We start from the raw sequence: 114,197 nt of genomic DNA, 5'->3' as shown, positions 1-114,197 counted from the left end.
CCAGCACCGTCTTGTGGATGGCGATCATCAGGTCGGCGCGCGCCTTCATGTTGGCAGCCTCGCTTTTTGAAGGCTCGATGGCGTCCCACACCGTATCAAAGTAACTGATTTTCATCGTCCCAACTCCTTAGCCAGTTGCCGAAAGCGTGTCCTTGCCAACTCAATGTCCAGCGCAGCGGTGCGCTGGGACTTCTTCTGAAACGCGTGAAGCACGAAAACGGCATCAGCGAATGTTGCAACATAGACAACGCGAAACGCCCCCGCGCTGTCTCGCACACGTATTTCCCGCGCGCTTGTGCCAATGCTGGGCATCGGCCTCCAATCGTCGGGTTCCAGTCCAGCCTGCACGCGACTGAGCTGATATCCCGCCTTGCGGCGCGCTCCTTCCGGGAAACCCGCAAGGTCGGCGTGGGACCGCCCCAGAAATGCAAGCCGTTTCATTTGACGCACTCTATATCAGAATTGATATAAAAGACAACCCATTTGGAGGGCGCTTGACATTATCCCAACATAGGACTATATGCCTCTCCGACGTTTCCGGACTGAGGAGGGACAATGTCGACAGTGTCTCGCAATTGCCGGAAGCGTGCGCAGCGCCTGCGGGGTGGATGTGAGAACACCACACTGCCTCCCGGGAGCCGGTGGCAGGCCCCTTGGACACTACGGTCCAAGCGCGGTTTACCGCAGTTCACCCACACCCCGTGTGTCTCCCCGGAGATGCACGCAACGGGGCCGGGCCTGGTCCGTAAGCGCCCTGGCTGTGTGGATTGGCGAGTGTCTGTCATGCGGGCCAAAACCGCTGCGTTTCCTGATGTCCGGCCCCGCGAAGGCGGGTCCGGTCCGGCATTGCGCCGAACACCCCCACCCACTCCCACTGCATGCAGGCGTGATGCCGGGAGGGAAACATACCCTCCTCATTTTTCTCCGCTGCCCATGCCGCCGTGACACGTTCCTCACCTGCCGTTCTGCGGCGTCCTCTCCCGCTCACGGGAGAGGTGAAGGGTGCGCGCGCTTCGTCATCCCGCCCGCACGATGGGGAGGGTGAGGGCCCGCGACCTCAGACCAGTCCGGCGCGCTTGTCGGCGGCGATGCGGGCGGGGTCGCGGCGGGTGGTGTCGCCGAAGCCGCCGCCGCCCGGCAGTTCCACCACCAGCGCGTCGCCTGCGGCAACGATGTGCAGACCCTTGTCGGGCAGCTTTGCGCCGGAGCCGAACCTGGCCACGCCATTGCGCCCTGGCTTGCCGCCGTCGCGGCCCTGGGCGGGGCTGTTGATGCGATCAAACGTGCCAGCGGAAATGACGAAGGGTACCGGCTCGCGGTTCTCGATGACGATGCGCTGGCCGAGGCCGCCGCGATACTCGCCCTCGCCGCCGGAGCCTGCGAGGTATTGCTTCTCGCGGAACCACAGCGGGCACTGGCCCTCGGTGATCTCGACGGGGATCGCGCCCACGCCGCTCGGGAAGGCCATCGTCGAGATGCCGTCCTTGCCGGGGCGTGCGCCCATGCCGCCGAGGCCGATCGAAATCACGCTGAAGGGCGTGGCATCGCGCGTCACTTCGGCGGCCACGCGCCCGTGGGCGGAATACAATGAGAGCATCCACAGGGGGCCCGCGCTTTCGGCGGGCACCTTGCCGGGGAGCGCCTGCGCGAGGCAGCCGAAGACGCAATCCGCCAGCATCTGGCCGATCACGTGGCGCGCCGTCACGGGCGAGGGGCGGACGGGATCGATCACCGTGCCGGGTTCGGTCACCATGTCGAAGACCGAGAGCGAGCCGATGTTGTTGGGCACATGCGGCGCAATCACGGCCTTGAGGCCGAAGACGGAGTAGGCGAGCGTGTAGGTGCGGGGGCTGTTGATGCCGAAGAGCGAGGCCGGCGAGGAGCCGGTGTAGTCGATGGTGATCTTGCCGCCCTTGATGATGAGCTTGCACTTGAGGGTGAGCGGGCGCTCGTAGCCGTCGAGCGGCATTTCGTAGGACCATTCGCCCTCGGGCAGGGCCTTGATCGCTTCGCGCGCGCCCTTTTCGGATTGGGTGAGAATGTGCTTCGCCAGCGTGTCAATGGAGGTGAGGCCGAATTCCTCCATCATGGAGACGAGGCGGCGGGCGCCCGTGTCGTTGGCGGAGATAAGCGAAAGGATATCACCCTTCACCTCCACGGGGCTGCGCGAATTGGCGAGGATCACATCCATCAGTTCGTCGTTGATCACGCCCTGCTTGCGGATGGGCAGGTGCGGCACCAGCGTGCCTTCCTCGAAGGAGGAGTTGCCCTTGGCCGTCATGCCCACGCCGCCCACGTCGATCACGTGGCAGGTGGAGGCGAAGAAGGCCACGAGCTTGCCCTTGAGGAACACGGGCGTCATCATCACGTAGTCGAACAGATGCCCGGTGCCGAGCCAGGGATCGTTGGTGACGAAGACGTCGCCGGGCTTCATCGTGGCGGGCGGATACTTCCTGAAGAAGTGCGCCACCGCCGTCGCCATGGTGTTCACATGGCCCGGCGTTCCGGTCATCGCCTGCGCGATCATGTGGCCGTTGACGTCATAGACGCCGGCAGAGAGGTCGCCCGCCTCGCGGGTGATGGTGCCGAAGGCGGTGCGCAGCAGCGACTGCGCCTGCTCCTCGACGACGGCAATCAGGCGGTTCCACATCACCTGTGTGCGAATGGCCTCCAGCGCACTGCGGGCGCTGGCAGGAGTCGATTTGGGCGCAACGCGCCGGGATGCCTGCTTGCTCATTTCGTGCGCTCCAGATGGATGTAGCCGGCCGAGTCGATGCGGGCGGTGAAGCCGGATGTGACGATGGTCGATGTCTCGTGCTCGGCGATGATGGCGGGTCCCTTCAGCGTGGCGCCGGGGGCGAGATCGAAGCGCCAGTACACGGGCGTCGGCAACAGCTTGCCCGACTTGCCGTCGAAGACCTTGCGGGAATGCTTGGGGCTGCCTGATGACCGGCGCGGCGCCTTGCGGGCAGGCGCCGGCGGCTTCACCGTGGACGATACCGTCACCGACCAGGTGGTGATTTCCGCCTGCTGGTGCGGAATGGTGAGGCCATAGACCGTCTCATAGGCGCGTTCGAAGGCGGCCTTGAGCGTTGCACCATCCCTGGCGTTCAGCGTGCGCACGGGAATGGCGATCTGGATCTCATGGCCCTGGCCCACGTAGCGGCCATCGGCGACGATCTTCACGGTGGGCTTGGCGGTGCCGATGGCGGGCTTCACCACGGCGGTGGCATCGCGCACCATCTGGTGCAGCAATGCGTTCACGCGGCCGGCATCGAAGTCATCAAGGCCGATGATGGCGCTGCGGGTGATTTCATAGGCGATGGGCGCCTGCAGGAAGCCGATGGCCGAACCCACACCCGCACCCTTCGGCACGATGATGTGGTTGATGCCGACCTTCTCGGCGAGGCGGCAGGCATGCAGCGGGGCCGCGCCACCGAAGGCGATCATGGTCGCCGAGGCAATATCCTTGCCGCGTTCAATGGCGTGCACGCGGGCGGCGTTCGCCATGTTCTCCTCGACGATCTCGGCCACGCCCGCAGCAGGCCAATGGGCCTCCAGCGCCAACGGCTTGCCGATCTCCGCGGCCAGCGCCCCAACCGACGCACCCTCATCGAGCGCAATCTTGCCACCGGCGAAGAAGGCGGGATCAATCTTGCCGAGCGCGATGTTGGCGTCGGTCACGGTGGGCTTCGTGCCGCCACGGCCATAGGCCGCAGGTCCAGGGGTAGAACCGGCGCTGTCCGGCCCCACGGTGAGGCGGCCCAGCTTGTCGACGCGGGCGATGGAGCCGCCGCCGGCACCGATCTCGACCATCTCGATCACGGGAATGCGGACGGGAATGCCCGAGCCCTTCATGTCGCGATAGGCGCGAGCGATCTCGAAGCGGTGGGCGCGTTCCGGCTCGCCGCCGCTCAGCAGGCAGATCTTGGCAGTGGTGCCGCCCATGTCGAAAGAGACGACTTCCGGCAATTTGCACTGGTGGGCGATGCGGCTCGCGAGGATGGCGCCGCCAGCGGGGCCGGACTCAACGAGGCGGATCGGGAAGCGTGCGGCCGTCTCCAGCATGGTCAGCCCGCCGCCGGACATCATCAGGTAGAGGGGCGCGTTCAGCCCGGCCTTGGCGAGGCCTTGCTGCAGGCGGTGCAGATAACCTGCCATCAACGGCCGCACGTAGGCATTGGCAACGGTGGTGGAGAAGCGCTCGTATTCACGAATTTCCGGTGCGACCTCGCTGGAGATGCAGATGGTCACATCGGGCGGCAGCAGGGGCTTCAGAAGCGCCCGCAGACGTTCCTCGTGGGCGGGGTGGGCATAGGCATGGAGGAAACCGATCGCGACGGCGCCCGCGCCCTCGGCGGTGATGGTCTGTGCCAGCTGCTGCACCGCTGCTTCATCCAGCGGGATCAGTTCCTCACCCGTGACCGCGAGGCGTTCGCGGATGGTGAGACGCAAATGGCGGGGGACCAGAGGCTCCGCCCGGTCGATCATCAGGTCGTAGTGGTCGAACCGCTTCTCGTAGCCTTGCTCGATCACGTCGCGGAAGCCTTCCGTGGTGATGAAGGCAGTGACGGCTCCCTTGCGTTCAATCAGCGCATTGGTCGCCAATGTGGTGCCGTGGATGAAGACGTCCACATCTTCCGGCTTGAAGCCTGCCTCGGCGATGAGGCCCAAGGCGCCTTCCAGAACAGCGACTTCGGGTGCGGCCGTGGTGGTCAGCAGCTTGCCGCTCCAGCGCCTGTTTGCCTGTTCGAGGACAATATCGGTAAAGGTGCCGCCAATGTCGGCGGCGAGCTTGAGAGGATGAGCCATGGTGGCAGGGCATGCCGCAGTTGCCCGCGTTTGACAAGGTCTGCCACCCCAGCTTGAACAGCCCCGGAAAATGGCCCATGAGTGCGATTGCATGAGCAAGATCACGATTCAGGACGTGGCCCGCAGGGCAGGGGTCAGTGTCGCCACCATCGACCGGGTTTTGAACCGGCGGCCCGGCGTCAAGGCGTTGACCGTCGAGAAGGTCGAGACAGCCATCCGCGAACTCAACTACCAGCCCGACCGCATCGCGGCACGGCTGGCACGCGGCAAGGATTACCGTCTCTGGTTCATCCTGCCCACGACGGCTGGTGAATTCATGCAATCCATTGCTGCGGAAGTGGAAGATGCAGCGCGGCGCATGGCGTCGGAGCGTGTCACCATTCTTGTGCGCAAGGTGGACGTCTTTGACGGCCCACTGCTGGCACAGGTTCTGGACGACATGCGCGACGACGTGGATGGCGTTGCCGTCGTGGCGCTGGACCACCCGGCAGTCCGTGAGGCCATCAACGCACTCGTTGCACGCGGCAAGACTGTCGTCACCCTTGTGTCCGACGTGCCGGGATCGAAGCGGACGCATTTTGCCGGCATCGACAATTCTTCGGCCGGCCGCACGGCTGCTGGCCTGATGGGCCGGTTCCTGCGCGGACAGAAAGGCAAGATCGGGCTTTTCGCCGGTTCACTATCGTTGCGCGACCACATCGAGCGCCAATTCGGCTTCGAGCAGGTGATGGCACATGAATTTCCGGGGCTGCAGATTCTTCCCGTACGTGAGTCCCGGGATGATGTTGAGCGGAGTGCCGAGTTGACGGCGCAACTCATCAAGGAACATCCCGATGTGATCGGCATCTACAACGTGGGCGGTGGCACCAAAGGCATCGTCGCAGGACTTGAATCGTCCGGGCGGGCAGGCGACGTGGTCTTCATTGCCCACGAAGTGACGGAAGGCTCACGCAAGGCTCTCATCCGCGGAACAATCGATGCCATCATCAATCAGGACGCGGGCCATGAAGTGCGCTCGGCCGTGCGCGTGCTGATCGCCAAGGCGGACAATGCGCCACTTGTTGAAGCGCAGGAACGCATCCGCATCGACATCTTCATGCGCGACAACCTGCCATAGACTTCAGGCCAGGAAGCGCATCAGCAATGTCCAGACCATGAGGTTCATGGCAGCGAGCAGAATGATGACCGGCAATTCATAGAGACTGTACGAGTTGGCTTCCGCGGGCTCTTGCCGGGCGGGATAGCTCAACACTGCCTGCATGTTTTTGTGGTTCTTCATCGCAGCCTCCTCCTATGCGGCGGGCATCATGAGGGCGCGGCAATTGGTTGCGAGTTCCCGCGTCGACAGGAGATCGTCCATCTCGGCTGGACTGAATGCCGTGTGATCCATTTCCGGTTCGAGATCGACAAGCGTATCGAACAGCATGGACTTCTTCACGACGAGAAACGTCTCTTCATATTTGATCCCCTGGTTCAGCAGCCAGTATTCCGCCTCCAGGATATTGCGCAAGCGGCGCAATGCCTTGAAAAAGGCCAGTCGTTGCTGGCCGGGTTCACATTCATCAGCCTCAATGTCGGGAGCAAAATCGTCGTTGATCGGTTTCGTCTTGAGCATCGTCACGGAAAATCTCCTCTGTTGCATTCTTCAAGCACGCGGACTTTGCGTGGGGATTGCATCGGGAGCAAAAGCGGGAGCCAAATTGACGCACGTTTTCCCGTCGGCAAGAAAAAGCCCCGGCAAGGACGGAGACTTGCCGGGGCTCAACGCAAATGAGTACTGAATAGACTACAACAATACCTGCTTGCGGGAAGATGGTGTGGTGAAGATCATGATGGCGCGCTCAGACTCACTGTGCCGTCTCTGCTTGCTCCGTTTCAGTTGCGCGGCGGCCGCCGACAAGTTTGTAACCGAGGTGGCGCAGGCTGGAGATGGGATCGTAGCCCAGTTCCAGCTTCAGCTTCTTTCGCAACCTGCAGAGATGCGTATCGATCGCCGTCTCGTGGGCGTCCACCTCGGATAATCCGTACACGGCGGAAAAAATCTGTTCGCGCGTCACGCGGCAGGTGTGGCGCTTTGCGAGAAATTCCAGGATGCGCTGTTCGCGGCGTGGCAGTTGCATGCGCTTGCCGTTGACGAGCGGTTCTGAGCCGTCATCGAAAACGGCGAGCCGTCCGTCTTGCCAGGCAGGCGCCGTGGCGTCTGCCTGGCTCCGGTTGAGGCGGTGCAGCCGCTTCAGCAGTTCGCTGAGCGCGACCGTCTCGTGCACGACGTCATCTGCGCCTGCATCGAAGAGGGCCGCGGCCAATTCAGGATCTGATCCGGATACAGTGGCAATCACGGGAACCGGAAAGGAGCGCTTGGCGTGGCGTGTCAGCGGAATGCTGTTGCTCACGGCGCCAATGACGACGAGGTCCAATGCTTCGATTTGTGAACGGACAAGTTCAAGCCACCCCTCATACAATTCGTCGGGCGCGATACGTTCAATAGAATAACCGTGATTGCGCATCTCCGCGTGGATCTTGCGCGCATGCTGGGCACTTTCCTCGACGATCAAAATCAACGGAATATTCTCCAGGACGCTTCGCTCATGACTGGGGGTGTAAGGCCAATTTATTAACAGATGCTTAGACGAAGTGCTTTTGTCGTTATATTACAATGAGTTGCATGAACCATGTGGAAGATGTTCAACCTTGTTGAACTGTTCTCGAACTGCTTGAAGGCAGTGAAAAAGACAACGTTAGATAATTGTATCGTTGTTCGAAAATAAACGTCGTCGGGGCAATTTTTGACACTTATTCAATGCCAGGCTGCATTCGATATGGCGTTTGATGTCTATCAATTCATCCGGTGTGTCTGTGCGATAGTTGCATCCCGTTCATTGCAGGAGGAACGCCGCGTGTTCGACCGTTTGCTTTCTGATCCCATCGTCGAGGATGCCACAGCAGAGTCGCGCGATCTCTGCACCATCGGAGAGGCAGCGCGGATTGTCGGCATCTAGGCCAAGACCATCCGCTTCTATGAGAAGGCCGGATTGTTTCATCCCTCCCGCGCAAGCGGCACACGCATCTTCCGGTTCGAGGATATTGCTGCTCTCCGTGTCATAAAGATGCTGCGGGCTTTGGGCGTAAGTGTGAAAGAGATCAAGCGCGTGATGACCTGCGCACATTTCGAGAGCCGCGCCGCACAACATTCGCCGTGCCTTGTCAAGCTCGTGGAAGAACAGCTGATGCGTCAACGCAAAGAAGTTGAAATCCTGCAGCACAATCTCTCGGTCGCTGAATTATTTCTCATTTCAACGGCAGCGTGAGCTTCCACCTACTGTGCACCCGCAGGTATTGAATAAATATTCCAACATGTGGAATTTCAATTTGTCTTTTATTTCTTCAGATAGAATTTATTCATGGACCATGAGGAAACTTTGCGGCTGATATAAGTGGAATATTTCTTCCGTTTTGAAGGAACATCTGGTATTATTACCCTACAAGTTCTGGTTTCCAAGCAAACGGCCGGGGGCAACGGCCCATTTCTGGAGGACGATCGTGTGTTCATACCTTTACTTACTGATGCCCTAGTTGAATCGGGCGAGCCTACTGCGGACTTGCTTTTCACCATCGGGCAAGCCGCAGCCGTCGTCGGCATCGAAGCCAAGACCATCCGTTTTTATGAAAAGATGGGATTGTTTAGTCCGGCACGGGCGAGTGGTCTTCGCGTCTTCCGGTCTTGCGACATCTTCAAGCTGAAGCTGATCAGGGCCCTTCGTTCACTGCATGTGAACGTCAAGGACATCCGCCACATCATCAATTCCGCACTCCTCGATGGAGAGGCCGCGTTGAAGACGCCGGCGTTCCTGAATTTTCTGGCGGATCGCATCGCCGAACACCGCAAGGAACTGGAGGTGATGCAGCACAACATCTCCATGGCGGAAACATTCCTGTCACGGACCTCGCCGGGGCAGCAATCGCCGTCAACGCTGCAATGCCCGGACCTTCGAAACTAGAGTTTCTTCAATCCCGCCTCGATCTGGGCGCGGCGGCCTTCGAGGAATGGCGGCAGCGACAAGGTTTCCCCCAATTTGTCCATTGGCTCGTCGGCCTGGAAGCCTGGCCCATCGGTGGCAATTTCGAAAAGAATGCCGTTGGGCTCCCGGAAGTAGAGGCTCTTGAACCAGTAGCGGTCCACCGGTCCTGAATTGGGCACGCGCAGCGTGCGAAGCCGGTCAGCCCAGGCGCCATAGTCGGCCATGGGCACGTTGAAGGCCACGTGATGCACGCCGCCCGCGCCTTGCTGGGCGGGGGCTAGCCCGGACTCTTCCACCACATGCAGTTCGGCAACCGGTCCCTTGCCCTTCATGGCAAAGACGTGCGTGTTGCCGTCCGTGCCACGCCTGGTCATGCCCATGACCTTGGTCAGCACATCCTCTGTTGGCGCGATGTCGGGTACGCTCAGTGAGATGGGTCCCAGGCCTCGAATCTGATGGGCCTCAGGCACTGTGCTTTTGTCCCATACGGCAAAGGGCGTATCGCTTTCGTCCGCCACCAAGCTGAGCCGCTGTCCTTCAAAGTCTTCGAAGTCCAGCGTGAGCCGGCCGTGTTTCTCCGCAGGCGAGCCAACAGCTACGCCGTGGACCTTGAGGCGGTCGACCCAGAAGCTGAACGCCTGTTCGCCCTGAATGCGAAAACCGGTGCGGCAGATGGAGTGTGTGCCGCGGCGCTCGCGCGGTGCGGGCCAATCGAAGAAGGTGATGTCGGTGCCGGGCGACCCTTTGCCATCGGCATAGAACAGGTGATAGGCGCGCACGTCGTCCTGGTTCACAGACTTCTTCACAAGGCGAAGTCCGAGTACCTGCGTATAGAAGGCGTGATTGCGCGGCGCATCAGCCGTGATGGCCGTGAGATGGTGAAATCCGTTGAGTTGCATGGGTGTTACTCCTGTGCCGCTAGGAAACGGCTGGTGTGCGTGAGATCGGCTGCAGTCAAGCCGTGCCCCGCAGGCATAATTTCGTGGGTCAGTTCTGCGCCGGCCTTGCGCAGATCGCCCGCCAGGCGATTGGCGCCAGTGAGCGGAATCATCGGGTCGTCCTGGCCAGACAGCAACAAGACGGGTGTTCGCGGCAACGAGAACGCCGGCATTGCTGCAAACGGAACCATGGCGCGCAGGAGGACAGCGCCACTCAGGACTTCGGGATGCAGCACCAGCAGCGCCGCCGCGATGTTGGCACCGTTGGAAAATCCAAGGGCCATGGGTGCCGCAATACCATAATGAGCGACGGCACCCTTGATGAAGGCCGCCAGTTCACTGCATCGCAGACGAATGTCATCCTCATCGAAGCGCCCCTCTGCAAAGCGGCGGAAGAAGCGCGGCATGCCGTTTTCCAGAACCTTGCCACGGGGCGACAAGACGGTGCGGCCGGGCGCCACCGCTTCGGCAAGTCCCAGAAGGTCGTGTTCATTGCCTCCCGTTCCGTGAAGGAGGAGCAGGGGACGGGCGAGGCTCGTGCCCTTGCCGAAGACAAAGTGGAAGTCGGTGGCGTAATCCATGGTCCGCAGATAATGCGGGCCAAATCGTCATTCAAGCAATCACATTTCCGCGACGGGTTCAGGCTGCCCGAAGACGAACTCCTTGCCGTCGAGCTTGTAGACGTCGGGACGGAAGTTCACGCGGCCATCCTCGGTGGCCCAGGCCGTGAGGTACATGAAGCGCACGTCCACCAGGCTTTTCACCGGCATGGGGAACGTCTCCTCGCTTGCCGTGATCATCTCGAACTGGGCCTCGTCAAAGCCGTCCTGCCCGGCGAGGATCCAATCCACGAACATGCGCACCTGGTCAACGCGAACACAACCGGAGCTCTCGTAGCGCGCATTGATGGCGAACAATTCGCGGTGCGGCGTGTCGTGCATATAGACCATGAACTTGTTGGCGAAATTCACCTTCACTGTGGCAAGTGAATTGTGTTCGCCGGGCTCCTGGCGGAAATGGTAGCGGTCGGGTGCGGCGGAATACCAATCCACGCTGCGGGGATCGATCTCGGGACCGCCGACGCCATCGAACACGCGGATGCGCATCTGGTCAAGGTAACCCGGATCTTCGAGAAACTTGGGAAGAATGTCGCGCGCCACGATGGAGGCGGGGGCGTTCCAATAGGGATTGAAGGTCACGTCACTGACCTTGCTGGCCAGCGTCGGTGTCGGCCGCTCCAGCTTTCCGCACACGACATTGTGCCGGGCGAAGACGATGCCATCTTCCACCGTTTCCAGCTGCACCGACGGGATGTTGACGAGGATGTTGCGGCTGCCCAGCCCCTCGCCATACGCGCGAACGCGGGGGAGATTGTCCTGCAACTGAAAGAGGCGGTGTTCCGCCGGCATGTTCAAGGCCGCATAGGTGCGGCTCTCCACTTTGCCCGAGGTATAGATACCGTGGTTGTATTGAAAGGATTTCAGCGCGCGCGCCAGGTCGTCATCAAACGCATCGGGCGCAGCCACGCCGAGATTGTCGAGATCAAGGTAACCTTCCCGTACGAGGCGTTCGCGGAGTTTTACGACGACTTTCGACTTCGCGCCCCTGTCCAGTTTTGCATTGGGGAGTTTCGTCCATCCGCCCTGCGCCACGATCTCTTCGTACATGGCGATCGCGCCCTGCATGGCCTCTTCAGAACCGCGCGTCACCATGGCGGCCTCGTTGCGGTCCGCAATCACAGCGGTGCGGGTTGCCAGTTTGCCGGGGTTGGCGGCAACTGCACCCATGGCCGCGATTGAGCCTGTCTGTTCCCCTTGCGCCCATGCGGGAGCCGCGAGGCTTGCGGCCAACCCGGCGAGAATATTGCGGCGCGTGAAACAGTTGGAAGGCACGATGGTCCCCGAGAAGTGTCGCTGGCGCACAGAGTCGCGCAACTTGGTGAATGAGGTCTTAAGCCCGGACTATCAGGCAGCGTTACCCGTTTCTGCCTCGTCCACCAGCGGAACGTCCAGCAGTTCCTCCGGCTTGCGGCGGATGATGACCACGCGCGAGGTCTTGCTGACCGCAGGGATCAGAAGTGTGACTTCTGCCGCGGGGGGTGCGGCCGCTTCGCTGATCATGGGAACAGGTTGAACGGATAGCGCGTCTTCGGCTGGAACCGGCGCGGCCTCACCTGCCTTGCGGATGACGAGACGGGCACCGCGCTCCACGTCCTTTGTGGCGGCTGCGGGCAAGGACGCCGGCGCGGCTATTGTCTTGCGCGGTTCAGGGGCGGGCGTTTCGAAAACACCGGCCTCGGGCGGGAAATAGGTTGTCTTTGCCTCCGGCAGGGAAGCCGGGCCAAAATCCTGGTCCAACTGATCAACGAGGAGCAGGGCGCGGCTGACACCGGCGTTCACCAGGGAGGCACCAGGATTGGTTTCTGAAAATGCTGATCGCGCCATGTCCGACAGCTTGGCGAACAGGCGACCCTCGTCAGAGAGTTGCTGCTTGCTGCTGTCAAGCCCCGCGATTTCGCGCCGCGCGGTGGCGATGGCCGAGCGGGCCCTCGCAACAAGTGCGCCATCAATTCCCGTGGGGGATTGACTGGCAATGACACCTTCCAGTTTCTGAATGGCGGAGAGGATGTTGCCTGTGTCCGACTTGCGCAACCGGGTTTCGAATTCACGGACAAACCAGCGCCCGCGTTCCGACTCCTTGACGGTCTCCAGCAGGTCCTCAAAGTTCAACGACGGGTCCTGGTCTGACATTACGCAACTCCACACACTGCCCGGCACCATGGCGCAGGGCTCACATGCGGTGATATTCGTGGAAAGTGGTGAATATTGGGTTTAGACGCCCGTTTCGCATGTCGCCCCGCCGTTTCAGCCTCCGCTTTTCCATAGCCTATGCGCTCATGATGCTGGGCAGCGGCGTGCAATTGCCGTTCCTGCCCCTGTGGTTGTCCGCCAAGGGCATTGATCCTTCCGGCATTGCCGCGATTGTTGCGGGCATGATGGCCATCCGGACGGTTTCGGCTCCGCTGTTTGCCTGGATCGCGGATCACTTCCGGTTGCGCCGGCAGGTGATCATCGGCTGTGCTGCGGTGTCTTTCCTGTCCTACCTGTCTCTGGGACTGGTGAGTGGCTTCGGAGCCATCGCCGCGGTGGCACTCCTGGCGTCTTTCTTTTTCGCGCCCGTGTTCCCGCTTTCGGAGAGCTACAGCGTCGATGCCAGTGCGGCCCTGGGGCTCGACTACGGACGGATCCGTCTCTGGGCATCCCTCAGTTTCCTGTCCGGAAGCCTGGGGTCCGGATTGCTGCTCAGCCACCTCGATCCGCTGGATACGGCGTGGCTGTTGGCAGGTGCCTTCGGCCTCGCCACACTTGCGGCCCTGCTGCTGCCGCCCGAGCCCACCGTGTTGAAATCACCAAAGCCGAAATCCGCTTCATCGATGGGCGCAGGACGGTTTCTGTTTGGCACGAGCTTCACGCTTTTCCTGCTCGTGGCAGGGACGGCCCAGGCTTCGCACGGCATGATGTACAGTTTCAGTTCGATGCATTGGCAGCAATTGGGTTTCAGCCCCGCGATCATTGGCCTGATGTGGACCGTGGCGGTAATGGCGGAGGTGACATTGCTTGCCTTTTCCAACCGGGTGGTGGAGCGCTTTGGGCCAGGCCCCATCTTCCTTGCCGGCATCAGCGGCGGCATCCTGCGCTGGAGCCTTCTTGCCTTCGTGGAATCCATGCCCGTCATCATGGTGCTGCAGGCCCTGCATGCCGCCTCCTTCGCGATGACGCATCTTGGCACCATGCACATGATCCGTCTGATGGTACCTGAACGCATCCGAAATCGCGCCCAGGCCCTGAACACAGCGTTGGCTGGCGGCATCCTCATGTCGTCTTCCATCTGGGCGTCGGGACCGCTGTTTCATTCCATCGGGTCGAAAACTTATCTGGTGATGGCAGGCGTATCGCTCGTGGCGTTACTTGCCGCAATTCCGCTGCTTCGCGTCAGCCCCAGAGTGCGCGCGGCGGCGGATACATGAGGCTTCCCTCAAAGGGAATTCCGGGTTCGCGGTCTTTCCGCAGAAGCAGAGGGCCATCCAGGTCCACGACTTTCGCCATCTGTCCCACGAGTGTTGCAGGTGCCATGGAAAGTGATGTGCCGACCATGCTTCCCACCATGATCTCCAGACCCCGCAGTTCTGCGGCTTTCGCCAGGGCGAGGGCAGGTGTCAGTCCGCCCGTTTTGTCGAGCTTGATGTTGATCGCGTCGTAGCGCGCAGCCACTGTGTCCAGCGATTCAAGTCCGTGGGCCGATTCATCGGCGCAGATGGGGCAGTCGCGGGAGATGTCCTGCAAGGCTTCATCGGCTCCGGCAGGAAGGGGCTGCTCCACCAGTTCCACCTGTGCCTCGCGGCAGGCACGCAGCATCAATGGCAGAACCTCGGCGGACCAGCCCTCATTGGCGTCCACGATCAACCGCGCATCGGGAACGGCATCGCGGATGGCGGCGAGGCGGAAATCGTCGCCCGGCTTCCCCAGTTTCAACTTGAGCAGGGGGCGGCGTGCAGCGGCGGCTGCCTGCGCCATCACATCCGCGTCCGCGAGACTAATCGTGAAGGCCGTGGTCAGCGGTTGCGGTTCGGCGATCCCGGCGAGGGTCCAGGCGGGCGTGTCTTGCGTCTTGCTCGTCCAATCCCACAGCGCGCAATCAAGGGCGTTGCGGGCTGCATAGGGCAACTCCATCGCCGCGATTCCGTCGAAGCTGATGTCGCCACCGCCGCAGCGGGCAAGCGCTTCCAGCACCTGCTGTACGGTTTCTCCGTAGCGCGGATAGGGCACGCATTCGCCATGACCCGTGATTCCATCCTTCTCGAGCGTCACCACAACCACATCCGCATGGGTCTTTGTCCCACGCGAGATGGTGAAGGGTTGCTCCAGCGGCCAGGATTCATGACGCGCCGAGAGGGCGAAGGCCGTCATGACATCCTCACTGGTTCTGAACGCGGCCGGAAACTTCCGCCAGCATGAGGTAAACCTCACCACTTTGCGAGGCGAGCACCTCATCAATGGTGGCGCTGCCGCCGGGCAGTTCGGCCAGTGTATCCATCAGCCGCTCGAAGAGGCGGATGTATCCGTTGATGCGGCTGCGCAGCAGACGTTCCTCGGCATAGCGAGCGGTGAGGTTCTTCACGTTGCGCTTGCCACGGCTGTCGTGCAGGCGCTGGGTGTAGATGCCCTTCTCGCCACCGCCGTAGCGCTTTTCCAGGTCGCGGGGCAGGCCACCGTCGACAGCTTCCACGATTTCGCGGGAAGAGCCGTGCAGCTTCTGCGTCGCCGTGGAAATCTCCTTGGCGATGGCGCCGGTGTCGGCGGCACGCGCAGGGGGCGCTGCCGGGCGGGCGGGCGCACGCTGTTGCGGCTTGCCACCAGCCAGGGCTTCGACGCTGGCCGCGATCTGGGCCATGGTGCCTTCAAGCCCCTGGTTGCGCGGCTCGTTGCGGTCGCTGATCCGCTCCGGATCTTTTTTCAGGGCGCTGGGCGTTCCGGAGGCAGGAGCGGAGAACGCGGCGCCCTCAGATTTTCCCGGGGAGGACCCCGGCGGTGTTCGCCCGCCGCCTCCTCCATAACTGGGTGTGTAGGATGTGGATGGTGTCGAGAAGTCGAGTGTTCCACTCTGCCGGCGAACAACGTCCGAGAGGGCGTTAAGAGCCGCAATCTGGTCGGCAACCACGCGGCGCATGGCGTCGGCGTTGGAACGCGTCTCTTCCGGCAGGTCGATGACGGCCCGCTTCAGTTCATTGCGCGCCGAGTCGATGTCCTTCACCACCTGTTGGGCGGTAATGCGCATGTCCTGTGCCGTCTGCTGGAAATCGCTGGCCGTCGAGGACAGCATTTCATTCATGCTGGCGAGGGCGCGTTCATGCTGCTCGCGCAACAGGCGGGCGGCCTGGTTGACCTGGCCCGAAGACGAACCTTCGAGGCGCTTCAACTCTTCTTCCAGCCGTGCGATCGCCACGTTGGTCTGTTCGCTGACCACGCGGCTGATGTCGCGCGACCGGTTTTCGGCGGCATTGAGCGATTCCTCGATCATGTTCATGTAGCTGGACATGACCTGGTCCACCTCGCCGGCGCGGCGCGATGTTTCGGAAATCAGGCTGTCGAGCACCTCGCGGCGGTTGGACAGCATGCGTTCCATTTCGGCGTTGAACTTGTCGATCGAGCGATCCACCAGCGAGGTGACGTCGTCGAGGCGTTCCGAAATGCGCGTTCCCGTCACTTCCAGCTTGCCCGTGAGCTGCATGGAAATGCTTTCCAGACGCTGGTCGATGTCGCCTGCCGCGGAGGCCAGCTGGTCGGCCAGATAGGTGTTGGCCGTCTCGATGTGATGCGAAAACTTGCGGTGGGCTTCGTCGATCTTGCCAGTCGATGCATCCGCCGCTGCCGTGAACTCTGTCGCGGCGCGGTCGATGCGGTCGGAGAGCAGGCCGGTTTCCTGTTCGAAGCGGCCCTTGATCTCCATGGCAGTATTGCCCAGACCTTCGGCGAAGGCGTTCTGCGCCTTGCCGAATGTCGATTCCATTTCGGTCGATGCCTGGTCGATGGAGGTGACAAAGCGGTCCGAACTGCTTGTAAGGCGGTTGGTGACGTCGCTGGTGACGCGTTCCAGGTGACCCGACGCGATGTCGAACCGTTCGCCAAGGTCGCGGGCCGTTTCCGTGAGGTTGTCGGCCATGCGGTTGGTGTTGCTGGTGAACAGGTTGGTGAGGTCGGATGTTGCCTGTTCCAACTGGCCGCCGAGGCGGGCCTCGGTGGCCTCCAGCAGATTGCCGAGCTGGCTCGAAGAGACGTCGAGTTTGCTGGTCAGAGACTGCGTCACATCCGCCACGCGCGTGGTGACAACGCCAGCCGTGGCATCGATGTTCTCGTTGATGCGCAGGGCAACCGATTCAAGCTGGTCGTTGATGTGCAGCGAGGTCTGCTCCAGGCGGCCATAGAGCTGCATGGAGGTGTCCTTGAGCCTGTCAGTGAGGCTGCCAGCGGAGCTCTCCAGAACCTGGATCATGCCGTCGCGGGCCGTGCCCAGCTTGTCCATGAATTCGCCGGAGATCGAAATGAGGCGGTCAGTGACAACGCCGCCGGAGTTCTCGATCGATGCCGAGAGGGCGAGACCTGAGTCCTGCATCTGGTGGCTGACGATCTCGGAGGTCTCCTTGAGGTGCGAGGCGATGGTGCCACTGGTCGCGACGAGGATGTCGTTGACGCTGGCGCCTGTCGACTGAAGCTGGTGCGACACGAGCGACGTGACTTCGCTGATCTTCTGCGAGGTGGCGCCCGAGACGTTCTCGAGCTTGCTGACGGCAAGACTGAGACTGTTGTCGAACGTGCCCATGGCCTGGGAGAACGCGCCGCTGAAGGTGGTCGTCAGCGATTCCGTGGATGTCTTGAGCGTGCCGGTGATGGAATTGGCATGCTTTTCGATGTGCGCGCCCAGTGCCGCGGCATGGTTATCCATGCGGTCGAGCGTATTGGTAACCGAGCCCGCCATGGAATTGTTGATCTGCTCGCTCGCATCCTTCATCGCGCCCATGAGCGTGTTGGAATACTGCGTCACCTGCTGGCCAAATGTCTCGCCCGTGCGGTCGAGGCGGTCCACGGCGCTGTTGTAGGTTGTCTCGAAGGAGCCCGTGACGGCAGTCGTGGCGTCACGGAGTGCGGTCACGAAGGTGCCGGTGTGGCTGTCGATGGTGGTGTTGATGCCGGACACCGTCTTGTCGAGCTTGGAGATGGCGTCGGCATACTGACCGGTGAAATTCTCCGTCAGCTGTTCGGCCGATCCGCGCAGGTTATCGATCAGGGTATTGGTGCGCTGGTCAATATTGCCGCTGAGCGCGGTAACGGTACTGTCAAGTTTACCGATGGCGTCCGCATACTGACCGGTGAAATTCTCCGTCAGCTGTTCGGCCGATCCGCGCAGGGTTTCGACCAGGGTGTTGGTACGCTGGTCAATATTGCCGCTGAGCGCGGCAACAGTGCTGTCAAGTTTGCCGATGGCATCGGCGTAGCTGGAATTGAAGCCGCCGGTGAGTTCACCCGTGGCTTCACGCATGGCCTGCAAGAGGCTCTGCGCATGGTTGTCCACCGTTCCGGTGAGATGGGACACGGTCTTGTCGAAGCGGTCGATGGCGCCGCCATAAGTCGAGTCGAAGGTGCCTGTGAGTTCTGCCGAGGCATCGCGCATCGTTGCCACGAAGGAATTGGCGTGGTCGTCGATACGCTTTCCGATCTGGGCCGCCGAAGTGTCGAACTTCGAAATCGCACTGCCGAACGTCGCATCGAAGGTGTTGGTGAGTGAATCCGTGGCGTTGCGCATCGTGTCAGAGATGGCATTGGCCTGGTCGGCGATGTGGGAGCTGAGGGCCGAAGATGCCTGCTCGATCCGTGTCGCATAGGTGGCGCCGGACGAGTCGAGTTGCGACAGGAACTGGTTGCCGGACTGGTCGAGGCCCGCAAGAATTTGCGTGCCCGCAACATTGATGCGGTCGGCGAGACGGTTCGTGGCGTTGTCGAAATTGCCCGTGATCTGCGAGGCCGCCTGGTCGACGAATGTCGTGAGGTCGGTGCGCGACTGGGCGACACGGTTGATGAAGTCAGCGGAAACGTTCTGCAGGCCTTGGGTCACCTGGGCACGGCTGTCCTCGATCTTCTGCGAGGTATCGATGCCTGCGCGCTCGATCAGGCTGGCGATCTCGCTCGTCGTGGCCTTCAGATGATAGCCGATGTTATCGCTGATGCTGCCCACGGTCTGCTGCAGTTCGCCGGCGGCCAGCTTGATCTGGCTGGCGCTGGCGCCGCTCAGGCGTTCAATCGTGGCGCCCACATCGTTGTTGGCCATGGCGATCTGGTCGGCGCTCTGGCGCATCAGCTGGATGAGGTTGGCTTCCATTCCCTTCACCTCTCCGCCGAACTTGCGCGACTCGCTGCCCAGCGTGTTGGCGGCGGCATTCAGGATCTGCACGTAGTCCTGAAGCTGCGTGGAGAAGCCTCGGAAGTCGTTGAGTAGCATGGTGGACATGCGCTCGAACTGGGAGGAGTGGCCGCCGATTTCCTGGCCGGCCATGGCAGCGCGGGTGGAGACATCTTCAATGGTGCGGGCAAGTTCAACGGTGGAACCCTTCAGGCCATCTTCAAGGCGCGAGAAGGTCGAGAGGGCCACATTGATGACCTGGCTCAGATTGTTGGTGTTGCTTTCGAGGCGTTGCAGCAGGGGCGCTGCTTCGCCACCGACAAGCTGGCTCGTCTGCTGCAGCGCTGCACGCTGGGTTTCCAGGCCGTTCACCAAACTGCGGATGCGGTCTTCATTGGCACCGAAGGCGCGTTCGACAGCAGAGATTTCCTTGTGAACGATTTCCTCGAGGGCGGCGGCGCGCTGATAGGCATGCTCCACGCCGCCGACAAGCAGATCGACCTCATGGCGCACATTCTGCGCAATCGAGGTCAGGCCCTCGGCCGCAACATCCTGCGGACGAAGCAGACGCACCGACGATTGCACGAGAATTTCAGAGACCTGACGCATGCGCTGGGCGTGCCAGAGGTAATAGGAGAGGGTGAACACGACGGCCATCGGCCCGAACAGCAGCAGCACCATGGCAAGCACATTGGTGTCCGCGGCAATGCGGCCGTTGATGAAATCGACAACCATGGTCCGGTTGGCGATCAGGAAGAGGAAGCCCCAGACGATCGAAATCACAATCGCTGGCACATAGACGTTGTAGCTGGGCTGCCGGCGCAGGCGCGCCAGCATCATGGCTGTGGCAGGATCGTTCTCATTGGCGGGCCGGCTGCGAATCTGTGGTTCGGCCGCCGTGGCGGGGCGATCACTTTCGGCCTGCAGGGCAGCAAACCGTTCCCTGCGTCCCTTGTCAGAAGAATTCTTCGCCATGCTCTCACCCGCACTCGTTACGTCACAGACTTGCCGCGACTATTGTCCCCACCCATCAGACAACCTCAACGCGAAACCAATGCGTTGCGGGGCCACCGCCTGATCCGGGCATTGCCACCATATTAACCTAATGAGTCCGTTGCTTGAACCCTTTGCAGGCCGGCATCTGGGGGTAAATGAAAGTTTGGTTAAAAATGTGGAGCGAATTGATTCGATTCGGGAAACTTCCCCTCAACCATAGTACTTCACTCTATTTCATTGTCTTTACGGCAGATTTCGGGTTCCAGGCCGAGGGGAAATCGCATTGTCCGCCGTCAATTACGAGTTTTCAGCATCGCAACCAGAACTGGTCCAGCGCGTCACATTCGATGAGGGACATTTTGCCCGCCAGACCTTCGGCGATGCCGACCTGCAGCGCGAGATCATTCAGCTTTTCCTCGGACAGGTCAAAGACGCGCGCAATGCTCTGTCTCGGCCGATGACGACGACGGCATGGCGTTTCCTGACCCACACCTTGAAAGGCGCCGCCGCATCCGTCGGTGCATCGCGCATGGCGCAGATGGCTTCGGAGTGGGAGCTCGCAGGATCACCGCAGGACCCGGCGTTGCGCGACGAAATCCTGGCCGCCTTCGAGGCGGAGGCCCGGGCCTTTGGCGACGCGGTTCGGCCATTCTGCGATTGAGGGCAGCGCGCCCTGCGCAGGGCTCGTCCTCGTCTGCGTGGTTGCCAGCCGCAGGCAGTTCTCCTAAGAGACCGCAAAATTTCATTGCACCGGCAGGGTTATGGCGAAGATCACATTCATCCAGTTCAACGGCACCGAGATCGAAACCAACGGCGTCCCCGGCATGACGGTGATGGAAACCGCGATCAAGAACCAGGTGCCGGGCATCGATGCGGATTGTGGTGGCGCCTGCGCCTGCGCCACCTGCCATGTTTACGTGGAGCCGGAGTGGGTGGAAAAGACTGGCACACGCAATGCGATGGAGGCGGACATGCTCGATTTCGCCTTCGAGGTGCGCGACAACTCGCGGCTCTCCTGCCAGATCAAGGTGACGGATGCCCTCGACGGGCTTCGCGTGCGCGTTCCCGAAAAGCAGTTCTGAACCTTACCGTGACGGATTGCGCGGCAGGCGATTGCGCAGTTTGCGGCGCGCCTCGCTGACCGCCTCGCGGCGGTTGGGACGCCCGAGCAGCTTGCGGAAACCATCGCGGCGCTCGTGTACGGCTGCAATCGCCAGTCCCATCGGTACACCGGTTTCCACCAGCAGCGCTTCTCCCAGTTGCAGGCTCGACTCGATGGTTTCCGGAACTGCTTCGGTCACGCCTGCGAGATACAGCTTCATGGCATGACGCTCGTCTCTGGCGCGCGCGATGATCTTGAGTTTCGGATTTTCCTTGCGGGCGATGCGAACAATTTCCTCCGCCTTTGCCGGGTTGTCCATGGTGACTGCCAACGACTGGGCGGTTTCAAGTCCGCACTTGGCGAGGAACACGGGGTCGGCGGCATTGCCGTAGAAAACGTTCCTGCCATCCTTGTGGTGCTGGCTGACGGCTTGCACATCCTGGTCGATGGCGAGATAGCTGAGGCCATGTTCCTCCAGCATCGAGGCGATGAGCGAGCCGACGCGGCCAAAGCCCGCGATGATGACCTTCGGCTCTTCGCCTTCCGGCACGGCGGGCGGCGGCAGTTGGGTGGCCGTGGCGTTTTTGCGCAGGGAATTCACCACGGGCCTTGTGGCACGTCCGATCAGCGGCAGGGTGAACATGGTGATCGACACGACCAGAAGCACGCTGCTCATGTCGGCGCCCGTCACCAGCCCGAGGGCCGTGGCGGAGCCGATGATGACGAAGGCGAACTCGCCGCATGGGCCGAGCAGGAATGCTGTCTCCACTGCCGCATGCCGCGCCACGCGAAAGGCGCGGGCCAGTCCGAAAATCAATGCGGCCTTGATGAGCACAAGTGCAGCGGCCGCACCCAGAATCCGCCACGGATCCGCAAGGATGCCATGCATGTCGAGGCCGAGGCCCACCAGAAGGAAGAAGAGGCCGAGCAGCAGGCCCTTGAAGGGTTCGATGATGGCTTCCACGGCACGGCGGTATTCCGTCTCCGCGAGCATGAGGCCGGCAATAAAGGCGCCGAGTGACATCGACAGTCCCGCCGCTGTGGCGATGGCGCCGGTGCCGATGGCGATGAAGAGCACTGCCGCCATGAACAACTCGGGACTCTCGCTCAGCGTCACCAATTTGAGGATGGGGCGGAGCGCATATCGTCCGACCGCAACGATCAGGGCGACGGCTGCGGCTGTCTGCACGAAGGCGAGGCCGATGCTGGTGACAAGGCTGCCACCCGCTGGCTGTGACATAATGCCGACGAGGATCAGCATCGGAATGATGGCGAGGTCCTGGAACAGCAGGACAGCAAAACTTGTGCGACCGGCCTGGGAGCCCAGCCGCTTTTCGCTCGAGAACATCTGCACGACAATCGCTGTCGATGACAGCGACACCGCCATGCCGATCACCAGTGCCTGCTGTTGCGTGAAGCCGAGCAGAAGGGCCGCACCCGTCAACAGCAACACCGATGCCAGCACCTGCAAGCCGCCCAGCCCGAAAACCAGCCGCTTCATGGTGAGGAGGCGTTCCGGAGACAACTCCAGCCCAATCAGGAAGAGCAGGAACACAACGCCCAGTTCCGCCAAAGCGGCAATGGATGTGCCGTTGACGATCGCCAATGTGGAAAGCCACGGCCAATAGACCGCGAGTTGCCCGAGCACCTGCGGCCCCAGCAGCACGCCCACCAGCATGAAGCCCAGGATATTGTTGATGCCGATGCGTTTCAGCAGCGGAATGGCAACACCCGCCGTGCCGAGAACAATGAGAGCTTCCTTGAAATGCGCAACCGATTCAGCAACCATAGGCCCCTTAAAGCGGGTTGGCCGCCGCAACTCAAGGAGAGCCGCATGTCTTCGATCCATTGGAAGAAAACGCCAACGGGCCATCTGCGCGGGCGCGGGCTTGGATTGCCCTTCCCGGGCGAGCCGGGGAAGTTCAATGCAATCACTGATGTGGCTGGAGTGGAAGTGGGGCTGACCACGTTGATCGCGGGTGAAGGCCGGCTTGTGGTGGGCAAAGGACCGATCCGCACCGGTGTCACCGCCATCCTGCCGCGTGGACGCGCGGGCGCGCATGTTCCATGTGCGGCGGGATCCTATTCATTCAACGGCAACGGCGAAATGACCGGCCTCGTGTGGATCGAGGAAGCAGGTGAGTTGCAGACGCCCATCACAATCACCAACACGCATTCCTGCGGCATCACGCGCGATGCCACGATCCGCTGGATGGTGGAACGCAAGATCGGCACGGGGCAGGACTGGGGACTTCCCGTGGCAGCGGAAACCTATGACGGCGATTTGAACGACATCAACGGCTTCCATGTGACCGCCGAACACACCATGGCGGCACTTGACGGGGCGCGGGGCGGCGCGCTGGAACTGGGCAGCGTGGGTGGCGGCACGGGCATGATTACCTATGATTTCAAGGCCGGCAACGGCAGCGCTTCGCGTCTCGTGGAGATCGAGGGGCGGCGCTATGCGCTTGGCGTCTTCGTGCAATCCAATTTCGGCCGGCGTCAGGACTTCACGCTGCTCGGTGTGCCGGTGGGGGCCCACATCCTGCACGACCAGTTGCGCGGCAAGGACCAGGGCTCGGTGATTGCCATCATCGCGACGGATGCGCCGCTGCAGCCGCACCAGCTCAAGCGTCTGGCGCGGCGCGTGCCCGTGGGGCTGGCGCGCACGGGCACTGTCGGCAACAACAGTTCAGGCGACATCTTCCTCGCATTTTCCACTGCGAATGCGGAGGCACATCAGTCGCGCGCCGCACTGCGGCAGGCGGACTACCTCGGCAACGGCGCGATGGATGGCCTGTTCCGTGCCGTGGCAGAAGCAACGGAAGAGGCCGTCATCGATTCCATGATCGCCAATGACACCATGACGGGGCGAGATGGTGCGCGCTCCATCGCCCTCCCGCATGCCGACGTCATGGCGTTGATGCAGCGCTACCAGCGCCTGTGATCAGGTGAGCTTGCGGGTGAAGGCGCGCGTGACGACCATCCCCACTGCCATGGCGGCGACGAAGGCGATGCTCTGCATCTGGCCGAAGACGAGACTTGCGATGGCGGGGCCGGGGCAAAAACCGCTCAAGCCCCAACCGATGCCAAACAGTGCAGCGCCACCCAGCAGCCGCACATCAATCGCGGTGATCTCGGGCAGATGAAACCGGTCCGCGAATATCGGCGTCTGCCGCCGCAGCACAAGGCGGTAACCCACCACCGTCACGGCGAGGCCAGCGCCCATCACGAAGAGCAGGGTGGGATCGAAAGCGCCGGTGATATCCATGAAGTTCAAGACCTTCATGGGATTGACCATGCCGGAGATGGTGACGCCAAGGCCAAAAAGCAGGCCACTCACAAGCGTGAGAAGATTGCGCATCATGCCGCTCCCAGCACGTGGCGCATGACAAATACGGTCATGATGGCTGCTGCCATGAAGGTGAGGGTGGCCACCAGCGAGCGCAGCGAAAATCGCGCGAGACCGCAGATGCCGTGCCCGGAGGTGCAACCGTTGCCAAGCGTGACGCCGATGCCGACGAAAAGTCCGCTCACCACGGTCATTGTCATGCCGGATGGAAAGCTGATGTCCACTGAACCCGCCCACGCCCCCGCAAATGCTGCACCCGCCAGCAGGCCCACCGTGAACATGAGTTTCCAGACAACGTCTTCGTCGAAGCGCGTCGCGAACATTCCGCTGAAGATGAAGCTCGCACCTGCAATCCGTCCTGCGGATGCGAGCAGCACGACGGCCGACAAGCCGATCAGAACCCCGCCGATGGTTCCGGCGAAGGGCGTGAATTCCGTGATGTGCATGACAATGTTCCCCTTCGTGACATTAGGTGCGCCGCCGCCTAATGGAAAGTGAAATGAAAACGCCGAAACCATCGATCTGGGTCCTGCTAGGGGCGCGTGCGGGTGATAACGCGCAAGCCATGGAACTGGGGCGGCGCCTCGGCGGGCCGGTGGTGACGCGGCAACTCGCTTTCAACACGCGCTCCAACCTGCCCAACTGGATGACGGGACCCGGCTTCTTCGGCCTCACGTCGTCATCGGCTGAAGCGCTTGTTCCGCCATGGCCCGACATCGCGATTGGTGCAGGACGGCGCAGTGCGCCGGTCAATCTCGCGATCCGGCAACGCTCGCAGGGCAAGACGCTTGCCATCCATATCGGACGCCCGCGCATGGATGCGGCGCGTTTCGACATGGTGCTGACGACGCCGCAATACGGTCTGCCCGGTGGAAGCAATGTGGTGATGCTGGATTTTCCTTTCGCCGTGGCCCGCGATGTTCCACCGCAGACGCTCGCGGCGTTCGATGCCATGTGGTCGCATTTTCCGCGGCCGTGGATAGTGGGTGTCATCGGGGCCGCCAAATTTCCGATCCGTTTCGGCGTGCGGGACATCGAAGCTTTTGCGCAGGGGCTCAATGACCTGGCGCGGCGGATGAAAGGCAGCGTGATCCTGATGGATTCGCCCAGAAGCCTGCCCGGGGCGATCGATCTCGTGGCAGCGGGAATCACCGTGCCCAATTGGGTGTGGACGCGCGGGCACGGCGACAATCCCTACCAGTCCGCGCTGCGGCTCGGAGACGCCTTTGCCGTCACATCGGACAGCGTTTCCATGGTGGCCGAAATGGTCCAGACAGGCCGCCCCACTTACGTCCACCGCTTGCCTGTGTCCTCCTTCGTGCCCTCATGGCAGGCGCAGCAGGGACTGGGCGCCCGACTGGCCCGGCGTGGAATCCTGTCGCCGCCACGAAGCGTTGCGGCCTACGTCGAACGCCTGTCTGTGAAGGGCTGGGTGGGTGATCTGCAGAGCGGAACGCCGCCGCGCCTATCCTTCGTGCCATCCGACGAACACGATGTGGCGGTGCAGCGGATCCTTACTCTGTGGAACGGGCGCGCAACGGGTTGATGTAGCGCAGCACCGATTGCGGCAAGCGGTAGTAAGCCGCACGCAGGAGAGGGCGGAGATGGCTGAGGTACAGTGTTCCCGCCACATTGCCGCGCCCCGAAAGCGGAAGATAATAGTCCTGCGTGGGCATGCACGCCGAGCTCCACGATTCCTTGTGGGCATCGTAGGGGACCATGAGGTCGAACACCTTCATGCCGTCGGCGAGGCAGCCGCGTTGCGAGAGGTCGAAATGAAGACGCCCCGGTGAGAGATCGGTGAGCTCGTTGCGGTGGGAGGTGATGTAGGCGAAATGCGTACCGCCTGTGCGGAAGCTGATTTCCCATGAGACCGGCTTGTCGCCAGCACGCAGTTCAGTCACGACCATGGCCAGGGTTTCCTGGTTGCCGCGCGCGAGTGTCTTCAGGAAATCCAGATGGAACGGGCAGTGCATGACCTGATTGATGCGGCCACGTTCGCCCAGCCACTTGTTCTTCTCCACGATGGCCTCGGCGACGGCGGCGTCCGAGATTGTTCCGAGTGGTACGCGCGAGAATGTTACCGGACCCAGTTCTTCCAGGTGCTTGCGGATCTTCTTGCGGCGCTTGCGCTGGGTTCCGCTGTAGCGGTTCTCGTAGTCGGTTTCGGCCGCAAACTGGGAGAGGTCGAGATAGGGTGCCTTTTCATCCAGCCGCGCATTCACGAGTTCATGGGCGGCCACGCTGGCCAGCGTGCTGTCATTGCGCACGTGGCGCAGGCGCAGAATGTCGATTTCCTTGAAGCGGCGGATGAAGCGGAGCGCATTGGCAACCCACAGGCGCGCGCATTCCCCCTTCGCACAAACGACGTCGCCGTACTGGCCAAAGGGTTCCGTGAGCCAGCAGAGAACGTTGAGGCCGGCGCGCCGCACCTTCATCAGGGGCCAGACAAAGGCCAGGCGGTCATTGTTGAAACCGGCAATCACATGAATTTCCGGGCATGTGCCTGACGCGCAATAGGTGCGGCACCAGGCAGATATCCAGTCGAAGGTCTGGAAGGCGGTCAGCGTCTGGGCGTTCTTCTCCAGTTCGCGCCAGTTCTCTTCGAGTGCGAGAAGACCCGCCAATGAGGTGACGAGAGTGAGATGCCCGTTGGCTGGAACGCTTGCGGCCTGCTCCAAGGCAGCAGGCGGCGATGTCACCACGGTGTCGTGAGGCAGCGCTGCAAGTCTGTCCATAAGGCATGTCCCTTCCCGGCAGCACTCTTGTCTGCAAATTATCAGGAAAGTGCTGCAAATTCCGTGCAATCGGGGAGACGGTTAATCAGAAGTAAACGCCGAGCCTGTGCCAGCGGATGCGGGGGTTCTGGACCTGCGGCACGAAAGAGGGCTGCGGCTTGTTCCGTTGTTCTGGTGCTGGCGTGAGCGGCGTCGAGGTGTCCTGGTACAGGGCCTTCAAGCGGGCAATGCGGTTCTCGGTTTTCGGATGGGTGCGAAGCAGTGACGGTTGCGGAACCGATCCGCCCGGCAGGAACATGCCTTCCCAAACGCCACGCTGGCGTTCTTCCAGTGTGGTCAGCGCAGAAGCCAGTCCCTCGGGGTCGCCTGTGAGCGTCGCGCCATCCAGGTCTGCATCATATTCGCGGGCGCGTGACAGGCCCAATTGCAGCAGCCCGCCGATGGTGGGCGCAAAGATGAGCATGAACAGACCGATATAGGGAATATCGACTCCCGTGCCGAAGACAATGGGAACGCCGATCAAGCCGAGCGTGGCCATGAAGCTGGTAATGCGGTTCAAGACGTCGGCAAGTCCCATCACCTTCAGGTCGCCGTTCACGATATGCGATGTCTCGTGGGCCAGGATGCCCGCAATCTGGCGCATGGTCATGCCGCGCACCAGGCCATCCGTCACGGCAATGGCGGAGTCCTGGGCGTTGCCGACTGCGAAAGCATTCAGCATCCGGCTTGGCACATAGTGGAGCTGCGGCACGGTGGGCAGGTTGGCGCGCTCCGCGAGATGGCGCATGAGCTGCTGCAGTTCCGGCAACTCGTTGTCATCGAGCGGCCGTGCCTTGTAGAGTTTGAGAACCATTTTGGGTGACATGCGGCTCAGACTGACGAGGCCGATGGCGCCGATGATCGTCGCGCCCAGCAGGCCAAAGATGCCGAGCACCGAATAGGCCATCACGCCCATCAACAAGCCGGTGCCGCCGATCAGCAGCGCGGTGTGAATGGCGTTGCGCCGGTTATGGTTCCGCTGGATTTCCGGATTGAGGGTTGCGTGCGTCATCAGCCTTTTCTTTCGGCGTGAAACTTACGACTTCGCGGAGCAGCTTGCCAAGCGCCTCGCGCGCCGGACGGCGGCTTGGTATGGGGCGGCAGACGTCCATGGCGGCAAGGCCGATGCGGCTGGTGAGAATGCCGTTGACGGCACCCTCGCCGAAACGCGCGGAGAGCCGGCCCAACAGGCCTTTGCCGACCAGATGCTGGATCAAACTGTCGGACAGGGCGAGACCGCCGGTGACAGCAAGATGCGTGATGACCATGCGCGCCAGCCGAAATGTGGAGAGCGTTGATGGCCGCCCGCCGTAAAGCGCGGCGATTTCACGCAACAGGGCAAAGTTCTGCGAGGCCACGAAAAGCATATCGAGGGCGGCGGCTGGTGTGACGGTGGTGAGCAACGTCACGCGCCGGGCGCGGCGGGCGATGATGCGGTGAGCCGCCTCATCCAGCGGCTCCATCAGCAGGCGGTCTGCAAGCATCATCCGGTCGCGCGGATCGAGGATGTCGCCCGACAGGTCTTTGAACTCCTTCAGCGGCCAGGCAAGATCGGCACGTGCGGCGTAGATCGAGGTCAGCCCCGACTCCACCTGCCGTGCCGAATCCTGTTCATCGAGGTTGATGGCCCGGGCCGCCTGGTCCTGCAGGGTTTCAATGGTGTTGAGCCGGACGATGCCCCAAATCTCGCGGATGACGATGGCGAGCGCGGCGAAGCCGGCAATCCCTGCAATGGCAAGCGCGGTCCAGCCCAGAACGGGAGAACTGGCGAAGAACTGTTCCACCATCTGTTCAATGGAGTAGCCGGCCCAGAGCGCCAAGAGGGAGACCAGCGAACCGAGGAGCAGGCGGCCCCAGCGCATGCGCCGTGGTGGCGCATCAAGGCTTGCCTGGGGCACGACGACGAGGTCCTGGTTTTCCGGTTCGGGGTCAAAGGCAATGTGCGCCCTCGCCGCCTTCAGCCGGGGCTCTTCCTTGTCGCCGTCGAGCACGAAGGCCTGGGGCTTGCGTGTCATGAGAAGCGGTCTCCGATCAGGAATTCCATCGTCCGGTCGAGGCGGATGTGGGGAAACGATGCGTCCTTCAGCAAGGGCGGGCGGAAGCGCACGAAACGGAATTGACCTTCCAGTGCGCCGGCAAGTGCGACGGCGGGATCGGGCGGGAGGTCGCCGGGGAAAATGGCCGCTTCGGTTTCGCCGTCAAAGACATTGCCCAGCTTTTCGCCCGCTTCCGGGATACCGACGATGCAGGGCAGTTCATCCTTGCCGCGCGTGACCGTTGCCTCACGCGTGGCACGGATGGCGGCAAGCGCGGCCACATCCTGTGCCGCGCCACTATATTCAGCCTTGCTTGCGGCTTCCGCCACAAGGACGCGCAGGATTGCTTCCAGGCGGTCGTGACTCGTGTGATGCAACAGGTCAGCCTTGGTCGCGGCAAAGAGCACGCGGTCGATGCGGCGACCGAAGACATTCGATACGATGGAATTGGAGCCGATGCGGAAGCTGTTCATCACGCCCGTGAGAGCCGTGCGCAGATCGGCAACGGCAGCACTTCCGGCATTGAGGGCGGAGAGCACATCCACCAGCACCACCTGCCGGTCGAGGCGGGCGAAGTGGCCGAAGAAGAAGGGCTTCACCACCTTGCTGACATAGGCATCATAGCGGCGCTGCATCAGTGCCGCGAGGCTGCCCGAGGCAGGCTCGTCACCGGATTTCACATCGAGTGGCGCGAACGACAGCATGGGTGATCCCGCGAGGTCGCCCGGCATCAGGAAGCGTCCCGGTGGAAGGGTCGAGAGAGCGACGTCGGATTCCCGGCAGCGGGCGAGGTAGGCCGTGAAGACTTCCGATGCGCGCAAGGCCTTCTGCTCGTCCGCGGGGGCTGCTGCATTGAGCGTAGCGAGATGCGCGTGCCACTCCGCCGCGTGGGGCAGGCGGGGCAGCTTCCGGCTCGCCTCAACAGTTGCGGCGGACCACTGCGTATAGCTCTGGTCCATCAGGGGCAGGTCGAGCAGCCATTCACCGGGATAGTCAACAATATCGAGGTGCAGCTTTCCGCTCTGCAGGCTGCGGGCCAACAGGCCGTGCGGTTCGTATTCGATGGTGAGGCGTAGTTGGCTGATGCGTCGCGTACCCTCCGGCCAATGACGTCCATCTCCTGTCAGCGCGGCGAGATGGCTTTCGTAGGTGAAACGGGGAAGGTCGTCATCCGGTTGCGGTTCGAGATAGCAGCGCGTGATGCGGCCCCGGGCCTGCGCCTCGAAAACCGGAAGGCGCGCCGAGGTCAGGAGGGCATGGACGAGGGCGGTGATGAACACCGTCTTGCCGGAGCGCGACAGGCCCGTAACGCCAAGACGGATCGTCGGGTTCACCAATCCTGTGGCGAAATCCCGCAATCCGCCTGCCGCGAGGCGCGTGCCGTCCAGGAAGTCCGTGAAATTCAAAGCCCAATGCCCTTTCAACCGCCGCATAGTTGGAGATCATTTGCGGCGGCTGCAAGGGGCAGTTGTGGACCGGCTAGGTGCCGATGCGGGCGAGATCATAAGGGGTCGTCTGGTAGACCTCGTTGATCCAGTTTCCGAAGAGCAGGTGGGCGTGGCTGCGCCAGCGGTTCTCCGGCGGCCGTGCGGGGTCGTTTCCGGGGAAATAATTGGCGGGCATGTTGATCGCCTTTTTCGCCACCACGTCGCGGTTGTATTCGTCCGCCAGTGTGGTGGTGTCATATTCGATGTGGTTGAACATGTAGAGCGAGCGGTGCTGGGGATCGTTGATCAGGCACAGGCCCACCTCGTCCGATTCCATCAGCACCTCAAGTCCGGCACCGGCGGGCAGGTCGGTCCGGCGCACCTCGGTCCAGCGCGATACGGGCATGGAAAAATCGTCCGAGAAGCCGCGCAGGTATTGTGAAGACGGATTGAGGTTCTTGTGACGGTAGACGCCAAAAGCCTTTTGCGGCAGCGGATGTTTGGGCACGCCGTGGAAATGGTGGAGTGCGGCCTGCGCGCCCCAGCAGATGTTCATGGAGGAATGAACATGTGTCTGCGTCCATTCGAAGATGCGTTCCAGTTCGCTCCAATAGGTCACATCCTCGAAGCGCAAATGCTCGATGGGCGCACCGGTGGTGATGAAGCCGTCGAATTTTTCGGCACGGATTTCCTCCCACGTTTCGTAGAAGGCGATCATGTGTTCCTGCGAGGTCGTCTTCGGTGTGTGGTTGGAAATGCGCACGAGGCGCAGGTCCACCTGCAGGGGCGAGGCGCCGATCAGGCGGGCGAACTGGGTCTCCGTCTTGATCTTTTCCGGCATCAGGTTGAGGAGGCCGATCTTCAGCGGGCGGATGTCCTGCCGGGCCGCCGTCTCTTCCGTCATGATGTTGACGCCCTCGCGCTCAAGCACTTTGCGGGCGGGAAGGTCGTTGGGAATGCGGATGGGCATGGTGTCTACTTCTGGTCGATGGTTCGGGTGATGAGGTTCAGGAAGTCCCCGTCGCTGGTGACGGTGGGCACGTCACGCATTCGAACCGTGTAGCCGAAGTTGTTGGCAATCTTGCCGTAGAGCGGGATGCGATGATGCAACAGCTGCTCGAACCCCCAAACGGCGAAGCCGTCGGGGTCCACATCGTCATCGGCACGGATCCTGTTCAACGCCTTGTACTCGGCCCACTTCGTATCCAGGAAGGCGGGTTGATAGTACATGGGCTTGGGATATTTGCGGAAGCGCTCCACCAGCATGGCGGTGTGGGAAGGCGTGCCCTCGATATAGAGCAGTAGCGTGTTGTCTGCGAGCGTGCGCAACACGGGATCATCCAGGTTGTCGGGATCTACGACTTCGCACAGTGATCCGCCGCTGTCGCAGATGAAGTGTTCATACTGGTAAACCTCGCGGGCGCGGCGGATGAAATCCGGCACGTCCTGCAGCGAGCGGATTTCGGCCTCGCGGTGTTCGGCCTGGCGGCGCTTGTATTCGGCAAAGGGAATGCCGCCCTTGGCGGGATTGCCGGGCTTGCCGAGGTAAGTCGAGAGTGGGGCGAGGTTGTCGAATGTGATGTTCGAGCGGATGTAAATCGAGTCCGAACGCAGGAGTTCGCGCAGGAACGGGTTGGTCATCGCCTCGCGCTTGAAGTTGTCGGCAATGTGCTCGTCCATGTACTTGGTGCCGATGCGGTAATCGACAGAGTAGTGGAACCAGTCGTGTTCCTGGAGAAGCTGGGCAAAGGTGGTCTTTCCGACTCCGGACATGCCGAAGACGGTGACAGCCTTGTGGGGCCAGTTGAGGAAGTCCTTGCCGGATGAAAAACGCATGGGCGCTGCTTTAGCGAGAGCGGGCGCAGGCTGCAACACGCGCCGCGGCGGCCACATTGCCGCGCATTCTCAGAAGTCCTTGGTCAGGCGGAAGTCCACGGTGTGGCTGTCATAGTCATACATGTCCACGTTGCTGCGGTTGCGCACATAGGAATAAGAAACAGCAGGCGCAAAACCGAAGAGGTTGAGATCGCGCTTGGTGACTTCGAGCGTGCCGGAGAGCCGCGTATCCTTGCGGGCCGCCGTGGCAATGGCGGGGTGGATGGCGTCGAAATCCGAAACCATGGCCTGGGCCCGGGCATCAACGGTGAAACCCGCGGGAAGTTCCTTGTAGATGCCCACACCTCCCGACCATTGCCGGAAGGAATTGTACTTGATCCCCGTCTCGTTGCGGTCGAAGCCGCCAAAGGCCGAGACGCTGAGGCTGGGATCGAAGGTGTGCTCCAGCGAGGCGTTGGCAGTAAGGTCGGTGCCATCCAGCTTGTCGCGTTCGAGGCTATCCTTCCACGTATAGACGGCACTGGCGTTGATGCGGTCGTGAACTGTGATGTTGTACTGGGCGGAAATACGGGGGCCGTAACTCAACACGTGCTCATAGTCCGTGTCGGTCGCCGTGACATCATAAAGGGCCATGCCCTGGCTCGCCACGCCACCCAGCCCGAAGTAGCCGCGGTCAAGCATGTAGCGCAGCTCGGCGGATTCGCTCAGGCCGTAGGTGTTGAAGTCCGTGTCCTGGTAGAGGGCCGCATAGGCGTTGCCGGCGGTCACCAGATAGAAATCATTGCCGACGCGGCGCGAGAAACCGACCGAGCCGCCGACCGATGCACCAACACCGGATTTCCGCTTGTTGATGGAGGCGGGAACACTGCCGCCCGAATACGGATCATAGACCGTCATCGTCGAGTGGTTGGAACCACCGTTGATATTGGTGGTGGGGGCCGCAGAGACAAAGGCACTGAACTTCAGCGGCTTCTTGTGGTCCACCTGCTCGATGAAAGAACGGATGCCGCGCGCGGTTTCTTCCGAGGGAGCGGACTGCGCCAGAATGTCGAGGTGGTGCTTGGCGCTCTCGTCTTCGTCGAGTTGCGCCAGTGTCTTGGCAAGTTCGGCCCGCACCAGTGTCAGATTGGGATCGCTGGCGAGTGCCGAGCGGAATTTCTTGACGGCGGCGGTGAGGTCACCGTCTGCCTCAAGGATGAGGCCCTGCAGAAAGAGGGTTCGATTGGCGGCATGCTTGCCCGTCAATGGGTAGCGCTGCAGCAAATCCGCCACCAGGTCCTGCTTGCCGGACCGGGCAAGATGCATCAGCAGTTTCACGCGCGTGGTTTCGTCCACGCTTTCATATTCGGCGATCTGCTGCGCCGTGGGAGCCACCGCAGTCGCGGCCTGCGCGGGATGGGCTGCAATCAACGCAACAAGCGCGCAGAATGCTGCGCGCTTGAAACCGTATGGTGTACGTCCGATCAGGGGGTGCATGCTCCGGACACACAATTGGCGTGGAAGGCGCCATTGATGGTGAGGTAGCCGCGGCGGTCTCCGTTGATGCCATCGGCACCGCCGATGGGCTGGGGCATGGTGCCATAGACGTTGAACACGCCTGTCGTTTCGGAAGCGTCGTTGCCGAAGAATCCGCCATAGACCGGGTTGTCACCCGAGACGAAGCCGCCGCTGAGCGTGGCTTCACCAGTATAGTTGGGCGTATTTCCGGGAGTGGGTGTCGTCACCTGGGCGATATCGGCGTCGATGCCCACCGTGGTGTTGTAGAAGGAATAATTTGGCGCGGAAGCCGTGGCCCCCGACGGAGCAGCAACACCGCCCGTATAGGCTCCGGTGTACCAGGTGTAATTGCCGCCGACGCTCTGCTGGAAGCTGGTCCAGGTTTCCGGTGTCAGGGTGCCAGTCACCTTGGCGGCGCCGAAGTCGGCTGCAAGCGTCGTGTCGCCCTGCACCTGCCAGAGGGCGTTTGGGTTCACGTCGGCGCTGTCAGGCTGGTACCAGTTGGCAGTCTTGGCAGTGGCGGCGAAACGGCCCTTGTAGTTGGCGACGCCAGCGGTCCGCATCGTGCTTGTCGCATTGCCGCCGAATGACCAGGCCTGCTGCTTGGCTTCCGCACCGCTGGCCGCATTGCGGTATTGCAGCATGTAGCTGTCGTCATAGGACCAGACCTGCAGCAACTCGTCGCGGTTTTCGCTGGCGCTGAGGGCGCGATATTCACGGTAGTTCGTCCCCGCGCCGGCATTTCGCTGTCCACTGGCGAGCGTATTGAAGGGATCGACGCGGTTGGAGCCGGTCACGTATTCGTTCATCAGCACGGGTGTGGCCCAGCTGCTGTTGCTTGCGGTGCCCGTGTCAAATGCGGCCATCAGCTTCGACGGCTTGGAGGGCGAAAGGATGGCGGCTGTTGCAACCGTGTTCGAGGCAGCCGAGGTGGTGCCCGACGTTGAAAGGGAAGCAAGCGAGGTACCCGTGGTGGGTTTCAGGAGTACGCTGGTTTCCAGCGTAATCGTGCGCTGGGCCGTGGTGGGCGAGAGGGCGGTGACGTTGCCGCCGCCGGTGGATCCGGTGCCGGAGCTGCTGCCCGACGAACTGCCCGAACTGGAACCGCTGGAGCTGCCCGAAGAGCTGCCGCTTGAGGATCCGCTGGAGGATCCGCTGGACGAGCCGCTCGAGCTTCCGCTGGAGGACCCCGAGATATCGCAGGAAATGCCGCAAACGCTGAGATCGGTTGCAAGTGACAGGGCGCTTCCGCCACCGCCGCCACCGGCGCAGGCGGCCAAAGACAGACACGCCGCAATCAGGGAAATAAGAGAGACACCACGCATGATACCGACCCACACAATAACTGTTCTCCTCAAAATGGAGATGTTCAGCTAAATTTCCGTTAAGCACGCAGAAACTGGAGTGGTTCAAATTGCAACAGGACATTAAACCCGCGGAAAGCTGGTACGAGGCGACAGTCTCGCGGGAAAATTACGCACCTCTCTCGGGTGTGGCAGAAGCGGATGTCTGCGTGATCGGCGCAGGATTTGCGGGGCTCGTGACGGCGCTGGAGTGTCAGCGCCGCGGATTGGCAACGGTGCTGCTCGATGCCAGCCGTGTTGCCTGCGGGGCATCGGGCCGCAATGGCGGATTTGTCTCCAACGGGTTTGCCCTTGGTGTCGAGGGCATCATGCGCGCTGTCGGCAAGGATGCAGCGCGTGCGCTCTATCAATTGTCACGCGAAGGAACCAGCTATGTGCGCGAGATGCTGCGCGGCCATGAACCGTCCGCAATCATGGGCCAGGGTGGCCGCGTTGCGCTCCGCCACCGGGACGACGGCAGCCTGAAGGCCTACGCGGAGTTGATGAACCGGGATCATGGCGAGACGCTGCATTATTCCAGCACGGAAGAGACGCGCCTGCACCTGGTCTCGCCGCGCTATTTCGAAAGCATCACCTCCGACAACACCTTTCACATTCACACGCTGTCCTACGGGCTTCTGCTGGCACGGCTTGCGACGGCTGCCGGCGTACGCGTCCATGAAAACTCCGCGGCGCTCTCGGTCACGAAGTCTGCTGGCGGGTCCATCGTGAAGACGGCCGCAGGTGAAGTGCGCGTCAGGCATGTCGTGCATTGCGTGTCTTCGCTTGCGCCACATCTCCATCTCACGTCGGGGCGAGCGATCCTGCCGGTTGCGACCTATGTGGCGGTGACCAATCCGCTGCAGCAGGATGTGATCCGCACAAGTGCCGCCATCGCGGATACGCGCCGCGCGGGCGACTACTATCGCCTCATCACGGGCGGGCGGCTCCTGTGGGGCGGCCGCATCACGACGCGCGTGTCAGAGCCTGCGCAACTGGCGGAGGTGATGCGCCGCGACATGGTCTCGGTCTATCCGTCACTCGCGGGCGCGCGCATCGACTACGCCTGGGCCGGACTCATGGGATATGCCATTCACAAGATGCCGCTGATCGGGCGCGATGCTGACGGCCAGTGGTATGCCACGGCCTTTGGCGGGCATGGCCTCAACACAACGGCGATGGGGGGCCTCCTTATCGCACGTGGCATTGCCGGTGAAGATGATGCTTGGCGGCAGTTTGCGCCTTTTGCACCCCGCTGGGCCTTTGGACAACTTGGGCGCTTGGGCGTGCAGGGGTCCTACTGGTGGATGCAGGCGCAGGACCGCTGGGAAGAGAAGAAAAGTTCCCGGAGTTGAGCCGAATCAGGTCAGGGTTTCCGATGCTTGGCAAGGCTTGCTGCACCCCACCCGTGTCGCTATAAGCCGCGCACAAATTGGGTGGAGAGATACGCAAAATGTCTGATGTGGTAGATGCCACTTACAAACCCAGCGATGACGAGCCATTCATGAACGAGCGGCAGGTCGCCTATTTCCGGCAGAAGCTGCTGGCCTGGAAAGATGATATCCTGAAGGAAAGCAAGGAGACCTTGTCTCACCTGCAGGATGAAAACCATGTGCTGCCGGACATCGCTGACCGGGCGTCGTCCGAAACGGACCGGTCGCTTGAACTGCGCACGCGGGACCGGCAGCGCAAGCTGATCTCGAAGATCGATGCCGCCCTGAAGCGGATCGAGGACGGTTCCTATGGCTATTGCGAGGAGACGGGCGACCCCATCAGCCTCCGCCGTCTTGACGCGCGGCCCATCGCAACCCTCTCCATCGAAGCCCAGGAACGGCACGAGCGCCGTGAGCGCGTCTACCGGGACGATTGAGCGGACTTGTCCTTCCGTTCCCGCCGGGTGATCCGCCCGTCCCTCCGTTTGCGTAACCATCATACGCGGCCACGGGAGCAGTCATGCAGAGTTTTCTTCTTCAATATGTGATTGCGGCCGTTTTCTTCCTGGCGGCTGACTTCGCCTGGCTCAGCACCATGGGCCCCGGCTTCTACCGGACGGAGCTTGGCGGATTGATGCGGGAGCAGCCCAACTTCGCCGTGGCCATCGCCTTCTATCTGCTGTTCGTGGCGGGACTTGTGGTCTTCGTCATTCATCCGGCCATGATAGGCGAAAGCCTTGTGCGTGCGACTTTGAAGGGCGCATTCTTTGGCCTCGTTGCCTATGCCACCTACGATCTCACCAACCTCGCCACGATGAAGGGTTTCAACGCAAAGGTTGCCATTGTCGACATGGCGTGGGGCACGATTTTGTCCGCCGCGGTCTGCTGTGTCAGCATTGCCTTGTTGCGCCGTTTCGCGGCTTAAGCGTTCAGGCCTGCTTGCATCAGCGCGAGTGCTTCATCCAGCAGGGCCTGCGAGGACGCCGCAATCACGTTTCCGCCCGTGCGCGGGTCATTGCTGGTCCATGAGGAGACGACGGCGCCCGCGCCTTCCATGATCGGAATGAGGGCCGCGATGTCGTAGATCTGCAGGACGGGATCCATGGCGATGTCGAGATGACCAGCCGCCAGCAGGGCGAAGGAATAGCTGTCCAGTCCGTAGCGCACCGACTTCATGGTGGACCGCAGCCGTTCGAATGCAACAGCATTTTCGTTTCTGTAGAGATGAGGCGAGGTGGTGCCGGCCATACTGTCCGCCAGCCCGCGGCGGGGGCCCACGCGAATGTCCTGGCGCGCGCCGCGATGGATCAGACTTGAACCTTCCCTGTTGCCGACGAAGACATCTCCGGTGAAGGGTTGCGACATCACACCCAGCAGTGGCTTTCCGTCGTCGTAGAGGGCAATCAGCGTGGCCCAGGTGGGGAGGCCGATGACGAAGGACCGGGTGCCATCAACAGGATCGAGAATCCACGTGAGGCCGGAGCGGCCTTCGCGCGTCCCGTATTCCTCGCCAATGATGCCATGATCCGGATAGTGTTTCTCGATCAGGTGGCGGATGGCGCGCTCACCCGCCCTGTCGCCCTCGGTGACGGGGTCCCAAACGTCTCCTGCCTTGATATCGATGGGGGCGTTTTGCCGGAAATGGGGCAGGATTTCGCGGGCGGCAGCCTCTGCCAGACTCAGTGCAAATGTCGTGAGCTGGGCGAGTTCAGTGGTCTTCACGGTGTAATGCTCCCCGGTATTCAACCCTGTCGGGCGCGGGCGCGTCGCTCGCTTGCCGTGAAGGGGCGGATTTGTGCAATGCAGCAATTTTCATAAGCATTGCAAAATTTGCATAGCTCGTGGCGTAATGGGCATTTTGGCCTCAAACCATTGGAAAGGCAATATATTTGTCCAAATGATCAAAGTTGTGACCAATTCTGCATCAGAAGTGCCTCTTGAAAGGCAAATGTTGCAATGCCATATCGCCGTCATCGGGACTGAACCTCTGGTTCCCTCCCGCAGCCCTTTTGGGCGTTTCCTCCCTAGACTTGGGCCGATCACGGTAGTGCATCGGCCCTTTTTTTATTGCGACTGCTACTCCGCCGCCATCTGGAAGTCGACGGCCGGGATCTGGTCTGCGAGCAGCGTGCCCAGCGTATGAGCCAGCGTGTCGAGGATGTCCTTCATGGCATTGAAGTTAGCGGTCTTGGTTTGCCGCCCTTCGTCGATATAGAGGCAACGGTTGATCTCAACCTGCAGGGCGTGGCGGCCCAGTCGGGGATGGCCCTGGTTTTCGGTGAAGAAGCCACCGGCATAGGGCCGGTTCCGCACCACGTTGAGGCCGGCATTGCGCAGGCAATCCTCCGCCGTGGCGGCAATCAGCGGATCGCAGGACGCGGCATAACGATCGCCCAGCACAACATCGATGCGCCGTTCGTTGTGCGCCTGGATTTCGCTGACGGCACTCGATGGCATGGAATGGCAATCCACCAGCAGCACACGGCCCGTGGCGCGGTGGGCCTCGTTCAGCAGGGCCGAAAGGGCGCGGTGATAGGGCCGGTAGAAGCACTCGATACGGTTCAGCGCCTCGGCCAGAAGAATGCGCCCACGGTAGATGTCATGGCCTTCCGCCACCACCTTCGGGATGGTGCCAAGACCACAGGCCACGCGCGGCGACGACATGTTGAAGTGACGCGGCAGCTGTTCAAAGAACATGCGCTGGTCGAGTTCATAAGGTTCGCGATTGAGGTCGATGTAGCTGCGCGAAAACAGGGCGCGCAACATGGGCGCGCCGGCGGCGATGCAACCGCCGAAGAGTTCGTCCACGAAACAGTCTTCCGAGAGGCGGAGGGAGCGATGGTCGAGCCGCACCTGGTTCAGGAAATCCGGCGGGAGCAGGCTGCCGCTGTGCGGCGAATTGAATACCATCGGCGCCGTCCATTCGGCGGGGGCAATGATCTCCAAGACATCCTCTGCCGTCATGCTGGCATTGTTCCCTGTGCCTGGTTCCACGTTTCAGCGCAAGTTGAAGGGGCGCGGATCGCCCGTTGTCAAACTATGGGCAGGGACAATCGATTTGTCCATGCCTGCCCGGTTGATGCAGGAGGTTCACACCCTGTTTACCCGGGTGCCGCTAACCTGCGCGCCACGATTGATTTGGGACTGCGCGGCAGGCATAGTCGCGGGGGCAAGCAGGTATTCGGGTGAACATGCAAGACAAGAAGATGGCACGCATCCTCCTCGCAGAAGATGACGAAGATCTCCGGCGTTTCCTGGTGAACGCCCTGGAGAAGGCGGGCCATGCGGTGACATCTTTCGGCGAAGGCGCCAGCGCCTTCGAGGAGATCAAGCAGGTGACCTTCGACCTGTTGCTGACCGATATCGTGATGCCCGAAATGGACGGCATCGAACTGGCGCGCCGCGCGGCGGAACTCGATCCAGCGCTCAAGATCATGTTCATCACCGGTTTTGCGGCGGTGGCGCTGAACCCGGATTCGAAGGCGCCAAAGGATGCCAAGGTGCTCTCCAAGCCCTTCCATCTCCGCGACCTGGTGAACGAGGTCAACCGCTTGATGGCGGCCTGAAATCAGGGTCGGGAAAGCGCTTTCCGAAAACGTCTGGGCAGGCCTTCATTGCCCCTTGCCAGCCCCGCCTTTGCCCCCTATAGGCACCCGCACCGCAGTCAACGTGGGTGGTTAGCTCAGCGGTAGAGCACTACCTTGACATGGTAGGGGTCACAGGTTCGATCCCTGTACCACCCACCATTCCTCCCCCAATTTGCGATCTGCCATCTGCCGGCGTTTCATCGTAACGCAAAGCATGTGGCACATGAGTTCCTGCGCTTGAGCTTTGACGCCGGAACAGGCTGCCAACCTTCTCCACACCGATGGCGCGCTGGCCCGGTGGTGGGATCCCGGCCACGCTTCAGTGAGGTTGCGCTGGACTGGATGGAATGCAGCAAAGGCGCGTGCCGCAAACCCCGCTGCAATTTCCGCAGGATTTGCTCACAGTTATTGCCCGGAGTTCATTTGCACCTGTGGGAAATGTGCAATAGAACAAAGATAGAACATGACCCAGCTGACCTTGCAGAAGAAACTTGAAATTCTGAGTGATGCCGCGAAGTACGATGCCTCCTGTGCATCGAGCGGTACAGCCAAGCGCCATTCCGATTCCCATGGCGGGCTGGGTTCGACGGAAGGTCGCGGCATCTGTCACGCTTACGCACCGGACGGGCGTTGCATCTCGCTGCTCAAGATCCTGATGACGAATTTCTGCATCTACGATTGCGCGTTCTGCATCAACCGGGCATCCAGCAATGTTGCGCGCGCGCGGTTCTCCGTGGAGGAGATCGTCACGCTGACGATCGAATTCTATCGCCGGAACTATATCGAAGGACTTTTCCTGTCGTCAGGCATCATCAAGTCTCCCGATGCGACGATGGTGGACATGTTGCGTGTGGTGCGAACCTTGCGCATGGATCATGATTTCCGTGGATACATTCACCTGAAAACCATTCCGCATGCGTCGCCCGCGCTGATCGAGGCGGCGGGGAGATATGCCGACCGGCTTTCGGTCAACATCGAGTTCCCGTCGGATGAGTCATTTGCAAATCTTGCGCCGGAAAAGGATGTGACGGAAATCAAGAAGGCGATGGCCGGCATTCGCGTTCATATTTCGGACGCGTCCGAGAAGACCATGGTCAGCAAGAAGACCAGGACTTTCGCGCCCGCCGGACAGAGCACGCAGATGATCGTCGGCGCCGACGCCGCGAATGACTCCGTCATCCTGTCCCGGGCGGCCGGGCTCTATGGCAGCTATGCCTTGAAGCGCGTTTATTACTCGGCCTTCAGCCCGATCCCGGATTCCTCGCGCATCCTGCCCCTGATCAAGCCACCGTTGATGCGCGAACACCGGCTTTACCAGGCCGATTGGTTGTTGCGGTTCTACGGGTTTTCCCTGGACGAGGTCACATCGACGACCGAGACCGGGATGCTCGACCTCGATGTGGACCCCAAACTGGCCTATGCCTTGCGCAACAGGCATCTCTTTCCCGTCAACGTCAACACGGCAGCGCGGGAGATGCTGATGCGCGTTCCGGGCATGGGGGTCAAGTCGGTCAAGCGCATCCTTGAAGCGCGGCGGCATGGCGGGTTGCGCTACGATGACCTGGCGCGCCTGGGTGTGCGGATGAAAATCGCCAGGTCCTTTCTCGCCTCATGCGACTGGACGCCTGGCCGCCTGCTGGACTCTGCCCATCTTCGGTCCAGCTTCGTTGCTCCCGAGCAACTGAGCCTGATCTGATGTTTGCGCTGGAACTGCCAGCGACCGGGGTGTTCGACTGCTGGCGCATGCAGGCGCGGGCACTGGCCGGACAGAATGTGCGTTCGCGGGATGTGGTGTGGAGACGCCACGGTTCGCCTCCGCCACTGCTCGCGGGCGAGGCATTTCCCGATGGTGACGCCCCTGCCGTCGCGATGACCGTGCCCAAGGCCTTTCTGGCGCTCGCCCGCGAAGCATCCTGCCATCGCGATGAACATGTGTTTGCGCTGCTGTATGACCTTCTGTTGCGGGTGATGCATGATGGCGACATCCTGTCCAACCCAGCGGATCCCACCGTGCGGCAACTTGAGGTGATGGCAAAATCCGTGCGGCGCGACGCCCACAAGATGAAGGCTTTCGTCCGCTTCAAGGAGCTTCCCCAGGACGATGGAAACCGGCGGCGCTTCGCGGCATGGTTCGAGCCCGAGCACTTCATTCTTGAACATGTCGCCGGATTTTTTGTGCGGCGCTTTGCCGACATGGATTGGCTGATTGCCACGCCACGGGGAAGCGTGTCCTGCGTGGGTGGTGATCTCACCATTGACGCCAAACCTGCTTCGAATTCCAACCTCAGTGATGGCGTGGAAGATCTGTGGCGTACCTACTACGGAAATATCTTCAACCCCGCGCGCCTGAAGGTGAAGGCAATGCAGGCGGAAATGCCGCGCAAATACTGGAAGAACCTTCCGGAGGCGGCACTCATTCCGGAACTCATCCGGGGCGCGGAGGCACGGGCGCAAGGTATGCGCCTGGCTGCCGCAACGCCGCCGCCCTCCCATCTGGCAAAGATCAAGGCTCCCGCAGTGCCGCTGGCCACTGCCGCAACTGGCGAATTCAACTCGCTCGCCGACCTTCACGAGCACGCACGTCACTGCCGGCGCTGTGACCTGTGCCTTCACGCCACCCAGACGGTGTGTGGCGAGGGGGCCAGTACGGCCCGCATCATGTTCGTGGGCGAGCAGCCCGGCGACAAGGAAGACATTGCGGGCAAGCCCTTCGTCGGTCCGGCCGGTGCGCTTTTTGCGCAGGCGCTGGCGCAGGCCGGATTGGAACGGGCGGATGTCTACGTGACGAACGCTGTCAAACATTTCAAATTCCAGCCGCGTGGCAAGCGGCGCATTCACCAGCGGCCCAACGGCACCGAAATCAATATCTGCCGCTGGTGGCTCACGCAGGAGATCCGCCTGGTCCAACCGCTGCTGCTCGTCGGCATGGGTGCAACAGCCATGCTGTCACTCACCGGAGATGGAAGCAGGGTGATGTCGCGGCGGGGCAGGGTGGAGAAGATGCCGGAGGAGCGTACCGTTCTGCCCACGCTCCATCCCGCGGCAATCCTGCGGGCCAGCAACGCCGATGAGGCGGACGCGATGAAGATGCAGTTCTTCGATGACATCAAGATGGCCGCGTCCTTCCTCTCGTAAGGCCGTAAGGGCTGAAATGGAGGCGGATCGGGCTTGACGGTTTCTATCGTTAGACATATTGTATTATGAATTTCGCCCCACCTGTCACACGAGATTTCCATGTCTTCATTTCCATTTCCCGGCCTCAACCTTGCGCTCGCCACGCCTTTTACCTCGTCGGGTGCGATTGATTTTGAAACCCTGGACAGGAACATCGAGCGCTATCTTGCGGCTGGCGTCAGGGGCTTTGTGCTGAGTTCGGGCACCGGCATGCATGTCTATCTCTCTCAGGCGGAATCCCGCCAGTTGGTGGAACGCGGCGTCCGCGCCATCAATGGACGTGCGAAGATCATCGTTCAAACCTCGGCCCTGATGCTGGATGAGGTGGTGGAGAGAACGACGCATGCCAAGAACTGCGGTGCAGATGGCGTGATGGTTCTGCCGCCCTTTTTTGAAGGGCCGACGGCGGATGACGAGATTGTTGAATTCTACGCTGGAGTCGCGAAGGCTGGGCTGCCCATCATCGGCTACAATGTTCCGCAAGTCGTTGGCGTTGCCATCACGCCGGAACTGCTGGGCAGGCTGTGCGCCATCCCGGAATTCTGTGGAGTCAAGGACAGCAGCGGCGACCTGGCCGCCCAGGCCAACCTGATCCGCACCGGATTGGGCATGATGAACGGTTCCGATGCGCTGGTGCCCTACGCGCTTTACGCCGGGTGCCAGGGGCTGATCTGGGGTGGAGCAAACTTTGCGCCGCGCACATGCCTCGCCATGGTTGCCGCCACCGAGGACAAGCGCTGGGACGAGGCACGTGAGATCTGGCGTGTGCTCGAACCCGCCATGTCGCTGATCTGGCAGGGCGACTATGTAAAGTCAGTCTACGCCGCCTGTGAAATGACGGGCTACGGCGCAGGCACTCCGCGCCGGCCGCTCGCAGCACTCGCGCCCGAAAAGGTGGCACCGTTGCGCGCCGCGCTGGGCGACCTGGCTGCTCGCGAGAAAAACTAGACGGGCTTCGGCCCAGCGGGGACACCGTGGCGTTCAAGTCATTGATCCGGGTTGCCGGTACGCATGCAGGCCTTCGCCTGCACGCCGTTACGTTCAACGATTTCTGGCTGTAGGGCGGCATGGCCGTGGATCGCTATGCCACTCGCAAATTGCCCCAGCGGCTCACGCCTTCGGGATGGCTGTCGCTGCTGCCGCCACGCACCCCGCACGAGGCACTCGACGGCAATGCCACGGCGGACGTCGTCGTGATCGGCGCGGGCTTTGCGGGGCTGGCCGCTGCCCGCCGCCTGCACCTCATCGATCCCGGCCTGCATATCATGGTGCTGGAAGCTCTGTCCGTCGGCGAAGGTGCGGCAGGGCGCAACTCGGGCTTTGTCATCGACCTGCCGCATGATGTCTCTTCCGAAAGCTATGGCAGCGATTCCGCCAACAAGGCGCGGCAGGAGATCATGCTCAACCGCAGTGCCATCGCGCTGGCGCGAGGGATGGCGGAGGAGCATCGCTGGGGCAATGACATCTTCGACGCCTGTGGCAAGTACAGCCTTGCCATGGGTGACAGCGGCGACCATCACCTTGCCGACTATGCGCGGCAGCTGACGAACCTCGCGGAGCCGCACCGCCTTCTGGACCGGAGCGAAACCCTTGCCGTCACCGGGACTCCGGCCTTCTCATCGGCCCTTTTCACGCCCGGCACGATCATGATCCAACCCGCAGCCTATGTGCGCGCCTTCGCCGATGCGCTGGCCGCGCGCCTTCGCCTGCACGAGCAAACGCCCGTGACCTCCTTCGAACGCGTCAGCGGCGGATGGCGGATCACAACGCCGAAAGCCAGTGTAACTGCGGGCAAGATCATCGTTGCAGCAAATGGGCACGCGGAGAGCTTCGGACTCTTGTCTGGAAAGCTGTTGCACATCTTCACATACGCGTCCCTAAGCCAGCCCTTCGATCCGGCGCGGCTGCCAGGGACGCGACGCTGGGCGGCGACCCCTGCGCACCCCATGGGAACCTCCGTTCGGCGCGTCACGGGCCCGGATGGAGACCGTGTTCTGATCCGCTCGCGCTACACCTACCAGCCCTCGCTCGAAATTACCGAAGGCGACGTGGACTCGGCAGGGCGGCTGCATGACAGGAAATTTGCCGCGCGCTTCCCCATGCTGACGGGCGTGCCCATGGCCTATCGCTGGGGTGGGGCGATGGCGCTCACTTGGAATGCCGTTCCGGCCTTTGCCGAAGTGGAGCCGGGGTTGATCGTCGCATGCGGTTGCAACGGCGTCGGGGCCACGAAGGCCACCACCCTGGGGATTGCCGCGGCCGATCTTATCACGGGTCAAACGACGGATGTGCTGCAGGCCGTACGTGAGGCGCCTCCGCCGAAGTCGCTCCCGCCCCAACCCTTCACCACCATGGGGGTGAAGGCTAGTCTTGCGTGGCGGCATTGGCGGGCGGGCGCGGAGTAGGCGTGAGCGCTATTCCGCGCGGGCCCGCCATTCGGCGTAGCGCAGGAAGGCGTTGGCGCCGAGTGTCGAGATGGGCGGCGGCGGCAAGCGTGACGGTTGCTCCTCTGCCGTGAAGTGGCGGGTGATGTCACTGGTGACGCCGCAGGCCAGTTCCGCTGCACCGATTCCGGTGAGCGTCCCGCGCACGGTGCCCAGGCCATTCTGCACGCAGCCCGAATAGAGATTCTTGTCCAGCTCACGCATGACGGCAACGCCGTTGCGGCTGAGGCACAGGTGGCCGGCCCAGGAAAACTCCATGGGAACGCCGCGCAGCTTCGGAAAGCGCGCATCAAAGTTCTTGCGGTGAACCCGCGCGGTGCGTTGCAGGCCCGCCTCGCTTGGCTCCATGCCAGGCAGGAAACTCGCACAGCTGCGCGTGATGATGCGGTTGCCGCCCAGCGCGGGGTCGATCCTGCGCATGGTTGTGCCCATAGGGTCCGATGGTGTGATGCCCCAACGTGGCTTTCCACCCAGAGTCCTCACGGCGTCGGCACCGAGATCCACGGTCATGGAGCCATAGAGGAAGATGTGCATCAGGCGCTGGCTGGCAAAGCCGAAACTTTCAAGATGGCCGTTGTTGGCGAAGATGACCTTGCCGGCCTTGACCTTGTGGCGGCCCGTGGAGACGCACCAGGCTGTGCCTTCGCTTTCGACGGCAACGACTGCTGAATGTTCGAAGATGCGCACGCCGTCGCGGCGGAGTCCCCGGGTCACGCCGCGGATATAGCCGGCGGGCTGTATCATCACGGTGCCGGGTGTGAATAGGCCGGAGACATAGTAGGTGCTGCCCGTCAGCTCCTGCATGGCCTTGGCATCGAGGTATTCGCTCGGCTCGTCCATCTTCGCCAGGTGCGTGGCGTAGCTGCGGTTCAGGCCGTCGGCATCCGCGCCCACGGCACCGTTCACCTTACCGACGGGATCGAAATGATTGCGGTCAATCCCATAGGATTCCACGGCCGAGGCCGCGAAGCCAATGGCCTGGCGGTTCAGTGCAATCTGCTTGCGGTTCTTGTGGATGCCGTCGCCTTCATAGCCCTGGCCACCGATTTCATGTGGCAGGTCGATCATGAAGCCTGAGTTGCGGGCACAGGCTCCTTCCGCGATGCGTCCGGCTTCAAGCACGACAATCTTGGCGCCAGGCGACAGTTGGGTGATGCGGCGCGCCGCCGACAGGCCTGCAAAGCCTGCGCCGATGATGACGAAGTCGGCCGTGGTGTCAGCGTCGAGTGCAATGGGCGCTTCCTGCCCCGGCAGGATCACGCTCCAGGCCGCAGGCCCCCGGAAGACGGGAGTGCGGCGCGCGGTGTAGGTGCTCATGCGACGGCCTGATCCTTGTCGTCCGAGAGGTCAACCCAGATCGTCTTGAGTTCGGTGTACTGGTCGTGGGCGTGGATGCCGTTGTCGCGGCCGCCGAAGCCCGAAGACTTGAAGCCGCCGAAGGGCGTGCTGATGTCGCCTTCGCCGAAACTGTTGACGGTAACCGTACCGGCACGGATGGAGCGGGCGCCGCGCAGGGCCTTCTTCACGTTGGCCGTGAAGATGGAAGCGGCGAGGCCGTATTCCGTGTCGTTTGCAAGGGCGATCGCCTCGTCGAAACTTTCCACGGTGAGGACCGAGAGCACAGGCCCGAAGATTTCTTCGCGGACCTGCTTGGCATTGCGATCGGTCACGTCCAGGATCGTGGGTTCCACAAAGCCGTCCTTGGCCTTGCCGCCCATCAGCACCTTGGGACCCTTGGCGAGGTAGGTGCAGACCTTCTCGAAGTGCGCAGGCGAGACGAGGGCGCCGACGCGGTTCACCGGATCAAGCGGATCGCCCATGGGCCATTCGCGGGCGTGGGCCATGATGCGCTTCAGCAGTTCATCCTTGATGCCCTTCTGCACGATGAGGCGCGATGCGGCCGAGCAGTTCTCGCCCATGTTCCAGAAGGCGCCGTTGACGACATGCGCGGCAACGCGATCGAGGTTCTCGGCATCGTCCAGCACCACCGCCGGATTCTTGCCGCCCATTTCCAGCGTCACTTCCTTGAGGTTCGATTCCGCGGCGTAGCGGAGGAAGCGGCGGCCCGTTTCGGTGGAACCGGTGAACGAGACCATGTCAACGTCCATGTGGCGGCCCAAAGGTTCGCCGACATCGGGTCCGGAGCCCGGCACGACGTTGAACACGCCGGCGGGAATACCCGCTTCCATGGCAAGTTCAGCGACGCGGAGCGCGGTGAGGGATGTTTCCTCCGCCGGCTTCACGATCACCGAGCAGCCCGCCGCGAGGGCAGGGCCGATTTTCCAGGCCAGCATGAGCAGCGGGAAGTTCCACGGCAACACGAGACCGACGACGCCTACGGGTTCGCGCACAATCATGGCGATGTGGTTGTCAGACGCGGGGGAGACCTGATCGTAGATCTTGTCGATCAGCTCGGCATGCCAGGCGAGGCAGTTGATTGTCTCCGGTACGTCGACCGTCTCGCAGTCGAAAATCGTCTTGCCGCTGTCGAGGCTTTCCATGACGGCGAGTTCGCGGGCGTTGCGCCTGATGAGCTTGACGAGGCGGATCAGCGCCTCCTTGCGGTCGCGCGGATGCAGGCGTGACCAACGGCCATCGTCGAAGGATGCGCGGGCCTTGCTTACGGCAAAGTCCACGTCGGCCGCGTCGCAGGCGGCGACCTTGGCCAGCACCTTGCCCGTGGCGGGGTTGTGGGTATCGAAGGTCCTGCCGGACTTTGCCGGACGGAACGCCCCGTCAATGAAGGCCTGGGTCGGCAGCGAGAGGCCCTTGGCAACCGCCTTGTATTCTTCTGTTGTCAGCAATCCGGTCATCTCACTTCTCCGCGGCGATTTCGGCAATGGTGCGCTTCAGCACCCGCACCACTTGTTCAAGCTGGCGCTTGTCATCCTTGTTGAGGGGCTTCAGCGGCGGCCGTGGCGGCCCGGCACGCAAGCCCGCCATCTCGCAACCGTACTTGATCGACTGCACGAACTTGCCGCCCTGTTCGAGAACGCGCATGAGCGGCAGCAGCGCCGACATGATGCGGCGGCCCTTGTCGTAGTTTCCATCGATGGCACAGGCCTTGTAGAGGGCGGCGTGTTCGTGCGGCAGGAAGTTGGAACCGCCGCAGACCCAGCTGCGCGCACCCCAGGCGAAGAATTCGAGCGCCTGGTCATCCATGCCGCAGGACATCTGGATGTGGGGATAGTCGCGGGCCAGCAAATGGACGCGGTTGATGTCGCCCGAACTTTCCTTGATGGCGCAGAAATTGCGGCTACGGCCCACGCGGTCGAGGAATTCCTCGCCCATGTTGATGCCCATGCGACCGGGATAGTTGTAGAGCATGATCGGCAGGTCCGCGGCGCGGTCGATGGCGAGGGCGTTCAGTGCGTTTTCCTGCTCGGTCGGCACGGAATAGGGCGGCGAGCCCACGAGAATGGCATCCGCGCCAATCTTTGCCGCCGTTTCCGCCATGATGAGGGAGTCGGGCAGACGGATCGCGCCCGTGCCGATGATGAGCGCCGTGCGCTTCCCGATCACCTGACGGGCGAGTTTCGCCAACTCGATGCGCTCGTCCATCGTCTGGGCGTAGTATTCGCCGGTGGAACCGCCGTTGATGATGCCGTGGACTCCGGCGGCGACCAGATACTCGATCGCTGCGCAAAAGCCGTCACGGTCAATGGAGCCATCCGCCAGGTGTGGCGTGATGACGGGCGTGTATATGCCTTCGAACTTCATGCTCTTTCCCATTTCTTGCCGCTCGGAGGTTTCCCGAGCGGTACGTCGATGCTGTCCGGCGTCACGAAATTCTCGATCTGCTCGCGGGACAATTCCCAGTGCGACACGGCCAATGCCGCCGCTGCATCCGCGTCGCCGGCAGCAATCAGTTCGATGAACTGGTCGTGCTGGTCTGCGGCCAGGGCCTGCTGGCGTGCGAGGTTGGTCTGGCGCGGACTGTAGAAGGTCATGCCGATGCGGGTGTGGTCGATGAGGAGGCGGCGCAGGCTCGGCATCAGGTATTCATTGTCGGCCATGTCGCCCATGGCGGCATGGAAGCGCTCGTTGAGAAGGGCGCGCTGGGTGACATCCTCATTGCGGATCGCCACTCGGAAGTTGCGCTGGATCTGCTTCAGCCGTTCGATCTGCGGCGCACTTGCGTGGTGCGCGGCGAGGCGGGCCACGGCGGCATAGATCATCGGGGCGGCGATGAAGAAATTGCGCAGTGTCTTGTGGCTCATCGGGGCCACCTGGGCACCGCGGTTTTCGTGCAGCACCACATAGCCTTCACCGGCAAGCTGGCGCAGGACTTCGCGCACCGGCGGCCTTGAGATGCCGTAGGTTTCGCCGATTTCAACTTCATCGAGATAGGAGCCGGGATCCAGCTCATGCGTCAGGATCCTGCGGCGCAGGTCGTCGATGCAAACGGATTTCTTGCCGACTGGAACAGTGTCCATAGGCGGGCTCCCTTCAGCGGCCCACTTGTATCCGTGGCCTGCAGATTGCGTATACAATATGTATTACAACGCGCGAGTCAAGGCGGATCGAGGTGATTTTTGTGCGCGCATCCCCGACCGGATATCAACTTCGACTGCCAAATTAAAGGCAAGGATGAGTTTTAGTCAAGTGATGAGCGAAGTTCCATCCACGCTGTGACTCATTATACATTAAGAAGACATTTCGCTTGACGGAGAAAATGTGCCGTGCTTGTTTCCCCCGGCAAAATGCGCGGAAAGGGGTCGCAGGTGCAGTTTCCAAGCTGCGCGGGGTCCTTTTGCCGGCCGGTCTTTCTCCGAGCCGCGTGGGCCCGGAACCGGTGATTTCAAGAGCCACGCATCAAGGGAGAAGATCACGTGAAGAATTTCCTGTTTTCAGCTGTCACCGTTGCCGCGCTGATGAGCGGCACGTCGGCCTATGCGGCTTGCGGTGACATTTCGCTGTCGGTGTTCAGCTGGCAGTCTGCCGAGGCCATGGCCAACGTCGACCAGCTCATCCTGAGCGCCGGTTATGGCTGCAATGCCACGACGGTTGCCGGTGACACGGTGCCGACCATCACCGCCATGATCGAAAAGGGCCAGCCGGATCTCGCTTCGGAAGCAACGCCCAGCCTGCTGGGTGAAGTCTATGCCAAGGGCACCGAAGAAGGCCGCATCAGCCAGATCGGCACGGCGATCAGCGACGGTCTCATTTCCGGCTGGTACATTCCGCAGTACGTGGCTGACGCCCACCCCGAGATCAAGTCGGTCGAGGAAGCCATGAAGCATCCGGAACTGTTCCCGTCGGCGGAAGACCCGTCGAAGGGTGCCGTGATCCAGGGTCCGCAGGGCTGGGGCGACACGGTCGTCACCGCACAGCTTTTCAAGGCTCTCAACAACCCCAACTTCGTCATGGTGCCCACCGGTTCTGCCGCGGCGCTGGATGGCGTGATCTCCAAGGCCTACGAGCAGAAGCAGGGCATGATCGCCCAGTACTGGTCGCCGACCTCGCTGCTCGCCAAGTACAAGATGGTGCGCCTCGAAGGCCCGGCGCGTGATGACGCCGAGTGGGCACGCTGCACCACCAAGCAGGATTGCCCGGATCCGAAGCCGAACTACTGGAAGCAGGACGAGATGGTGACGCTCGGCAGCAAGGGTGCTGTTGAAAAGCTCGGCCCCGATGCTGCAGCCTACATCGCCAAGCGCAGCTGGACCCAGGCCGAAGTCTCCGCCGTCATGCTGTGGATGACGGACAACCAGGCCAACGGTGCCGATGGCGCCAAGTGGTTCATCAAGAACATGCCGGACGTCTGGACCAAGTGGGTCCCGGCTGACGTCGCCGAAAAGGTCAAGGCTGCCGCTCAGTAAGCAGCACAGGTTCAAGGCGGGGGCTTCGAAGCAATTCGGAGCCTCCGTTTTGTACGGGCCGGTGTGACGTTAAGCGCTCGCTTCCCTCCCCGCCGGGGCTTGCATTGCGCGTGATATCCGCCATCGTGCCAACCTCCCGCCGCCGGCTTTGGGCGCCGGGGTGATCCAACCGCGCGCAAGGGCAACGTGACATGGACTGGCTTTTCAAGTTTCCGCAGATTGACCCGGATATTTTGCTGTCGGTGAAGCGGGCCATTGACGGGTCGCTGAAGACGTTGACGCGCAACTACGGCCAGTCGATCGAGAACTTCTTCTATCCCCTCCAGCAGGTGCTGATCTTCTTCGAGCGCGCGATCTCCGCTGCGCCTTGGCCGCTGGTGGTGCTGGTGCTGGCGGCCATCGCCTGGTTTGCGGCGCGCAGCGTCAAGGTGGTGGTGGCGGTGATCCTCATGCTGCTGGCCATCGGCCTCATGGGCCTGTGGCCCGACGCCATGAAGACCATCTCGCTCGTCCTCACCGCCACCCTCTTCTCGATCGCCATCGGCATTCCCCTGGGCATCCTCATGAACCGCTACAAGCGGGTGGGAGCCGCCATGCAGACGGTGCTCGACGTCATGCAGACGATGCCGCCCTTCGTCTACCTCATTCCCGTGGTCATGCTGCTCGGCATCGGCCGGGTGCCTGGCTTCATCGCCGTCGTCATCTATGCCATCCCGCCCATCATCCGCCTCACCGACCTTGGCATCAGGCTTGTCGACAAGGAAGTGCTGGAGGCAGCCGATGCCTATGGCTGCTCGCGCTCGCAGAAGCTGTGGAAGGTGCAGATGCCGCTGGCCATGCCGACCATCATGGCCGGCATCAACCAGACCATCATGATGGCGCTGGGCATGGTGGTGATCGCCTCCATGATCGGCGTGCAGGGCCTTGGCCTCAACGTGCTGCAGGCCATTGCCAACCAGTACTTCACGCAAGGCATCTTCAACGGCTTTGCCATCGTCGGCATCGCCATCATCTTCGACCGCATCAGCCAGGCCTACGGCCACCGGCTGCAGAAGCACCGGGGCAGGGCGCATGACTAAGAGCGACTCGTCAATCGAGATCCGCGATCTTTACAAGATCTTCGGCAGCCATCCGCAGAAGTTCGTGGAGGCGGTCAAGGGCGGCATGTCCAAGGCGGAACTGGCCAAGGCGCATGGCCACATCCTCGGCCTCAACAACATCAACATTTCCATGCCGGCGGGCAGGATCCAGGTGGTGATGGGGCTTTCCGGCTCGGGCAAGTCCACCCTCATCCGCCACATCAACCGGCTGATCGAACCCACCTCCGGTTCCATCCTCATCGATGGCAAGGACGTGCTGGCCATGTCGGAACTGGACCTGCGCGAGTTCCGCCGCAACAACACCGCCATGGTGTTCCAGCGCTTCGGCCTCCTGCCGCACCGCACCGTCATCGACAATGTCACCTTCGGGCTGGAAGTGCGTGGCGTGGACAAGGGCAAGGCCCGCGACACGGGCATGCGCTGGATCGAGCGCGTCGGTCTCCAGGGCTTCGAGACTCGCTACCCGGACGAGCTTTCGGGCGGCATGCAGCAGCGCGTGGGGCTGGCCCGGGCGCTTTCCAACGATGCCTCCATCCTGCTCATGGACGAGGCCTATTCGGCACTCGATCCGCTGATCCGCACCGACATGCAGACCATGCTGCTCGACCTGCAGAAGGAACTGAAGAAGACCATTGTCTTCATTACCCACGACCTCGACGAGGCGCTGCGCCTTGGCGACAAGATCGTCATCCTGCGCGACGGCCTCATCGTCCAGCAAGGCGACAGCCAGGACATCCTGCTGCGCCCCGCCGACGACTACATCCAGCGCTTCGTCAAGGACGTGAACCGCGGCCGCTTCCTCAAGGTCGAGGCCGTGATGGAGCCTGTCTCGCCATCCGAGAAGCGAGCCCTGCCGGAGGTGAAGGCCGGCACCACGCTGGAAATCGCCGCCAAGGATCTCACGGCTTCCGCTTTCGACACCGCCATCGTCACCGGCGACAAAGGCCAACCCATGGGCCAGATCTCGCTCCGCCAGATCACCGCGGCGCTGTCTTCGGCGGTGGGAACAGACTGATCTCTCAACGCGGCAATTGCCGCTCCGGCCATTGTAGGCACGATATGAAACGGTTTGAAGGCAAGGCGGCGCTGGTGACGGGTGCCGCAGGCGGCATCGGTGCGGTCATCGTGCGCCAGTTGCGTGCCGAGGGAGCGAGGGTTGCTGTCGCTGACCGGGATGTGACCGGCATTGATGCCGAAGCCCATTTGCCCGGCAATCTGCTCGAGTCTGCGTACGCCGACAAGTTATCTGCTGCGGCTGCGGAGAAGTTGGGGCGGCTCGACATTGTCATCAACAATGCCGGCGTCATCACGCGGGGCGACGTCACAACCACCAGTGATGCGGACTGGAATTTGTCTGTCGGCGTCAATGTCGAAGCGCCTTTCCGCATTTCGCGGGCGGCCATTCCGATCATGGCGGCGCAAGGTGGCGGCGCCATCGTCAATACGTCGTCCTGCTGGGGCCTTCGCCCTGGCCCGAACCATGCGGTCTACTGCATGACGAAGGCCGCGATCGCCTCACTGACCCAATGCATGGGACGCGACCATGCTCATCAGAATATCCGCATCAATGCTGTCTGCCCCAACGAGGTGAACACCCCGATGCTGCGCACCGGTTTTGCAAAGCGCGGCTTCAATCCCGACACTGCCATCGCAGAACTCAACAAGACCGTTCCCTTGGGCCGCATTGCCGAGCCAAAGGACATTGCGGATGTCGTGCTGTTTCTCGCATCGGATGACGCCCGATACATGTGCGGCTCGCTGGTGGAGGTGAACGGCGGAAAGGCCGTGTGGTGACGCGTTTCAGCGGCAAGGTGGCGCTGGTCACGGGTGGCCGGAGCGGCATTGGCCGGGCCATTGCACGGCGTTTCCGTGAGGAAGGTGCGCGTGTCATCACGGCGCAGAGGGGCTCGGACACCGATGGAGAGTGGATCGAAGCGGACTTCGCCGCGCCTCAGTCAGCGCCTGCAGTCATTGCCGAAGTGGTGAAGCGGGCGGGCCGTCTGGATGTCCTCGTCAACAATGCTGGCGTCATGCAGGAGGCACGTGCGGAAGACATGCCCCTTGCCGACTTCGAGCGGACGCTTGCGGTGAATCTTGTAACGCCGTTCATGCTGATCAAGGCCGCGCTGCCGCATTTGCGCGCCAGCAGGGGGGCCATCGTGAACATCGGTTCCATCGAGGGCCTGGGGTCCAACCCGCATCACGCGGCCTATTGTGCATCAAAGGCCGGACTGCACGGTCTGACGCGCGCCATCGCCGTGGATCATGGGGCCGAAGGCATTCGCTGCAATGCCGTTGCACCGGGATGGATCGACACCGACCTCAACGAGGCATTTGTCGATGCCACTCCGGACCCCGTGGCCTTTCGTGCCAACATTGGCAAGATTCATCCAGTGGGACGAACGGGCAAGCCGGAAGAAGTGGCCGCGCTCACCGCATGGCTCGCTTCCGATGAAGCCGCCTTTGTTGCGGGGCAGGTCTGGACCATCGACGGTGGCCGCATGGCGAAGCTCAGTTTGCCGTCCTGAAAGGCACTCCTGAGAAGGTCCGGCCTTTCACGCCTTCACGATCAGGTCTCCAGGCTTGACCGTGCCATCCTGTTCGATGGAACACAGGATGCCGCGCAGGCGGTAGATCTTGTGGTCCTGCGCGGAGGTCCAGGCATAGGCGTCGTTGCCGTAGCGCCCGCGCCACTTGGCACAGCCGCGATTCCAGATGTCCGACACGCGCAGCACGGCCGAGCCGACGCGGATCAGACTGCCGGCCGGCAGGCTTTCTTCCGTGGTATTGAGATCGGCCACAATCGTATCGCCTGGATGGGCAACCGTGCCGCGGTTACGCCACACGAGGTTCAGCACCCGCAGCGGCAGGATTGAAACCTGAATGCGGGGATCGGGGCTGCCGTCGTCCAACTTCAGCCATGGCTGGCTCATCTCCAGATCGCCTTCGACGCCGGTCTCGCGGGACAATGTCAGCTGAGCGGGAAAGTGGCGCTGGTTCTTTGCGGGCCGCGTGCAGACCATGGCAATGGGTGCATCCGTGCGGGGTGCGGCCAGCACATCATCGAGGGCGTTGGTCAATTCTTCGGCTGAGACGTGCGTGGTCATGGGCATTTTTCCAGTCGCTTCCTTGAACCGTGAATCGCAGTATTTTGCAAGATTTCTGCACGGCGCCAAGCGCAGGCAGCGTTGCACGGCGTGGCCAACAGGTGCATTCTTGGTGCAGCGATTGCGGCATCTCCCACTCCGGTTGAGCAGGCGCGCGCAGCGAAGGATGAACGGTCATGACAGGAACGGCGCGGATCGGCGTGGTGGGCGGCAATGGCTGGCTGGGCAGCGCAATGATTGCCGCCGCCCTGGCACGCAACGCCATCGCTCCCGGCCAACTCATCGTGTCATCCCGGTCCGGCAACAAGGGCAGCCTTGCGGATGTTCCCCTCACCTGGACGCAGGACAACGCGGAGTTGGCGCGGCTCGCCGATATCGTGGTGTTGTCGGTGGGGCCGGCGCAGTTCCGCGACGTGCATCTCGACCTTTCGGGCAAGCTGGTGCTTTCCGTGATGGCGGGCGTAAGTTGTGATGCGATTGCCGCGCGCACGCAGGCCAGCCGCATCATCCGCTCCATGCCCAATGCCGCCGCTGCCATCGGCCAGTCCTTCACGCCGTGGTTTGCAACACCCGCCGTGACAGCTGTCGACAAGGCGCAGGCGCAGGCCTTCCTCGCCGCGAGCGGGGACGCCGTCGAGGTGCCGGCGGAAGGTCACATCGATTTCTGTGTCGGTCTTTCGGGCTCGGGCGCTGCATTTCCGGCGCTTCTGGCGGAGGCCATGATTGCAGAGGCCGTGGCGCAAGGTATCCCACGGGCCTTCGCGGCGCGGGCGGCAAAAGGCGTCGTCTGTGGTGCGAGCCAGCTTTTCAAGGGAGCGGACGCGGAGACGGGCGCCATCGTGAAGGAGATGATCGATTATCGTGGCACCACCGCGGCGGCGTTGCAGGCCATGATCGACAATGGCTTCAACGCAGCTGTTGCGGCGGGATTGCGGGCGGCGCTGAAGAAGGCCGCCAGCATCGCATCGGGAAACGCGTGATGACCGTCGCCGAGCCAACCCGCGGCGGGCCCTTGCGGGTCGGCATCATGCTGACGCGGAATTTCACGCTCAGTGCCTTCGCCCTGTTTGTCGACACGCTGCGCCTTGCCAGCGACGAGCGGGATCATTCGGGGCGCAAGTATGTGGATTGGGATGTGGTGAGCGACACGGCTCAGCTCATCCAATCCAGTTCGGGTGTGCCCGTGGCGCCCACGGCGCGTCTGACGGACCGGAAGACCTACGACTATCTTGTCGTCGTCGGCGGGCGGCTCAACATCGAGCAGCAACTCAATCCTGCATTGATGTCGTTCCTCAAGGCGAACGGCGAGAAAGGAACGCCCGTTGTTGGCCTGTGCACGGGGAGTTTCGTGCTGGCGGAGGCGGGGCTGTTGCGCGGCAAGACGGCGTGTGTGAGCTGGCTTCACCGCGAGGAATTCGAGCAGGCCTTCCCTGACATCTCCCTCGTTTCGCATCGCCTGTTTCTGGAAGACGGAAAGGTGACCACATGTGCGGGCGGCACAGCGGTTGCCGACCTTGCGGCTTGGATCGTGAAAAAGCACGTGGGCCTTCCGGCGGCGAAGAACGCCATGGAGATTTTGCAGATCGAGCGCTACCGCGATGGCGATGACATCCAGGCGCGGCTGCCGCTCAACCTGCCTGCGGTGAGGGACAACCGCGTCAAGCTGGCCCTGCTGCTGATGGAGGAACTGGCTCACCAGAAGGGCGACGTGGAGGGCATCGCATCGCGCGTCGGCGTGTCCAGCCGGCAATTGGAGCGACTGTTCAACCAGGAACTTGGCTACGGACCCAGCAAGGCGATCCAGAAGATCAGGCTGGAGAAGGCGCGATTGTTTGTGGAGCACACGGAGCAATCCGTCATGCAGATTGCGGTGGCCTTCGGCTATGAAAGCCAGACGCATTTCAGCCGCATGTTCCGGGCCCATTTCGGATTAAACCCGAGTGAGATGCGCCTTCGGAGCGGCGTGAATGGTACTGATACAAAGGGCGAAGACTAGGAAGTATTACCAGAATCCGGTTGCTTCGTTTGCAATTTCTCAACTAGAGTTTGCCGAGTGCCCTCACTTTGGCTGCATTCGATGCCTGTTTCCATATGCCCTGTTCTCCTGTGCGGTGGGTCCGGCACGCGGCTCTGGCCTGTTTCGCGCAAATCCTACCCCAAGCAATTCGCTGACTTGGTGGGTGACGAGAGCCTGTTCCAGGCGTCAGCGCGGCGGCTGAGCGGGCAAGGTTTCGCCGCTCCGCTCATCGTCACGGCTGAAGATTTCCGCTTCATCGTGACGGAGCAACTGACCGCCGTGCAGGTCGCGCCCACAGCCATTCTCATCGAGCCCGAGGCCCGGAACACCGCTGCCGCCATTCTCGCGGCGGCACTGCATCAGGCGAGGATCGATCCGCAGACACTCATGATTGTTGCGCCGTCCGATCATGTGGTGGAGCAGCCGCAGGATTTCCGCGAGGCGGTGAGGGCCGCCGTGCCGCAGGCGCAGCGGGGCCATATCATCACGTTCGGCATCCGGCCCACGCGGGCGGAAACGGGCTATGGCTATCTGCAGTTGGCGGAACGCCCGGGTGCGGGACCTCCCGCGCCGCTGCCCTTGGCGCGATTCATTGAGAAGCCTCCCCGCGCCTATGCGGAGGAGTTGATTGCCTCAGGTCATACGCTGTGGAACGCCGGCATCTTCCTGTTCACCGTCTCCACGCTGATCGCGGCTTTCGAACGGCTTGCACCGGAGACGCTCGCGCTGGTGACGCGCGCGGTTGACGAGGCAAGGCCCGATCTCGGCTTCACGCGCCTTGCCGCTGAACCATGGTCCGGGCTTGATGACATCTCCATCGATTACGCCATCATGGAGAGGGCCGGAAACCTGATGGTCATGCCCTATGGCGGTGCATGGTCGGATCTGGGGGATTGGCATTCGGTCTGGCGCGAAAGCGATGCCGATGCAGATGGCAACGTGATGTGCGGGGCGGCCACGGCCATCAACTGTAGCGGCAGCCTGCTGCGTGGCACAAGCGAGACACAGGAACTGGTGGGAATAGGTCTGGACAACATCATCGCCGTTGCAACGCCCGATGCCATTCTCGTCGCCCGCAAGGACTGTGCGCAGGATGTGAAGATTGCCGTGCAAACGCTGAAGAGCCGGGGTGCCCGGCAGGCCACGGAAATGCAGCGCACGCACCGCCCGTGGGGCTGGTATGAAACGCTCGTCGCAGGTCCCCGTTTCCACGTGAAGCGGATCGTGGTCAATCCGGCCGGAACGCTTTCGCTGCAATCGCATCATCACCGGTCGGAGCATTGGGTGGTTGTCGAAGGCACGGCCCATGTGACCATTGGTGGGGAGACGCGGCTCGCGGCTGAGAACGAGAGTGTCTATGTGCCGCTCGGTGCCATCCACCGCCTGCACAATCCCGGAAAGATTCCGCTGGTGTTGATCGAGGTGCAGACAGGCGGTTACCTCGCGGAAGACGACATCGTGCGCCATGAAGACGTCTATGCCCGGCCCTGATGCGGCAAGGGTTCGCCGCTGTTTCAAGAGCTATGACGTGCGGGGCCGCATCGGCGCCGATCTTGATGATGTGGTGATCGCCCGCATTGCAGGTGCCTTTGCCGATGTGACAGGGGCCCGGAGCGTGGTTCTGGGACATGACAACCGGCCGTCGTCGGCCGGGTTTGCTGCCGCGGCGGCGCAGGCTTTCACACAGGCAGGATGCGAGGTGACGGACCTCGGGCTGTGCGGCACGGAGGAGGTCTACAGCGCTACCAGCCATTTCGCAGCGGGTGGAGGGATGTGCATCACGGCCTCGCATAACCCGCTCAGCGACAATGGTGTGAAATTCGTGGGCGCAGGCTCTGCGCCGCTGCCCGCGGATGTATTCGCCACAATGCGGGAACGGGCCGCGACCGTAGGCGGCGGGTGGGCGCGCGGCGCTGGGCGTTTGCTCAACCGGGGCGTCGAGGCGCGGAGCGCCTACGTTCAGCGGGTGCTTTCCTTTATGGACGTGCAACGCCTGAGGCCGCTCCGCATCCTCGTCAATGCAGGCCATGGTGCGGCAGGTCCCACCTTTGATGCGATTGCGGCACAACTCCGCGAGATGGGGGCACCACTCACTTTCGTGCGCATGAACCACGAACCCGATGGGCGTTTTCCCCGTGGAGTGCCCAATCCGCTTCTGCCCGAAAACCGGCACGACACCGCAGATGCCGTGCGGGCGTGCGAGGCGGACTTCGGGGTGGCCTGGGACGGTGATTTTGACCGCTGCTTCTTTTTCGATCACACTGGCACATTCATCAACGGCGAGTATGCCGTGGGATTGCTGGCAGGACATTTCCTGGCGCGAGAGCCCGGTGCAGCCGTCGTGCATGATCCGCGAGTGGTCTGGAACTCGCAGGACATCGTGAAGAGCCTCGGTGGCCGCGCGGTTCAGTCCCGGACGGGACATGTCACCATCAAGCAAGCGATGCGAGAGACGTGTGCCATCTATGGCGGCGAGATGTCGGCGCATCACTATTTCCGGGATTTCCATGCCTGCGACTCCGGCATGATTCCGTGGCTGGTGATGGCCGAGATCATCAGCGCTCACGGCCCGCTTGCCAGTCTGGTACGGGAGCGCAGGGCGGCGTTCCCGTCCTCGGGCGAAATCAATGTGGTGGTGGGAGATGTCGCGGCGGCACTTGCGCGCGTACGCGCCGCTGTTGCCGGGCAGGCGCACTGCGATGACACCGACGGGCTGAGCGCAGACTTCGGCGACTGGCGCTTCAATCTGCGCCCCTCCAACACCGAAGCTCTCCTGCGGTTGAATGTCGAGGCGCGGGGCAGGCCCGCACTTGTGGCGCGCGGCGTGGAAATGATCAGGCCGTTGCTGGTGTGAACCAGTCTAGGCGATGCTCAGCAACACCATGCCTGCTTCCACCTTCGCCTCATGCATCTTGAGATTCTTGCAGGCGGGCAGGCGCATGGCCTCACCCGAGCGGATGTCGAAGGCGCCGGAATGCTTGGGACATTCGATTTCGTAGTCCATCACCAGGCCATCCGCGAGATGGACGGATTCATGGGTGCAGAGGCCATCCGAGCAGAAGACTTCGTCAGAGGCCGAACGGTAGACCGCGTAGGTCTTCCCGCCGTGATCGAAACGCTTCACGCCCTCCTGTTCAATGCTGTCGAGTGCACAGGCTGTAATCCATTGTGTCATTGCAGTCACACCCCCGCGCTCTGGTCGCTGTTGGCCTTGGCCTTGCGTTTCTGGAAGCGGGCGTTCATGCGCGCCTCGCCGTCCTTGGAACCGTCATGGAATGTGCCGAACCACCTGTCGAAGGGTACGAGTCCGTCGCCATAGTTCACCTCAAAATATTTGTGGTGGAGGTAGTGAATATAGGCGTGGGTCGCCATGCCCTTGTTGTCACCTGTCTCGATCTTGTCGAACCCGATGTGGCCCGGAATGGCGCCAAAGGCGGCGCGGTGCAACTGGTACAGCGCGAGAATCGGGTTGGAGGGAATGACCAGGTGCCACAACGCCATGCCGAGATAGAGCAGCAACTCCACCGGATGCATCGAGAGCGAGGAGAAGGGTGAGGGATTGACCGAGTTGTGATGCACCGAATGCACATGCTTGTAGAGGAACGGCGTGTGGATGAGACGGTGAATGAGGAAGAAGTGCGTCTCATGGATGATCGGCATCACCAGCATCAGGGCGATGAGGTAGAGCGGGTGCTCGGCAAAGCTCACCCAGGGCACCCATCCGTTGGCGAAAGCGTAGAGCATGCCCACCTCAATTGCGGTCCAGATCGGCAATGCATGGAAGATGATGCGGAGAATGCTGTCGGTGTTCTGGCTCTTGAACCAGAAGGCGTCGCTCGGATGTTCGGAGGGCCAGCGGGCGTTGTATTTGAAACGCGTGGCCTGTGCCCGCTTGATGTAGAGCCGCCATTCGAAAATGCCGAAGAAGGCGAAGACGGCGATGGTGTTGACGATGAAGAGCTTGAGGATCCAGCCCCAGGCCAGCGTCTTCATCACGTCCACGTCGGGCAAGACCCAGTTCCACCACGCCAGTGCCGACAGCACCCAGAGGATGTCGTAAGGAAACACGTATTGCGGCAACCAGCGCAGGATCTTGCCGATCTTCGGCGGCATCTCCCAGATGGGGGCCACCTCGGCGGGGTCCTTCGGCGACCAGTTGCCGCGCTTGTCCCGGGTTCCGAACTGCAGATCATCCATGGCCGGGCTCTCCTTCTAGGGTGACGTGATGCTGTCGCGAAGGGCGCCAATACAGGGTGATGCGACAATGTTGCAAGAGCCATGTTGTATTATGACGCACATTCATTCAAGAATGTTGCATTTTGCATCTTTAAACTCATTGTGCAAATGTGGGCAAGTTGAAGCGGCTGTAAATGCCGAAATCGACAAGGGCGGTGTCGCCCGTGTCGGGAAGGGCCGTGGCGATGCCCAGTGCGGTCGTGAGCAGATGCGCCGGGTCGGAGGCGATCACATAGTTCAGCACGTGCCCGCGCAGCAAGGGCGCGGTGACGAAGTTGACGTCGTGGCCGACAACAGCCACATTGCCTGCGCGGCCCACGGCTTCGAGTGCTGCGGCCAAGCCCTGATTGCCACCGCCGACATTATAGATCGCCGCCAGTTGCGGATGCTCGTCCAGCAGGTGCGCGACGGCTCTGCGAGTGAGGTCGGCGCTGTCTTCGCCGCGTGCTTCGGGGGCAATGGTGAGAAGCGGGAACTGCGCGCGCAATCCCGTTCGAAAACCGATCTCGCGGTCTTCGTGGCAACGGAAAGCTGTGTCGCCCACCACTACACCCACCGTTGCCTGCCGCCCTGCGAGCATGCCACCGATCAGGTAGGCGGCGGTTTGTCCGGCGGCGCGATTGTCGATGCCCACGAAGTGGTCGCGCGCATCGGGCGAAACGTCGGAGACGAGGGTGATGATCCGTTTGCCGGTCCTCCGCGCCTGACGCAGCGCTTCGACGATGCCATCGCTGTTCTTCACCGTGAGGATGAGAGGCCGCGACGGGTCCTCCGCCAAACGGCGGATGGTGCGGATGATGTCGGTTTCCGTGGCGTCATAGACATCGTGGATATCGCCTTTCACGCCGCGCGCCTCCCACACCGCCGTCATCTGCCGGGTCATGCCGCGGCCCACACGGAGCAGCATGTCTGCCGATGGGGCGAAGCGGTCTGTGCCCGCGGGACTTTGCAGCCGCTGGATCGTCTCATGGACAACGTGTTTGGTACGGGCATGCACACGGCCACGGCCATTGAGCACGCGGTCAACCGTGGCGCGGGAAAGGCCGGTTTCCTCCATGATGTCGGCGACGGTGACACGCTTCATGGTTGCCCTCATTCGATTCCGGCTGACGCGCGGAACTGTTTCAATTGTATTGCGTCCATATGCACTTCATGGCCTGGCTGGGGATAGACGCCGCCGCCGACATCCACCACAAAGCTCTGGAAGGCGCGGATGCGTTCCTTTTGCATGGCCTCCTCCATCGCGGCGAGGTCGGCATATTTGCGGGAATGGCGCGGGTAGTGGCCCGTGTTCGTTCCGAGGATGTCACACGAGAACAGGTATTGCGTGTCGCAGACGCTGCCGCAGCCCATCCCCATGGTGATCATGGAGGTTGACCTTGTGATGTGATCGGCCAGTTCAACCGGCACCACTTCCACTTCGACACAGGCCGCGCCGGCGTTTTCGATGTCCTTGACTTTCTGCATCACCTTGCGCGCTTCCAGGGCGGTGCGGCCCACGGCGCGAAAGCCTGTCCATGCTGCAAGATCGGGAACGAGTCCGACATGGCCCGTCACCGGAATGCCTTCGCGGGCCATGGCTTCGATGATGGCAGGGGACTGCGAACAATAGATCGCATCGGCCCCTCGCCGCAGCGTGGCAAAGCCGTAGCGGATGGCTTCATCGCCGGTGGCCACGGCGCCGTGGGGCATACCTGCGGAGATGAACGCCAAGGGCGCGGCGCGGCGAATGCCTTCCAGCGTATGGTCCGGCTCGCAAGACAGAATGGAGATGCCCGCTTCCGTCGCGGCCGCCGCTTCCGCGGCACTGTCGACATGGACCTGCACCCACTTGTGCCTGCCCTTGGAGATGAGGAGATCGTGGACGGTTGTTTTTCTGGACAAGGTCATGTGTTGCCACCCATCTAATGAGATTGTAACTCATTTTGCATCATTGTGATGCAAATATTTCATGAACTTGGGTGTTTATGCATAGGAAGTTGTCAAAACAAAACAAATATTCCAAAACTGGCAGTCTGGAAAAATTTGTTCTTGAAAATTTTTGAGATTTTTGGGATGGAATCGGTCGCTGGCACGCGGGGGTGGCGTCTTGATCCATTCCTCCGCTGTCTGCGCCTGCAGCGTGTCGGCGATGCGGGCGATGGCGAAAAGGATTGGTGCCTGCCGACACGGCGCCGGAACGTCCTGCTCTTTCCAACGCAATGCTTTCCCAAAAACATGGCAGCAAGCCAGAGGGGAAACATGGCCTGGCACGGAAAGCGCCGACAAGCATTGACTCTTGGCGTCGGTGCAAATGCTGCTAGGCTGAATATAAAATGAGACGCGGCACGCTGTGGCTGCGCACATGGGAGAGGAACAGGCATCATGAATGCCAAGAGCAAAGCGCATGACGCGCCGGCGATCCAACAGCCGCGTGACGACGTTGCCGCACCCGCGATGAAGATCGTGATGCGCAATATCGAAAAGCGCTTTCCCGGTGTCCACGCCCTGCGCGGTGTGCAGTTCGATCTCCGTGCCGGTGAGGTTCATGCGCTCATGGGCGAAAACGGCGCAGGCAAGTCCACGCTGATGAAAATCCTGACGGGCGTGTATCAGCCCGACGACGGCGAAATCATGGTGGATGGCAAGCCTGTCACCATCCCCGGCCCCAAGGCGGCACAGGATCTCGGCATCAGCATCATCCACCAGGAACTCTTCCTGATGAGCCACCTGACGGCGGCGCAGAACATTTTCATTGGCCGCGAGCCGCGCCGGGGCTTCGGCCTGTTCGTCGACGAAGCGACGATGAACGCAAATGCGGCGGCGCTGTTCAAGCGCATGAAGATCAATATCAACCCGCGCGAAGAAGTGGGGCATCTCACCGTTGCGCGCCAGCAGCTGGTCGAGATCGCCAAGGCGCTGTCGTTCAATTCCCGCGTGCTCGTGATGGACGAACCGACCTCCGCGCTCAACGAAACGGAAGTCGAGCATCTCTTCGCTATCATCAAGGAACTGAAATCCCAGGGCGTGGGCATCGTCTACATCACCCACAAGATGGATGAAGTGAAGCGCATCGCCGACCGCATCACCGTGATGCGCGACGGCCAGTACATCGGCACGCTGCCGGCGGCAGATACGTCCATGGCCAAGATCATTTCCATGATGGTGGGGCGTGAACTGGCCGATGCCAGCCGCGCCGAAGGGCAGGGCACCGATACCGAAATGCTGCGGGTTGTCGGTCTCAACCGCGGCAAGGCCGTGAAAGATATCAATTTCACCGTGCGCAAGGGCGAAATCCTGGGCTTTGCCGGACTCATGGGCGCGGGCCGCACCGAGGTCGCGCGCGCCATTTTTGGTGCCGACCCGATCGACAGCGGCGAAATCTACGTGCACGGCAAGCGCGCGGCCATCAAGAGCCCCAAGGACGCAGTGAGACTGGGCCTCGCCTACCTCAGCGAAGACCGCAAGCATTTCGGACTGGTGACGCCCATGTCGGTGCGTGACAACGTCACGATGGCATCGTGGCCCCGCTTCACCCGCGGCAAAGTGTGGATGCAGGACGGGGCGCTGCGCCGCACCTCCAAGCAGTTCGTGGACCTGCTGAGAGTGAAGACACCCTCGGTGGACCAGGAGACACGTCTGCTTTCCGGTGGCAACCAGCAGAAGGTCGTCATCGCCAAGTGGCTGCTGCGTGACTGTGACATTCTCTTCTTCGATGAGCCGACGCGCGGCATCGACGTGGGTGCCAAGGCAGAAATCTACAAGCTGCTGCAGGGCCTCGCAGAGCAGGGTAAATCCATTGTGGTGATCTCATCCGAAATGCCGGAGATCCTGCGGCTGTCGCACCGCGTCATCGTCATGTGCGAAGGGCGCATCACCGGCGAACTGGACGGCAAGACCGCAACGCAAGAATCGATCATGACCCTCGCCGCGCAAGGCTGGGGCAAGGCCGCCTGATACAGAGAAAGACCGGACAATGACCGACACCGCCCTGAACGCTGCCGAAACGGAAAAGACCGGCTTCTTCACCATCGCCACCATGCAGAAGGCGGTGGCGTTCGTCGTGCTGGTGGCCTTGTTGCTGTTCTTCAGCATCTTTGCGCCGAACTTCGCGGCCTGGAACAACATGGTCAATATCATGCAGGCCACCGCCGTGAACGGCGTGCTGGGCGTTGCGGTGACACTCGTCATCATTTCGGGCGGCATCGACCTCGCCGTTGGCACCATGATGACGCTGACGGCGGTGATGGCAGGCCTTGTGCTCACCAATGCCGGCATGCCGCTGCCGCTGGGCATTGCCGGTGCGCTGGCATCAGGTGCCGTCATGGGCGGATTTTCCGGCAGCATCATCGCCAAGCTGAAAATTCCGCCATTCATCGCAACGCTGGGCATGATGCAGATCGCCCGTGGCCTGGCGCTCGTCTTCTCGGGCGCAAAGCCCATCTATTTCAACGACACGCCGAGCTACCAGTACATTTCTCCCGAGAGCTCCGTCACCTTGCTCATTCCGGGCCTGGAAATTCCCAATGGCGTGTTTGTGATGTTCGGCGTGGCCATCGTGGCCTCGATCGTGCTCACCCGTTCGCTGCTGGGCCGCTACATCTTTGCGCTTGGCAGCAATGAGGAAGCGGCACGCCTGTCGGGCGTGAACGTGGATTTCTGGAAGATCATCACCTACGGCATGAGCGGCATGATCTGTGGCGTGGCGGGACTTCTCGTCTCCTCGCGCCTCAACTCAGCGCAGCCTGCCCTCGGTCTTGGCTATGAACTCGATGCCATCGCGGCAGCCGTCATTGGCGGCACTTCGCTTGCGGGCGGACGCGGTACCGTTCTGGGCACCATCATCGGCGCCTTCATCATGAGCGTTCTCACCAACGGCCTGCGCGTCATGGGCGTGCAGGAAGAGTGGAAAATCGTGGTGACGGGCGTCATCATCATCATTGCAGTGTATGTGGACATCGCACTGCGGAAAAAGATGTAGGACAGGGAGGACACATACTGTTCAACATGGTCGCCGCAACCTGATGCGGCATGTGAAAAACCAACGGAGTGAAACATGAAGAAGAAACTGTTCGCAGTGGCCCTGTTCGGCGCTGCCACGATGCTCTCGGCACCGAGCTTTGCCGAAGACGTCTATTTCCCGATCATTGCCAAGGGCTTCAGCCACCAGTTCTGGCAGGCTGTGAAGGCCGGCGCTGAATCGGCTGCCAAGGCCAACAACGTGACGATCACCTTCGAAGGCCCGAACACGGAAGCCGAAATCGACAAGCAGACCGACATCCTGAACGCCGCCATCGCCAAGAAGCCCCAGGGCCTCGGCTTTGCCGCTCTCGACTCCAAGGCCCAGGTTCCGGCCCTCCAGAAGGCCGCTGATGCCGGCATTCCGATCGTTGCCTTCGACTCGGGCGTGGACAGCGACCTGCCGCTCACGACCTGCACGACCGACAACGTGAACGCCGCTGGCGCCGCCGCCGACAAGATGGCTGAAGCCATCGGTGGCGAAGGCGACATCGCAGCCGAAATCCACGACCAGACCTCTGCCACGGGCATTGGCCGCCGTGACGGCTTCGTGAACCGCATCAAGGAAAAGTATCCGAAGATCAACATCGTCGACATCAAGTATGCCAACGACGCGCTGAAGGCCGCCGATGACATCAAGGCGACGCTGCAGGCCTATCCGAACCTGAAGGGCATCTTCGCCTCGAACGAAGGCGCTGCCATCGGCCTCGCCGTTGCCAAGAAGGAAACGGGCTCGAAGATCGTCGCCATCGGCTACGACTCCGGCAAGACGCAGAAGGATGCCATCAACGACGGCACGCTGCTCGGCTCGATCACGCAGAACCCCGTCGGCATCGGCGAATGCGTGGTGAACTCGCTGGCCAAGGCCCTCAAAGGCGAGAAGCTCGAGAAGATCATGGATACGGGCTTCTACTGGTACGACAAGTCCAACATGAACGACCCGAAGATCGCTGCCGTTCTTTACGATTGATCCTGCTGGAGCGCTTCTCTTCCGCTTGCTCCCGTGAGCGGAAGAGGGCGCTCCTCTTTTCTGCGGGATGCCTGGCCGTCTTGATCTCCTGCATCCTGCGCCGGCGCTGACGCCCGCACCTTTCACAGCATTTCAGCCTCACACCATCCAGACTCGCATGGAACCCTTGGCGCGTCCGGGCGTTGCAGCATCAGTCAAAACTGTAGCGGATGGGTGTGACCATGAAACAGAATTCTTCCGGACGTTCCTCGCAGCAGCAGTCGCGCGGATCTCATCTCGTCGAAGATGCGTTGAGCCTCGCCAAGCTGGTGGGCTTGCGGCGACGGGCCTTCTCCTCGCGTGAATTCGAGGCAATCGGAAGTGCCGTCTCCGATTTTGCCGCGAGCCTCGAAGATTACCCCTGGGTGCGAAACCAGGTGGACGCCATTTCCCAGAGCGTGGAAACGGTGACCGACTACGCGCGCAATGCCGATATGGAAACCGTTCTGCGCGATACGGCAGATTTCGCACGCCGCCGTCCCCTGGCTACCTTCTTTGCGGCAGTGGCCGGTGGTGCGCTTGCGGCCCGGCTTGCCTGGCCCGAGGGCGATTCCAGCACATCACGCAGCTCACGTGGTGCAAGTTCGAAGCGCGGCAAGAACAAATCTGGCCGCCGCGCTTCCGCCAAGCGGGCGCGCAGCAGCGAGAACCGGGCCAATGCCTAGACTGGGCCGGGGTGCGGGATCGGACGGTCAGCCCTCGCTGATCGGTCTGGCGACGCGCCTGTTTGAAGATGGCCGGTCCTGGGCCGAAGCAGAGGCTTCGTTGACCAAGGCGGAAACGGGAGCCATTGCCCGGCGCATCATCACGAGCGTTGTGATGGGCGTCGTGGCGCTGCTCGTCGGATTTGCGGCCATCGTCGTCCTGGCACAGGCGGCCGTAAGATACCTGTCGCAGTGGCCCATGGAAGAAAGTCTGGCGGGCGTCATTGTTGGCGTGGTGCTTTTGGTCGTCATGGCCCTGCTTGGCCGCTGGTCGATTTTGCACGTCAAGCCGGCCAAGCCTGTCAGTGCTGTCTACCGCTGGATGTTTGACAGCGGGAAATCAGGGGCACGTCCATGAAACGGGATTTGCAGGCGCTGGCTCGCGATGCCGACGCACGGCGGCGGGCATTTCAGGATACACTGGGGGAACTCCGTGAGCGCCTGAGTGTGCAAGCGCTGGCAAAAGACCTCGTGGATTCCACGGGGCTCGGCAAACTCACACGGGGCCTCCCGCAAGCCGTGCGCGGGCGGCCGGTCGTGTTCGCAGGGCTGATGGCGGCGGCGCTGTACCTCACAAAGACGATCTCCGCTCGCGACGGTGAAGATCACGCGTCCGGCCCTGCCGGTAGCGGCAAACAGACCACACGGCGAAAATCCAACACAATGACCAAAGGAGGACACCATGGTCACGACGACGACAACCGAATCCGCAACGAGCAAGGCGAAGAGCCCGGCGCGCAAGGCTAACGGACGCGACCACGGACGTGGCGGCCGCAAGGCGAAATCCAAGGCGTCCGGCCGTGGCCGGCAGCAACGCCAGTCCGCCACGTCGGCGCTCTCATCCTATGGCAGCAGCGCCTCCCGCTATGCTGCCCGTGGCCGGGATGCCCTGAGCGGTGCCTATTCCTGGGCCGATTCCGCGGCGCGTGAACTGCCCGGAACGCTCCCAGACATGGCATCGATCCGCAGCATGGCCAATGAGCGGCCATTGATGCTGGGCGCCATCGGTCTTGGCATCGGGCTGCTCATCGGTGTGATGTGGCCTGCCAATTCCATGATGTCGTGGCAGTCGAGTGGCCGCCAGCGCGGCGGACGCCGCTCTGGCCGGCGCTAGAATGATCCAGCCCGAAGCGGCGCTCCGGCGCCGCTTCTTCCGTTTGGGCTGGCCATATTGCGATCAAGGAGGATCCGCCGGGTGAGCGCAGCAGGCGACCGGGAGCAAGGCATCAACGAGACGCGCGAGTCGTCTCATCTGCGGCATATCCGCAATGCGTTGATCGGCCTTCTGCTTATCGCAATCACCGCAGCGGCCGTGATCGGCAAGGAATTCCTTGTTCCCGTCGCTTTCGCCTTCTTTATTGCCCTGACGTTTCGCCCCTTCATCCGGCGGATGTCGAAGCGGGGCATGCCAGCCTGGGTCACCACTACCGGCATTGCGCTCGCGCTGGCAGTCTTGCTGCTGGTGATTGCTGCCGTGTTCGGCAGCGCCATGACGGACTGGATCAATCGCTGGCCCGAGGTTCAGCGCACCTTCCTGCAGCGCAATGCGTCGCTGCTGGAGTGGTTCAAACACATTCTCGACGTGTCGCAGACCATCGCGGCTCCGGCCACGGAGGGCGGCACTGCGACCACACCCGAAGTTGTGGTGCGGCAACCTGTGCTGCCCACCATCGCGAACTTCATCGCAACTTATCCCGTGAATGTCACCATCACGCTCAGCAGCGCGCTTGTCATTGCGCTGTTCCTGATGGCCTCGGGTGACCTGTTCTACGAAAAGCTGATCCGCGTCATGCCGCGCCTTGACGACAAGAAAAATGCTCTCCGCATCGTCTTCGACGTGGAGCGTGACGTCTCCAGCTATCTGCTGACGATTACCGCGATCAATGCCGGCCTGGGTGCCATCGTTGGGGTGAGCTTCTGGCTCATTGGCATGCCGATGCCGCACTTCTGGGCTTTCCTGGTGTTTGCGCTGAATTTCATTCCCTATCTCGGCCCCATTGCCGGCGTGATCATCTCCGGCTTTGTTTCCATCATGGTCTTTTCAAACTGGGGTCAGGCGGTCTTGGCGCCGGCCGTCTACATGACGATCATCGGCATCGAGACACAGATCGTCACACCTGCGGTTTTGAGCCGCCGCATGTCCATCAATTCCGTTGCCATTCTCATCGCGCTGGCGTTCTGGGGTTGGGCCTGGGGCATCGCCGGGATCATCATGGCGGTTCCCTTCCTCGTCACGTTGCGGGTGTTCTGCAGTCACCTGCCCGTGCTGAACCCTGTGGGTGAATTCCTTTCCGGCCAAGGAGATAACGCCAACGAAGCATCAGCAAATGCGAATGTGGCAAAAAACCCATCCTGATCCCGCGCTGGAAGCAATGCAGAAATGAACGTCCGGGATGGAACCCTGTGGCGCCTTCAGCGTTGAGTTGCATGTGAGCATAAACGGGCAGACGCTTTCACAGCGCAATTGGAAGTGATGTAACATGCAGTTGCCATGGCAGCGCAATTCGCATGATGGAGATGGCATCTGGAGCGACGATCAGCCCATTCGGGCAGAGTTGTTCGGGGTGGAGCGGTTTTGCGCGCACGCGACAAGCCTGGCCCAGTCGCAAGAGATCAGTCATGATTATGTGCCGGTGCGAACCGTGGTCACGCGGTTGCACAACAACGCGCGTGTGCTGCTCAAATCCTACACCGAACTTGCCGAAGCGGCGGCAGACGGAAAGCCGGTCACTCCCGCAGCAGAATGGTTGATCGACAATTACTACCTGATCGAAAGCCATATCCGTCAGGCGATCGAAGATCTACCTGCCAGCTATTACCGGCAATTGCCCAAGATTGCTTCCGGCCCGCTGGCTGGTCATCCTCAGATCTTCGGCATTGCCTGGGCCTTCATCGCCCACACGGACAGCCGCTTCGATTCGGCGATGTTCATCGCCTTCATCAACGCCTACCAGGATGTGCGCCCGCTCACGATCGGTGAGCTCTGGGCAGCGGCCATCAGCCTGCGCCTCGTCCTCATCGAAAACCTGCGGCGCATCTCGGCACGTACGGCTGCCTTGCGGCGCATGCGGCAGCTGGCGGACGAACGGGCGGAGATGCTGCTTGATGGCAGGATCGACGTGGACCGTCTCCTTGATGTCTTCTCCAATGGCACATCGGCGCCGGAGCGGCTGTCGTTCACAGTGCAACTGATGAAGCGCATCCGCGATCAGGACCAGGCCGATTCCAATCTCGTCGAGCGATTGCGCACCGAAGTGGGGCGGCTGGGTCATGACTTTGACAGTGCCATTGCCGATGAGCATCACCGGCAGGCGATGGCCACGGTGACGATGCAGAACCTGATCACCAGCCTGCGTTTCATCTCGGACTACCATTGGGAAGACTGGTTCGACCGCGTGAGCAAGGTCGATAGCCTGTTGCGCAGTTCCGACCAGTATGGCGACATGGATTTCCAGACGCGCAATGCCTATCGCAGCGGCATTGAAGACCTGTCGGCGCATTCTCCACTGAGCGAGATCGAGGTAACGGAACAGGTGCTGAGTTCGTCGCGCGATGTGCCGGCGGACAGGCCTGCTTCTTCCTCCAGCGCCGGATACTACATTGTCGGTCCAGGCAGAGACGCATTCGAACGTCAGATCAGCTATCGCCGGCCGCCGAAGAAGAGGCTTGCCGCCGCCCTGCGCGGCAGCGGCCTTGCAGGCTATCTCGGTCTAGCGATCCTTCTGACGGCCTTCGTTGTATGGATCGGTCTTGTGCCGCTGCTCAGTGCGCCCATGGCAACGCCCGTGTTTGTGGTTTTCGTTACGCTTGGCATTGCCCTATCCTTCGAAAGCAGCCTGGCAATGGTGAATTTTGCCGTCACGCAATTACTGCGGCCCGTTGTGCTGCCGGGACTGGAGATCATGGATGGGCCGACGGCGGAGCTGCGCACGCTTGTTGTCATCCCCTCGCTCCTCACCTCCCATTCGGCAATCGAGGAATTGACGGAGCGGCTGGAGATTCACTTCCTCTCCAACCCGCGTGGCGTTTGCCAGTTTGCTCTGGTGACCGACTGGACGGACGCGCCAGCTGAGCATGCTGCCGACGACATGGAGTTGCTGAACGCCGCGCTGTCCGGCATCGCGGCGCTCAATCGCCGCCATGGCGGAGACAGATTCCTGCTGCTGCACCGGTTCCGGCAATGGAATGCCGCGCAGGAGCGGTGGATGGGCTGGGAGCGCAAGCGCGGCAAACTCCACGAACTCAACCGATTGCTGCGCGGTTGGGCGGACACATCGTTCATGGTGATTGGCGGCAAGCTCGCCATGGATGTGCGCTATGTGATCACACTCGATGCCGACACGCGCTTGCCCAGGGATTCCGTGCGGCGGCTTGTTGGCAAGATCGCGCATCCGCTGAATCAGGCACATTTTGATGCCGACACGGGGAGAGTGACGAGTGGCTATGGCATCCTGCAGCCGCGGGTCACGGCCTCGCTGCCCGTGGGGCACGGGGGATCGCCCTATCAGCGGCTCTATTCCAGCCACCGGGGCATCGATCCGTATGTGTTCGCGGTCTCCGACGTCTACCAGGATCTGTTCGGCGAAGGCTCGTTCACAGGCAAGGGCATCTACGACGTTGATGTGTTTGAAGCGGCCCTGGCGGGCTGCGTGCCCGAGAACACCATGCTCAGTCACGACCTATTCGAGGGCAATCTCGCCCGCGCCGCGCTGGTCAGCGATGTCGAAGTGGTCGAGGATTTTCCGGAACGCTACTCCGTCTCTGTGGCGCGGCAGCATCGCTGGATTCGCGGCGACTGGCAGTTGATGCCGTGGTTGTTCGGAAGGGCCCCCCGATCCTCGCAACGGCCACCGGACATCTCCGCCGTCGGCCAGTGGAAGATGCTCGACAATCTGCGACGCTCCGTGCAGCCGATCGTGGTGATGCTGGCGCTTCTCGCGGGATGGACGTGGTTGCCGAATCATCGCTCGGCCGCATGGATCTCCTTCGTCATCCTCACCGCCTACATCCCGGTGTTCCTGCCGCTGTTCGGTGGGTCGAGCTTGCGCATCGGCACAGTCACTCTCACCAGCCAGTTGCGCCGCATTGCCAATGACACGCTGCAATCGGTTCTGGTAACGGCCAGCAACATCGTGCTTCTCGCCCATCAGGCCTGGATGCATGCCGATGCCATCGCCCGCACAGTCTACCGCCTCGCCTACAGCCGCAAGCATTTGCTGGAATGGACGACAGCAGCACAGGTGGCGGCGAACAGCAGGCGGGGCCTTGGTGCGGAATATGCGCTGATGTGGCCCAGCGTGTTGATCGGCTCTGCGGTATTCGGCCTGGCATTGCTGCGTGGTGATGGTGTCCTGTTGTCGGCCATGCCCTTTGCAATCGCCTGGCTGCTCGCCCCCGCCGTGGCGCATCTGATGAGCGAACCGGCAACGCCCAAGGACGAACTGGTGGCGGCGCCGGAAGACCGCGCCTTGCTGCGTACCACGGCGCGGCGCACATGGCGCTACTTCGAGGCTTTCACCGGCCCGGACGAAAATCATCTCCCCCCGGACAATTTCCAGGAGGATCCGAAGCCAGTCATCGCCCACCGCACGTCGCCTACCAACATCGGGCTCTATCTCCTGTCGGTTGCCAGTGCACGGGAGTTCGGTTGGATCAATGCCGTGACGGCGGTCGAGCGCATTGAGGCGACGCTTGCCACCGTCCACAGGCTGGAGAAGCTGAATGGCCATCTCCTCAACTGGTACGACACGCAGTCACTTGCGCCGCTGGAGCCGCGTTACGTCTCGTCCGTCGACAGCGGAAATCTTGCGGGTCATCTCCTTGCCGTGGCGAACATGTGCCGGCAGTGGTGCCAGCATCCGGCTCCCGCGGCCGAACGGCTTGAAGGTCTCAATGATGTGCTGGCGATCCTGCGCGAGGAGTTGGCGGGGCTGCTCACGGGACAGCGGGAGCATGTGGCGCGGCACAAGCAGTTGCGCACGATGTTTGATGCCTTCACAGCAGGCGTCGAGGCGGCCCGCGCGGCACCGGAAATGCTTGCCGCCCGCCTCATTGCGCTGGCGATGCAGGCCTCTTCAATCGCTGATCTCACCACGCTTGCCGTGCGTGATGCCGAACCAGCGGCGGCCGAGAACGTGCGGCACTGGGCGTCCGCGCTGCGTGAGACCGTGGAGCAGCATTTTGCCGAGGCGTCGATTGACACGCAGGTGATGGCAGACCTGACGAAGCGGCTCACGGCTGCGGCAGATGATGCCCATGGGATTGCGCTGGCCATGCAGTTCGGATTTCTCTCCGACCCGCGCCGCAACCTGATGTCCATCGGTTACCGTGTGACTGAACATGCGCTCGACGAAAGCTGTTACGACATGCTGGCGTCAGAAGCCGCACTTGCGAGTTACCTCGCCATTGCCAAGGGCGATCTGCCGGCGCGGCACTGGTTCCGGCTGGGCCGTCCTGTGACTGCTGTCAATGGACGCGCCGCGCTCGTCTCGTGGTCGGGCTCGATGTTTGAATACATCATGCCAGCCATCGTACTTGATCCGCCGTCGGCCAGCCTGATCGACCAGACGATACGGCTCGTGGTGCAGCAGCAGATTGCATACGGCAAGAAGCTCGGCGTGCCGTGGGGAATATCGGAATCGGCCTTCAGCGCGCGCGACCGCAATCTGACATACCAGTATTCAAACTTTGGCGTGCCGGGTCTGGGGTTGAAGCGTGGCCTTGCTGCCAATGTCGTTGTGGCACCTTATGCAACGGCTCTCGCCTCCATGTTCGCGCCACAGGAAGCAGCTGCCAACCTGCGCATACTGGATGGCGTGGGCGCACGCGGCGACTATGGCTTCTACGAGTCCGTTGACTACACACCTGCGCGCCTGCCCGAGGGCGAAACCCATGTGGTGGTGAAGGCCTACTTCGCCCATCACCAGGGCATGACGATCACGTCCATCCTGAACACAGTTCTCGGCCACCGCATCCGCAACAACTTTCATGAAGAGAACATCGTACGCGCCGCGGAATTGCTGCTGCAGGAGCGTGCACCGGAGGAAGTGCCCGTCCCGATGGCCGGCATCGCCACCGCGCCGCCGGACATGCAGAGCGAGGCCGAGGCCGCGGCGCCGCGGGCTGTCGATCCGCGGCGAACCGGCAATCCGGATGTGCAACTGCTGTCCAACGGCCACCTCACGACCATGATCACGGCGACGGGAAGCGGCTCCCTATCGTGGCGCGGAATCGCCATCAGCCGCTGGCGCGAGGATCCGGTCTGTGACCCCTGGGGTCATTTCATTTTCCTGCGCGAGATGCGGGGCGGCAAGCGCTGGTCGGCGGGATACAGCCCCCGGGTCCGCGAGCCAGAGGACTACGGGGCGGAGTTTTCCGAAGACAAGGTTGCACTGCGACGGGTGGATGGCCCGTTCACCACCACGTTGCAGTGCGTCGTTTCGAACGAGAGCGATGCAGAAGTCCGCCGGGTCAATGTGGTGAACAACTCGTCGCGTTCGCAGATCATTGAGATTACCAGCTACATGGAGCTGGCCCTGGCACCGCCCGCGGCGGATGCGGCGCATCCCGCCTTTTCGAAGCTCTTCGTGGTCACGGAATTCGTGCCGGAGCTGGGAGCCGTGATCGCCATGCGGCGGCGGCGCGAGGTGTCGGACCCCCAGGTGTGGGCCGCACAGTTCCTTGTGCCCTATTCTGATGGCGCCAGTGCAATAGAATTCGAGACGTCGCGGGCGCAGTTCCTTGGCCTGGGCAACACCCTGTCCACGGCGCAGGCCTTCCGGCCGGGAAAGACGCTGGACGGTGCGACGGGCGCTGTTCTTGATCCCGTGTTCGCCCTGCGTCAACGGCTGCGCGTGGCGGCGGGCCAGCAAGCTTGCTGGAGTGTGTGGACCGTGGTGGCCGAGAGCCGTGAAGGCGTTCTTGATCTTGTGGACAGCCACCGGCAGCGCGCCGCCTATGAACGCGCCAGCGTTCTCGCCTGGACTCATTCGCGCGTGCAGCTCCGCCATTTCGCTGTCGAAGGGGGCGAGGCCGAGGTTTTCCGCCGCCTGGCCAACCTTATTGTGTACGCGTCAGCAGCCGCACGGCCGTCGTCCACCGCGTTGCAGCAGCAGGCGCGTGAACAGACGCGGCTGTGGGCTTCGGGCGTTTCGGGCGTGCGGCCGATCCTGCTGATCCGGATCGATGCGGTGGAAGACCTGGACATCATCCGGCAGTTGCTGCGCGGACACGGCTACTGGTCTGCCAAGCGCTTTGCCGTCGATCTCGTCATCCTCAATGAACGGCGCGCATCCTACATGCAGGACCTGCAAGCGGCGATCGAGGATCTTGTCCGCAAGTCGCAGACGGCGATGGGCACGACAGAAGGCAGCGGGCAGGTGTTCGCCTTGCGTGCCGACCTCCTGCCAGCCGAGACGGTGGCCCTGTTGCCTGCGGTGGCGCGCGTCACTCTGCACGCAAGGGCCGGCGCCTTGTCGCGCCAGGTGTCGCGCATGCAGCTTCCGGCACGGGCGCCAGCGCGCATGCCTGCGGAAGACCCCGCCTACCTGACGCCAGCGCGCGTGCCTCTTGCGACTCCCGATCTCCAGTTCTTCAATGGATGGGGCGGGTTCAGCGGGGATGGCCGTGAATATGTCATTCCCCATGATCTTGCGAAGCCGCTGCCTGCGCCGTGGATCAATGTCATCGCGAATGGCGAATTCGGCACGCATGCCGGGGCGAATGGCGGTGGTTATACGTGGTATGCCAACGCGCGTGAACGGCAAATCACCCCCTGGGCGAATGATCCGGTGGTCAATGCGCCATCGGAAATCTTCTATGTGCGCGACCTGCGCAGCGGACAACTCATGAGTCCATGCATCGCGCCCGTGAAACAGGCCAATGCCACATTCCGCACGCGCCACGGCTTTGGATACACCGTGCATGAATCGCAGCACGGCGCGCTGGCGATGGAACTGACGCACCTCGTGCCGGTGCATGGACCAGTGAAAATCAGCCGTTTGCGGTTGCGTTCCACCTCACCATCGCCGCAAACACTGTCGGTGACGTTCTTCGCCGAGCTTGTGCTGGGTGCCTCGCGCGGCGCGACCGCCTTCCATATCCAGACGTCGTTGGACGCGGAAACCGGTGCGCTCATGGCGCGCAATCCATGGACGCCGGAATTCGGCGATCAGATCGTGTTCTTCGATCTTGCCGGCAAGCAGACCAGCATGACGGGCGACAGGCATGCCTTCCTCGGAGCCTATGGCACTTCCACCGCTCCGGCAGAGGTGATGTCAGGCGCGGACCTTTCCGGCGCCTTCGGTGCTGGCCTCGATCCGTGCGCGGCCCTGCAGCAGGTGGTCACGGTTTCCGCCGCCACGCCTGTCGAGGTGATCGTGCTCATCGGGGCAACGTCCAGCGTGGAGAGTGCGCGGTCGCTGGTCCAGAAATACCGTGGCGCAGATGTCGAGGCGCTGTTGCGTGATGTGCGCGCCTTCTGGGACGACACGCTCTCCGCCGTTCAGGTCGAGACGCCCGATGGCGCGATGAACGTGATGCTCAATGGCTGGCTCATGTATCAGGCACTGGCCTGCCGCATGCTGGGGCGCTCCGGCACCTACCAGGCGAGTGGCGCCTATGGCTTCCGGGATCAATTGCAGGATTCGATGGCCGTGTGCATTGCACGCCCGGATATCGCGCGTGCCCACATCCTGCGGGCCGGATCGCGTCAGTTCCCGGAAGGCGACGTGCAGCATTGGTGGCTGCCTGAAACCGGTGCCGGCACACGCACGCGCATCAGCGATGATGCTGCCTGGCTGACCTATTGCACCATGCATTATGTCAGCGTCACCAACGACGCGGCCATACTGGATGAAGCACTGCCATTTCTGGAAGGGCGCGTGCTGGAGCCGGCGGAACATGATGCCTATTTCCCGCCGCACGTCTCGGACCGGACGGCGTCGCTTTATGATCATTGTTGCATTGGGCTGGAGCACAGCCTTACGCGCGGACCACACGGCCTGCCGCTGATTGGCGGTGGCGACTGGAATGACGGTCTCAATCGCGTAGGCGAAAAGGGAAGGGGCGAGAGCACGTGGCTGGCGTGGTTCCTCATTGCCACACTGAAGACGATCCTGCCCGAAAGCGAGAGGCGCGGCGACACCGCTCGCATCACGCGCTGGAAAGACGCGATCAAATCCTTGACCACAGCCGTTGAGAAACATGGCTGGGACGGGGCGTGGTACCGGCGTGGCTATTTTGATGACGGTACCCCGCTTGGATCCAAGGACAGCAGCGAGTGCCGGATTGATGCCATCGCACAGTCATGGTCGGTGCTGGCGGGAACGGCTGTACCCGACCGTGCAGCATCCGCCATGGCGGAGGTGCGCAAGCAGCTGATAAGGCCGGAGGACGGGCTGGCGTTGCTGTTTACACCGCCATTTGATTCCTCGCAGCCCGATCCCGGCTACATCCGCGCCTACCCGCCGGGTTTGCGCGAGAACGGCGGGCAGTACAGCCATGGCGCAATCTGGTCGGTGTTTGCCCTGATGCAATTGGGCCAGGTGGACGAAGCCGTGTCCCTGTTCAACCAGCTCAACCCAGTCAATCACGCGCGCACGCCCGAAGATGCGGCGCGCTACAAGGTTGAGCCTTATGTGATGGTCGCCGACATCTATTCGGTAGCACCACACGTCGGCCGCGGGGGGTGGACGTGGTACACGGGGGCCGCAGCCTGGCTCTACCGCGCCGGCATCGAAGCGGTGCTCGGCCTCAGCTGGGACGGAGATGCTGTTCGTGTCTCTCCCCGCCTTCCAACCGGGTGGGACCGCACGCGCGTGACGGTGCGGCGGGGCAAGGCGCGCCTGCAGATCACGATCGTTCGCGGCGGAGCGGAGCCTGGGGCGATGGACGGTCTTCAGAAGTTGAACGATGCCCAGTGGCGCATCTCGTTTCCGCGAGACGAGAGCGTCCGCGAGATCGAATTCCCCTCCCAATAGGATTTCAGCGCGCCCAAGACACGCATAAAAAAGGCGGAACCTTGCGGTTCCGCCGTTCAGTTGGGGGAGGGAATTTCGGTCACATGCGGGTCAGCCAGCTGTCAACATCGCTCTGCACCTTGTCGCGTGCATAGCCGTAGTGCTGCTGGAGGAGCCCTTCGAGTTCATCGCGATTGCCGTCGATCGTGGTCAGGTCGTCATCGGTGAGCTTGCCCCACTGCTGCTTGACCTTGCCCTTGAATTCCTTCCAATTGCCTTCAATGCGATCCCAGTTCATGGCAGCGATCCTTCCTGATTGAGTGAAACGGATGAGAGGATTTTGTGTCAGCTTTCGCTGAGGCCTGAATTGCAGAGCGCCACGGCTACGCCAAAGAGCGTCACCGCGCCGGCGAGCATCGCAACGCTTGCAAATGCTCCCGCAAGGCCAGTGGCAGCCAGCAACAGAGTTGTCGCAGCCACGGCGAATAATGTGCAAAATCTGACCATCTCGTCCTCCTCCCGATTAAACGCGGAGGATGCAGAAAAGTTCCATTGCGGGCGGCCTTAAGCCGCCGCGCGCGCCTTGGTTTCGAAGAACAGGGCCTGACTCACGACAGCCTTCACCATGTCTGGCGTGAAGGGCTTGGTGATGAGGAACGCGGGCTCGGGACGTTCACCTGTCAGCAGGCGTTCGGGGAATGCCGTGATGAAGATGATCGGCACCTCGAAGTCGGCGAGGATCTGATTTGCGGCATCAATGCCCGAGCTTCCGTCCGCCAACTGGATGTCGGCAAGGATGAGACCGGGTTTCTTCTGGGCCGCGAGATCCACGGCCTGGCGGCGCGTGCGTGCCACACCGGTGACGGCGTGGCCCAGGCTTTCGAGGATTTCACGAAGGTCCATCGCGATGATCGGTTCGTCCTCGATGATCATCACATTGGTGGCCACCTGCTCCACGATGGCGTTGGACGCTTCTTCGACAAGCGACTGCACCTCGGAAACCGTGCGGCCGAGGACGGTGGAAATCTCGTCGATTGAGAAGCCTTCAACCGTCATCAACAGGAAGGCTTCGCGCGCCAGCGGCGGCATGCCGGAGAGGCGTTTTTGCGCCGCGGCGATCCAGCTCGGCTCTGATCCCGCAGGGGCCGACTGAAGGTTGAGTGAAATGGACTCCCACCACTTGCAGAATATGCGGTACAGTTCGACCCGGATGTTGGAATCCTGATTCAAGGCGGTGGGCTCGGCTATCAGCGCCTCCAAGACGGCTGCAACGTAGGCATCCCCCGACTGTTGGCTGCCTGTTAAGGCTCTGGAAAACCTGCGAAGTTGCGGCAAATACATTGCCACCTGTGTAGACAGACCCATGCGACCTCCCTCTGCACCCAAGACACTTGGCGTGGGGTTAAAACGCAACTCCTGCGTTTCGGGTTCCGGTTTGACAGAATTTTTTTTGCCGCTGGAACCCCGGGGCCGCGCCGGACATTCTTAAGAGACGCCGTGATCGGCTTAAATGCGGTGCGGTTTAAAGAACAAGTGTCGGCTGTGAGCCGGACGAAGCTGGGGTTTTCCATGACGACTCGCGAGGACGACGATCCTAAAAACAGGAAAAAACCGCAATTGAAACCGGCAACTCAATCCCCACCCAATTCCAAGATCTTCAATCTGATCGGACGGCGTTTGAAGGATTACTACGAGGATGTCGCCAATCAACCCGTACCGGACAGGTTCATCGACCTGTTGAAGCAGCTTGACAAGAAGCGCCCGCCGGGAACGGAGGACTGACATTGACAGTTCCGGTTTTGAAGGCCGCAAATCCGCCTGCCACTGATGACGTGCAGAACGAATTCCAGAAGCAGATGCTCTCTGTGGTTCCGCGTCTGCGGGCGTTTGCCCTGTCGCTGTCGGCGAAATCGGATTACGCCGATGACCTCGTCCAGGAAACGCTGATGAAGGCGTGGAACCATCAGAACGATTTCCAGCCCGGCACAAATATGAAGGCCTGGCTCTTCACCATCCTCCGCAATGAATATTTCAGCCAGCTTCGCAAGAAGAAGCGCAAGCGTGAGGTGGAAGACGTGGATGGTGAGCTGGTCAACCAGTTGTCATCGCCGGCGAACCAGGAAGCCCACCTCGATGTGGCGGATCTGCGCGTCGCCATGCAGCAGCTGCCTGACGACCAGCGCGAGGCCATCATCCTCGTCGGCGCTTCAGGCTTCTCCTATCAGGAAGTGGCCGAGATCACGCAGGTCGCTGTCGGCACCGTCAAAAGCCGCGTCAACCGTGCCCGCGTACGGCTGGCGTCCCTCCTGGACATCGACATGTCGCAGTCGGGAAAGAGCGGCGAGGGCGACACTTCGGACACGTAGTCATACGGGAACTTTTTTCCGCTGGTGTCGTTAGGCATTCAGTCAACAGGGAGAAGCTGACAATGACCTTGGGTACAATTCTGATTATCCTCCTGATCCTCGTCGTGATCGGTGCACTGCCCAGCTGGGGCTATAGCCGCGGTTGGGGGTACGGCCCGTCGGGTGGGCTCGGTTTGTTGCTTTTGATTGTGGTGATCCTGGCCTTGACCGGCCGCATCTAGTCCAGCCCGGTTTTCAAATGGGGCGGTTTGCGAAAGCAAGCCGCCCCATCTGTTTTCAGATCACGTGAAAAAGATAGAGCAGGATGATCACGGAAATCGGCACTCCAAGGAACCACAAGACAACGCCGCGCATGGGCTTCTCCTTTTGCTGTTACGCAGCCAAAAACGTCAGCCCGCAGACTTGGTTCCTGTTTTGAGAGGAACGGAAGGGCGATTGGCGGCGTTTCTCCTCTGACCTGCAAGCTGAAAGGAGACCGGGTCATGCCAGCGAAATCCAAAGCCCAGCAGAAAGCGGCCGGAGCCGCACTCGCCGCAAAAAGGGGTGAGGCACCGGTGAGCGAACTCAAGGGGGCATCGCGCGGAATGTATGATTCCATGTCGATCCAGGAACTTGAGGAATTCGCCGAGACGAAACGGTCGAAACTGCCCGAACACGCCGATCGCAAGGACTGACCCTTGCAGCCTGCCGGTTCGCACGCGGCCACCCCTGCCGTCCATCACAACTGAAAACCCACCAGGAGAAGTAAAATGCCCATCAAGACGCTTGAAGACCTGTTCACCGAGACGCTCAAGGACATGTATTATGTCGAGAAGAAACTGGTGAAGACGCTGCCGACCATGGAGAAGAAGGCCGTGGACCAGGAGCTCAAGGACGCCATCAACAGCCACGCCGCCGAAACGGAAACCCACGTCGCCCGCCTGGAGCAGGTGTTCGAGGCCTGTGAAATCAAGCCCCAGGCCAAGAAGTGCGAAGCGCTGGAAGGCCTGCTGGAAGAGGCGAACGAAGTGCTCGAAGACATCAAGGATGACCGTGCCATGGATGCTGCGATCATTTCCTCGGCTCAGACCGTGGAGCACTACGAGATGGCCCGCTACGGCGCCCTGATCGCCTGGGCCAAGGAACTGGGCTGGAACGAGGCGGCCGACATCATGCAGGAAACGCTCGATGAAGAAGAGTCGGCTGACCAGAAGCTGTCCGACATCGCCGAAGACGCGGTGAACCAGCGCGCCGCCGCCTGATCTTCCAGTCGCGAAGCAAAGAAGAGGAGAAGCATCTGCTTCTCCTCTTTTTTTTGTACGCCTGGCGGAACGTCAGATCAGATGTCGGCGCCCCAATAGGGCTCCACCTGATAGTGGGTGTGGATGTTCCGCTCCCAGTTGCGGTCTTTCCACGAGTCGTCGCTGAATTCCGGTGCATCGCGCACCTGCTGCTCGCTGACATTGGTGCGGAAGCCATCGAGAGACGTGTCGTAGGACAGCGCATCCCAAGGCAATGGATAGTGACTGTGGCCGAGGCCCATGAAGCCGCCGAAGCTGACGACGGCGTAGTGAACGCGGCCGGAGACCTTGTCGATGATGAGCCGTTCGACTTCGCCGATTTTCTCGCCGTCCTTGTCGTAAACGGTGGTGCCTTCCACGTCTTCGCTGGAGACAAGGGCATGATTGGGTCTTGCGGTTGCCATGTCGGTCTTCTCCTCTCGCGGCGCGGGATTGCGCCCATGGAGAAAAAACGCCGGCGTGCGGGTGATGTTCCGCCCGTATTCAATCCGTGCGGGCTAAAGCATGAACTCAAGGCGGCAGGAAAATCCGTTGCGAAGGAACCGGCGTGTAACCTTGTCCGCGCTGGAGAGCAGGAGCGAGGTGCCGAATCCCTCCTCGCGTGACGGCCCGGTCACGCGCGGTCCACCGCGTTCACGCCAGGCGAGCCGGAGCTTGTTGCCGTAAAGCGTCCAGACGATGTCGATATGGCCGCCGGGCCGTGACAGCGCACCATACTTGCTTGCATTGGTGCCCAGCTCATGCAGCACCAGGCCCAGCTGCGTTGCTGCACCCGCCGGCACCGTGACGTCGGGGCCGCGAAGTGTGAAGCTCTCATCCATGCTGTCCACCATGCCTTCGAGCTGACTGCGCAAAATGTCCACCAGCCCCGCGCCCTTCCAGTCCACATCCGTGAGGAGACTGTGAGAAGCGGCGAGGCTGCGGATGCGGCCTTCGAAGGCCGCGACGAATTTCTCCGGATCACTGTTGGAGCGCAATGTCTGCCGCGTCATCGACTGGATGACGGCAAGGGTGTTCTTCACCCGGTGGGACAGTTCCTTCAGCAGCATCGCCTGCCGCTTCTCCCAGTTCTTGCGCTCGGTGATGTCCTGGTCGATGCCGCGTGCGCCGATCGCCTGGCCGTTCTCGTCCTTCACCACGTCGCCGACAACGGACGTCCAGATCAGTGAGCCGTCCGGCCGCGCAATGGGGAACTCCAGCGCGAAGGAGCCACCCGCCTCAAGGGCCTGGTCAAACTGACGCTTCACCCGCGAGCGGTGCGCTGGATCGATCTGCGAGTCGCGGGCCTCGCGGGGGGGCACGCCCTGCGCCGGGTCGTGGCCGTAGATCACGAACATCTCCGGCGTCCAATGCAGGTGATTGCGGACGAGATCAATATCCCAGGCGCCGGCGCGGGCGCTGCGCAGGGCGAGGCGCAGGCGCGCCTCGTTTTGAAGCACGATCTCCGTATATCGCCGGCGCTCAGTGATATCGCGCGCGATTGTGGAACAGCCCACGGCCTGGCCTGCCGCGTTGCGAATGGGTGACACTGCAACCGAGACATGCACACGGGTGCCATCCTTGCGAAGGCGCACGGACTCGTAGGGCGCAATCGTTTCGCCCCTGCTGATGGTGGAGAGAATGCGCGCTTCCTCGCTGGCATTCTCGACGGGCACGATTTTCATCACGGGTTCGCCGATCATTTCGGCGGCCGTGTATCCGAACAAGGTTTCGGCACCGCGGTTCCAGCTTGTCACGATGCCCGACAACGTCTTGCTCAGGATTGCTTCTTCTGAATGGGTGACGATGGCGGCGAGGCGCGCGGCGGCTTCCTCGCTGGATTTGCGCTCCGTGATGTCCATCATGATGCCAAAGGCTTCACGCACGGTGCCGTCGCTGCGGCGGCTGATTTCGCCACGGGTCAGGATCCACCGCACGGCGCCGTTGGGGCGCAGGACGCGGAACTCCACCTCATGCCGGCCGGATGCGGCAAAGGCCATGCGGTAGAAGCTCCGCCAGGTTTCCGTGTCGGCGGGGTGTATATATTTCTCGAGTGCCTGGGGCGTGCCGCCAAACTGGCCCTTGTCCGTGCCCAGCAGCCGCAGGAGCTCGTCGGTACAGGTGAACACACTGGTGGCCATGTCGAGGTGCCAGGTGGCCATACGGGCAGCCTCGAATGCCACGGCGCTCATCTGGGCGGATTTTCGCATGGCCATTTCGGCCCCGATCCGGTCGCTGATGTCAACGATTGCTCCGCGCACGGACAGTTTTTCACCGTCGGAGCCGAATTCACATGTTCCACGATCCAGCACCCACATCCGCCGCCGGGTGGAGGCATGGGCGATGCGGTATTCCACCTCGAAGTCGGGACTGGCCGGCGTGGTGGAATGAAGCGCATTCTCGAAATACGGCAAGTCCTCCGGATCGATCAAGGCCGACCACGCTTCGGTGGGGCCATGGGCGGGCAGTCCGAGCAGGGCCGTGCAGTTGGGCGAGCGGAGCGTGTGCCCTGACGCGGACTCGCAATAGTAACTTACAATTCGGGCTGAGGCCGATGCTTCTTCCAAACGCTGTGAATCATCACGTGAGGGCATGACGGCTTCCGGGTTGCGCGTCTTTTTTGATGTACATCATTCCGCATGAAGATGGCAGGAGGATCACACGGCAGAAAAAAATAGCCCGGGCGCTGCATTGCTGCGGCACCCGGGCGAGTTCATGTGAGATGTGGCCTCAGCCGCGCCATACCGCGCCACTGCGGGCATTGACGTAGACCACGATGCGGTGGCCGTTGCGCGACGCACGGAAGGTGTAGGTGGCGCCATTGCACTCCACCGTCGACACGTTCCGGTAGCCGCGATTGCGCACCGACCACTTGGCCTCACCACAAGACATCTTGAAGCGGGCGTGATGGCGGGGAAGATACCAGCCATAGCCGCGGCGATACATGTAGTCAGGTCCCATCCGGTGGCGGTAGTGCGGCACACCGAAGAACACGCCAAGCGAAACTTCGGCCTTTGCCGGGGTCGCGGCGCCCATGGGGATCATCATTGGCGTGCTGAGCATGATTGCTGACGCAAGCGCCGAACTGAGAAGCGTCGTTTTCATCACTATAGTCTCCTAACGGGGGTTGAGTTTGCTGAGCTGCCGTCAGCGGGCGAGAGCGGTGCGGTCGAAGGCGGGAGCGGCCTCAAGCTGCTCCTTGGTCGACGCAATGGTGAGAAGAGGCTTGTTGGAAGCGTCCTTCGAGATGGTGATCTGGTCGATCGGGACCAGAACATCCTTCTCGCCGATGCCCAGGAAGCCGCCCACGCCAATCACGGCGACGATGGTATCGAGTTCCTTGTTCATCACAAGATCATTGATCTCGCCGACATTCTCATTGGACGCGGTGTAGACCGTGCGCCCCATGAATTGTGAGGCGAGGAATTCCGCACCGGCAGGCATTGGCGCCATGGCCTCGTCCGTGGCATTGTCCGGCGGAGTCGCGGCCGTATCGGTGCTGCCTGCTGCCGGCGGAGTGGCGGCCGTGGAATTGCCGGCTGGCGTCGTGGATCCCGTGTTCACGTCAGGTGTTGCATTGGGATCGGGCTGCTGCTGCGCAGAGCTGTTGGCATCAGGTGTGGCAGGAATTGCACCAGTTGTGGTGCCGGGCTTGCAGTTTGCCGGAATCTGGTCATCGGGAACGGAACCCGGCACCGGGCAATCAACGGCGGGCGTGGCACCCGGCTGCTGTGCCGTCGTGGAACTCTGCGCAAATGCTCCGCCGGTTCCCAGGAGCAGTGCGATCACCGCTGTGGAATACAGTGTTCGTGACATGGCAAATCTCCTTGTCGCTGTGCAGTTGGTGAAACGCCCCTCGCGGACCAAGGTTCCCCGAATCCCTATTTTTGATTGCGCATCCATATGCTTCCTGCCGCCCCATCCGCGGGGGAGATGGGACGGCAGCAGCAAAGGCACGGTCAGATCAGTTCGCTCTCGCGAGCAGTTTCACTGACATGGACGTGCGGCTTCTCTTCCCGCATTCCCTCTTCGATGGCTGGAAGCTGGATCACGGTTGCGCGCTGCCCTTCGCGGAGCGCATTGACCTTGAAGATGCGGCCATCGGCCAGTTCCACCGCGTCGTGATGCGTGCCGGGCTTATCGACGTCGACCTGGCGGAAACGGGCGAGACGCGATTCATGGCTGAAGGCCTGCTCCACGTAACCCCAGATGCCGGACGTCTGCACGGGCTGCTCGAAGGCAAGCTCTGTGCCTGGCTTCAGGCACACCGCTACCTCAGGCTTTCCGGGTGCGCAGAAGCCGCGCGTGGTTGTGGTACTGAAGCTGCAGGTCACGAGAACATCGCCGACTTCGGCTTCACGGCTGACGAGGGATTCCAAGCTGTAATCGCACATGATGTACCTCCTAAACGCTGCTGACGGTCTTGTGCGGATGAGGGCACACGCCGGTGATCCGGCGTGCAGAGAGAGAACGATGCCATTTCCGGAATGTTCCGGTTTCTGACGCGCAAATGAAAGAAGATGGGCCCGTTCACCAGAGGCAGCTTTGCCTGCTGCTGCAGTTGAGCTATTTGATGTGGTGCCTGCCGCATTGATGAACGAGGAGCCGTGATGACCACTTATGCGCGAGACATGAAGGGCTATGGCCGTGCCATTCCTGATCCAAAGTGGCCGGATGGTGCCCGGGTTGCCGTGCAGTTCGTGCTCAATTATGAAGAGGGCGGCGAGAACAACATCCTCCATGGCGATGCGGCCTCGGAGGCATTCCTGTCCGAGATCGTCGGAGCGGCCCCCTGGCCCGGCCAGCGGCACTGGAACATGGAGTCCATCTACGAGTACGGCGCACGCGCAGGTTTCTGGCGCCTGTGGCGCATGTTCACCGAACGGAAGATCAAGCCCACGATCTATGGCGTTGCAACCGCGCTGATGCGCTCTCCCGATCAGGTGCAGGCCATGATCGAGGCGGACTGGGAGATTGCCAGCCACGGCTACAAGTGGGTGGAGCACAAGGACATGCCGGAAGAGGTGGAGCGTCAGCAGATCGCCGAGGCCATCCGCGTGCACACGGAAGTGACGGGCAAGCGGCCGCTGGGGTGGTACACGGGCCGGTGTTCCATGAACACCACCAAGCTGGTGATGGAGGAGGGAGGCTTTCTCTATTCCTCCGATGACTATGCCGACGACCTGCCGTACTGGCTGAGGAAGGCCGATGGCGGCAAACATCTTGTCATTCCCTACACCCTCGATGCCAATGACATGCGTTTCGGCACTCCCCAGGGTTTCAATACGGGCGAACACTTCTTTCAATACCTCAAGGACAGCTTCGACTGTCTCTATGAAGAGGGCCGCCGCGGATCACCGAAGATGATGTCGGTTGGCCTGCATTGCCGTCTTGTGGGCCGCCCCGGGCGCGCGCTCGGCCTGGCGAAGTTCATGGACTACGTGCAATCGAAGGATAAGGTCTGGATTCCGCGCCGGATCGACATTGCCCGTCATTGGCATGCCAGTTTCACGTAATCCTGTTCCTATTTATTCATGACGGAAAGGCCACTCTCGATGGCAACGAAATTGTCCACGGACCTGAAGAGCGGTGCGCTCATTTATCATGAGGGCGCAAGGCCGGGGAAACTCGAGGTGCGCGCCACCAAGCCGCTCGTCAACCAGCGCGACCTGGCGCTGGCCTATTCGCCGGGCGTTGCCGCCGTGTCTGAGGCGATCCATGCCGATCCTGCCAGTGTCTCGCGCTATACGGCGCGGGGAAATCTCGTGGCTGTCGTTTCCAACGGCACTGCCGTGCTGGGCCTCGGCAATATCGGACCGCTGGCGGCAAAGCCCGTGATGGAAGGCAAGGCTGTCCTGTTCAAGAAGTTCGCGGACATCGACGTCTTCGACATCGAGCTTGCGCAGACCAAAGTCGATGCGTTGGTGGAAACGATTGCCGCACTGGAGCCGACATTCGGCGGCATCAACCTGGAAGACATCAAGGCACCGGAGTGCTTCGAACTGGAGCAGCGCTTGCGGGAACGCATGGCGATCCCCGTCTTTCACGACGACCAGCATGGCACGGCGGTGATTGTCAGTGCGGCCGTCACCAACGCGCTCCGCCTCACGGGCAAAGACATTTCCCGCATCAAGATCGTGGCGTCGGGTGCGGGTGCCGCAGCCCTTGCCTGCCTCAACCAGTTGGTAAGCCTGGGCGCCTTGCGCGAAAACATCTGGGTCTGTGACATCGAGGGCGTGGTGCATGAGGGCCGCGAGGTGCTGATGGACGCCTGGAAGGCGGTGTTTGCCCAGAAGACGTCGGCGCGTACCCTCGCGGACATCATTCCGGATGCAGATGTATTTCTCGGTTTGTCGGCAGGTGGTGTGCTGAAGCCGGAGCATCTGAAGACCATGGCGCCGCACCCGCTCATCCTGGCGCTGGCCAATCCGTTCCCCGAGATCATGCCGGAAGCGGCGCTTGAGGCCAGGGCCGATGCCATGATCTGCACGGGCCGCTCCGACTATCCGAACCAGGTCAACAACGTGCTGTGCTTTCCCTATATCTTCCGGGGCGCACTTGATGTGGGCGCCACCGCCATCAATGAGGAGATGAAGCGGGCCGCCGTCCAGGCCATCGCGGAATTGGCGCGTGATACGCCTTCGGACATCGTGGCGCGCGCCTCAGGCGGTGAAACCCGCGTGTTCGGGCGGGAGTCGCTCATTCCTTCGCCCTTCGATCCGCGCCTTATCCTGCGGGTGGCGCCTGCTGTCGCACGGGCTGCCATGGAGAGCGGTGTCGCCACGCGGCCCATTGCCGATCTCGACGCCTATGGCGAAAGCCTGCAGCGCTTCGTTTTCAAGTCAGGCTTCATCATGCGCAACATCTTTGCCGAGGCGCGCAAGCAGCCGCGGCGGGTGATCTATGCCGATGGTGAAGACGAGCGCGTGTTGCGGGCGGCGCAGGTGCTGATCGAAGAAGGAATTGCAAAACCCATTCTCGTTGGCCGGCCGGCCGTCATCGAAGCCCGCATCAAACGTTATGGACTGTCGCTTGCGCTCCACACCGACGTGGCGATCATCAATCCGGAAGATGATCCGCGCTACCGCGACTATGTGGCCACCCTGGTGGAACTGGCGGGACGCAAGGGCATCACGCCGGATGCGGCGCGAACGCTCGTCCGCACCTCGACGACCGTGATTGCCGCGCTCGCCGTGCACCGTGGCGAGGCTGACGCGATGATCTGCGGGCTGGAAGGGCGTTTCCGGTCGAAGCTCCGCCTGATCCGCGACATCATCGGGCTGGCGCCCGGCGTGAACGAGTTCGCAGCCATGAGCCTGATGATCACATCGCGCGGCATCGTCTTCCTTGCGGATACGCATGTGCAGCCCGATCCCAGCGCGGCCGCGATTGCCGACAATGTGTTGCTCTGTGCCGATCATGTTGCGCGCTTCGGGTTGCTGCCGAAGGTGGCGCTGGTCACGCATTCCGACTTCGGCGATTTCGATACGCCCTCGTCGACGAAGATGCGTGAGGCGCTGGGCATTGTCCGGCAGCGGGCTCCGCAGCTGGAAGTCGATGGCGAGATGCAGGCGGATACGGCGCTCATTGCTGCCGTGCGCCAGCGCAAGCTGCCAACCTCGACGCTCACCGGCGATGCCAACCTGCTGGTCATGCCGGACCTTGCCTCCGCCAACATCGCCTACCAGACGATCAAGGTGTTCGGCGATTCCCTGCCTGTGGGGCCGATCCTGCTTGGAACTGCAAAGCCGGCCCATATTCTCACCGGCTCCGTCACGTCCCGCGGCGTTGTGAACATGTCGGCCATTGCAGTCACGGAAGCGCTGGCGCTGGAGACGGGTACCAGCCGGCCAGTGCTCTGAGACACAATTTTAGATAGCAGTCTGGTGCATTGAAAACATTAAGAAAATTGCAATAAGGGCCATTCGACCATTCAAGGAAGTTTTCCAGATTTGGACACTCTCTGGTGGTGTTTTCGCGGGCATGCCTTCTGCCAATCACGCGAGTATTCAAGATATTGGCCAGTTTCGATGGTTTTGGCGTGGAAGTCTGGCCGTCGAGGGTAGTTCTGCTTGACCTTCTCTCCGGTTGTGTTTTATACCGCAGAAGTTGAGTTCGACTAACCGGGGGATTTTAATATGAACGTGCGAGCCTTATTCCGGGCGGGTTTTGTGCTGGCTGTCGGCTCCGCAGCTGCCGCCGCTGCCGCTCCTACTATTGCCACCGTTTCCGCCATTGACGGCAAGGTGCTGGTCAATTCCGGATACGGATTTGTTCCGGCAATGGATTCCTTGGCCCTCAAGGCCGGCGACAAGGTCATGGTTGGAAAAGGCGCTTTCGCCAAAATCCGCTATCAGTCCTGCACGCTATCGCTCTCGCAATCTTCGGTGTTTGTCGTGACCCCGACGGCCCCCTGTGAACAGCCAGTCGTCCCGGTTGCAGACATGCCGGGTGCCGGCGGCGCTCCTGCGGGCGGCGCGGGCGGTGCCGGTGCCGGGGGTGTGCCGGGCGCCGCGCTTCCGAGCATTGGCGGCTTGCCACCGATCGTCACGACGCTGGCATTCGTGGGCCCCGCCGCCGTGGCCTGCGCCGTCAAGTGTGATGATTGGTTCGGCGACGACCCCGTCAGCGGAAATTGATTCCCGCCAGTCGACGTCTGCTGCGGAACTTTCTCGCATGGTGGAATCGGCTGAACTAAAAAGTGAATAAGCGAATCAGGGTCGCATGCTTTGCGGCCCCTTCGTGCTATTCAGGAGCAGGGGGTTGATGCCGCACACGGTCAAAGGAAATGAGCGCCCATCGCTGCATTCCCTGTGGTGGGGCATGGCTGTTTCCGTGTGGCTTGCGGCCATGATCCTCAGTGGCGGGACATCGGTGCCGTCGCCTGCCGTGCTGACACTGCAGACACTCTTGAGCGTGGGCATCGCCCTGATTGCGGCCTGGCAGTTGCGGACCGGATTTCCCACCTGGACTGGCCTTGCCGGTCTCATCCTCCTGCTGCTCGCCCTGGTGCTGACGCTGGTGCAACTCATTCCCCTGCCGCCCGGGATCTGGATGTCACTGCCAGGCCGCGGACTTGTGGCTGCAACCTACCAGGCGTCGGGAGAAGCCGCACCTTGGCTTCCCCTCAATCTGCAACCGGCGGAAGGATATGCATCGGCGCTTGCTCTGATTCCTGCGTTCGCCGGGTTCTTGGCCGCCCTCACGCTGGATTGGCGCAATGCCATGATGGTTGGGGCAGTATTGTTGCTGTGTGCCCTCGCAGGCGCCATGCTGGCGCTCACCCAGAAGTTTGCCGGGCCCGGACATGCGCTGTATTTCTACAGCACACCGGCCGGCAACATTGCCATGGGGACGTTCTCGAACCGAAACTTCCTTGCCGCGCAACTTTTCACGGCGGTGCCATTTGTGGCAGCACTTGCCACGACGGCAACGGATGCGTGGCGGATGAAACCATGGCTGACGTCGCTCTTTGCCGTCATCTACATGGGCATCCTCCTTGCGGCACTTGCGGCTGTCGGTTCAAGAGCGGGCGTCCTGCTTGCCATGGTTGCGGTATTTCTGTCGTTTGCGGCAGTCTTTCGCTGGCGCCGCTTTGCACAGTCCGGTGCGGCCATTCTCTCAGCACTTGCGGCCCTGTTCGTCATCAGCCAGGCCAGCATGGTGGGAATTCTGCGCCTTGTGCAGAAAGACCCCCTGGATGATTTCCGCGCCACGATTTTCGCCGTGACTCTCGACGGCGTGAAGGCGTTCTTTCCGGCGGGAAGCGGGTTCGGCAGTTTTGCCTCGGCCTACCAGATGTTCGAGCGGCCCGCCGACATCATCGACAATTATGTGAACCACGCCCACAATGACTGGTTGGAAATCGTGTTTGCGGGCGGTCTTCCTGCGCTGATCCTGCTTGCCGCCTTCGTGGTTCTGTTCGCAGTGACAATCGTCCGCCTGATGCGGCTGAGCATGTTCAGCCATGGCGGGGCCTTGTACCGCGCCAGTGGCGTCGCCGCGTTACTGCTCTTGCTTCATGCCGCCGTGGATTTCGGCCTGCGGACACCGGCCATGCTATCGGTGTTCTCGGTCTGCCTTGGTCTTGCAACGCTGGCAGGCGCAGCGCTTCACAATCACCGCCACCACGTGACCTCTCCGCCCGAACCTGCCGTGCCACGCACACCGCGCCCCTTCGTGCCGGGTGCATTCGGAACGCGGAATACTCCAAAGGTACAGGCATGACGGCTCGCTTGTTCCACTCCGGTACCGGTTTCTGCGCGGGGCAACGAAGGCTTCCGGGAGCGGCCCATGATTGACCTTCACTCCCATATCCTGGCCGGCGTGGATGACGGCGCACAATCACTGGATGACTCGCTCGCCATCGGCCGCATGGCGGAGGCAGACGGGATCGAGGTGATGGCTTGCACACCCCATTTCATGCCGGGAATGTACGACAATCAGGCCGCCGACATTCGGGCCCGGGTGAAGCATCTCAATGCCGTGTTTGAACGCGAGGGACTGCAGCTCGCCCTTGTCGTCGGCGCCGATGCCCATATCCGCCCGGACTTCGCGCAATGCCTGAAGATGGGCCAGATCCTCACCCTGCATGACAGCCGCTACGTTCTGGTGGAGCCGCCGCATCACGTTCTTCCGCCTCGCTTTGAAGACTTCATGTTCAACATAGCGGTTTCGGGTTTCGTGCCCGTGCTGACGCATCCCGAGCGGCTGAAATGGATCGAAGGAAACTATGCGGTGATGCAGAAGCTCGCGGCGTCCGGCGTGTGGATGCAGATCACGGCAGGATCGCTGGCAGGCCGCTTCGGCAAGCGCCCGCAATACTGGGCAGAGCGCATGTTGTCCGAGGGACTGGTGAGCATCCTCGCCACCGATGCCCATAATACGAGATCGCGACCGCCGCTGCTGGCGGAGGCGCATGAACTGGCCTGCGCCCGTGTCGGGAGCGATGAGGCCAACCATCTGGTGCGGACAAGACCCGCCCTCATCCTTCAGAACGAACCGCCGGAATCAGCGCCGCAGATCAGCGTGCAATTCCCGGTGGACAGCCGCGAACCGGGTTTCTGGCGGCGGCTGTTTGGAGCTTCAGCACAATGACACGGCTACGGACACATCTCACCTTCCTTTTCGTGCTCCTCCTCACGGGGCTTCTCAGCGCCTGCGGGGGCGGCGGTTTGAACGGAAATGCGGATGGCTCTTTCCAGACCACCGGCGGTGGTTCAGGAGCGACGTCCATCAATGGTGAAGCCGCCACCAGCGCCAAGAGAATCTTCGCCGAGAATTCCGAAAGCGCCACAGCCAACAAGGAAGACTACAAGATCGCACCGCTCGACGTTCTCGACATCTCGGTTTTCGGCGTTCAGGAGCTGAACCGTACGGTCCAGGTCAACAGCAGCGGAATCATCACGATGCCCCTGATCAAGACCGTGAAGGCGGGGGGACGCACGCAAGCACAGCTTGAACGCGACATCGCAGCAAAACTGGAGGCGGGCTATCTGCAATCGCCACAGGTGTCGGTCTTTGTGAAGGAATACAACAGCCAGCGCATCACCGTGGACGGTGCGGTAAAGAAGCCCGGCATCTTCCCGACAACGGGCCAGATCTCGCTGATGCAGGCGATCGCACTGGCCGAAGGACTTTCAACCGTGGCGGACCCCAGCGGCGTCCTGTTGTTCCGCACGGTGGACAACAAGCGCATGGCGGCCCGCTTTGACATTCGCGAGGTGCGCAGTGGCAAGGTCTCGGATCCGATGCTGCAGGCGGGCGATATCGTGATGGTGGATGAAAGTGCGGCCCGCACGACGCTGCGCGACATCAAGGATGCGCTGCCGCTCTCCGGCCTCTTCCAGTTGATGTTGCTGTAGGATGGGCATGATGGACCGCAATTCGCAGCAACTCCCGCCGCCACTTCCGCAGAACCAGTCGGTTGTGGAAGCGCCGGCAGGCATGGTTCCACAGAATTTCCGGTATGGCGCCAACCCATATCCCTATTTCCCCAACACGGATGACGGTGCCGGCGAGCAGGGCTTCGACTTCCGCCGCTACATCCGCGTGGCGCTGAAGTACCGGTGGATGATCACCGGTATCGTTCTCACGTCCCTCCTCATTGCAGCGGTTGTCACCTTCCTCATGACGCCCATCTACCGGGCAACCGCGTCCATCCAGATCGACCGCGAAGCCATAAACATCGTGAAGATGGATGGCGTGCAGCCCGAGGAAGGCGCGGGCGGCATGGAATTCTACCAGACCGAATACGAATTGCTTGCCAGCCGCGCGCTCGCCGACCGGGTCGCCACGACGCTTGGTTTGGGAAACAGCGATGCCTTCAACAAGCGCCAGAAGTCATTGATCGACGTGATGTGGTCGCTGTTGAGCGGCGAAGAGGACACGGGCGCAGCCACTGCTCCCGAGATCAGCCAGGAAAGCCTGACGCGTTCGGCCGTGGACCGGCTGCAACGCACGGTGAGCATTGCCCCGGTGCGTGGCTCCCGTATCGTCAAGATCAATATCGATCACGCCAACCCGGCGTTGGCCCAGACCGTCGCCAATGGTTATGCGGACGTGTTCATCGCAGACAACCTCGACAGGCGCTATGAGGCGACGTCCTATGCGCGCAAATTCCTGGAAGAACGCCTGCAGCAGCTCAAGGTGAAGCTCGAGGAGTCCGAAAAGCAGCTCGTCAAATATGCGGAAGACCAAGGCATCATCCGGCTGGATGACAACAAGAACCTTTCCGCATCTGACCTGCAGGCTGTCAACGACAAGCTGGCGGCGGCACACGGTGAGCGCATCAAGAAGGAACTCCTGTGGAAGCAGGCGCAGGCGACCGATGGACTGGGACTCAAGGAAATCCTCGACAGCGACGCCATCAAGGCCAACCGCAAGCTGAGGACCGAACTCGCTGCTGAATACCAGCAGAAACTTGCCATCTACAAACCGGCGTTCCCGCTGATGATTCAGCTCCGAAACCAGATCAAGGAACTGGACCGCCAGGTGCAGACCGAAGTTGCCGCCATCAAGAATTCCATCGAGGCGCAGTATATCGCCGCGAAGGAGGAAGAGGAGACGCTGGCCCAGCAACTGGAAGGCAGCAAGGCGGAGGTTGTCGACCAGCGCAACCGCAGCATCCAGTACAACATCATCCAGCGCGAAGTGGACACGAACCGCCAGCTCTATGACGGGTTGTTGCAGCGCTACAAGGAAATCGGCGTTGCCGGCGGCGTGGGCACCAACAATATCTCCATCGTGGACCGCGCTATCAAGCCCCTGTTCCCGCGTTCGCCCAACCTTCTCCTGAACATGGCGCTGGCGCTGGTCGTGGGGGTGTTGCTTGGTGTCATGGCGGCGCTGGGACTTGATTTCCTCGACGACAGCTTCAAGTCACCGGAAGATATCGAGCGCGAATTCAGCCTGCCTGTGATGGGCATCATACCAAAGCCGAAAACGGGCAAGGCGCTCGAGCAGGAATTGTCGGATCCGAGGTCGAGCATCGCCGAGGCATACCGTTCGTTGCGCACGGGCTTGCAATTCGCCACAAGCGAGGGCCTGCCGCGCACTATGCTGATCACCAGCAGCCAGCCCGCCGAAGGCAAGTCGACAACGGCGCACTCGCTTGCCGTGTCGCTGGCGCAGATCGGACTGCATGTGTTGTTGATCGATGCCGACCTCCGCAATGCCTCGCTGCACAAGCGTTTGCGCATCAGCAACGAGGTGGGCCTGAGCAGCTATCTCTCGGGCGCCAAGTTGCCGGAGGACGTGGTGCAGGCCTCGACGACCGAAGGTCTTGTGCTGATGACCTCGGGGCCGCTTCCGCCCAATCCGGCGGAATTGCTCACGGGCGCGCGCATGCCGTCGCTGTTGACGCTGGCCAACGAGTCCTTTGACATCGTCATCGTGGATTCGCCGCCGATCATGGGTCTTGCCGACGCGCCATTGCTGTCACGCCTGGTGCAGGCCACCGTGCTGGTGGTTGCGGCCAATGAAACGCGCCGCAGCACGGCCCGCATTGCGCTGAAGCGCCTGCAAATGGCGCGGGCCAACATCATCGGAGCGCTGCTCAACAAGTTCGACGCGAAGGAGACGGGCTACGGGTACGGCTATGGTTATGGTTATGGCGACTATGACTATCACAGCTACGGCGACACACCGCAGTTGCCGTCGCAGCGCAGCTGATGGGTGGCGGAATGCATGCGATTGACCGTGCCCTTGAAGCCGCGCGGCAGCCGAAACAACTGGCGCACAAATTCAAGGGGCCCTTGCCGGACGACATGCTTGAGGTGATCAAATGCGCCGCCGGCGATGAGGGGACGCTGACCGTACTGGCGTCAGGCCGGAACGTCAGTCAGCAGAAGATCAGCGATGCGGCCCGCGTCTATCTCCAGCATATCATCACCCACGCCAACGGCAGCGACCGCATGGTGCTTGCGCTGCCGCAGAATTGGTCCAGCCAGGACGTACGCGAGCACAAGCGCTGGATGCTGAAGTGGCTGCACCCCGACCGCAATCCGAGTGCATGGGAGGCCAACCTCTTCCACCGCGTGAAAGAGGCATCCGACCGCATCGAGAACGGGACCGCCAAGGACAGCGCCGACCCTGCCGCCGCCGTTGCCTTTCAACGCAGGAAACCGGCGCAACAGCGGCGCTTCCAGTCAATATCGTCAAGGCCCTCCGCAGGCGGCTTGCGTCACTACAAGTTGCGCAAGCGGGATATCGTGAAGTTGCTCATCATGCCTTTTGTCCTTGCAGTCTGCGTGACCGCTCTCGCGAGTTTTGCCTGGCTGCGTTTTGGCCCGCAGGGAGGTTTGTGATGCCGCAACATTCCCATCGCCTGTGGCGTCGCGTCCAGAGATATGCACTCCTGGCGGCCACCGCATGTGGCGTGGTGATTGCCGCCGGCGTGGGGTTACCGTCGGTCTGGCGTTTACCACCGCAAAATCCGGTGCCCGCAGCGCTGAGCGGGCAAGGCATTGCTGATTATCTGAATGGACTGGATGCACCGGGCATCCGCCGCCTTGAAGACTATGCGTTCACCCTTCTCCATCAGAACGCGCTGGATGCGGAGGCGCTGCAATATCTCGTCGTCGCAGCCGGCCTGAAGAAGGATACGCAGCGCCAGGAGGTTCTCGCCCTCAATGCCGCGCGCTACACCATGCGTGACTCCCGCACGCAACTGACGGCGGTCAACATCGCGCTGCAGAAGAAGCAGTATGACGATGCGTTTTTTCACCTCGACGGCCTGTTGCGGGCGCGTCCGGACCTTGGACAGCAATTCTATGCGACGCTCGCGGCGCTGATTTCCAGCAACGATGCGTTGCCGGCGCTGACAAAGGTGCTCGCTGCCTCGCCGCCGTGGCGCCGCAACCTTCTCTCCTTCCTCGCGCAGGAGCCGCAAGGCTGGCCGGTGATGCAGCGTCTTTTCGAGAGCCTGCGAAAGGCGGGTGACGAAACGCCTGCCAGCGAGATGCGGCTGCTGCTGTCGTCGCTGGGAAGCCAAGGGAATTTTGAGCAGGCTTATTTTGTCTGGCTGGATTCGCTGGATGCCAGCGGTCTGGCGCGCGTGCAGAATGTCTTTGATGGCGGCTTCGACATGGAACCCCAGGGGCTGTATTTCGACTGGACGCTGCGCCCGGCGAAGAATGCACAGATCGATGTCTTGAACCGTCCCGGCAATTCCACAAACCGGGCGCTCAGGCTCGACTTTGCCAATTACCAAGGGGCCTTTTCCCATGTCACGCAGTACCTGCGCCTGACGCCGGGACAATACGTCTTGCGCTACGACGTGCAGGTGCAGAACCTGACTGCAACGCGCGGTCTTGTGTGGCGGTTGAAGTGTGTGGAAACAAAGGCGGTCATTGGCGAAAGCGCCGAGATCGTCGCGAACGGCCCGTGGACCTCCGCGAACGCGCTTGTCACGGTTCCGGATGCCAACTGTGCGACGCAATTGCTCCAGCTTGAAACGGTTGCGCGAAACATTCTCGATACGAAGTTGACGGGCCAGATCTTCCTTGACGATGTGGCGCTGGAGCCCGTGACCGCGAAGGCGCCTGCCGCCGGAGATGGCGCGCAATGACGGCGGTGCGGACATTGGCCTCCTTCCTGCAGGGGCTGCCCAGCCAGGGCAAGGTTGCCATCATTGCGCTGGCGGATTTCCTCGTTCTCAATCTCGCGGTCTTCCTCGCCTATGCCTTGCGCCTGTCGTCTCCCGAATTGCCGGACCGCGAGAGGATCATCCTTTATGTCGTTGCTCCCGTGCTGAGCGTGGCAAGCGCTTTCCCCTTCGGAATCTATTGGTCCGCGTCGCGCAACTACTCCAGCATTCTCGAACAACGCATCCTGACGTCGCAGGTGATTGCGGCCGGGGGCTGGATTACGCTGGTGTTCTTTGTTGGCACGCCCGGTTTTGCGCGTTCCGTCGTGCTCATCTATCTCCTGCTGGCCGTGGCCTTGATGATTTTGCTGCGAAAGGCAGCGGCGCTGATTTTTGGCGCAGGAACAAACGCGGTGCGGCAGCGGCCCTTGGTGCCCGCCCTCATCTATGGCGCAAGCCATGAAGGGCAGGCCGTGCTGGAGGCCATGCGCCGCAACCGCACCTACAGGCCCATTGCCTTTGTGGACACGGATTACACGTTGATCGGCCGGACCATCGCCGGACTGAAGGTCTATTCGCCCGAAGATCTTCCGGTGGTGATGGAGCGAAGGCAGCCGCGCGAAGTCATCGTGGCGCGCTCCGACCTTGGCCGCAGCAGCCGGCGCTTGCTGGTGGATCACCTCCTGGCGCAGGGCCTGACCGTGAAGATGGCGCCGCCCCCCGGTGAGTTCATGGATGGCGAACTGAAGCTCACGGAATTGCGCGCCATCAAGGTGGAAGACCTGCTCGGCCGCGACCCTGTTCCGCCGGACCGCTTCCTCATGGAAAAGGTGATCAAGGACCAGGTTGTGATGGTGACGGGAGCAGGCGGCTCCATCGGCTCGGAACTGGTGCGGCAGGCCATGGTGTACCAGCCGCGCAAGCTCGTCCTCATCGACAACAGTGAATTTGCCCTGTTTGAAATTCACCGCGCAATCGAGGCGCAACCGAGGTCGCACGAGGGAACAACGTGCTCCGCCGTTCCGATCCTTGCCGATATCCGCGACAAGTCCCGCATGTCGGCAATCATGCGAGAACATGGGGTTGATATTGTCTTTCATGCGGCGGCCTACAAGCATGTGCGCATGGTGCAGGAAAACGCGGCGGCCGGCATCGACAACAATGTCTTTGGCACGAAGGCTGTGGCGGAAGCGGCAAGGGACAACAAGGTCAAGCGTTTCGTCATGATTTCGACGGACAAGGCCGTTCGTCCCACCAGCATCATGGGAGCATCGAAGCGGGTGGCCGAGATGGTTGTGCAGGCGTTGGCGGCGGAAATGCCGGGCACGATTTTCGCCATGGTGCGCTTCGGAAATGTTCTGGGCTCCACCGGATCCGTGGTGCCGCTGTTCCGCGAGCAGATTGCCGGCGGTGGTCCGGTCAATGTCACGCACCCGGATGTCACGCGCTTCTTCATGCTCATCCCCGAAGCCGCGCAGCTTGTCATCCAGGCCGCAGCCATGGCCGAGGGCGGGGAAGTGTTCGTTCTCGACATGGGCGAGTCCGTCAAGATCATGCAGCTCGCGAAATCGATGATCGAGTTGGCGGGCCTCACGGTGAAGAATGAGGAAAACCCCGATGGCGACATCGAGATCCGCATCACCGGTCTGAAGGACGGCGAGAAGCTCTACGAGGAACTTCAAATCGGAACCGACATCCAACCAACGCACCACCCGCGGATCATGCGGAGCAGGGAGTTCAGTTTGCCGCTTCACGAACTGGACGCGCAGATGCGCGGGATCGTCCCCGCACCCGGAGACAGGCCGAAGGCGGATGTGGTGCTGAAACTCGCCATGGCGCAATAGCGGAGTTCAGCTTCATGTCGGTCAAAGACAGTGTCTACGCAGCATCGCCCATCTGGGCGCAGAATGCCTTGATTTCGATGCAGGGCGCTCTTCTCAACAGAGTGCGCAGGGGCAGCCCGGCGATGATCGCCGAGCACGCCGCGTTTGAATCGCTGTCCCAGCAGGAAGTGGAGGCCATGGTCCTTCACCGCTTGCGCGAAACCGTGTCACACGCCCGTTCACACTCCGCCTATTATCGCGAGACCGTGCCAGATGATGCGCCACTGCGGTCGCTGGATGACCTGCGGCGGCTGCCGGTTCTGGAAAAGGACGCGCTGCGTCATCGCACGCAGGATATCCGCTGCAGTGGATTGCCGCCGAAGCTGATCGAGTCCCATACCAGCGGAACCACCGGTACACCGATCACGGTCTTCTACCGGCCGGATGACATGCAGTACCGCATGGCCGCATGGGAGCGGATGTGGAACTGGTATGGCGTGACGCGCCACAGCCGCAAGGTGCGCTTCAGTGGCCGCACGCTGTTTCCCAATGCAGATGAAAATGAAATCTTCTGGAGGATGAACCACGCCTCCCGGCAGATGTTCATGTCGTCCTATCACATGACGGCGCAGCATCTTGACCGGTATCTTGATCGCATCCAGTCGTATGAACCGGAGCTGATCGATGGTTATCCATCTTCCATCTATCTGCTTGCCCGCCACGCCCTGCTGCGCCGCAAGTGGACCATCCGCCCCAAGCTCGTCATGACCACGGCGGAAACGCTGGAGGATTTCCAGCGGGAAGTGATTGCCGAAGCATTCCGATGTCCGGTCAAGACGCAGTACGGATCGTCGGAAGGAGCGCCACTTGCCTGCGAGGATGAAGACGGCGAGATCGCCGTGCTGCCGCAGACGGGCATCATCGAGATTGTGAAACCCGGCACCGCGGAACCTGTTGCGCGGGGCGAGACGGGCGAGATGCTTGTGACGTCTTTCCACACGCATGCCTATCCGCTGATCCGCTACCGCATCGGCGATACCGGCGCCCTCGATGGCTTCACCCGCAAACGCCCCGGATTTCCGCGTCTGCGCAACCTCGCGGGCCGCCAGGAAGATTATGTGATGAGCCCTGAGCGGGGCCCGGTCGGGCGTCTTGATCCCGTGTTCAAGAAGTCGCCCTCCAGCATCCGCGAATGTCAGATCGTGCAATCGGCTGAAGACACGCTGGAACTTCACTACGTGCCCGACGCCGCAACTTTCAGGCCTGAGCATCTCGCTGTTGTTGACGATGAAATCCGTCTGCGCTGTGGCGCGATGACGGTGCGGCACGTTGAGCACTCCTCAGCACTTCCCCGCGGCGCCAATGGAAAACTGCGTGCGGTGATTGGGTTGAAGACAAGCTCACGCGAAACTGTCCAGCGGTGATGGGGTAACGCGATGCGAGTCAAATCTGCTGCAATCAATCTTCTGCGACCGCTGATCCTGTTGGCGTTGCGGGCCTTCTACGACAAGCGATATCTCACCGGGCGGCATTTCGAGAGCGGCAACTCGGGCATCGGCTATGCGCTGAGGTCAGTATGGACCAGAAACATCCTGCGACTGGCCACTCCATATCCGTTTCCCGCTGCGCTGGGCTGCACGATATCCCGGCCATCACGAATTGTCTTTCATCCAGATGACCTAAACAACTTCCAGACAACCGGAAGCTATTTCCAGAATCTCGGTGCCGATATTTCCATCGGCAGGGGCACGTATATTGCGCCGAACGTCGGGATCATCACCACCAATCACCAGCAGGGCAGCCTTGCGGTGCATGCTGCCGGAGAGGACGTGCGAATTGGCAATGACTGCTGGATCGGAATGAACGCGGTCATTCTGCCTGGCGTCGTCCTGGGTCCGCATACGGTTGTCGGTGCGGGGGCTGTTGTCACCAAATCGTTTGCCGATGGCCACTGTGTATTGGCGGGTATTCCGGCAAGAGTTGTAAGCAAGAACTCCGCCGCCTGAATGGAACGCACGGGACGGAAGCTCAGTTGTCCCGAAGTTTCGCAAATCCCAAGACGCCGAATGCAACGTAGGTCAGGCAACCAACTGCAGTGTAAATCCTGACCGTTTGCAACAGGTCCAGCTGCCACGCGTAGGCGACCCAGAACGACGCCAGAATGCCGAACAAAATTGCAATCTGCATCACCATTCCAAAGGCATTCATGCCCCTGAAATAGGTGATCCCGCTGATGGGAGAAACAACGAAGCGTATGCCGATCAGGGGCAGGAGAATTGCCGAAATGCTCCCGGCCAGACGCCACTGGCTCCCGAAGACGAAGGCAAAGATTTCTTCAAGCCAGAAACTGAGGGGCAACAGCACGGCGATGGCCACTGCTGCCAGCATCAGCGCCGTCCTGAGATAGAGAGAGCGCAGGGCGGCGGGGTTGTCCTTCTGCAAGGAGGCGCGTTGCAGGAACACCTGGCCCACGGCATCCGAAATGGTCTTCGATGGCCCTGCGACGCTGCGTTGGGCCAGGCCAAATTGTCCAACATCGTGGGCGCTGTGTTGAATGCCGAGAAGCATCACCACGCTGTTGAGGGCGAGACTGTTTATCAAGGTGCCGGGCATGGTGTAGAGCGGGAAATCGGAGAAGCGCCGGGCTGTCGCTGCCAGACGGCGGCGGCCGGCGCGCCAGGAACCGCCAAGTTCAGCCTTGCCGGAAATAAGTCTCTGGTTGGCGGCGAGGGAGGCCACCAGCGAACCTGCGAACAGTCCGCCAATGCCAAATCCCAACCATCCCAGTGCGATCTGCACAACTGTCGAGGCGGCGGCCTTCTGCACCGTCGCCGTTGAAATCGTGCGGAATGAACCGTCGCGGATATTGATGGCAATGAACAGGTTCTGCACCGCATTGGCGGTCGTCAACAGTGGTATCACGAGCAGCCAGTAACCTGCCTTGGCAAGAGCCGCGGGAAACCACGCGAAGGCGATGCACAGCGCAATCGCGAGTGCGACGGCAACGTTGATCACGAGGATTGCGAGAAAGCCCAGGGTGATGAGAGGCTTGATTTGTCTTGCGTGGCGCACCTGCAGGATGGCGGCGTCGAGACGCAAGCTCGATACCGTGAGCAGAACGGCGCTGATGGCCAGCACCATGACATAGACGCCGAAATCCTCCGCCGCATAAATGCGTGTCAGTATCGGGCTCGCCGCGAGCGGAATCGCCTGCGAGAGCGCAGAGCCTGCCGAGAGCGTGAAGACCTGTCTTGCAAAGCGGCTGCTCAGGGCGCTGCGCAGGCTGGCCATGCGCTTCAGCCCATCGCCATCGCGCCGGCGAGCGCCTGCACAATGCCCGCCACATCCGCCTCACTGAGATAGGGGTGCATGGGAAGACTGAGAACCTCTGCCGCCGCTGTCTCGCTTGCCGGTGCATGGCAGCTTGCATCCAGAATGGCAGGCTGGCGATGCAGGGGCAGGGGGTAGTGCACGGCCGTGGGTATGCCAGCCTTCCTGAGGTTCTCGGCCACCTTGTCACGGTTCGGAACACGCACGGTGAATTGCGCCCAGACGCTGCTATTGCCAGGCAACGTCAGAGGTGGCGCGATGTTTGTGCGGGCGCGCAGTTCCTTCGCGTACATCTGCGCGACGGCTTGCCGGGCGGCGATCTCGGCTTCAAACACCTCCAGCTTGGCGAGCAGGATTGCTGCCTGCAAAGTATCTAGACGGCTGTTCACGCCGATCCGCGTATGCAGGTAGCGCCGCTCCTGGCCATGCCGTGCAATCTGCCGGATCGCCTTTGCGAGGTCCGGGTCGCTCGTGAATACGGCACCGCCATCGCCGTAGCAGCCCAGCGGTTTGGATGGGAAGAAACTGGTGCAGGCGATGCGCGAGAGATTGCAGCTTCGCTTTTCGCCCTGGCGTGCACCAAAACTCTGTGCGGCGTCTTCGATGAGGGGAATGCCGTGACGTGCGGCGACATTGTTGATGGCCGTGAAGTCCGGGCATTGCCCGTAAAGCGATACGGGGATGATCGCCTTGGTTCGGCTTGTGATTGCATCGGCAATGGCGCCGGCCTGCACCAGATATGACACGGGATCGATATCCACGAAGACCGGCCTTGCGCCGAGGATGGCTACCGTCTCCGCCGTGGCAAAATAGCTGAAGGATGGCGTGATGACTTCGTCGCCCGGGCCGACACCCAGCGCCATCATGGCGATCTGCAAGGCATCAGTGCCATTGGCAACGGAAATACAATGGGAGGCGCCTGCGAATGCGGTCAGTGCATTCTCAAGTTCATCGACCTCTGGCCCGAGGATGTACTGTCCTTCGGTGAGCACCTTCGCCATGCGCCTGTCGAGGGATGCACGAATTTTCCGCTGCTGTGCTCCGAGATCGATGAAGGGAATCATGACTTGTCTCCGGCGCGCGTGACCACGCCTTTGGCAAGGCGATAGTCCTCACCGGTCGCAAGGCAGCGGGCCGCGCCGTCTCCGGTCAACGGCAGGTCGAGGCGTTCACCGTGGGCACTCATCCATCCGATGTGCCGGGCCGGATTTCCGACCATCAGGGCATAATCGGGCACGTTCTTCAGCACCACGGCGCCAGCACCCACGAAGGCATGACGCCCGATGGTGATGCCGCACATGATGGTGCAATTTGCGCCCAACGTGGCACCCGTACGAACACGCGTGGGCCGGTACTCCGATTTTCGCTCCACCGCGGCGCGCGGATTGTAGACGTTGGTGAAAACCATGGAAGGGCCGCAGAACACGTCATCTTCAAGCACAACGTCATCATAGACGGAGACATTGTTCTGGATTTTCACGCCATTGCCGATGATGACGCGGTTGCCCACGAAAACATTCTGACCCAGCGAGCAGTTGGCGCCGATGCGGGCTCCGGCACACACATGAACCCAATGCCAGATCCGCGAACCCTCGCCGATGCTGGCCCCTTCATCAACGATGGCTGTGGGGTGGATCATGGTAGTCTCAGCTTCCGATCATCTTGTGAAGGTGGCTCGCGATCTTGATGGACGCATCGCCATCGCCAAAGCCAACGAGGGTGGTGGTTGGCCTTCCCGAGGCCAGCAGTTTGTAGGCTGCGCGGGGAATGCTTTCCGGCGCATCCGGTGGCGCCAGTTCCGAAAAGCCCTGATCCACCAACTCATCCCAGACCGCCTGGCGACGCAGAAGAACGCTCTTCTTTCCCAGAAACGCGGCTTCGCGTGGCAGCCCGCCGGAATCTGACAGGACAAGCTCCGCACCCTTGACCAGCGCAATCATTTCCAGATGATTCACTGGCGGAATGATGTGGAGACGCTCACCATAGCGGTCAAATCTCGGAGAACTCTTCATGGCGTTGCTTGTCCTCGGGTGAAGCGACAGGACGACAACATACTTGTCCGCCAGGCCGGCGAGTGCATCAAGAATCGACTGCAGGCGGTCCAGATTGTCGGTGTTCTCGGCCCGGTGAACGGTTGCCAAAACGTAAGGCTTGCCGGAAATACCCGGCGCCTTCGCCGCCCGCGCCTGCTTGAGGGCGTGGTCGAACATGACATCTCCAACCTGGACGATGCGGTCTTCGGCATAGCCTTCCCGCCTCAGATTGTTGCTGCACAAGTCCGTCGGCGTGTAAATCCAGTTTGACAGCACATCCACGACCAGCCTGTTCTTTTCCTCGGGCATCTGGGCTTCCATCATGCCCGCTCTCACACCCCCTTCCACGTGTGCCACGAGTATATCGAGTTTTGCTGCCGTCAGGGCTGACGCGAGCGTGGAGTTGGTGTCGCCGTAAACGAGCACCACGCTGGGTAACCTCGGTTGTCCAAGCCAGTATTTTTCTAACGCCGCCATCATGCTGGCCGTCTGTTGCGCGTGGCCGCCGCTCGCCGCAGCAAAAGTTGCCGTGACCGTGATCTCCATTTCCTTGAGAAACTGGCCAGACAGGGACTCGTCGAAATGCTGACCGGTATGCAGCACTTCCGTCCGGATTCCGATGTCCCGGAGTGCCGCGTCCACGGGCGCAAGTTTCATGAAATGCGGCCTGTTGCCCACAACATGGGTGATGAATTTCTCAGTCATGTTGACGGGCCAACCTCTGTGACTTCGTTGTGATGGGCTGCATAGAGTTTGCAGTTGCGGGCAAAGCTTTGTTGCAGCGCTGCCTGCTTGCGGTGGAGAAGGTGGTCCAGTCTTGAGAGCGGTGCTCCTGCAGGCAGGTCCATCCACCAGATCGGGTGCGTGAGGAGTTGCATCGGCTTGCCCAGGCGGAACGCCTCCCGCTCCAGCGGGTGGCCGTGATGAAACGCGCCGTTGCTGTCGGAACAGTAGTCCACGTCAGAAATGAACCGCGGCTCATATGCGTGCGGAAGGCCGGCCAGAGTGCCGCTCCTGCCGAGCAGGGCAGGGACCGGGCGGTGAAAGCTGATCGCCGCCGGACTTCCGCCGAGTATAGCGGCGAAGAGCATCAGCTCGTGTTTGGCGATCTTGTCGATATCCATTCCCGCGTCGTAGTCTGCCACGTCGAGGTGGATGCCAATCCACTGGCCATTGGCTTTCATGCTCCGCAGACACTGCCGGCCTGCCGCCCCGAAAAGATTGTAGTGCTCTGTCGTCGCCAGAAAGAAGAACGTGGCCTGCACGCCCAGTTCTGCGTTGATTTCCGCCTGCCGCGTGGCGTGCTCCAGCGAAAAATCGATGTCGTGCCGCAGAATGAACTGGCGCGCCTGGGGCCGTGGAGAATCAAAGCCCACGGTCGTATATCCGGCAGAGACAAAGCTGCTGATGATCTGCCTGTAGGCGGGCTCGGAGAATTCACTCATTTTCGCGGCGCCATCTGATGAATCGGGCGGGATTGCCGGCGACGACTTCGTTGTCCCTCACACTCTTGGTCACCACTGCACCGAGACCGACAAGGGCCCGGTCTCCGATGCTGATTGCATTCATGATCGAGCAGTTGGGTCCGAGCCACACGTTGCTCCCAATCCTCGCACTTCCGCTGATTTCCACGCAGGCGGTCAGAAGCGAGCATGGTCCTATCGAAACATTGTGGGCGATGTGAACAAGATTATCCGTCTGAACGTGGTCGGCAATGGTCGTCTGAGATACTGTGCCTGAGGCAATCGAGTTCAGGCTTCCGATGTTCACGTGATTGCCGACTATCACGCCACCTATGTGCGGAAGCCGGAAGGTGGAACGCTGTTCAAGAGTTTCAACGCCAAAGCCGTCTTCGCCGATGACGGTTCCGGAACGCACCTGGCAATCGTGTCCAATCCTGACATTGGGTCCGAGAGTCACGGAATTGGACAAGACTGTACGTTGTCCCACCGAACTATGTGCACCCACCACGCAGAAAGGTCCGATTGACGCCGTGACGTCGATGTGTGCCGTGGGGTGGATGACAGAGGTCGGGTGAATCTTTCCAAGGTGCACCTTCTCAGCCCAGAACGCCTTCACGGCCAATCCAAATGCAAGCCGGGGATGGCTTGTGGTGATATAGGGACCGCCGTCGTTCGCGATTTCAACGGACTTGCAAATCACTACTGAATTTCCAGGCCGCTGCGGGGGCATGCGCCGCGGATCCGACACAAAAAACAGCGTCTGGGGCAAGGGGTTGGCGGAAACGGAAACGCCCGTGAGCCGAATATCGCTGTATGTGGCTGGACTTGTTGCCAGGAGGCCGTTCTGTTGCAGCACCTCCATGATCTGCGCAACCGTGGCCGCCCCGTTCTGCATCACCGCCGTTCCAGCAGCGGGTGCGCCTGGCTGTTGTTCACTCCTGGCGACGTCTTCCGGATATGGGCCACCGCTTCGATGGCGCAGCGGTTTTCTTCGAGCGGGAAGCCATTTCCGGCGAGGATGGCCTGGTACGAGAGGGTGTGAAGGTCGGTGAAGCCGCCGGAGAATTCGATCTCCTTGCCGTCCACGGTGATGGAACGCCACGTCGTCTGGCCTTTGGCCCGGGCTGGTGCGGGGACGTCCTCAATGTCGATCGACAGGTACCAGCGCACGCGGGCGTGCTCGAATTCGAGATACCCCGCGGCGCGCTTGTCTTCGTGAAGGTGGACGCGGTTCTCCTGCAGGGCGCCGAACACGTAGTGCAGCATGTCGAAGAAATGCACGCCGATATTCGTGGCGATGCCGCCGGACTTGTTGAGGTCGGCTTTCCAGCTCTGCATGTACCACTTGCCGCGCGAGGTGATGTAAGCAAGGTCCACCTCATATTTCTTGCCGCTGGCGTTGGCGCGCACGTCCTCCCTCAGTTTCACGATTGCCGGGTGGTGGCGCAGTTGCAGGATGGTGAAGACGCGCTTTCCGGTGTCCCGTTCCATCTCGACAAGGCCGTCGAGGTTCCACGGATTGAGGACGATGGGCTTTTCGCAGATCGCATCGGCGCCGGAACGCATGGCGAAACGGCAGTGCGCGTCGTGCAGGTAGTTGGGCGAACAGATCGAGACGAAATCGACGGCGTTCGCCGCCTTGTTGCGCGCGAGCTTGTAGATGTGGCGGTCGAAGCGCTCGAACTCTGTAAAGAATTCGGCCTCGGGAAAGTGGCTGTCGATGACGCCCACCGAGTCGTTGACGTCGAATGCGACCGTCAGGGCGTTGCCCGTCTCCTTGATCGCCCGCATGTGGCGTGGCGCGATGTATCCGGCAGCACCGATCAAAGCAAAATTCCGCATGGCGCGAACGATATCCCCCTCAGCAGCCGGCCAACTTACGGCCCAAGACCCCAACACTGCACCGCTTCCGCAGACCAAGAAACCAATCGAAGCAATGATATACGCGATCTAACAGCATTGCTGAATCGTTGCAATCTCGGCTTGGCGGGAGAGTCCTCATGCCGCATGGCCGGGGGGTGCTCCGCCGCCCGGCACCAGCACGTCAAACAGCTTCGCCAATGAGGCTGCCATGGCATCTGCGGACCAGCGCCGGCACACATCCACGCAATCATAGTCAAACATGTGGGGTTGCCGGGCCAGGTCCGCGATCCATGTGGCCATGCCATCAATGTCGGCATACTCGCAGGCGCGCCCCATGCCGTTCTCCTCCACGATGCGGCTCAACATTGCCACACGCTCGCCCACCACAAGGACCGGGTTGGCGGTTACGGCATAGTCGAAGAACTTGGACATGATGCCGATGCGGCCCAGCGGATCGTCGTGCAGCAACGCAACAACCGCGTCGGCGTTCGACATTTCCTGCATGGATTGGGCGTGGGACATTGGGCCCACCACATCCACGAGGTGCGTGGCGTCGAGGGTCTGTGCGGCGCTGCCCGCAATCGCCGAGTCGGCGCCGATGAAGCGCAGGACGATGGGACGCTCCGTCAGGGCTTGCGCCCGCTTCGCCGCGGCAATTAACGGCGCGGGATTGCGCGCGCCACCGTAGAGTTCCCCGGCATGGACAAGCACGAAGGGGCGCGATGCGGCAGAGGCCTGCCTGTCCCGGCGCGACTGCTTGGCCGCTTCCAGCACCTTGGCGTCGAACTCCGCGCCGTTGGGGATGGAGTGAATGGGGCGGCCGGGGTAGCGCGACCGGAAATATTCGGCAAAGGCCTCGGAGACGACGACAGTTGCGTCGGCCCGTGCGACGATAAAGGCTTCCAGCCTTGCAAGCAGCCAGCGCTTCATGGCGGGCGTCTTGTCTCCGCGGGCAAGCCAGCTTGCCGGATCGCGGAATTCTGCAACCCATTTCGCACCCGTGGCGCGGGCGATACCCATGGCGGCGATGTGCGCCGAGAGGGCAGGCGATGTGGAATGCACGACCTGCGGTGCGATCTGCCGTGCCCAGGGCCGCGCCTTGCGCAGCTTCAGGGCCCAAAGGATCGTCCGGTCCGGAAAGATCAGGTGTTCTGCCATGCGGCGCAACAGGCTGCGCTTGCCCGGCGCGCGCGACACGGCGGCCTTGCCTGCGACGACCGCAAGCGGATCGTCGATGCGCAACAGGCGGGAAGGATCACCCGCCAACGGGTCCGCTGCACCGCTGGATCGGAGGGCCACGGCCTGTCCCACCGTCACCACGCTGCACCGCCACCCCAGGGCCGGTAGCCGCGCCAGCAGGCGGGTCAGGCGCACCGCTCCCGGTGAGGAAGACGGCGGATAGGCATAGGAGACAAGAACGACCTCGCGGGTCCGCGCTGGCGTATCAGGACTCATGCGTTGACCCTGACTTGGAAGGGTCGGGCTGCCGTACGATCACCGCCGGGTTCCCGGCAAAGACCGAACGCTCCGGCACCACTCCGCGCACGACTGCATTGGCCGCAATCACGGCGCCGTCGCCAATCACCGTGCCCGGGAGAATGATGGCACCGGTTCCAATCCAGACGGAATTGCCGATCACGATCGGCTTTGCCTCACCGCGCGTGTTGATGCGGTTCGCAGGATCGTTGAGGCTGAGGGCATGCGCATTGCCGTCAAAAATCTGCGCGTTTGCCGCAATCAGACAGTTGTCACCGATCGTGATTCTGTCCTGGGCGTGAATGGCACTGCCATGGATACGGCAGTTCCTGCCGATAATGATCTTCGCACCGGCCACGTCTGCCATCAGCTTGCAGGGAGCAAACATGTTGAGGTGATAGCCGTAATTGCGGGAGTTGATGACCGTTGAGTCGCCAATCGCAATTTCGCCGCCGTTGCGGCAATCGACAATGGCCCATCCGCGAAACCGTACGCCGGGCGCACACCGGACGGCGGGGCTCAGGGAGAGCCGGCCTCGCATGGAAATCTGGGAAACAAGCAGCACCGCCCTTTCCCAATAGTGTCGCACCTGCATGAACCTCTCTCCGCGGCGGCACACAAAGGCATGATCTGGCATCCCATTTCAATGCCGCCTTGTGCTCGAGTTACAGTCGCCGGGATTGCAGAAAATACAAAAAGTTGCAATAAGTTACCGCAAATCACTTAGCGCCCGCAGGGCCCCGAAATGAAATACTTTCTTGCCCTTTTGCTGCTGGCCTACTTCGTGCTGTCTGGTTACCCGGGCATGGTCCTCCGAGGACTGGATGGTGTGAGATGAGTCTGGTGACGCTGCGCCGCGTCCAATTCACAGCCGAGTATTTCTTCTTCCTGTGTTTCCTCGCGGTCGCGCTGACCCCGGGGCACTTTCAACCCCCCCGGCCGGCCCCCCCTCCGTCGCCTCCGGTCTCACTGGCGCTTCTCAATCTCGTCCTCAACAATCCGCAAATCACAATACAAGATGTGGTCGGGTTTTTTGTCGTCGGTTCTGCGGTACTTGCCGTCGCGGGACTTGTGCAGTTCTTCTTCCTTCCCAATTTGTTTGTAGACAAACCTGGCGGTGCCGTCACGGGGACCTTCCGCAACACAGGGCAGGCGGGCGCTTATTTTGGCGTGGCGCTTGCGGTGGCAATTCCCGCTTTGATGTCAGGACTGATCAAGCGCAACACATTGAACATTGTTTCCATCGCGCTGCTGGTCACGGCCCTCCTGTTCACCTTCAAACGGGCGGCTCTCATCGGCTTCACCATCGGCATCGGCCTCTTCGCCTTGCGCTTGGCATTTGTAGGCTCCGCGCGCGACAGGAAGATCGCAGTCGGCTTCATCTTCCTCTGTCTGATCGCAGGCCCGCTGCTCTACTATCTTTTCCAATACAGCATCGAGCATGTGGAATCGATGCGCTGGCGCTTTGAATACAAGTTCCGCGAGGATGCCATCGAGGACTTCAGCGAAGGATTCTTCGGCGACAACCTCGCAGCGACGTTCCGGGCGCTGAACGAGCATCCGCTGCTGGGCGCGGGTCTTGGCAACATCATCGGGCAATACACGACGAAATACGAGATCCACAGCACCTACCTGTCGGTCCTTGCCAACACAGGCGTTTTCGGCTTCGGATTTTATGCGGTTTTCATGGCTGTGTGGATTTTTCATCTCATGAAGTCTGCCGGAAAGGCCAGCATCGAGGCGCGGTTCCTTTCCTACTTCCTGCCCTTCCTTGTGGGGTTGGGCGTTTCGTGGATGTATACGTATCATCTGCGCAAGCGTGAATTCTGGATTCTCTTCGTGATTTCCATCGCCTGCCGGCTCATCATCGAACGGAAGAACGTGCTGCAGTCGCGCCCCTTGCCTGTGCGGCGCCAACGAGATGTGCCGTCCGGCACTCCCGCCATGGAGCCATGGATCACCGGTTACTCAGACCTTGGTGGCCGGAGATGAATTCTGTCGTGATTGTTGCCTCGCTGGCAGAGTCCGTCAGCAATTTTCGCGCACCGCTGGTGCGGCGGATGGTGCAGCAGGGGCTTTCGGTCACGGCCGTTGCGCCTGATCTCGACTCCTCCAGCCGAAGCGCCATCGCGGGGCTGGGTGCCCGGGCCGAACTTGTGCGCTTCGCCCGCACCGGCATGAATCCCCTCAAGGACCTGCTGGGCATTGTCGCCCTGTACCGGTTCTTCAAGCGCGAGAAGCCCCGGTACATTCTGGCCTACACGGCCAAGCCGGTGAATTACGGATTGCTCGCCGCCCGTTTGGCCGGCGTCCCGACGCGGTCGGTGATGATCACGGGTCTCGGCTACGCTTTCACGGACGGTAGCGAAGCGCGGCGCAAGGTTGCCCGCCTGGCCGCGCGGTTTCTCTATGGCCTGTCACTGCCGCGGGCCACGTCCATCATCTTCCAGAACCCGGACGACGTAGCCTTGTTCCGGGAGCAAGGCCTTCTCGCCGCGACGTCGCCTGTTCATCTCGTCAATGGATCGGGGGTGGATTGCAGCCAGTTCGCTGTGTCGCCCCTGCCGGAGCGCCCGCATTTCCTGATGATCGCACGCCTGCTCAAGGACAAGGGGGTGCGCGAATACGCCAAGGCCGCGGCGGAGCTGCGCGCGCAGGTTCCAGGCGCGACCACGTCTCTGGTCGGCTGGATTGATGAATCCCCCAACTCCATCACCCGCGACGAGCTTGATGGCTGGTGCGCAGAAGGTCTCAATTTCCTCGGGCGCTTGTCCGATGTCCGTCCGGCCATTGCCCAGGCCTCCGTTGTCGTCCTGCCGTC

106 protein-coding genes and 1 tRNA gene (2 of these 107 only partly in view) are annotated in these 114,197 nt (G+C 61.7%); 55 read left to right on the top strand and 52 right to left on the bottom strand.

The annotated features are described in order from the left end of the window. The 4 genes from IPM06_03325 to IPM06_03310 form a co-directional block, all read right to left on the bottom strand. Positions 1-115 carry the beginning of an XRE family transcriptional regulator gene (locus tag IPM06_03325; protein ID MBK8769445.1) on the bottom strand. Its footprint begins 167 nt before the window's first position, so 115 of the gene's 282 nt are visible here — the first part of the coding sequence; its start codon is at positions 113-115; its stop codon lies beyond the left edge, outside the window. Further along, on the bottom strand, positions 112-441 hold the full coding sequence (locus IPM06_03320; GenBank protein ID MBK8769444.1) for a type II toxin-antitoxin system RelE/ParE family toxin: 330 nt from the start codon (positions 439-441) through the stop codon (positions 112-114). Before IPM06_03320 ends, IPM06_03325 begins: the two co-directional genes overlap by 4 nt. A 616-nt stretch (positions 442-1,057) precedes the next feature. After that, entirely contained in the window at positions 1,058-2,737 is a 1,680-nt protein-coding gene (locus IPM06_03315; GenBank protein MBK8769443.1) for a hydantoinase B/oxoprolinase family protein, read from the bottom strand. Then, positions 2,734-4,812 (bottom strand): hydantoinase/oxoprolinase family protein, encoded by a 2,079-nt coding sequence (locus IPM06_03310; protein ID MBK8769442.1) that lies wholly within the window; start codon positions 4,810-4,812, stop codon positions 2,734-2,736. The genes IPM06_03315 and IPM06_03310 overlap by 4 nt, the downstream gene beginning before the upstream one ends. Before the next feature lie 91 nt (positions 4,813-4,903). Between IPM06_03310 and IPM06_03305 the strand changes: the two genes are divergently transcribed. Next, complete coding sequence (locus IPM06_03305) at positions 4,904-5,929, top strand: substrate-binding domain-containing protein (protein MBK8769441.1); 1,026 nt, start codon at positions 4,904-4,906, stop codon at positions 5,927-5,929. A gap of 3 nt (positions 5,930-5,932) precedes the next feature. On the opposite strand, the gene IPM06_03300 is transcribed toward IPM06_03305, so the two are convergent. The 3 genes from IPM06_03300 to IPM06_03290 form a co-directional block, all read right to left on the bottom strand. Continuing rightward, a complete protein-coding gene (locus IPM06_03300) occupies positions 5,933-6,091 on the bottom strand; it encodes a hypothetical protein (GenBank protein MBK8769440.1) in 159 nt (52 codons plus the stop codon). 12 nt (positions 6,092-6,103) lie between these two features. Beyond that, positions 6,104-6,433, bottom strand: a complete 330-nt coding sequence (locus IPM06_03295) for a hypothetical protein (GenBank protein MBK8769439.1) — start codon at positions 6,431-6,433, stop codon at positions 6,104-6,106. A gap of 226 nt (positions 6,434-6,659) precedes the next feature. Then, the gene (locus IPM06_03290; protein ID MBK8769438.1) at positions 6,660-7,373 is read right to left on the bottom strand and encodes a response regulator transcription factor; all 714 of its coding nucleotides are present in this window, start codon (positions 7,371-7,373) and stop codon (positions 6,660-6,662) included. A 471-nt stretch (positions 7,374-7,844) separates the two neighbouring features. Here IPM06_03290 and IPM06_03285 point away from each other — a divergent pair, with 471 nt between their 5' ends. Together IPM06_03285 and IPM06_03280 are read left to right on the top strand one after the other, a co-directional pair. Further along, positions 7,845-8,120 (top strand): MerR family transcriptional regulator, encoded by a 276-nt coding sequence (locus tag IPM06_03285; GenBank protein MBK8769437.1) that lies wholly within the window; start codon positions 7,845-7,847, stop codon positions 8,118-8,120. A gap of 126 nt (positions 8,121-8,246) precedes the next feature. Next, on the top strand, positions 8,247-8,810 hold the full coding sequence (locus tag IPM06_03280; protein MBK8769436.1) for a MerR family transcriptional regulator: 564 nt from the start codon (positions 8,247-8,249) through the stop codon (positions 8,808-8,810). On the opposite strand, the gene IPM06_03275 is transcribed toward IPM06_03280, so the two are convergent. The 4 genes from IPM06_03275 to IPM06_03260 all read right to left on the bottom strand — a co-directional run bounded on the left by IPM06_03275 (position 8,807) and on the right by IPM06_03260 (position 12,519). Next, complete coding sequence (locus tag IPM06_03275; GenBank protein ID MBK8769435.1) at positions 8,807-9,730, bottom strand: ring-cleaving dioxygenase; 924 nt, start codon at positions 9,728-9,730, stop codon at positions 8,807-8,809. The two genes, IPM06_03280 and IPM06_03275, sit on opposite strands and share 4 nt — an antisense overlap. A 5-nt stretch (positions 9,731-9,735) precedes the next feature. Continuing rightward, positions 9,736-10,350, bottom strand: a complete 615-nt coding sequence (locus IPM06_03270; protein ID MBK8769434.1) for an alpha/beta hydrolase — start codon at positions 10,348-10,350, stop codon at positions 9,736-9,738. Positions 10,351-10,389: 39 nt separating this feature from the next. Continuing rightward, positions 10,390-11,661 carry a L,D-transpeptidase family protein gene (locus tag IPM06_03265; protein MBK8769433.1) on the bottom strand — a complete coding sequence of 424 codons (1,272 nt, stop codon included), beginning with the start codon at positions 11,659-11,661 and terminating at the stop codon, positions 10,390-10,392. 72 nt (positions 11,662-11,733) lie between these two features. Next, positions 11,734-12,519 (bottom strand): hypothetical protein, encoded by a 786-nt coding sequence (locus IPM06_03260; GenBank protein ID MBK8769432.1) that lies wholly within the window; start codon positions 12,517-12,519, stop codon positions 11,734-11,736. A gap of 98 nt (positions 12,520-12,617) precedes the next feature. Here IPM06_03260 and IPM06_03255 point away from each other — a divergent pair, with 98 nt between their 5' ends. Then, positions 12,618-13,796 (top strand): MFS transporter, encoded by a 1,179-nt coding sequence (locus IPM06_03255; GenBank protein ID MBK8769431.1) that lies wholly within the window; start codon positions 12,618-12,620, stop codon positions 13,794-13,796. Here the strand turns inward: IPM06_03255 and IPM06_03250 are convergent. Next, positions 13,762-14,736, bottom strand: coding sequence for a dipeptide epimerase (locus IPM06_03250; GenBank protein MBK8769430.1), 975 nt, complete (start codon positions 14,734-14,736; stop codon positions 13,762-13,764). The genes IPM06_03255 and IPM06_03250 overlap by 35 nt on opposite strands. Before the next feature lie 7 nt (positions 14,737-14,743). Beyond that, on the bottom strand, positions 14,744-19,696 hold the full coding sequence (locus IPM06_03245; protein ID MBK8769429.1) for a hypothetical protein: 4,953 nt from the start codon (positions 19,694-19,696) through the stop codon (positions 14,744-14,746). Positions 19,697-20,000: 304 nt separating this feature from the next. Between IPM06_03245 and IPM06_03240 the strand changes: the two genes are divergently transcribed. Together IPM06_03240 and IPM06_03235 are read left to right on the top strand one after the other, a co-directional pair. Beyond that, positions 20,001-20,378, top strand: a complete 378-nt coding sequence (locus tag IPM06_03240) for an Hpt domain-containing protein (GenBank protein MBK8769428.1) — start codon at positions 20,001-20,003, stop codon at positions 20,376-20,378. A gap of 100 nt (positions 20,379-20,478) precedes the next feature. Beyond that, a complete protein-coding gene (locus tag IPM06_03235) occupies positions 20,479-20,799 on the top strand; it encodes a 2Fe-2S iron-sulfur cluster binding domain-containing protein (protein ID MBK8769427.1) in 321 nt (106 codons plus the stop codon). Positions 20,800-20,802: 3 nt separating this feature from the next. On the opposite strand, the gene IPM06_03230 is transcribed toward IPM06_03235, so the two are convergent. Then, complete coding sequence (locus IPM06_03230) at positions 20,803-22,608, bottom strand: cation:proton antiporter (protein ID MBK8769426.1); 1,806 nt, start codon at positions 22,606-22,608, stop codon at positions 20,803-20,805. A 45-nt stretch (positions 22,609-22,653) separates the two neighbouring features. On the opposite strand from IPM06_03230, the gene IPM06_03225 reads away from it, so the two are divergent. Beyond that, complete coding sequence (locus tag IPM06_03225) at positions 22,654-23,766, top strand: P1 family peptidase (GenBank protein MBK8769425.1); 1,113 nt, start codon at positions 22,654-22,656, stop codon at positions 23,764-23,766. On the opposite strand, the gene IPM06_03220 is transcribed toward IPM06_03225, so the two are convergent. Both IPM06_03220 and IPM06_03215 read right to left on the bottom strand, forming a co-directional pair. Beyond that, positions 23,767-24,183 carry a YeeE/YedE family protein gene (locus tag IPM06_03220; GenBank protein ID MBK8769424.1) on the bottom strand — a complete coding sequence of 139 codons (417 nt, stop codon included), beginning with the start codon at positions 24,181-24,183 and terminating at the stop codon, positions 23,767-23,769. After that, positions 24,183-24,617, bottom strand: a complete 435-nt coding sequence (locus IPM06_03215) for a YeeE/YedE family protein (protein ID MBK8769423.1) — start codon at positions 24,615-24,617, stop codon at positions 24,183-24,185. Before IPM06_03215 ends, IPM06_03220 begins: the two co-directional genes overlap by 1 nt. Positions 24,618-24,670: 53 nt before the next feature. Here IPM06_03215 and IPM06_03210 point away from each other — a divergent pair, with 53 nt between their 5' ends. Continuing rightward, positions 24,671-25,717: a mitochondrial fission ELM1 family protein gene (locus IPM06_03210; protein MBK8769422.1), complete on the top strand. Its 1,047-nt coding sequence runs from the start codon at positions 24,671-24,673 to the stop codon at positions 25,715-25,717. Here IPM06_03210 and IPM06_03205 read toward each other — a convergent pair. The 8 genes from IPM06_03205 to IPM06_03170 form a co-directional block, all read right to left on the bottom strand. Further along, positions 25,686-26,909 (bottom strand): GNAT family N-acetyltransferase, encoded by a 1,224-nt coding sequence (locus tag IPM06_03205; protein ID MBK8769421.1) that lies wholly within the window; start codon positions 26,907-26,909, stop codon positions 25,686-25,688. The genes IPM06_03210 and IPM06_03205 overlap by 32 nt on opposite strands. Before the next feature lie 85 nt (positions 26,910-26,994). After that, positions 26,995-27,960: a M48 family metalloprotease gene (locus IPM06_03200; GenBank protein MBK8769420.1), complete on the bottom strand. Its 966-nt coding sequence runs from the start codon at positions 27,958-27,960 to the stop codon at positions 26,995-26,997. Beyond that, positions 27,917-28,963, bottom strand: a complete 1,047-nt coding sequence (locus IPM06_03195; GenBank protein ID MBK8769419.1) for a TIGR01620 family protein — start codon at positions 28,961-28,963, stop codon at positions 27,917-27,919. The genes IPM06_03200 and IPM06_03195 overlap by 44 nt, the downstream gene beginning before the upstream one ends. Further along, entirely contained in the window at positions 28,960-30,417 is a 1,458-nt protein-coding gene (locus tag IPM06_03190) for a YcjX family protein (protein ID MBK8769418.1), read from the bottom strand. Before IPM06_03190 ends, IPM06_03195 begins: the two co-directional genes overlap by 4 nt. Before the next feature lie 46 nt (positions 30,418-30,463). Then, positions 30,464-31,381 (bottom strand): homoserine O-succinyltransferase, encoded by a 918-nt coding sequence (locus IPM06_03185; GenBank protein ID MBK8769417.1) that lies wholly within the window; start codon positions 31,379-31,381, stop codon positions 30,464-30,466. Between the two features lie 5 nt (positions 31,382-31,386). Further along, positions 31,387-32,247 carry an ATPase gene (locus tag IPM06_03180; protein MBK8769416.1) on the bottom strand — a complete coding sequence of 287 codons (861 nt, stop codon included), beginning with the start codon at positions 32,245-32,247 and terminating at the stop codon, positions 31,387-31,389. A gap of 69 nt (positions 32,248-32,316) precedes the next feature. Next, positions 32,317-33,723, bottom strand: coding sequence for a DUF560 domain-containing protein (locus IPM06_03175; GenBank protein MBK8769415.1), 1,407 nt, complete (start codon positions 33,721-33,723; stop codon positions 32,317-32,319). Continuing rightward, positions 33,711-34,610, bottom strand: a complete 900-nt coding sequence (locus tag IPM06_03170) for a hypothetical protein (GenBank protein ID MBK8769414.1) — start codon at positions 34,608-34,610, stop codon at positions 33,711-33,713. Before IPM06_03170 ends, IPM06_03175 begins: the two co-directional genes overlap by 13 nt. A 28-nt stretch (positions 34,611-34,638) precedes the next feature. Here IPM06_03170 and IPM06_03165 point away from each other — a divergent pair, with 28 nt between their 5' ends. From IPM06_03165 to IPM06_03150, 4 genes are all read left to right on the top strand, one after another. Continuing rightward, positions 34,639-35,121: a hypothetical protein gene (locus tag IPM06_03165; GenBank protein ID MBK8769413.1), complete on the top strand. Its 483-nt coding sequence runs from the start codon at positions 34,639-34,641 to the stop codon at positions 35,119-35,121. Positions 35,122-35,158: 37 nt separating this feature from the next. After that, positions 35,159-36,442 (top strand): FAD-binding oxidoreductase, encoded by a 1,284-nt coding sequence (locus IPM06_03160; GenBank protein ID MBK8769412.1) that lies wholly within the window; start codon positions 35,159-35,161, stop codon positions 36,440-36,442. Between the two features lie 98 nt (positions 36,443-36,540). Beyond that, a complete protein-coding gene (dksA, locus tag IPM06_03155; protein ID MBK8769411.1) occupies positions 36,541-36,957 on the top strand; it encodes an RNA polymerase-binding protein DksA in 417 nt (138 codons plus the stop codon). Between the two features lie 83 nt (positions 36,958-37,040). Beyond that, positions 37,041-37,445 (top strand): DUF2177 family protein, encoded by a 405-nt coding sequence (locus IPM06_03150; protein MBK8769410.1) that lies wholly within the window; start codon positions 37,041-37,043, stop codon positions 37,443-37,445. Here the strand turns inward: IPM06_03150 and IPM06_03145 are convergent. After that, positions 37,442-38,242 carry an inositol monophosphatase family protein gene (locus IPM06_03145; protein MBK8769409.1) on the bottom strand — a complete coding sequence of 267 codons (801 nt, stop codon included), beginning with the start codon at positions 38,240-38,242 and terminating at the stop codon, positions 37,442-37,444. The two genes, IPM06_03150 and IPM06_03145, sit on opposite strands and share 4 nt — an antisense overlap. Positions 38,243-38,596: 354 nt before the next feature. After that, positions 38,597-39,484, bottom strand: coding sequence for an N-formylglutamate amidohydrolase (locus IPM06_03140; protein MBK8769408.1), 888 nt, complete (start codon positions 39,482-39,484; stop codon positions 38,597-38,599). A 242-nt stretch (positions 39,485-39,726) separates the two neighbouring features. Between IPM06_03140 and IPM06_03135 the strand changes: the two genes are divergently transcribed. The 6 genes from IPM06_03135 to IPM06_03110 all read left to right on the top strand — a co-directional run bounded on the left by IPM06_03135 (position 39,727) and on the right by IPM06_03110 (position 45,686). Further along, positions 39,727-40,086, top strand: coding sequence for a response regulator (locus IPM06_03135; GenBank protein ID MBK8769407.1), 360 nt, complete (start codon positions 39,727-39,729; stop codon positions 40,084-40,086). A 105-nt stretch (positions 40,087-40,191) separates the two neighbouring features. Then, positions 40,192-40,266: transfer RNA gene (locus tag IPM06_03130), tRNA-Val, on the top strand. A gap of 304 nt (positions 40,267-40,570) precedes the next feature. After that, the gene (locus IPM06_03125) at positions 40,571-41,803 is read left to right on the top strand and encodes a putative DNA modification/repair radical SAM protein (protein ID MBK8769406.1); all 1,233 of its coding nucleotides are present in this window, start codon (positions 40,571-40,573) and stop codon (positions 41,801-41,803) included. Further along, positions 41,803-43,242 (top strand): UdgX family uracil-DNA binding protein, encoded by a 1,440-nt coding sequence (locus IPM06_03120; protein ID MBK8769405.1) that lies wholly within the window; start codon positions 41,803-41,805, stop codon positions 43,240-43,242. The genes IPM06_03125 and IPM06_03120 overlap by 1 nt, the downstream gene beginning before the upstream one ends. 99 nt (positions 43,243-43,341) lie before the next feature. Next, positions 43,342-44,229, top strand: a complete 888-nt coding sequence (locus IPM06_03115; protein MBK8769404.1) for a dihydrodipicolinate synthase family protein — start codon at positions 43,342-43,344, stop codon at positions 44,227-44,229. 119 nt (positions 44,230-44,348) lie between these two features. After that, positions 44,349-45,686 carry an FAD-binding oxidoreductase gene (locus IPM06_03110; protein ID MBK8769403.1) on the top strand — a complete coding sequence of 446 codons (1,338 nt, stop codon included), beginning with the start codon at positions 44,349-44,351 and terminating at the stop codon, positions 45,684-45,686. Positions 45,687-45,695: 9 nt separating this feature from the next. Here the strand turns inward: IPM06_03110 and IPM06_03105 are convergent, their stop codons facing one another. From IPM06_03105 to IPM06_03090, 4 genes are read right to left on the bottom strand one after another with little or no spacing between them, the layout of a single operon-like run. Next, positions 45,696-47,042 carry an FAD-binding oxidoreductase gene (locus IPM06_03105; GenBank protein MBK8769402.1) on the bottom strand — a complete coding sequence of 449 codons (1,347 nt, stop codon included), beginning with the start codon at positions 47,040-47,042 and terminating at the stop codon, positions 45,696-45,698. Then, positions 47,039-48,538, bottom strand: a complete 1,500-nt coding sequence (locus IPM06_03100) for an aldehyde dehydrogenase (protein ID MBK8769401.1) — start codon at positions 48,536-48,538, stop codon at positions 47,039-47,041. Before IPM06_03100 ends, IPM06_03105 begins: the two co-directional genes overlap by 4 nt. Position 48,539: 1 nt before the next feature. Then, positions 48,540-49,445: a dihydrodipicolinate synthase family protein gene (locus IPM06_03095; GenBank protein MBK8769400.1), complete on the bottom strand. Its 906-nt coding sequence runs from the start codon at positions 49,443-49,445 to the stop codon at positions 48,540-48,542. Beyond that, positions 49,442-50,161, bottom strand: coding sequence for a GntR family transcriptional regulator (locus tag IPM06_03090; GenBank protein ID MBK8769399.1), 720 nt, complete (start codon positions 50,159-50,161; stop codon positions 49,442-49,444). Before IPM06_03090 ends, IPM06_03095 begins: the two co-directional genes overlap by 4 nt. A gap of 438 nt (positions 50,162-50,599) precedes the next feature. On the opposite strand from IPM06_03090, the gene IPM06_03085 reads away from it, so the two are divergent. The 5 genes from IPM06_03085 (at position 50,600) to IPM06_03065 (ending at position 55,175) form a co-directional block, all read left to right on the top strand. Beyond that, positions 50,600-51,547 (top strand): ABC transporter substrate-binding protein, encoded by a 948-nt coding sequence (locus tag IPM06_03085; protein ID MBK8769398.1) that lies wholly within the window; start codon positions 50,600-50,602, stop codon positions 51,545-51,547. Positions 51,548-51,738: 191 nt separating this feature from the next. Then, a complete protein-coding gene (locus IPM06_03080; GenBank protein MBK8769397.1) occupies positions 51,739-52,626 on the top strand; it encodes a proline/glycine betaine ABC transporter permease in 888 nt (295 codons plus the stop codon). After that, entirely contained in the window at positions 52,619-53,662 is a 1,044-nt protein-coding gene (locus tag IPM06_03075; GenBank protein ID MBK8769396.1) for a glycine betaine/L-proline ABC transporter ATP-binding protein, read from the top strand. Before IPM06_03080 ends, IPM06_03075 begins: the two co-directional genes overlap by 8 nt. A gap of 44 nt (positions 53,663-53,706) precedes the next feature. Beyond that, a complete protein-coding gene (locus IPM06_03070) occupies positions 53,707-54,441 on the top strand; it encodes an SDR family oxidoreductase (GenBank protein ID MBK8769395.1) in 735 nt (244 codons plus the stop codon). Next, positions 54,438-55,175 carry an SDR family oxidoreductase gene (locus tag IPM06_03065; protein ID MBK8769394.1) on the top strand — a complete coding sequence of 246 codons (738 nt, stop codon included), beginning with the start codon at positions 54,438-54,440 and terminating at the stop codon, positions 55,173-55,175. Before IPM06_03070 ends, IPM06_03065 begins: the two co-directional genes overlap by 4 nt. A 27-nt stretch (positions 55,176-55,202) precedes the next feature. Here the strand turns inward: IPM06_03065 and IPM06_03060 are convergent, their stop codons facing one another. Beyond that, complete coding sequence (locus IPM06_03060; protein ID MBK8769393.1) at positions 55,203-55,760, bottom strand: hypothetical protein; 558 nt, start codon at positions 55,758-55,760, stop codon at positions 55,203-55,205. 170 nt (positions 55,761-55,930) lie between these two features. Between IPM06_03060 and IPM06_03055 the strand changes: the two genes are divergently transcribed. The 4 genes from IPM06_03055 to IPM06_03040 all read left to right on the top strand — a co-directional run bounded on the left by IPM06_03055 (position 55,931) and on the right by IPM06_03040 (position 60,625). After that, complete coding sequence (locus IPM06_03055) at positions 55,931-56,734, top strand: NAD(P)-binding domain-containing protein (protein ID MBK8769392.1); 804 nt, start codon at positions 55,931-55,933, stop codon at positions 56,732-56,734. After that, positions 56,734-57,750: a GlxA family transcriptional regulator gene (locus IPM06_03050; protein ID MBK8769391.1), complete on the top strand. Its 1,017-nt coding sequence runs from the start codon at positions 56,734-56,736 to the stop codon at positions 57,748-57,750. The genes IPM06_03055 and IPM06_03050 overlap by 1 nt, the downstream gene beginning before the upstream one ends. An 81-nt stretch (positions 57,751-57,831) precedes the next feature. Then, positions 57,832-59,262: a mannose-1-phosphate guanylyltransferase/mannose-6-phosphate isomerase gene (locus IPM06_03045; GenBank protein ID MBK8769390.1), complete on the top strand. Its 1,431-nt coding sequence runs from the start codon at positions 57,832-57,834 to the stop codon at positions 59,260-59,262. Then, entirely contained in the window at positions 59,249-60,625 is a 1,377-nt protein-coding gene (locus IPM06_03040) for a phosphomannomutase (GenBank protein MBK8769389.1), read from the top strand. Before IPM06_03045 ends, IPM06_03040 begins: the two co-directional genes overlap by 14 nt. Positions 60,626-60,631: 6 nt before the next feature. Here the strand turns inward: IPM06_03040 and IPM06_03035 are convergent, their stop codons facing one another. The 5 genes from IPM06_03035 to IPM06_03015 all read right to left on the bottom strand — a co-directional run bounded on the left by IPM06_03035 (position 60,632) and on the right by IPM06_03015 (position 64,275). Continuing rightward, positions 60,632-60,946, bottom strand: a complete 315-nt coding sequence (locus IPM06_03035; GenBank protein MBK8769388.1) for a Rieske 2Fe-2S domain-containing protein — start codon at positions 60,944-60,946, stop codon at positions 60,632-60,634. A 5-nt stretch (positions 60,947-60,951) separates the two neighbouring features. Next, positions 60,952-61,968: a sterol desaturase family protein gene (locus tag IPM06_03030; GenBank protein MBK8769387.1), complete on the bottom strand. Its 1,017-nt coding sequence runs from the start codon at positions 61,966-61,968 to the stop codon at positions 60,952-60,954. Between the two features lie 136 nt (positions 61,969-62,104). Continuing rightward, the gene (locus tag IPM06_03025) at positions 62,105-63,091 is read right to left on the bottom strand and encodes a LacI family DNA-binding transcriptional regulator (GenBank protein MBK8769386.1); all 987 of its coding nucleotides are present in this window, start codon (positions 63,089-63,091) and stop codon (positions 62,105-62,107) included. A gap of 8 nt (positions 63,092-63,099) precedes the next feature. Next, positions 63,100-63,891 (bottom strand): 3-methyl-2-oxobutanoate hydroxymethyltransferase, encoded by a 792-nt coding sequence (locus IPM06_03020; protein ID MBK8769385.1) that lies wholly within the window; start codon positions 63,889-63,891, stop codon positions 63,100-63,102. Positions 63,892-63,972: 81 nt separating this feature from the next. After that, positions 63,973-64,275 carry a hypothetical protein gene (locus IPM06_03015; GenBank protein ID MBK8769384.1) on the bottom strand — a complete coding sequence of 101 codons (303 nt, stop codon included), beginning with the start codon at positions 64,273-64,275 and terminating at the stop codon, positions 63,973-63,975. A 168-nt stretch (positions 64,276-64,443) separates the two neighbouring features. On the opposite strand from IPM06_03015, the gene IPM06_03010 reads away from it, so the two are divergent. The 9 genes from IPM06_03010 (at position 64,444) to IPM06_02970 (ending at position 79,697) form a co-directional block, all read left to right on the top strand. After that, entirely contained in the window at positions 64,444-65,943 is a 1,500-nt protein-coding gene (locus IPM06_03010; protein MBK8769383.1) for a sugar ABC transporter ATP-binding protein, read from the top strand. Positions 65,944-65,962: 19 nt separating this feature from the next. Then, positions 65,963-66,967: an ABC transporter permease gene (locus tag IPM06_03005; protein ID MBK8769382.1), complete on the top strand. Its 1,005-nt coding sequence runs from the start codon at positions 65,963-65,965 to the stop codon at positions 66,965-66,967. 75 nt (positions 66,968-67,042) lie between these two features. After that, positions 67,043-67,975: an ABC transporter substrate-binding protein gene (locus IPM06_03000; protein MBK8769381.1), complete on the top strand. Its 933-nt coding sequence runs from the start codon at positions 67,043-67,045 to the stop codon at positions 67,973-67,975. 221 nt (positions 67,976-68,196) lie between these two features. Next, positions 68,197-68,679: a hypothetical protein gene (locus IPM06_02995; GenBank protein ID MBK8769380.1), complete on the top strand. Its 483-nt coding sequence runs from the start codon at positions 68,197-68,199 to the stop codon at positions 68,677-68,679. After that, positions 68,672-69,076: a phage holin family protein gene (locus IPM06_02990; GenBank protein ID MBK8769379.1), complete on the top strand. Its 405-nt coding sequence runs from the start codon at positions 68,672-68,674 to the stop codon at positions 69,074-69,076. The genes IPM06_02995 and IPM06_02990 overlap by 8 nt, the downstream gene beginning before the upstream one ends. Then, positions 69,073-69,465 (top strand): hypothetical protein, encoded by a 393-nt coding sequence (locus IPM06_02985; protein ID MBK8769378.1) that lies wholly within the window; start codon positions 69,073-69,075, stop codon positions 69,463-69,465. The genes IPM06_02990 and IPM06_02985 overlap by 4 nt, the downstream gene beginning before the upstream one ends. Next, positions 69,401-69,832, top strand: coding sequence for a hypothetical protein (locus IPM06_02980; protein MBK8769377.1), 432 nt, complete (start codon positions 69,401-69,403; stop codon positions 69,830-69,832). The genes IPM06_02985 and IPM06_02980 overlap by 65 nt, the downstream gene beginning before the upstream one ends. A gap of 81 nt (positions 69,833-69,913) precedes the next feature. Continuing rightward, on the top strand, positions 69,914-71,074 hold the full coding sequence (locus IPM06_02975) for an AI-2E family transporter (protein MBK8769376.1): 1,161 nt from the start codon (positions 69,914-69,916) through the stop codon (positions 71,072-71,074). A gap of 124 nt (positions 71,075-71,198) precedes the next feature. Further along, entirely contained in the window at positions 71,199-79,697 is an 8,499-nt protein-coding gene (locus IPM06_02970; protein ID MBK8769375.1) for a glycosyl transferase, read from the top strand. 79 nt (positions 79,698-79,776) lie between these two features. Here the strand turns inward: IPM06_02970 and IPM06_02965 are convergent, their stop codons facing one another. Together IPM06_02965 and IPM06_02960 are read right to left on the bottom strand one after the other, a co-directional pair. Then, the gene (locus tag IPM06_02965; GenBank protein ID MBK8769374.1) at positions 79,777-79,974 is read right to left on the bottom strand and encodes a CsbD family protein; all 198 of its coding nucleotides are present in this window, start codon (positions 79,972-79,974) and stop codon (positions 79,777-79,779) included. 266 nt (positions 79,975-80,240) lie between these two features. Then, positions 80,241-81,041 carry a response regulator gene (locus tag IPM06_02960; protein MBK8769373.1) on the bottom strand — a complete coding sequence of 267 codons (801 nt, stop codon included), beginning with the start codon at positions 81,039-81,041 and terminating at the stop codon, positions 80,241-80,243. A 204-nt stretch (positions 81,042-81,245) separates the two neighbouring features. Between IPM06_02960 and IPM06_02955 the strand changes: the two genes are divergently transcribed. The 5 genes from IPM06_02955 (at position 81,246) to IPM06_02935 (ending at position 83,283) form a co-directional block, all read left to right on the top strand. Then, complete coding sequence (locus IPM06_02955) at positions 81,246-81,458, top strand: hypothetical protein (GenBank protein ID MBK8769372.1); 213 nt, start codon at positions 81,246-81,248, stop codon at positions 81,456-81,458. Between the two features lie 74 nt (positions 81,459-81,532). Next, complete coding sequence (locus tag IPM06_02950) at positions 81,533-82,042, top strand: sigma-70 family RNA polymerase sigma factor (protein MBK8769371.1); 510 nt, start codon at positions 81,533-81,535, stop codon at positions 82,040-82,042. Between the two features lie 62 nt (positions 82,043-82,104). Further along, positions 82,105-82,263, top strand: coding sequence for a DUF3309 domain-containing protein (locus IPM06_02945; GenBank protein MBK8769370.1), 159 nt, complete (start codon positions 82,105-82,107; stop codon positions 82,261-82,263). A 261-nt stretch (positions 82,264-82,524) separates the two neighbouring features. Next, entirely contained in the window at positions 82,525-82,716 is a 192-nt protein-coding gene (locus tag IPM06_02940; GenBank protein MBK8769369.1) for a DUF3008 family protein, read from the top strand. 75 nt (positions 82,717-82,791) lie between these two features. Continuing rightward, a complete protein-coding gene (locus IPM06_02935) occupies positions 82,792-83,283 on the top strand; it encodes a ferritin-like domain-containing protein (GenBank protein MBK8769368.1) in 492 nt (163 codons plus the stop codon). A 77-nt stretch (positions 83,284-83,360) separates the two neighbouring features. Here IPM06_02935 and IPM06_02930 read toward each other — a convergent pair whose 3' ends face one another. The 5 genes from IPM06_02930 to IPM06_02910 form a co-directional block, all read right to left on the bottom strand. After that, positions 83,361-83,726, bottom strand: coding sequence for a PRC-barrel domain-containing protein (locus IPM06_02930; GenBank protein MBK8769367.1), 366 nt, complete (start codon positions 83,724-83,726; stop codon positions 83,361-83,363). A 93-nt stretch (positions 83,727-83,819) separates the two neighbouring features. Continuing rightward, on the bottom strand, positions 83,820-85,895 hold the full coding sequence (locus IPM06_02925) for a PAS domain S-box protein (protein ID MBK8769366.1): 2,076 nt from the start codon (positions 85,893-85,895) through the stop codon (positions 83,820-83,822). Positions 85,896-86,031: 136 nt separating this feature from the next. Next, on the bottom strand, positions 86,032-86,406 hold the full coding sequence (locus IPM06_02920; protein ID MBK8769365.1) for a hypothetical protein: 375 nt from the start codon (positions 86,404-86,406) through the stop codon (positions 86,032-86,034). A gap of 42 nt (positions 86,407-86,448) precedes the next feature. Further along, positions 86,449-87,117 carry a PRC-barrel domain-containing protein gene (locus tag IPM06_02915; protein ID MBK8769364.1) on the bottom strand — a complete coding sequence of 223 codons (669 nt, stop codon included), beginning with the start codon at positions 87,115-87,117 and terminating at the stop codon, positions 86,449-86,451. Between the two features lie 143 nt (positions 87,118-87,260). Beyond that, positions 87,261-87,695 (bottom strand): hypothetical protein, encoded by a 435-nt coding sequence (locus IPM06_02910; GenBank protein ID MBK8769363.1) that lies wholly within the window; start codon positions 87,693-87,695, stop codon positions 87,261-87,263. Positions 87,696-87,911: 216 nt separating this feature from the next. Between IPM06_02910 and puuE the strand changes: the two genes are divergently transcribed. The 12 genes from puuE to IPM06_02850 all read left to right on the top strand — a co-directional run bounded on the left by puuE (position 87,912) and on the right by IPM06_02850 (position 103,217). Then, entirely contained in the window at positions 87,912-88,817 is a 906-nt protein-coding gene (puuE, locus tag IPM06_02905) for an allantoinase PuuE (protein ID MBK8769362.1), read from the top strand. Positions 88,818-88,868: 51 nt separating this feature from the next. Then, positions 88,869-91,163 (top strand): NADP-dependent malic enzyme, encoded by a 2,295-nt coding sequence (locus IPM06_02900; protein ID MBK8769361.1) that lies wholly within the window; start codon positions 88,869-88,871, stop codon positions 91,161-91,163. 276 nt (positions 91,164-91,439) lie between these two features. Next, positions 91,440-91,940, top strand: a complete 501-nt coding sequence (locus tag IPM06_02895) for a hypothetical protein (protein MBK8769360.1) — start codon at positions 91,440-91,442, stop codon at positions 91,938-91,940. 127 nt (positions 91,941-92,067) lie between these two features. Beyond that, on the top strand, positions 92,068-93,528 hold the full coding sequence (locus IPM06_02890; protein MBK8769359.1) for an O-antigen ligase family protein: 1,461 nt from the start codon (positions 92,068-92,070) through the stop codon (positions 93,526-93,528). Positions 93,529-93,594: 66 nt separating this feature from the next. After that, positions 93,595-94,398 carry a capsular biosynthesis protein gene (locus IPM06_02885; GenBank protein MBK8769358.1) on the top strand — a complete coding sequence of 268 codons (804 nt, stop codon included), beginning with the start codon at positions 93,595-93,597 and terminating at the stop codon, positions 94,396-94,398. Beyond that, positions 94,395-95,165 carry a polysaccharide export protein gene (locus tag IPM06_02880; protein ID MBK8769357.1) on the top strand — a complete coding sequence of 257 codons (771 nt, stop codon included), beginning with the start codon at positions 94,395-94,397 and terminating at the stop codon, positions 95,163-95,165. The genes IPM06_02885 and IPM06_02880 overlap by 4 nt, the downstream gene beginning before the upstream one ends. A gap of 7 nt (positions 95,166-95,172) precedes the next feature. Then, positions 95,173-97,473 carry a polysaccharide biosynthesis tyrosine autokinase gene (locus IPM06_02875; GenBank protein ID MBK8769356.1) on the top strand — a complete coding sequence of 767 codons (2,301 nt, stop codon included), beginning with the start codon at positions 95,173-95,175 and terminating at the stop codon, positions 97,471-97,473. 11 nt (positions 97,474-97,484) lie between these two features. Next, positions 97,485-98,108 carry a hypothetical protein gene (locus IPM06_02870; GenBank protein ID MBK8769355.1) on the top strand — a complete coding sequence of 208 codons (624 nt, stop codon included), beginning with the start codon at positions 97,485-97,487 and terminating at the stop codon, positions 98,106-98,108. Then, positions 98,108-99,370 carry a hypothetical protein gene (locus tag IPM06_02865; GenBank protein MBK8769354.1) on the top strand — a complete coding sequence of 421 codons (1,263 nt, stop codon included), beginning with the start codon at positions 98,108-98,110 and terminating at the stop codon, positions 99,368-99,370. Before IPM06_02870 ends, IPM06_02865 begins: the two co-directional genes overlap by 1 nt. Continuing rightward, positions 99,367-101,232, top strand: coding sequence for a polysaccharide biosynthesis protein (locus tag IPM06_02860; protein ID MBK8769353.1), 1,866 nt, complete (start codon positions 99,367-99,369; stop codon positions 101,230-101,232). Before IPM06_02865 ends, IPM06_02860 begins: the two co-directional genes overlap by 4 nt. Before the next feature lie 14 nt (positions 101,233-101,246). Then, complete coding sequence (locus IPM06_02855) at positions 101,247-102,635, top strand: phenylacetate--CoA ligase family protein (protein ID MBK8769352.1); 1,389 nt, start codon at positions 101,247-101,249, stop codon at positions 102,633-102,635. Positions 102,636-102,647: 12 nt separating this feature from the next. After that, positions 102,648-103,217, top strand: a complete 570-nt coding sequence (locus tag IPM06_02850; protein ID MBK8769351.1) for an acyltransferase — start codon at positions 102,648-102,650, stop codon at positions 103,215-103,217. Between the two features lie 22 nt (positions 103,218-103,239). On the opposite strand, the gene IPM06_02845 is transcribed toward IPM06_02850, so the two are convergent. From IPM06_02845 to IPM06_02805, 9 genes are all read right to left on the bottom strand, one after another. Next, complete coding sequence (locus IPM06_02845; protein MBK8769350.1) at positions 103,240-104,502, bottom strand: oligosaccharide flippase family protein; 1,263 nt, start codon at positions 104,500-104,502, stop codon at positions 103,240-103,242. Between the two features lie 5 nt (positions 104,503-104,507). Continuing rightward, entirely contained in the window at positions 104,508-105,605 is a 1,098-nt protein-coding gene (locus IPM06_02840; GenBank protein MBK8769349.1) for a DegT/DnrJ/EryC1/StrS family aminotransferase, read from the bottom strand. Next, positions 105,602-106,180, bottom strand: a complete 579-nt coding sequence (locus IPM06_02835) for an N-acetyltransferase (protein ID MBK8769348.1) — start codon at positions 106,178-106,180, stop codon at positions 105,602-105,604. Before IPM06_02835 ends, IPM06_02840 begins: the two co-directional genes overlap by 4 nt. 7 nt (positions 106,181-106,187) lie before the next feature. Beyond that, the gene (gene wecB / locus IPM06_02830; GenBank protein MBK8769347.1) at positions 106,188-107,279 is read right to left on the bottom strand and encodes a UDP-N-acetylglucosamine 2-epimerase (non-hydrolyzing); all 1,092 of its coding nucleotides are present in this window, start codon (positions 107,277-107,279) and stop codon (positions 106,188-106,190) included. After that, the gene (locus IPM06_02825; GenBank protein MBK8769346.1) at positions 107,276-108,019 is read right to left on the bottom strand and encodes a hypothetical protein; all 744 of its coding nucleotides are present in this window, start codon (positions 108,017-108,019) and stop codon (positions 107,276-107,278) included. Before IPM06_02825 ends, wecB begins: the two co-directional genes overlap by 4 nt. Next, the gene (locus IPM06_02820; GenBank protein ID MBK8769345.1) at positions 108,012-108,932 is read right to left on the bottom strand and encodes a transferase; all 921 of its coding nucleotides are present in this window, start codon (positions 108,930-108,932) and stop codon (positions 108,012-108,014) included. The genes IPM06_02825 and IPM06_02820 overlap by 8 nt, the downstream gene beginning before the upstream one ends. After that, positions 108,932-109,879: a Gfo/Idh/MocA family oxidoreductase gene (locus IPM06_02815; protein ID MBK8769344.1), complete on the bottom strand. Its 948-nt coding sequence runs from the start codon at positions 109,877-109,879 to the stop codon at positions 108,932-108,934. Before IPM06_02815 ends, IPM06_02820 begins: the two co-directional genes overlap by 1 nt. Positions 109,880-110,035: 156 nt before the next feature. Further along, positions 110,036-111,355, bottom strand: coding sequence for a glycosyltransferase family 4 protein (locus IPM06_02810; protein ID MBK8769343.1), 1,320 nt, complete (start codon positions 111,353-111,355; stop codon positions 110,036-110,038). After that, positions 111,345-111,716 carry an acyltransferase gene (locus IPM06_02805; protein MBK8769342.1) on the bottom strand — a complete coding sequence of 124 codons (372 nt, stop codon included), beginning with the start codon at positions 111,714-111,716 and terminating at the stop codon, positions 111,345-111,347. The genes IPM06_02810 and IPM06_02805 overlap by 11 nt, the downstream gene beginning before the upstream one ends. Positions 111,717-112,396: 680 nt before the next feature. On the opposite strand from IPM06_02805, the gene IPM06_02800 reads away from it, so the two are divergent. Together IPM06_02800 and IPM06_02795 are read left to right on the top strand one after the other, a co-directional pair. Further along, positions 112,397-113,368, top strand: coding sequence for an O-antigen ligase family protein (locus IPM06_02800; protein ID MBK8769341.1), 972 nt, complete (start codon positions 112,397-112,399; stop codon positions 113,366-113,368). After that, positions 113,365-114,197, top strand: partial view of a glycosyltransferase family 4 protein gene (locus IPM06_02795; GenBank protein MBK8769340.1) — the 5' portion only. 292 nt of this gene lie beyond the right edge of the window; only the first 833 of its 1,125 coding nucleotides appear in the window; the start codon lies at positions 113,365-113,367; the stop codon falls past the right edge of the window. The genes IPM06_02800 and IPM06_02795 overlap by 4 nt, the downstream gene beginning before the upstream one ends.

The sequence above is a fragment of the Hyphomicrobiales bacterium genome, assembly GCA_016710435.1.
Classification (GTDB): domain Bacteria; phylum Pseudomonadota; class Alphaproteobacteria; order Rhizobiales; family Aestuariivirgaceae; genus Aestuariivirga.
This window is presented reverse-complemented; position numbering and strand designations above follow the sequence as displayed.

Excerpts from the sequence above, each read along its gene's own strand:
- IPM06_03320 (MBK8769444.1), bottom strand. The coding sequence starts at position 441 with ATGAAACGGCTTGCATTTCTGGGGCGGTCCCACGCCGACCTTGCGGGT.
- IPM06_03315 (MBK8769443.1), bottom strand. The coding sequence starts at position 2,737 with ATGAGCAAGCAGGCATCCCGGCGCGTTGCGCCCAAATCGACTCCTGCC.
- IPM06_03310 (MBK8769442.1), bottom strand. The coding sequence starts at position 4,812 with ATGGCTCATCCTCTCAAGCTCGCCGCCGACATTGGCGGCACCTTTACC.
- IPM06_03305 (MBK8769441.1), top strand. The coding sequence starts at position 4,904 with ATGAGCAAGATCACGATTCAGGACGTGGCCCGCAGGGCAGGGGTCAGT.
- IPM06_03300 (MBK8769440.1), bottom strand. The coding sequence starts at position 6,091 with ATGAAGAACCACAAAAACATGCAGGCAGTGTTGAGCTATCCCGCCCGG.
- IPM06_03275 (MBK8769435.1), bottom strand. The coding sequence starts at position 9,730 with ATGCAACTCAACGGATTTCACCATCTCACGGCCATCACGGCTGATGCG.
- IPM06_03270 (MBK8769434.1), bottom strand. The coding sequence starts at position 10,350 with ATGGATTACGCCACCGACTTCCACTTTGTCTTCGGCAAGGGCACGAGC.
- IPM06_03260 (MBK8769432.1), bottom strand. The coding sequence starts at position 12,519 with ATGTCAGACCAGGACCCGTCGTTGAACTTTGAGGACCTGCTGGAGACC.
- IPM06_03255 (MBK8769431.1), top strand. The coding sequence starts at position 12,618 with ATGTCGCCCCGCCGTTTCAGCCTCCGCTTTTCCATAGCCTATGCGCTC.
- IPM06_03250 (MBK8769430.1), bottom strand. The coding sequence starts at position 14,736 with ATGACGGCCTTCGCCCTCTCGGCGCGTCATGAATCCTGGCCGCTGGAG.
- IPM06_03245 (MBK8769429.1), bottom strand. The coding sequence starts at position 19,696 with ATGGCGAAGAATTCTTCTGACAAGGGACGCAGGGAACGGTTTGCTGCC.
- IPM06_03235 (MBK8769427.1), top strand. The coding sequence starts at position 20,479 with ATGGCGAAGATCACATTCATCCAGTTCAACGGCACCGAGATCGAAACC.
- IPM06_03230 (MBK8769426.1), bottom strand. The coding sequence starts at position 22,608 with ATGGTTGCTGAATCGGTTGCGCATTTCAAGGAAGCTCTCATTGTTCTC.
- IPM06_03225 (MBK8769425.1), top strand. The coding sequence starts at position 22,654 with ATGTCTTCGATCCATTGGAAGAAAACGCCAACGGGCCATCTGCGCGGG.
- IPM06_03220 (MBK8769424.1), bottom strand. The coding sequence starts at position 24,183 with ATGCGCAATCTTCTCACGCTTGTGAGTGGCCTGCTTTTTGGCCTTGGC.
- IPM06_03215 (MBK8769423.1), bottom strand. The coding sequence starts at position 24,617 with ATGCACATCACGGAATTCACGCCCTTCGCCGGAACCATCGGCGGGGTT.
- IPM06_03210 (MBK8769422.1), top strand. The coding sequence starts at position 24,671 with ATGAAAACGCCGAAACCATCGATCTGGGTCCTGCTAGGGGCGCGTGCG.
- IPM06_03205 (MBK8769421.1), bottom strand. The coding sequence starts at position 26,909 with ATGGACAGACTTGCAGCGCTGCCTCACGACACCGTGGTGACATCGCCG.
- IPM06_03200 (MBK8769420.1), bottom strand. The coding sequence starts at position 27,960 with ATGACGCACGCAACCCTCAATCCGGAAATCCAGCGGAACCATAACCGG.
- IPM06_03195 (MBK8769419.1), bottom strand. The coding sequence starts at position 28,963 with ATGACACGCAAGCCCCAGGCCTTCGTGCTCGACGGCGACAAGGAAGAG.
- IPM06_03190 (MBK8769418.1), bottom strand. The coding sequence starts at position 30,417 with ATGCGGCGGTTGAAAGGGCATTGGGCTTTGAATTTCACGGACTTCCTG.
- IPM06_03185 (MBK8769417.1), bottom strand. The coding sequence starts at position 31,381 with ATGCCCATCCGCATTCCCAACGACCTTCCCGCCCGCAAAGTGCTTGAG.
- IPM06_03180 (MBK8769416.1), bottom strand. The coding sequence starts at position 32,247 with ATGCGTTTTTCATCCGGCAAGGACTTCCTCAACTGGCCCCACAAGGCT.
- IPM06_03175 (MBK8769415.1), bottom strand. The coding sequence starts at position 33,723 with ATGCACCCCCTGATCGGACGTACACCATACGGTTTCAAGCGCGCAGCA.
- IPM06_03170 (MBK8769414.1), bottom strand. The coding sequence starts at position 34,610 with ATGGCCGCATTTGACACGGGCACCGCAAGCAACAGCAGCTGGGCCACA.
- IPM06_03165 (MBK8769413.1), top strand. The coding sequence starts at position 34,639 with ATGGCGGCTGTTGCAACCGTGTTCGAGGCAGCCGAGGTGGTGCCCGAC.
- dksA (MBK8769411.1), top strand. The coding sequence starts at position 36,541 with ATGTCTGATGTGGTAGATGCCACTTACAAACCCAGCGATGACGAGCCA.
- IPM06_03150 (MBK8769410.1), top strand. The coding sequence starts at position 37,041 with ATGCAGAGTTTTCTTCTTCAATATGTGATTGCGGCCGTTTTCTTCCTG.
- IPM06_03140 (MBK8769408.1), bottom strand. The coding sequence starts at position 39,484 with ATGACGGCAGAGGATGTCTTGGAGATCATTGCCCCCGCCGAATGGACG.
- IPM06_03135 (MBK8769407.1), top strand. The coding sequence starts at position 39,727 with ATGGCACGCATCCTCCTCGCAGAAGATGACGAAGATCTCCGGCGTTTC.
- IPM06_03125 (MBK8769406.1), top strand. The coding sequence starts at position 40,571 with ATGACCCAGCTGACCTTGCAGAAGAAACTTGAAATTCTGAGTGATGCC.
- IPM06_03120 (MBK8769405.1), top strand. The coding sequence starts at position 41,803 with ATGTTTGCGCTGGAACTGCCAGCGACCGGGGTGTTCGACTGCTGGCGC.
- IPM06_03115 (MBK8769404.1), top strand. The coding sequence starts at position 43,342 with ATGTCTTCATTTCCATTTCCCGGCCTCAACCTTGCGCTCGCCACGCCT.
- IPM06_03110 (MBK8769403.1), top strand. The coding sequence starts at position 44,349 with ATGGCCGTGGATCGCTATGCCACTCGCAAATTGCCCCAGCGGCTCACG.
- IPM06_03105 (MBK8769402.1), bottom strand. The coding sequence starts at position 47,042 with ATGAGCACCTACACCGCGCGCCGCACTCCCGTCTTCCGGGGGCCTGCG.
- IPM06_03100 (MBK8769401.1), bottom strand. The coding sequence starts at position 48,538 with ATGACCGGATTGCTGACAACAGAAGAATACAAGGCGGTTGCCAAGGGC.
- IPM06_03095 (MBK8769400.1), bottom strand. The coding sequence starts at position 49,445 with ATGAAGTTCGAAGGCATATACACGCCCGTCATCACGCCACACCTGGCG.
- IPM06_03090 (MBK8769399.1), bottom strand. The coding sequence starts at position 50,161 with ATGGACACTGTTCCAGTCGGCAAGAAATCCGTTTGCATCGACGACCTG.
- IPM06_03085 (MBK8769398.1), top strand. The coding sequence starts at position 50,600 with ATGAGCGGCACGTCGGCCTATGCGGCTTGCGGTGACATTTCGCTGTCG.
- IPM06_03080 (MBK8769397.1), top strand. The coding sequence starts at position 51,739 with ATGGACTGGCTTTTCAAGTTTCCGCAGATTGACCCGGATATTTTGCTG.
- IPM06_03075 (MBK8769396.1), top strand. The coding sequence starts at position 52,619 with ATGACTAAGAGCGACTCGTCAATCGAGATCCGCGATCTTTACAAGATC.
- IPM06_03070 (MBK8769395.1), top strand. The coding sequence starts at position 53,707 with ATGAAACGGTTTGAAGGCAAGGCGGCGCTGGTGACGGGTGCCGCAGGC.
- IPM06_03060 (MBK8769393.1), bottom strand. The coding sequence starts at position 55,760 with ATGCCCATGACCACGCACGTCTCAGCCGAAGAATTGACCAACGCCCTC.
- IPM06_03055 (MBK8769392.1), top strand. The coding sequence starts at position 55,931 with ATGACAGGAACGGCGCGGATCGGCGTGGTGGGCGGCAATGGCTGGCTG.
- IPM06_03050 (MBK8769391.1), top strand. The coding sequence starts at position 56,734 with ATGACCGTCGCCGAGCCAACCCGCGGCGGGCCCTTGCGGGTCGGCATC.
- IPM06_03045 (MBK8769390.1), top strand. The coding sequence starts at position 57,832 with ATGCCTGTTTCCATATGCCCTGTTCTCCTGTGCGGTGGGTCCGGCACG.
- IPM06_03040 (MBK8769389.1), top strand. The coding sequence starts at position 59,249 with ATGCCCGGCCCTGATGCGGCAAGGGTTCGCCGCTGTTTCAAGAGCTAT.
- IPM06_03035 (MBK8769388.1), bottom strand. The coding sequence starts at position 60,946 with ATGACACAATGGATTACAGCCTGTGCACTCGACAGCATTGAACAGGAG.
- IPM06_03030 (MBK8769387.1), bottom strand. The coding sequence starts at position 61,968 with ATGGATGATCTGCAGTTCGGAACCCGGGACAAGCGCGGCAACTGGTCG.
- IPM06_03025 (MBK8769386.1), bottom strand. The coding sequence starts at position 63,091 with ATGAAGCGTGTCACCGTCGCCGACATCATGGAGGAAACCGGCCTTTCC.
- IPM06_03010 (MBK8769383.1), top strand. The coding sequence starts at position 64,444 with ATGAAGATCGTGATGCGCAATATCGAAAAGCGCTTTCCCGGTGTCCAC.
- IPM06_03005 (MBK8769382.1), top strand. The coding sequence starts at position 65,963 with ATGACCGACACCGCCCTGAACGCTGCCGAAACGGAAAAGACCGGCTTC.
- IPM06_03000 (MBK8769381.1), top strand. The coding sequence starts at position 67,043 with ATGAAGAAGAAACTGTTCGCAGTGGCCCTGTTCGGCGCTGCCACGATG.
- IPM06_02995 (MBK8769380.1), top strand. The coding sequence starts at position 68,197 with ATGAAACAGAATTCTTCCGGACGTTCCTCGCAGCAGCAGTCGCGCGGA.
- IPM06_02990 (MBK8769379.1), top strand. The coding sequence starts at position 68,672 with ATGCCTAGACTGGGCCGGGGTGCGGGATCGGACGGTCAGCCCTCGCTG.
- IPM06_02985 (MBK8769378.1), top strand. The coding sequence starts at position 69,073 with ATGAAACGGGATTTGCAGGCGCTGGCTCGCGATGCCGACGCACGGCGG.
- IPM06_02980 (MBK8769377.1), top strand. The coding sequence starts at position 69,401 with ATGGTCACGACGACGACAACCGAATCCGCAACGAGCAAGGCGAAGAGC.
- IPM06_02970 (MBK8769375.1), top strand. The coding sequence starts at position 71,199 with ATGCAGTTGCCATGGCAGCGCAATTCGCATGATGGAGATGGCATCTGG.
- IPM06_02965 (MBK8769374.1), bottom strand. The coding sequence starts at position 79,974 with ATGAACTGGGATCGCATTGAAGGCAATTGGAAGGAATTCAAGGGCAAG.
- IPM06_02960 (MBK8769373.1), bottom strand. The coding sequence starts at position 81,041 with ATGGGTCTGTCTACACAGGTGGCAATGTATTTGCCGCAACTTCGCAGG.
- IPM06_02955 (MBK8769372.1), top strand. The coding sequence starts at position 81,246 with ATGACGACTCGCGAGGACGACGATCCTAAAAACAGGAAAAAACCGCAA.
- IPM06_02950 (MBK8769371.1), top strand. The coding sequence starts at position 81,533 with ATGCTCTCTGTGGTTCCGCGTCTGCGGGCGTTTGCCCTGTCGCTGTCG.
- IPM06_02945 (MBK8769370.1), top strand. The coding sequence starts at position 82,105 with ATGACCTTGGGTACAATTCTGATTATCCTCCTGATCCTCGTCGTGATC.
- IPM06_02940 (MBK8769369.1), top strand. The coding sequence starts at position 82,525 with ATGCCAGCGAAATCCAAAGCCCAGCAGAAAGCGGCCGGAGCCGCACTC.
- IPM06_02935 (MBK8769368.1), top strand. The coding sequence starts at position 82,792 with ATGCCCATCAAGACGCTTGAAGACCTGTTCACCGAGACGCTCAAGGAC.
- IPM06_02930 (MBK8769367.1), bottom strand. The coding sequence starts at position 83,726 with ATGGCAACCGCAAGACCCAATCATGCCCTTGTCTCCAGCGAAGACGTG.
- IPM06_02925 (MBK8769366.1), bottom strand. The coding sequence starts at position 85,895 with ATGCCCTCACGTGATGATTCACAGCGTTTGGAAGAAGCATCGGCCTCA.
- IPM06_02920 (MBK8769365.1), bottom strand. The coding sequence starts at position 86,406 with ATGAAAACGACGCTTCTCAGTTCGGCGCTTGCGTCAGCAATCATGCTC.
- IPM06_02915 (MBK8769364.1), bottom strand. The coding sequence starts at position 87,117 with ATGTCACGAACACTGTATTCCACAGCGGTGATCGCACTGCTCCTGGGA.
- IPM06_02910 (MBK8769363.1), bottom strand. The coding sequence starts at position 87,695 with ATGTGCGATTACAGCTTGGAATCCCTCGTCAGCCGTGAAGCCGAAGTC.
- puuE (MBK8769362.1), top strand. The coding sequence starts at position 87,912 with ATGACCACTTATGCGCGAGACATGAAGGGCTATGGCCGTGCCATTCCT.
- IPM06_02895 (MBK8769360.1), top strand. The coding sequence starts at position 91,440 with ATGAACGTGCGAGCCTTATTCCGGGCGGGTTTTGTGCTGGCTGTCGGC.
- IPM06_02890 (MBK8769359.1), top strand. The coding sequence starts at position 92,068 with ATGCCGCACACGGTCAAAGGAAATGAGCGCCCATCGCTGCATTCCCTG.
- IPM06_02885 (MBK8769358.1), top strand. The coding sequence starts at position 93,595 with ATGATTGACCTTCACTCCCATATCCTGGCCGGCGTGGATGACGGCGCA.
- IPM06_02880 (MBK8769357.1), top strand. The coding sequence starts at position 94,395 with ATGACACGGCTACGGACACATCTCACCTTCCTTTTCGTGCTCCTCCTC.
- IPM06_02875 (MBK8769356.1), top strand. The coding sequence starts at position 95,173 with ATGATGGACCGCAATTCGCAGCAACTCCCGCCGCCACTTCCGCAGAAC.
- IPM06_02870 (MBK8769355.1), top strand. The coding sequence starts at position 97,485 with ATGCATGCGATTGACCGTGCCCTTGAAGCCGCGCGGCAGCCGAAACAA.
- IPM06_02865 (MBK8769354.1), top strand. The coding sequence starts at position 98,108 with ATGCCGCAACATTCCCATCGCCTGTGGCGTCGCGTCCAGAGATATGCA.
- IPM06_02860 (MBK8769353.1), top strand. The coding sequence starts at position 99,367 with ATGACGGCGGTGCGGACATTGGCCTCCTTCCTGCAGGGGCTGCCCAGC.
- IPM06_02855 (MBK8769352.1), top strand. The coding sequence starts at position 101,247 with ATGTCGGTCAAAGACAGTGTCTACGCAGCATCGCCCATCTGGGCGCAG.
- IPM06_02850 (MBK8769351.1), top strand. The coding sequence starts at position 102,648 with ATGCGAGTCAAATCTGCTGCAATCAATCTTCTGCGACCGCTGATCCTG.
- IPM06_02845 (MBK8769350.1), bottom strand. The coding sequence starts at position 104,502 with ATGGCCAGCCTGCGCAGCGCCCTGAGCAGCCGCTTTGCAAGACAGGTC.
- IPM06_02840 (MBK8769349.1), bottom strand. The coding sequence starts at position 105,605 with ATGATTCCCTTCATCGATCTCGGAGCACAGCAGCGGAAAATTCGTGCA.
- IPM06_02835 (MBK8769348.1), bottom strand. The coding sequence starts at position 106,180 with ATGATCCACCCCACAGCCATCGTTGATGAAGGGGCCAGCATCGGCGAG.
- wecB (MBK8769347.1), bottom strand. The coding sequence starts at position 107,279 with ATGACTGAGAAATTCATCACCCATGTTGTGGGCAACAGGCCGCATTTC.
- IPM06_02825 (MBK8769346.1), bottom strand. The coding sequence starts at position 108,019 with ATGAGTGAATTCTCCGAGCCCGCCTACAGGCAGATCATCAGCAGCTTT.
- IPM06_02820 (MBK8769345.1), bottom strand. The coding sequence starts at position 108,932 with ATGCAGAACGGGGCGGCCACGGTTGCGCAGATCATGGAGGTGCTGCAA.
- IPM06_02815 (MBK8769344.1), bottom strand. The coding sequence starts at position 109,879 with ATGCGGAATTTTGCTTTGATCGGTGCTGCCGGATACATCGCGCCACGC.
- IPM06_02810 (MBK8769343.1), bottom strand. The coding sequence starts at position 111,355 with ATGAGTCCTGATACGCCAGCGCGGACCCGCGAGGTCGTTCTTGTCTCC.